The sequence below is a fragment of the Paenibacillus sp. 1_12 genome, from assembly GCF_900114475.1.
Classification (GTDB): Bacteria; Bacillota; Bacilli; order Paenibacillales; family NBRC-103111; genus Paenibacillus_S.
In genome coordinates this window covers 115,344-230,686 of record NZ_FOTE01000006.1, presented here as the reverse complement: position 1 = coordinate 230,686, position 115,343 = coordinate 115,344, and the positions used below count along the sequence as shown (strand labels likewise).

Annotated in this window: 117 protein-coding genes (1 of these 117 only partly in view); 113 read left to right on the top strand and 4 right to left on the bottom strand. The window is 43.3% G+C overall.

Annotation, left to right across the window (positions count from 1 at the left end):
- Positions 1–160 precede the first annotated feature (160 nt).
- The gene (locus BM210_RS15745; protein WP_091169910.1) at positions 161–478 is read right to left on the bottom strand and encodes an SPW repeat domain-containing protein; all 318 of its coding nucleotides are present in this window, start codon (positions 476–478) and stop codon (positions 161–163) included.
- Positions 479–703: 225 nt separating this feature from the next.
- Here BM210_RS15745 and BM210_RS35705 point away from each other — a divergent pair, with 225 nt between their 5' ends.
- The 3 genes from BM210_RS35705 to coaD all read left to right on the top strand — a co-directional run bounded on the left by BM210_RS35705 (position 704) and on the right by coaD (position 2,168).
- Positions 704–802 carry a YjcZ family sporulation protein gene (locus tag BM210_RS35705; RefSeq protein ID WP_143101055.1) on the top strand — a complete coding sequence of 33 codons (99 nt, stop codon included), beginning with the start codon at positions 704–706 and terminating at the stop codon, positions 800–802.
- Positions 803–1,074: 272 nt separating this feature from the next.
- Entirely contained in the window at positions 1,075–1,659 is a 585-nt protein-coding gene (gene rsmD, locus BM210_RS15740) for a 16S rRNA (guanine(966)-N(2))-methyltransferase RsmD (RefSeq protein WP_091169905.1), read from the top strand.
- Positions 1,659–2,168 carry a pantetheine-phosphate adenylyltransferase gene (coaD, locus tag BM210_RS15735; protein WP_091169903.1) on the top strand — a complete coding sequence of 170 codons (510 nt, stop codon included), beginning with the start codon at positions 1,659–1,661 and terminating at the stop codon, positions 2,166–2,168. The genes rsmD and coaD overlap by 1 nt, the downstream gene beginning before the upstream one ends.
- 4 nt (positions 2,169–2,172) lie before the next feature.
- On the opposite strand, the gene BM210_RS15730 is transcribed toward coaD, so the two are convergent.
- Positions 2,173–3,486: a nucleoside recognition domain-containing protein gene (locus BM210_RS15730; protein WP_091169900.1), complete on the bottom strand. Its 1,314-nt coding sequence runs from the start codon at positions 3,484–3,486 to the stop codon at positions 2,173–2,175.
- Positions 3,487–3,625: 139 nt separating this feature from the next.
- Between BM210_RS15730 and BM210_RS15725 the strand changes: the two genes are divergently transcribed.
- A complete protein-coding gene (locus BM210_RS15725; RefSeq protein WP_091169897.1) occupies positions 3,626–4,741 on the top strand; it encodes a SepM family pheromone-processing serine protease in 1,116 nt (371 codons plus the stop codon).
- Positions 4,742–4,755: 14 nt separating this feature from the next.
- Here BM210_RS15725 and BM210_RS15720 read toward each other — a convergent pair whose 3' ends face one another.
- On the bottom strand, positions 4,756–6,012 hold the full coding sequence (locus BM210_RS15720; protein ID WP_091169895.1) for a nucleotidyltransferase: 1,257 nt from the start codon (positions 6,010–6,012) through the stop codon (positions 4,756–4,758).
- Positions 6,013–6,117: 105 nt separating this feature from the next.
- Between BM210_RS15720 and BM210_RS15715 the strand changes: the two genes are divergently transcribed.
- The 25 genes from BM210_RS15715 (at position 6,118) to BM210_RS15595 (ending at position 28,396) form a co-directional block, all read left to right on the top strand.
- Entirely contained in the window at positions 6,118–6,627 is a 510-nt protein-coding gene (locus tag BM210_RS15715; protein WP_091169892.1) for a YceD family protein, read from the top strand.
- A gap of 48 nt (positions 6,628–6,675) precedes the next feature.
- Entirely contained in the window at positions 6,676–6,849 is a 174-nt protein-coding gene (gene rpmF, locus BM210_RS15710; RefSeq protein ID WP_076232660.1) for a 50S ribosomal protein L32, read from the top strand.
- A 184-nt stretch (positions 6,850–7,033) separates the two neighbouring features.
- A complete protein-coding gene (gene fapR / locus BM210_RS15705; RefSeq protein WP_091169890.1) occupies positions 7,034–7,639 on the top strand; it encodes a transcription factor FapR in 606 nt (201 codons plus the stop codon).
- Positions 7,623–8,624 carry a phosphate acyltransferase PlsX gene (gene plsX, locus BM210_RS15700; RefSeq protein WP_091169887.1) on the top strand — a complete coding sequence of 334 codons (1,002 nt, stop codon included), beginning with the start codon at positions 7,623–7,625 and terminating at the stop codon, positions 8,622–8,624. Before fapR ends, plsX begins: the two co-directional genes overlap by 17 nt.
- 22 nt (positions 8,625–8,646) lie before the next feature.
- Positions 8,647–9,633, top strand: a complete 987-nt coding sequence (locus BM210_RS15695) for a beta-ketoacyl-ACP synthase III (protein ID WP_091169885.1) — start codon at positions 8,647–8,649, stop codon at positions 9,631–9,633.
- A 126-nt stretch (positions 9,634–9,759) separates the two neighbouring features.
- Positions 9,760–10,680 (top strand): ACP S-malonyltransferase, encoded by a 921-nt coding sequence (fabD, locus tag BM210_RS15690; protein WP_091169883.1) that lies wholly within the window; start codon positions 9,760–9,762, stop codon positions 10,678–10,680.
- Between the two features lie 97 nt (positions 10,681–10,777).
- A complete protein-coding gene (gene fabG / locus BM210_RS15685) occupies positions 10,778–11,518 on the top strand; it encodes a 3-oxoacyl-[acyl-carrier-protein] reductase (protein WP_091169881.1) in 741 nt (246 codons plus the stop codon).
- 123 nt (positions 11,519–11,641) lie between these two features.
- Positions 11,642–11,875 carry an acyl carrier protein gene (locus BM210_RS15680; protein WP_076232675.1) on the top strand — a complete coding sequence of 78 codons (234 nt, stop codon included), beginning with the start codon at positions 11,642–11,644 and terminating at the stop codon, positions 11,873–11,875.
- A gap of 139 nt (positions 11,876–12,014) precedes the next feature.
- Positions 12,015–13,253: a beta-ketoacyl-ACP synthase II gene (gene fabF, locus BM210_RS15675; RefSeq protein WP_091169879.1), complete on the top strand. Its 1,239-nt coding sequence runs from the start codon at positions 12,015–12,017 to the stop codon at positions 13,251–13,253.
- Positions 13,254–13,322: 69 nt separating this feature from the next.
- A complete protein-coding gene (rnc, locus tag BM210_RS15670) occupies positions 13,323–14,039 on the top strand; it encodes a ribonuclease III (RefSeq protein WP_091169878.1) in 717 nt (238 codons plus the stop codon).
- A gap of 117 nt (positions 14,040–14,156) precedes the next feature.
- Positions 14,157–17,729: a chromosome segregation protein SMC gene (gene smc, locus BM210_RS15665; protein ID WP_091169875.1), complete on the top strand. Its 3,573-nt coding sequence runs from the start codon at positions 14,157–14,159 to the stop codon at positions 17,727–17,729.
- A gap of 32 nt (positions 17,730–17,761) precedes the next feature.
- Positions 17,762–18,751: a signal recognition particle-docking protein FtsY gene (ftsY, locus tag BM210_RS15660; RefSeq protein ID WP_091169873.1), complete on the top strand. Its 990-nt coding sequence runs from the start codon at positions 17,762–17,764 to the stop codon at positions 18,749–18,751.
- A 137-nt stretch (positions 18,752–18,888) separates the two neighbouring features.
- On the top strand, positions 18,889–19,239 hold the full coding sequence (locus tag BM210_RS15655; RefSeq protein WP_091170293.1) for a putative DNA-binding protein: 351 nt from the start codon (positions 18,889–18,891) through the stop codon (positions 19,237–19,239).
- A gap of 60 nt (positions 19,240–19,299) precedes the next feature.
- On the top strand, positions 19,300–20,673 hold the full coding sequence (ffh, locus tag BM210_RS15650) for a signal recognition particle protein (RefSeq protein WP_091169869.1): 1,374 nt from the start codon (positions 19,300–19,302) through the stop codon (positions 20,671–20,673).
- Between the two features lie 49 nt (positions 20,674–20,722).
- The gene (rpsP, locus tag BM210_RS15645) at positions 20,723–20,995 is read left to right on the top strand and encodes a 30S ribosomal protein S16 (protein ID WP_076232687.1); all 273 of its coding nucleotides are present in this window, start codon (positions 20,723–20,725) and stop codon (positions 20,993–20,995) included.
- A gap of 21 nt (positions 20,996–21,016) precedes the next feature.
- Positions 21,017–21,247: a KH domain-containing protein gene (locus tag BM210_RS15640; protein WP_091169867.1), complete on the top strand. Its 231-nt coding sequence runs from the start codon at positions 21,017–21,019 to the stop codon at positions 21,245–21,247.
- Positions 21,248–21,432: 185 nt separating this feature from the next.
- A complete protein-coding gene (rimM, locus tag BM210_RS15635) occupies positions 21,433–21,954 on the top strand; it encodes a ribosome maturation factor RimM (RefSeq protein WP_091170291.1) in 522 nt (173 codons plus the stop codon).
- Positions 21,954–22,718, top strand: coding sequence for a tRNA (guanosine(37)-N1)-methyltransferase TrmD (gene trmD, locus BM210_RS15630; RefSeq protein ID WP_091169865.1), 765 nt, complete (start codon positions 21,954–21,956; stop codon positions 22,716–22,718). The genes rimM and trmD overlap by 1 nt, the downstream gene beginning before the upstream one ends.
- A gap of 178 nt (positions 22,719–22,896) precedes the next feature.
- Positions 22,897–23,241, top strand: coding sequence for a 50S ribosomal protein L19 (rplS, locus tag BM210_RS15625; protein ID WP_076232696.1), 345 nt, complete (start codon positions 22,897–22,899; stop codon positions 23,239–23,241).
- 81 nt (positions 23,242–23,322) lie between these two features.
- Positions 23,323–23,898, top strand: coding sequence for a signal peptidase I (lepB, locus tag BM210_RS15620; RefSeq protein ID WP_091169863.1), 576 nt, complete (start codon positions 23,323–23,325; stop codon positions 23,896–23,898).
- Positions 23,899–23,934: 36 nt separating this feature from the next.
- Positions 23,935–24,822 carry a ribosome biogenesis GTPase YlqF gene (gene ylqF, locus BM210_RS15615; protein WP_091169860.1) on the top strand — a complete coding sequence of 296 codons (888 nt, stop codon included), beginning with the start codon at positions 23,935–23,937 and terminating at the stop codon, positions 24,820–24,822.
- A 107-nt stretch (positions 24,823–24,929) separates the two neighbouring features.
- Entirely contained in the window at positions 24,930–25,544 is a 615-nt protein-coding gene (locus BM210_RS15610; RefSeq protein WP_091169858.1) for a ribonuclease HII, read from the top strand.
- Positions 25,545–25,627: 83 nt separating this feature from the next.
- Positions 25,628–27,733, top strand: coding sequence for a hypothetical protein (locus BM210_RS15605; protein ID WP_091169855.1), 2,106 nt, complete (start codon positions 25,628–25,630; stop codon positions 27,731–27,733).
- Positions 27,730–28,032: an EscU/YscU/HrcU family type III secretion system export apparatus switch protein gene (locus BM210_RS15600; RefSeq protein ID WP_091169852.1), complete on the top strand. Its 303-nt coding sequence runs from the start codon at positions 27,730–27,732 to the stop codon at positions 28,030–28,032. Before BM210_RS15605 ends, BM210_RS15600 begins: the two co-directional genes overlap by 4 nt.
- Positions 28,025–28,396 (top strand): YraN family protein, encoded by a 372-nt coding sequence (locus BM210_RS15595; protein WP_091169850.1) that lies wholly within the window; start codon positions 28,025–28,027, stop codon positions 28,394–28,396. The genes BM210_RS15600 and BM210_RS15595 overlap by 8 nt, the downstream gene beginning before the upstream one ends.
- A 470-nt stretch (positions 28,397–28,866) precedes the next feature.
- Here the strand turns inward: BM210_RS15595 and BM210_RS15590 are convergent, their stop codons facing one another.
- Positions 28,867–30,423 carry a YifB family Mg chelatase-like AAA ATPase gene (locus BM210_RS15590; RefSeq protein ID WP_091169847.1) on the bottom strand — a complete coding sequence of 519 codons (1,557 nt, stop codon included), beginning with the start codon at positions 30,421–30,423 and terminating at the stop codon, positions 28,867–28,869.
- 398 nt (positions 30,424–30,821) lie between these two features.
- Here BM210_RS15590 and sucC point away from each other — a divergent pair, with 398 nt between their 5' ends.
- The 84 genes from sucC to BM210_RS15170 all read left to right on the top strand — a co-directional run.
- Entirely contained in the window at positions 30,822–31,982 is a 1,161-nt protein-coding gene (sucC, locus tag BM210_RS15585) for an ADP-forming succinate--CoA ligase subunit beta (RefSeq protein WP_091169845.1), read from the top strand.
- Positions 31,983–32,025: 43 nt separating this feature from the next.
- Positions 32,026–32,955: a succinate--CoA ligase subunit alpha gene (gene sucD, locus BM210_RS15580; RefSeq protein WP_091169842.1), complete on the top strand. Its 930-nt coding sequence runs from the start codon at positions 32,026–32,028 to the stop codon at positions 32,953–32,955.
- A 108-nt stretch (positions 32,956–33,063) separates the two neighbouring features.
- Complete coding sequence (gene dprA / locus BM210_RS15575; RefSeq protein WP_091169839.1) at positions 33,064–34,167, top strand: DNA-processing protein DprA; 1,104 nt, start codon at positions 33,064–33,066, stop codon at positions 34,165–34,167.
- Between the two features lie 35 nt (positions 34,168–34,202).
- Positions 34,203–36,287, top strand: coding sequence for a type I DNA topoisomerase (gene topA, locus BM210_RS15570; protein ID WP_091169836.1), 2,085 nt, complete (start codon positions 34,203–34,205; stop codon positions 36,285–36,287).
- A gap of 82 nt (positions 36,288–36,369) precedes the next feature.
- Positions 36,370–37,692: an FADH(2)-oxidizing methylenetetrahydrofolate--tRNA-(uracil(54)-C(5))-methyltransferase TrmFO gene (trmFO, locus tag BM210_RS15565; protein WP_091169835.1), complete on the top strand. Its 1,323-nt coding sequence runs from the start codon at positions 36,370–36,372 to the stop codon at positions 37,690–37,692.
- Positions 37,693–37,858: 166 nt separating this feature from the next.
- Positions 37,859–38,404 (top strand): ATP-dependent protease subunit HslV, encoded by a 546-nt coding sequence (hslV, locus tag BM210_RS15560; protein WP_091169832.1) that lies wholly within the window; start codon positions 37,859–37,861, stop codon positions 38,402–38,404.
- An 18-nt stretch (positions 38,405–38,422) separates the two neighbouring features.
- Complete coding sequence (hslU, locus tag BM210_RS15555; RefSeq protein WP_091169831.1) at positions 38,423–39,817, top strand: ATP-dependent protease ATPase subunit HslU; 1,395 nt, start codon at positions 38,423–38,425, stop codon at positions 39,815–39,817.
- Between the two features lie 40 nt (positions 39,818–39,857).
- Positions 39,858–40,631 carry a GTP-sensing pleiotropic transcriptional regulator CodY gene (codY, locus tag BM210_RS15550; RefSeq protein ID WP_091169828.1) on the top strand — a complete coding sequence of 258 codons (774 nt, stop codon included), beginning with the start codon at positions 39,858–39,860 and terminating at the stop codon, positions 40,629–40,631.
- Positions 40,632–40,851: 220 nt separating this feature from the next.
- Positions 40,852–41,253, top strand: coding sequence for a flagellar basal body rod protein FlgB (gene flgB, locus BM210_RS15545; protein WP_091169827.1), 402 nt, complete (start codon positions 40,852–40,854; stop codon positions 41,251–41,253).
- Between the two features lie 3 nt (positions 41,254–41,256).
- Positions 41,257–41,703, top strand: coding sequence for a flagellar basal body rod protein FlgC (gene flgC / locus BM210_RS15540; protein ID WP_091169824.1), 447 nt, complete (start codon positions 41,257–41,259; stop codon positions 41,701–41,703).
- Positions 41,704–41,733: 30 nt separating this feature from the next.
- Positions 41,734–42,036 (top strand): flagellar hook-basal body complex protein FliE, encoded by a 303-nt coding sequence (gene fliE / locus BM210_RS15535; protein WP_091169823.1) that lies wholly within the window; start codon positions 41,734–41,736, stop codon positions 42,034–42,036.
- Between the two features lie 44 nt (positions 42,037–42,080).
- Positions 42,081–43,670, top strand: coding sequence for a flagellar basal-body MS-ring/collar protein FliF (gene fliF, locus BM210_RS15530; RefSeq protein WP_091169820.1), 1,590 nt, complete (start codon positions 42,081–42,083; stop codon positions 43,668–43,670).
- Positions 43,671–43,682: 12 nt separating this feature from the next.
- On the top strand, positions 43,683–44,699 hold the full coding sequence (gene fliG, locus BM210_RS15525) for a flagellar motor switch protein FliG (protein ID WP_091169818.1): 1,017 nt from the start codon (positions 43,683–43,685) through the stop codon (positions 44,697–44,699).
- A complete protein-coding gene (locus BM210_RS15520; RefSeq protein ID WP_091169816.1) occupies positions 44,692–45,513 on the top strand; it encodes a FliH/SctL family protein in 822 nt (273 codons plus the stop codon). The genes fliG and BM210_RS15520 overlap by 8 nt, the downstream gene beginning before the upstream one ends.
- Positions 45,514–45,516: 3 nt before the next feature.
- Positions 45,517–46,836, top strand: a complete 1,320-nt coding sequence (gene fliI, locus BM210_RS15515) for a flagellar protein export ATPase FliI (RefSeq protein ID WP_091170288.1) — start codon at positions 45,517–45,519, stop codon at positions 46,834–46,836.
- A gap of 6 nt (positions 46,837–46,842) precedes the next feature.
- Positions 46,843–47,286: a flagellar export protein FliJ gene (fliJ, locus tag BM210_RS15510; RefSeq protein WP_091169813.1), complete on the top strand. Its 444-nt coding sequence runs from the start codon at positions 46,843–46,845 to the stop codon at positions 47,284–47,286.
- Positions 47,287–47,307: 21 nt separating this feature from the next.
- Positions 47,308–48,237 carry a MotE family protein gene (locus BM210_RS15505; protein ID WP_256223652.1) on the top strand — a complete coding sequence of 310 codons (930 nt, stop codon included), beginning with the start codon at positions 47,308–47,310 and terminating at the stop codon, positions 48,235–48,237.
- A 24-nt stretch (positions 48,238–48,261) separates the two neighbouring features.
- Positions 48,262–49,884: a flagellar hook-length control protein FliK gene (locus tag BM210_RS15500; protein WP_256223651.1), complete on the top strand. Its 1,623-nt coding sequence runs from the start codon at positions 48,262–48,264 to the stop codon at positions 49,882–49,884.
- Positions 49,885–49,914: 30 nt separating this feature from the next.
- Entirely contained in the window at positions 49,915–50,382 is a 468-nt protein-coding gene (locus BM210_RS15495; protein ID WP_091169810.1) for a flagellar hook capping FlgD N-terminal domain-containing protein, read from the top strand.
- Positions 50,379–50,756, top strand: a complete 378-nt coding sequence (locus BM210_RS15490; protein WP_091169808.1) for a TIGR02530 family flagellar biosynthesis protein — start codon at positions 50,379–50,381, stop codon at positions 50,754–50,756. The genes BM210_RS15495 and BM210_RS15490 overlap by 4 nt, the downstream gene beginning before the upstream one ends.
- A gap of 92 nt (positions 50,757–50,848) precedes the next feature.
- Positions 50,849–51,685 (top strand): flagellar hook-basal body complex protein, encoded by an 837-nt coding sequence (locus tag BM210_RS15485; RefSeq protein WP_091169806.1) that lies wholly within the window; start codon positions 50,849–50,851, stop codon positions 51,683–51,685.
- A 58-nt stretch (positions 51,686–51,743) separates the two neighbouring features.
- Positions 51,744–51,965, top strand: coding sequence for a flagellar FlbD family protein (locus BM210_RS15480; RefSeq protein ID WP_091169804.1), 222 nt, complete (start codon positions 51,744–51,746; stop codon positions 51,963–51,965).
- A complete protein-coding gene (locus BM210_RS15475; RefSeq protein WP_091169801.1) occupies positions 51,966–52,442 on the top strand; it encodes a flagellar basal body-associated FliL family protein in 477 nt (158 codons plus the stop codon).
- A 41-nt stretch (positions 52,443–52,483) separates the two neighbouring features.
- Positions 52,484–53,482, top strand: coding sequence for a flagellar motor switch protein FliM (fliM, locus tag BM210_RS15470; protein ID WP_091169799.1), 999 nt, complete (start codon positions 52,484–52,486; stop codon positions 53,480–53,482).
- Positions 53,472–54,749: a flagellar motor switch phosphatase FliY gene (gene fliY / locus BM210_RS15465; protein ID WP_091169797.1), complete on the top strand. Its 1,278-nt coding sequence runs from the start codon at positions 53,472–53,474 to the stop codon at positions 54,747–54,749. The genes fliM and fliY overlap by 11 nt, the downstream gene beginning before the upstream one ends.
- A 25-nt stretch (positions 54,750–54,774) precedes the next feature.
- Positions 54,775–55,137 carry a response regulator gene (locus BM210_RS15460; protein WP_076232770.1) on the top strand — a complete coding sequence of 121 codons (363 nt, stop codon included), beginning with the start codon at positions 54,775–54,777 and terminating at the stop codon, positions 55,135–55,137.
- Positions 55,138–55,183: 46 nt separating this feature from the next.
- On the top strand, positions 55,184–55,834 hold the full coding sequence (locus BM210_RS15455; RefSeq protein ID WP_177237832.1) for a flagellar biosynthetic protein FliO: 651 nt from the start codon (positions 55,184–55,186) through the stop codon (positions 55,832–55,834).
- Between the two features lie 32 nt (positions 55,835–55,866).
- Positions 55,867–56,592, top strand: coding sequence for a flagellar type III secretion system pore protein FliP (fliP, locus tag BM210_RS15450; RefSeq protein WP_371263487.1), 726 nt, complete (start codon positions 55,867–55,869; stop codon positions 56,590–56,592).
- Positions 56,593–56,627: 35 nt separating this feature from the next.
- On the top strand, positions 56,628–56,897 hold the full coding sequence (gene fliQ, locus BM210_RS15445) for a flagellar biosynthesis protein FliQ (protein WP_091169792.1): 270 nt from the start codon (positions 56,628–56,630) through the stop codon (positions 56,895–56,897).
- Positions 56,898–56,908: 11 nt separating this feature from the next.
- Positions 56,909–57,688: a flagellar biosynthetic protein FliR gene (fliR, locus tag BM210_RS15440; protein WP_091169790.1), complete on the top strand. Its 780-nt coding sequence runs from the start codon at positions 56,909–56,911 to the stop codon at positions 57,686–57,688.
- A gap of 29 nt (positions 57,689–57,717) precedes the next feature.
- Complete coding sequence (gene flhB / locus BM210_RS15435) at positions 57,718–58,794, top strand: flagellar biosynthesis protein FlhB (RefSeq protein WP_177237843.1); 1,077 nt, start codon at positions 57,718–57,720, stop codon at positions 58,792–58,794.
- 21 nt (positions 58,795–58,815) lie between these two features.
- Positions 58,816–60,849 carry a flagellar biosynthesis protein FlhA gene (gene flhA / locus BM210_RS15430; RefSeq protein WP_091169785.1) on the top strand — a complete coding sequence of 678 codons (2,034 nt, stop codon included), beginning with the start codon at positions 58,816–58,818 and terminating at the stop codon, positions 60,847–60,849.
- Positions 60,846–62,159, top strand: coding sequence for a flagellar biosynthesis GTPase FlhF (flhF, locus tag BM210_RS15425; protein ID WP_091169784.1), 1,314 nt, complete (start codon positions 60,846–60,848; stop codon positions 62,157–62,159). Before flhA ends, flhF begins: the two co-directional genes overlap by 4 nt.
- On the top strand, positions 62,152–63,027 hold the full coding sequence (locus BM210_RS15420) for a MinD/ParA family protein (protein WP_091169781.1): 876 nt from the start codon (positions 62,152–62,154) through the stop codon (positions 63,025–63,027). Before flhF ends, BM210_RS15420 begins: the two co-directional genes overlap by 8 nt.
- 46 nt (positions 63,028–63,073) lie before the next feature.
- Positions 63,074–64,228, top strand: coding sequence for a protein-glutamate methylesterase/protein-glutamine glutaminase (locus BM210_RS15415; RefSeq protein WP_091169778.1), 1,155 nt, complete (start codon positions 63,074–63,076; stop codon positions 64,226–64,228).
- 49 nt (positions 64,229–64,277) lie between these two features.
- The gene (locus BM210_RS15410) at positions 64,278–66,329 is read left to right on the top strand and encodes a chemotaxis protein CheA (protein WP_091169775.1); all 2,052 of its coding nucleotides are present in this window, start codon (positions 64,278–64,280) and stop codon (positions 66,327–66,329) included.
- Between the two features lie 46 nt (positions 66,330–66,375).
- Positions 66,376–66,837: a chemotaxis protein CheW gene (locus tag BM210_RS15405; protein ID WP_091169773.1), complete on the top strand. Its 462-nt coding sequence runs from the start codon at positions 66,376–66,378 to the stop codon at positions 66,835–66,837.
- 4 nt (positions 66,838–66,841) lie between these two features.
- Positions 66,842–67,462: a chemotaxis protein CheC gene (locus tag BM210_RS15400; RefSeq protein ID WP_091169771.1), complete on the top strand. Its 621-nt coding sequence runs from the start codon at positions 66,842–66,844 to the stop codon at positions 67,460–67,462.
- Positions 67,459–67,953, top strand: coding sequence for a chemotaxis protein CheD (locus BM210_RS15395; RefSeq protein WP_091169768.1), 495 nt, complete (start codon positions 67,459–67,461; stop codon positions 67,951–67,953). Before BM210_RS15400 ends, BM210_RS15395 begins: the two co-directional genes overlap by 4 nt.
- Positions 67,954–67,956: 3 nt before the next feature.
- On the top strand, positions 67,957–68,370 hold the full coding sequence (locus tag BM210_RS15390; RefSeq protein WP_091169766.1) for a hypothetical protein: 414 nt from the start codon (positions 67,957–67,959) through the stop codon (positions 68,368–68,370).
- An 18-nt stretch (positions 68,371–68,388) separates the two neighbouring features.
- The gene (locus BM210_RS15385; RefSeq protein ID WP_091169763.1) at positions 68,389–69,174 is read left to right on the top strand and encodes a FliA/WhiG family RNA polymerase sigma factor; all 786 of its coding nucleotides are present in this window, start codon (positions 68,389–68,391) and stop codon (positions 69,172–69,174) included.
- Between the two features lie 21 nt (positions 69,175–69,195).
- On the top strand, positions 69,196–70,602 hold the full coding sequence (locus tag BM210_RS15380; RefSeq protein ID WP_091169760.1) for a FapA family protein: 1,407 nt from the start codon (positions 69,196–69,198) through the stop codon (positions 70,600–70,602).
- Positions 70,603–70,632: 30 nt separating this feature from the next.
- On the top strand, positions 70,633–70,962 hold the full coding sequence (locus BM210_RS15375; protein WP_091169759.1) for a hypothetical protein: 330 nt from the start codon (positions 70,633–70,635) through the stop codon (positions 70,960–70,962).
- A 177-nt stretch (positions 70,963–71,139) separates the two neighbouring features.
- Positions 71,140–71,703: a hypothetical protein gene (locus BM210_RS15370; RefSeq protein ID WP_091169756.1), complete on the top strand. Its 564-nt coding sequence runs from the start codon at positions 71,140–71,142 to the stop codon at positions 71,701–71,703.
- On the top strand, positions 71,693–72,208 hold the full coding sequence (locus tag BM210_RS15365) for a hypothetical protein (RefSeq protein WP_091169755.1): 516 nt from the start codon (positions 71,693–71,695) through the stop codon (positions 72,206–72,208). Before BM210_RS15370 ends, BM210_RS15365 begins: the two co-directional genes overlap by 11 nt.
- A 229-nt stretch (positions 72,209–72,437) precedes the next feature.
- Complete coding sequence (rpsB, locus tag BM210_RS15360) at positions 72,438–73,136, top strand: 30S ribosomal protein S2 (protein ID WP_076232822.1); 699 nt, start codon at positions 72,438–72,440, stop codon at positions 73,134–73,136.
- Positions 73,137–73,232: 96 nt separating this feature from the next.
- Positions 73,233–73,883 carry a translation elongation factor Ts gene (gene tsf / locus BM210_RS15355; RefSeq protein WP_091169753.1) on the top strand — a complete coding sequence of 217 codons (651 nt, stop codon included), beginning with the start codon at positions 73,233–73,235 and terminating at the stop codon, positions 73,881–73,883.
- A gap of 95 nt (positions 73,884–73,978) precedes the next feature.
- Positions 73,979–74,704: a UMP kinase gene (pyrH, locus tag BM210_RS15350; protein ID WP_091169750.1), complete on the top strand. Its 726-nt coding sequence runs from the start codon at positions 73,979–73,981 to the stop codon at positions 74,702–74,704.
- Positions 74,705–74,708: 4 nt separating this feature from the next.
- Positions 74,709–75,263: a ribosome recycling factor gene (gene frr / locus BM210_RS15345; protein ID WP_091169748.1), complete on the top strand. Its 555-nt coding sequence runs from the start codon at positions 74,709–74,711 to the stop codon at positions 75,261–75,263.
- Between the two features lie 58 nt (positions 75,264–75,321).
- The gene (locus BM210_RS15340; RefSeq protein ID WP_091169745.1) at positions 75,322–76,089 is read left to right on the top strand and encodes an isoprenyl transferase; all 768 of its coding nucleotides are present in this window, start codon (positions 75,322–75,324) and stop codon (positions 76,087–76,089) included.
- 20 nt (positions 76,090–76,109) lie between these two features.
- Positions 76,110–76,910 carry a phosphatidate cytidylyltransferase gene (locus BM210_RS15335; protein WP_091169743.1) on the top strand — a complete coding sequence of 267 codons (801 nt, stop codon included), beginning with the start codon at positions 76,110–76,112 and terminating at the stop codon, positions 76,908–76,910.
- 19 nt (positions 76,911–76,929) lie between these two features.
- Positions 76,930–78,075, top strand: a complete 1,146-nt coding sequence (locus tag BM210_RS15330; RefSeq protein ID WP_091169741.1) for a 1-deoxy-D-xylulose-5-phosphate reductoisomerase — start codon at positions 76,930–76,932, stop codon at positions 78,073–78,075.
- A gap of 167 nt (positions 78,076–78,242) precedes the next feature.
- Complete coding sequence (gene rseP, locus BM210_RS15325) at positions 78,243–79,496, top strand: RIP metalloprotease RseP (protein ID WP_091169738.1); 1,254 nt, start codon at positions 78,243–78,245, stop codon at positions 79,494–79,496.
- 58 nt (positions 79,497–79,554) lie between these two features.
- A complete protein-coding gene (gene proS / locus BM210_RS15320) occupies positions 79,555–81,003 on the top strand; it encodes a proline--tRNA ligase (RefSeq protein ID WP_091169736.1) in 1,449 nt (482 codons plus the stop codon).
- A gap of 73 nt (positions 81,004–81,076) precedes the next feature.
- Positions 81,077–85,384, top strand: a complete 4,308-nt coding sequence (locus BM210_RS15315) for a PolC-type DNA polymerase III (protein ID WP_091169734.1) — start codon at positions 81,077–81,079, stop codon at positions 85,382–85,384.
- A gap of 177 nt (positions 85,385–85,561) precedes the next feature.
- The gene (gene rimP, locus BM210_RS15310) at positions 85,562–86,020 is read left to right on the top strand and encodes a ribosome maturation factor RimP (protein ID WP_091169732.1); all 459 of its coding nucleotides are present in this window, start codon (positions 85,562–85,564) and stop codon (positions 86,018–86,020) included.
- A 47-nt stretch (positions 86,021–86,067) separates the two neighbouring features.
- Positions 86,068–87,165: a transcription termination factor NusA gene (gene nusA / locus BM210_RS15305; RefSeq protein ID WP_091169729.1), complete on the top strand. Its 1,098-nt coding sequence runs from the start codon at positions 86,068–86,070 to the stop codon at positions 87,163–87,165.
- 35 nt (positions 87,166–87,200) lie between these two features.
- Positions 87,201–87,512: an RNase P modulator RnpM gene (rnpM, locus tag BM210_RS15300; RefSeq protein ID WP_076232854.1), complete on the top strand. Its 312-nt coding sequence runs from the start codon at positions 87,201–87,203 to the stop codon at positions 87,510–87,512.
- On the top strand, positions 87,505–87,831 hold the full coding sequence (locus tag BM210_RS15295) for a YlxQ family RNA-binding protein (protein ID WP_091169727.1): 327 nt from the start codon (positions 87,505–87,507) through the stop codon (positions 87,829–87,831). Before rnpM ends, BM210_RS15295 begins: the two co-directional genes overlap by 8 nt.
- The gene (infB, locus tag BM210_RS15290; RefSeq protein ID WP_091169724.1) at positions 87,824–90,652 is read left to right on the top strand and encodes a translation initiation factor IF-2; all 2,829 of its coding nucleotides are present in this window, start codon (positions 87,824–87,826) and stop codon (positions 90,650–90,652) included. Before BM210_RS15295 ends, infB begins: the two co-directional genes overlap by 8 nt.
- A 5-nt stretch (positions 90,653–90,657) precedes the next feature.
- On the top strand, positions 90,658–91,014 hold the full coding sequence (gene rbfA, locus BM210_RS15285) for a 30S ribosome-binding factor RbfA (RefSeq protein WP_076232862.1): 357 nt from the start codon (positions 90,658–90,660) through the stop codon (positions 91,012–91,014).
- Positions 91,011–92,012, top strand: a complete 1,002-nt coding sequence (locus BM210_RS15280; protein WP_091169722.1) for a DHH family phosphoesterase — start codon at positions 91,011–91,013, stop codon at positions 92,010–92,012. The genes rbfA and BM210_RS15280 overlap by 4 nt, the downstream gene beginning before the upstream one ends.
- Complete coding sequence (truB, locus tag BM210_RS15275; protein WP_091169720.1) at positions 92,009–92,935, top strand: tRNA pseudouridine(55) synthase TruB; 927 nt, start codon at positions 92,009–92,011, stop codon at positions 92,933–92,935. The genes BM210_RS15280 and truB overlap by 4 nt, the downstream gene beginning before the upstream one ends.
- Positions 92,936–92,976: 41 nt before the next feature.
- The gene (locus tag BM210_RS15270; RefSeq protein ID WP_091169718.1) at positions 92,977–93,927 is read left to right on the top strand and encodes a bifunctional riboflavin kinase/FAD synthetase; all 951 of its coding nucleotides are present in this window, start codon (positions 92,977–92,979) and stop codon (positions 93,925–93,927) included.
- A gap of 150 nt (positions 93,928–94,077) precedes the next feature.
- Positions 94,078–94,347 carry a 30S ribosomal protein S15 gene (gene rpsO / locus BM210_RS15265; protein ID WP_091169715.1) on the top strand — a complete coding sequence of 90 codons (270 nt, stop codon included), beginning with the start codon at positions 94,078–94,080 and terminating at the stop codon, positions 94,345–94,347.
- 345 nt (positions 94,348–94,692) lie between these two features.
- Entirely contained in the window at positions 94,693–96,795 is a 2,103-nt protein-coding gene (pnp, locus tag BM210_RS15260) for a polyribonucleotide nucleotidyltransferase (RefSeq protein WP_091170283.1), read from the top strand.
- Positions 96,796–96,912: 117 nt separating this feature from the next.
- Positions 96,913–97,950 (top strand): polysaccharide deacetylase family protein, encoded by a 1,038-nt coding sequence (locus tag BM210_RS15255; protein ID WP_091169713.1) that lies wholly within the window; start codon positions 96,913–96,915, stop codon positions 97,948–97,950.
- A gap of 53 nt (positions 97,951–98,003) precedes the next feature.
- Positions 98,004–99,254: a M16 family metallopeptidase gene (locus tag BM210_RS15250; RefSeq protein ID WP_256223646.1), complete on the top strand. Its 1,251-nt coding sequence runs from the start codon at positions 98,004–98,006 to the stop codon at positions 99,252–99,254.
- Positions 99,247–99,693: a dUTP diphosphatase gene (gene dut, locus BM210_RS15245; RefSeq protein WP_256223645.1), complete on the top strand. Its 447-nt coding sequence runs from the start codon at positions 99,247–99,249 to the stop codon at positions 99,691–99,693. Before BM210_RS15250 ends, dut begins: the two co-directional genes overlap by 8 nt.
- A gap of 132 nt (positions 99,694–99,825) precedes the next feature.
- Positions 99,826–100,725, top strand: coding sequence for a dipicolinate synthase subunit DpsA (gene dpsA, locus BM210_RS15240; RefSeq protein ID WP_091169706.1), 900 nt, complete (start codon positions 99,826–99,828; stop codon positions 100,723–100,725).
- Complete coding sequence (locus tag BM210_RS15235) at positions 100,722–101,315, top strand: dipicolinate synthase subunit B (protein WP_091169704.1); 594 nt, start codon at positions 100,722–100,724, stop codon at positions 101,313–101,315. Before dpsA ends, BM210_RS15235 begins: the two co-directional genes overlap by 4 nt.
- Before the next feature lie 38 nt (positions 101,316–101,353).
- A complete protein-coding gene (locus BM210_RS15230) occupies positions 101,354–102,394 on the top strand; it encodes an aspartate-semialdehyde dehydrogenase (RefSeq protein ID WP_091169702.1) in 1,041 nt (346 codons plus the stop codon).
- Between the two features lie 78 nt (positions 102,395–102,472).
- Positions 102,473–103,690 carry an aspartate kinase gene (gene dapG, locus BM210_RS15225; protein ID WP_091169700.1) on the top strand — a complete coding sequence of 406 codons (1,218 nt, stop codon included), beginning with the start codon at positions 102,473–102,475 and terminating at the stop codon, positions 103,688–103,690.
- A 21-nt stretch (positions 103,691–103,711) separates the two neighbouring features.
- Complete coding sequence (gene dapA, locus BM210_RS15220) at positions 103,712–104,587, top strand: 4-hydroxy-tetrahydrodipicolinate synthase (protein ID WP_091169698.1); 876 nt, start codon at positions 103,712–103,714, stop codon at positions 104,585–104,587.
- 198 nt (positions 104,588–104,785) lie between these two features.
- Positions 104,786–106,462 carry a ribonuclease J gene (locus BM210_RS15215; protein WP_091169696.1) on the top strand — a complete coding sequence of 559 codons (1,677 nt, stop codon included), beginning with the start codon at positions 104,786–104,788 and terminating at the stop codon, positions 106,460–106,462.
- A gap of 187 nt (positions 106,463–106,649) precedes the next feature.
- Positions 106,650–107,393 (top strand): ClpP family protease, encoded by a 744-nt coding sequence (locus tag BM210_RS15210; RefSeq protein WP_091170280.1) that lies wholly within the window; start codon positions 106,650–106,652, stop codon positions 107,391–107,393.
- A complete protein-coding gene (locus tag BM210_RS15205; RefSeq protein ID WP_091169694.1) occupies positions 107,390–107,611 on the top strand; it encodes a YlzJ-like family protein in 222 nt (73 codons plus the stop codon). The genes BM210_RS15210 and BM210_RS15205 overlap by 4 nt, the downstream gene beginning before the upstream one ends.
- A 78-nt stretch (positions 107,612–107,689) precedes the next feature.
- The gene (locus BM210_RS15200) at positions 107,690–110,245 is read left to right on the top strand and encodes an FtsK/SpoIIIE family DNA translocase (protein ID WP_091169693.1); all 2,556 of its coding nucleotides are present in this window, start codon (positions 107,690–107,692) and stop codon (positions 110,243–110,245) included.
- A 144-nt stretch (positions 110,246–110,389) separates the two neighbouring features.
- Entirely contained in the window at positions 110,390–111,172 is a 783-nt protein-coding gene (gene sleB, locus BM210_RS15195) for a spore cortex-lytic enzyme (RefSeq protein ID WP_091170279.1), read from the top strand.
- 100 nt (positions 111,173–111,272) lie between these two features.
- Positions 111,273–112,556: an EF-P 5-aminopentanol modification-associated protein YfmF gene (yfmF, locus tag BM210_RS15190; RefSeq protein ID WP_091169690.1), complete on the top strand. Its 1,284-nt coding sequence runs from the start codon at positions 111,273–111,275 to the stop codon at positions 112,554–112,556.
- A 3-nt stretch (positions 112,557–112,559) separates the two neighbouring features.
- Complete coding sequence (yfmH, locus tag BM210_RS15185) at positions 112,560–113,843, top strand: EF-P 5-aminopentanol modification-associated protein YfmH (RefSeq protein ID WP_091169687.1); 1,284 nt, start codon at positions 112,560–112,562, stop codon at positions 113,841–113,843.
- The gene (ymfI, locus tag BM210_RS15180; RefSeq protein WP_091169685.1) at positions 113,843–114,601 is read left to right on the top strand and encodes an elongation factor P 5-aminopentanone reductase; all 759 of its coding nucleotides are present in this window, start codon (positions 113,843–113,845) and stop codon (positions 114,599–114,601) included. Before yfmH ends, ymfI begins: the two co-directional genes overlap by 1 nt.
- A gap of 74 nt (positions 114,602–114,675) precedes the next feature.
- A complete protein-coding gene (locus BM210_RS15175; protein WP_076232906.1) occupies positions 114,676–114,930 on the top strand; it encodes a DUF3243 domain-containing protein in 255 nt (84 codons plus the stop codon).
- A gap of 93 nt (positions 114,931–115,023) precedes the next feature.
- On the top strand, positions 115,024–115,343 hold the start of the coding sequence (locus tag BM210_RS15170) for a hypothetical protein (RefSeq protein WP_143101053.1). 520 nt of this gene lie beyond the right edge of the window; only the first 320 of its 840 coding nucleotides appear in the window; the start codon lies at positions 115,024–115,026; its stop codon lies beyond the right edge, outside the window.

Below are 115,343 nucleotides of genomic sequence, written 5' to 3'. Positions count from 1 at the left end.
TTGTACTTGAAAATCCATTTTAGATTAAGAGCAAGCACCGAATATAAGAAAAGGGTAGAGGAAAGAGCTGAAACGATAGTGACACAAAAACGAAAAACCTAGGGAGATGTATACTCTCTAGGTTTAATGATCAAACTAATGAAAGCGATTGCAAAATGGTTTATAAAGTAGTATCCATGTTCCACAATACGAGTGCCACGGTTAACAGCCCAAGAATTCCTACACTCCAAGTCTGGCTAAAGCTTAATGAAAAATTTATTGAAAAAATGGCGAACCATAAACCGGTGAGCAGTGTGAACCAGTTTTCCAATACGTTGAATTTTGATTTCTTAAGAGCTAACAGGGAAGCGCATAGCTGTAGCATTCCGAAAAGAGCACTTGTCCAAACAATTACAGAATGATTAGATAAACCAAGAACCCATGGAGAGATCATAAACCAAAAACCGAACAATGCAGTCAATGAATTTCTTGTTTTCATGGTACACCTCCAATAAATTTGATGCGACCATAAGGGGACACATTATATTTATATGCAAGTGCTAACCTAAATGATAATACCCTATTCCATTAAAATTTAGAATTCGTAAAGAAATAAACGTGTGATTCGTTCACTATAGATTAAGCCCAATCTTTAAAGTCATTTAATACATATCATGATTATGTTTCATATGTAAATGAGATTCATGGAAAGGGGGAGTTTACGTTGAGTGAAGCTATTGGACATCGGAGATTCACTTCTACAGGTGCTATTCTTGTATTGTTTATCCTTCTAGTTATTGTTAGCACAACCTTTTTGTACTGATCAATAGCACAGAGACACAGCAGGGATTGTTTAAATTTCTATGACAAAAATTTAGGACCCTTCGCAGGGTCCTAAACAATGGGAGAGGAGAAACCGGATGAAGAGCTTATGGGGAACGTAAGTCTTCTCCGCGGTTGTCTACGACATTTCGGATGCCGATAATCCAAGTATTTACAGATGCTTAGATAAATATACATATAGGAACAAAATTTTGTGCAAAAGTTTCCGTTTATGGTACGATAGGATCACTATTGAGCAGAAGGTGGATTTACATGAGAGTTATTTCAGGCAGTGCAAAGGGCAGACAGTTGAAATCTGTGCCCGGTACAGGGACGCGTCCAACGACTGATAAGGTCAAGGAGGCGATTTTTAGCATGATTGGTCCTTATTTTGAAGGGGGGCAGGTGCTCGATTTATTCGCAGGGACGGGCGGTTTAAGCATTGAGGCGCTCAGCCGAGGAATGGATCATGCTGTCCTCACCGATATTGATAAAAAAAGTATCGACATCATAAAACAAAATTTGCAGGTTACCGGCTTTATGGAGCAGGCAGGTATTTACTGTACAGATGCTCGACGGGCATTGAAGGCATTAACCAAGCGTGAAGCAAGATTTGATCTTGTTTTTGTGGATCCGCCTTACCGGATCAAGCTAGCCCAAGAGCTGCTTGAACAGCTGGATCAGCAAAATTTGCTTAATCCACTAGCTACGATCGTCGTTGAACATGATATTGAGGATACTTATCAGGATACAATAGGACGGTTGCAATGGGTTCGACGCGCTGAGTATGGCGACACGGCGGTAACTATTTTTAGAAATGACGCCGACACGGCTAATTCAGAGGGGGCAACAACATAATGAGCATTGAACATTTTGGAGTCAAGATTGCGGTTTATCCAGGCAGCTTTGATCCGGTGACGAACGGACATTTGGATATTATTCGTCGTTCCGCCAAGGTTTTTGACAAGTTGGTAGTGGCCGTGCTGAACAATTCAAGTAAAAATCCTTTGTTTACTGTTGAAGAGCGTGTAGAACTATTGAGGAAGGTCACTAGTGATTTGCCCAATGTGGAGATAGACAGCTTTCGTGACCTTCTTGTTAACTATATGAAGAAAAAAAATGCACATCTCATCGTACGTGGTCTTCGTGCAGTGTCTGATTTTGAATATGAACTGCAGATGGCATCAACGAACCAAAAGCTGGACGAAAACATTGAAACCTTTTTCATGACATCAACGCCCAAATATTCATACTTAAGCTCAAGCATTGTCAAAGAAATAGCACGTTTTCATGGCCCTGTAGTCGATTTGGTGCCGGATGTAGTGGATAAGGCAATGCAAGCAAAGTTTGAAAAGGCAATGAGCTAAGATGCTAACGCTTGCTGTTCGGAGCGCTGCGTCCAAACGACTGGGCAAAAAATGCGATAATGACAGAGAACAGCAGAAGTAAAAGCATTACAATACCTAGCCACATCATTATCGGACTCATAAGTATCCATACATCAAAGGCTTGACCTCCAACAGTTGCCCTTGCACCTGTTTGTCCTGAATGAAGCAAGGGATGCGATAAAAATACGGGGGATGCCAATCCTGATAACCATTGATTAAGCGAATTCCAGAGTACAGCTGTTAGAACAAAGGAAATGATGGCATGCAGCAAACGAGAACGCAGAAATACGGAATAACGAATATCTGTCGATAAAGTAAAGCTTTTAACCTGAGCGTGTGCGGATAACCCACCCCACCCAAGTATTGCACTCAGGATGGCATACTGCCAATTATCAGATAACAGGTTGTTCTGACCCATTGCAAATGCACCCAAATGGATTTCGAATACACCTGACATTATGGCGTTTAATAGCATTTTTGTTTCAGGTAACCTAAGCCATTCAATATTGGAGAGCGCCATTGCGACATAGTCTGTAATCGAGCTGATTGCTATAACCTGTGAAAGTACGGAGAATATAATCATAACGCCGCCAATGACCATCAGCTGCTGAATGGAATGAGCTACCGAATCACCGAGCAGTTTGCCAAAAGTTCGTCCATCGTTGTCATGAGCTGATCTTAATGCGGTTATACTTTTATGAAATGTACTGGATGCTGAAAGGGCAGATGAGCCGTTAGAAAGACGATTTGAGGCAATGGCGCTCTCCTCTTCAACTGCGTGTGGTGATTTGAAACGCTCTAGCAGTCCCATAATCATCACAGCGCCATAATGCAGGAGAGCTAAAGCCATTCCTATTTTGGCATTGTTCAAAAAACCTACACCAATTACAGTTATTAGCATCATGGGGCTTGCAACATGACTTAAGGAAAGCAGACGTTCAGCTTCTCCTCTGGTTACAAGCTTATTCTGTCTTAACTCTCCAATAGCAATAGCTGCAGAGGGGGCACCTGCGGTAAGTCCAATTGAGAGGGGCCATCCACCTGCTCCTGGCAGGCGAAACAGGTAACGGAGTAGCGGCTCAAGCAGGGTGCCGATCGCATGCAAAAAGCCCAAGCCACGGAGAATTTCCGTTATTATTAGAAAAGGAAGCAACGCAGGAAATACAAGCTTCCACCAGATCGATAAGCCTTGCAGGGAAGCTTGAAATATGCGATCAGGAAACACAATCATACAAAGAACCAATAGCAATGCCAGACATCCCAGCAATAGAGTTGTCAAGCGTTTCGCGGTAAACATCGGCCTCACTCCGGAACACAGGATGGTACATGTTTACGCTTTGTCCTTATGGTTTAGACCAAGCAGGTCAAACCTATATATCTGCGGATATAAGAGCTGACGATTCAAGCAAGCACACTCGGCCCAAGGGGGATCCAATATGCAAGACGTTAGAAAGCGTACGTCAAGAATTGTTGTATCTGTATTTATTGCTTTTGTTATTATTTACGTTGTGTACTTAATGCCACTGCCGATGTTTATTTTCTCTGCCGGAACTGCCGAGGTTATTCATCCTATGGTTCAAGTGAAGGATTCAGGCGAGCCGGATAAGGGTGTATTTATGCTTACGACAGTACGTGTAACGGACGCGACGATTTTCAGTTATTTGATGACGTTTGTTCGGCCTTATGATGAGCTGCGTATGAAGACAGAGCTGTTCCTCAAAGATGAGACAGAGCAGGAGTATTCGCAGCGGCAGGAGGTCAATATGCAGTCTTCGCAGTCCAGTGCTTTGCAAGCTGCTTACCATAAGCTCGGTATTCCTTATAAAATTGTGAATGATGGCGTAGTCATTGTGCAGGTATTCAAGAATTATCCGGCAAATGAGGTACTTAAAGCTGGGGACTATATAGTGAAAGTGGATGACACGCCTATTGAAAAAAGTCAGGAGCTTCAAAAGCTGCTGCAAAGTAAGAAGGCCGGTGACACCGTTTCGGTCTCCTACAAACGTAAACAAATCACAAGAGTGGCCCAAATCAAGTTAGCAGCGCTTCCTGCTGATGAGGGAGCTTCTGTGGACAAGCCCGAGGAGCGACGTGCAGGGCTCGGGGTTGTTCCTGCAACGGTGCAAACCATCAAGACAGAGGATGAATCCAAGCAGGTTACGATAAAAGCCGGGGAAATCGGCGGGCCTTCTGCGGGATTTATGTTCTCTATGGAAATTATTAACCGGCTGCTGCCGGAGGATATTACGAAGGGCTATACCATTGCGGGAACCGGAACCATCGACGAAAAGGGAGCAGTGGGTGTGATCGGGGGCATTCAGCATAAAATTATTGCCGCTGATAAGGCCGGTGCTGATATCTTTTTTGCTCCCAAAGATAGTGTATCTGCAGCAACCGGCAATATTCCTAACTATTCGGATGCGGTGAAGAGGGCTGAGGAAATTCACTCGCATATGAAGGTTATTCCTGTAGGTACGCTTGAGGATGCGATGAAATATTTGAGCACACTTCCACCCAAAACAGTAGCAGCCCAGCCGGCCAAAGCCAGCTAAGCCACTGGCTTCGCTCATTCCGTTTGGTTTAGTTGTACAGGCGGCTCGTAGTAGTCTCGGAACAGATCGTGCGGAGTGGCAGATTCAAAGCCAAGAGCGTATACTGAGGTGGCCTGTACATCCATTTGTAATAACGGATAAGCATCCGAGGAAGCCGCATTCACATTCGTAATTATGGGCACCTTAGAGACATGCTTCATTCGCTTGAGCAACTGCCTTCCTGCAGGGCTAAAGCCCAGCACGCGTAAGTATGGAACGCCTTGGCGAAGCACGGTGGGTGAAAGCTGTGCTTTCGTCTGATTTAGCAGTATACGCAGCAGCATTCGCTGCAGCTTGGTACGCGTATAGCGTTTTGTTTTGAGCAGTCCGATGAGCTGTTCCATGATACGACCGGCTTCACTAGATAACGATAGGAGGGGAAGGGCATGTTTAATACGATGCTCCAGCCCTTCGGTTACCTCATGAAGCTCTGCAAGCTGATGAGGGCTATGATTCAGCAGTTGAAGCAGCAGCGGCTTTGTATAGTGTTCCCATTCGATGGGAGCTCGTCCAGCAGCCGTTTCCCGGTGCAACACGGTCATAGTACCGTTAGGTACGAAGGGCTCAAGCTCATTAAGCGCTCCCCGTTCAAACAGCATGTGACGAAGGGCTGTAGCACTGGCAATGGCTTGGTCAGTGATTTCGGTTTGATTATAACCAGATTTTTGTCTTGTAATGGTCAATGGCACTATACGGCTGTTCAAACGTTTGAGAGCGATCAAATAATGCAGTCCAAGTGTATTGTTGGGTTTGGCAAGCTCGGAAGGGTCAATTCCAGGCAAATGACGGGCAATGGCTCTGCTGTAGGCCGCCGGGTAAGGAATACCTGTTTTCAATTCGTCCTGAAGGCCCTTCTGAAATGCTTCTGGCTCGTCGCACATAGCTTCAGCTACGACCTGAAGCCAGTTGATTTCACCACTTTCACTGCCGAAGCACAGGCTGTCAACGACCCCTGTCGCTTGGAGTGCAGATACGGCGCCGTAAGCGAACCATTCCGCAGGCTGAGTAGAATAAGCTACCGGAAGCTCCAGAACCAGATCGACGCCCATACGCAGTGCCATTTCAGCCCTTGCCCATTTCCCAACCATAGCAGGCTCGCCGCGCTGCAGAAATTGTCCGCTCATGACAGCGATTGTACAATCGGCGCCAGAGACTCTTTTGGATTCAAGAAAGTGATATTCGTGTCCGTTATGTAAGGGATTGTACTCGACAATGAGACCTGTTGTTTTCATGTGAACGACTCCTTTAGAATTATTTTACTATAACACGTCCTGAAAATGTTGACAAAATGCAGGTATTATCGATATAATAATCTTTGTTTGTTTGGGGTGATTATTGTGTTCATTCGTTTAAAAGAGTTGGCGCAGAAAGCTGACGCGGTACATTTTAATGAAACTGTTGATCTGTCCGATGCTTTGAAGGAAAGCAATGATATACTCAATGCGAGTCCGCTTCATGTTAGCCTCAAAGCGCTGCATCAAGATGAGGTTGCTGAAGTAACTGGACAATTGAGTATTGACGTGGAACAGCCTTGCTCCCGCTGCTTGAATCCGGTAAAGCAAAAGCTGATAATTCCTTTTCATGAAACGTTCGCCCGAGCTGCAGATGAATCGGAGTCTGATGACGAGGATGAGGAAACTCATTACGTTAAGGACGACAAGATAGAATTGCTGCCCTATTTGATCGAAAATGTAATGATGGCTTTACCGTATGTCCCTTTATGCGATGAAGAATGCCTTGGATTGTGTCCTGTTTGTGGAGTGGATCGTAATGTACAGGCTTGCAGCTGCAACCGGACTAGTATCGACCCCAGACTGGCCGGACTGGCCGATTTTTTCAAAGAATAAGGTGAATTGTAACAACTTCGGTTGATTTCGTTGAAGGAGGTGGGGAATATGGCAGTACCACAAAGAAGAACGTCCAAAACTCGTCGCGATAAGCGCCGTACTCACTTTAAATTAGTAGTACCAGGCATGGTTAAATGTGACAGTTGTGGTGAATTGAAATTGTCTCACCGCGTTTGCAAAGTTTGCGGTTCGTACAAGAGCAGAGAAGTAATCAAGCAATAGTTCTCTAATCAACAATGAAAAGATAGTACTTCATCCTTTGGTGAAGTGCTATTTTTTTGCTCTTCCCTTTTCGTAAACAATCCTTTATACTATCTCTTATTACTTGGTCATAAGATCTAATGAGTATGAATGGTGTACATATCAAGCTCAGAAATCATGGAAATTCAGATCATAGATAAAGGCGGTGTTTGGTATCGAACGCCTTCCTAAACGTCAGCGTCAGCAGCAGTTGACCGTAGCAATTGAGGACAATCCTTTTATTACAGACGAAGAGCTAATGCGGGTTTTTAATGTTAGTATCCAAACCATTCGCTTGGATCGTTTGGAGCTTGGCATACCGGAGCTGCGAGAGCGTATCAAGCTCATGGCAGAGCTTTCCTATGACCAGGTTCGGTCATTGCCACTACATGAGGTTATCGGTGACGTGATCGATCTGCAGCTCGATAAAAGCGGCATCTCAATGTTTGAAATTAAGGATGAGCATGTTTTTTCAAGAACAAAAATTGCCCGAGGGCATCATATTTTTTCGCAAGCCAATTCGTTGGCTGTTGCTGTGATTAATGATCAGATTGCATTGACTGCCGCTGCAGATATTCGTTTTGTACGCCCAGTCAAGCTGGAAGAGAAATGCATAGCCAAGGCCTATGTGCGATCAATCACCAAAGGTAAAGCTAAAGTTGAAGTATTTACTTATGTTGGTGACGAAATAGTGTTTCAGGGAAACTTTATCATTTATCATTCAACAAAGGATCGTTCAGAGGGAGGGGAGCCTGGTGCGGATAGCGATTGATGCAATGGGTGGAGACCATGCCCCCGATGTAGTGGTGGCCGGGGCGTTGGAAGCAGTACGGGAATGGAAGGATACGACGGTCATTTTGATCGGAGACAAGGCCCGGATTGAACCGCTTGTTCGTCAGGCTGGCGATCAACCAAGCAATTTGGAAATTGTTCATGCCTCTGAAGTGATCGAAGCCGAGGATGAGCCCGTCAAGGCTGTTCGTCGGAAGAAAGACGCCTCCATGGTTGTAGCAGGTCGAATGGTGCAAGAGCGCTCAGCGGATGCTATGATCTCGGCAGGTAATACAGGTGCTTTGATGACTACAGGATTATTGATCGTAGGTCGAATTGAGGGTATTGATCGTCCGGCCCTGACCTTGACGATCCCATCGATGGATGGCAAAGGCATGGTTGCACTCGATATGGGAGCGAATATGGACGCATCTCCTGAGCAATTGGTTCAGTATGCGATTATGGGCAGTATATACAGAAAAAAAGTGCATGGTGTTGTAAGTCCAAGAGTAGGATTATTGAATGTGGGTACGGAAGCACTCAAAGGTAATGAACTAACAAAGGCTGCATACCCACTGCTCAAGGAAGCACCGATTCATTTTGTCGGAAATGTGGAATCACGAGATTTGCTATCGGGTCCTTGCGATGTACTTGTATGTGACGGCTTTGCCGGTAATATTATGTTAAAGTCACTTGAGGGTGCGGCTGCAACGATCTTTACAGCTTTGAAAACGGAGTTTACACGGAATTTGCTAACCAAGCTAGCAGCGGCTGTATTAAAGCCGGGTTTAACCAAATTTAAGAGTCAGCTTGATTATTCCGAGTATGGTGCTGCACCGCTTCTTGGGATTAATGGAATGGTATTGAAAAGCCATGGCTCATCGAACGCTATAGCGATCAAAAATGCGATTCGTCAAGCTCGTATTTCGATCCAGAACGATGTGCTTGCAACTATAAAATCGGAAATAAATAACGGAAATAAGTAAACGGAAGAGAGTTGTGACTAATATGAGCTTACGGCCGGTTGGCATCATTGGGTCTGGTAAATATGTGCCTGATCGTGTTTTGACGAATCAAGAATTGGAGCATATGGTCGAGACCAATGATGAGTGGATCGTATCGAGAACGGGTATTCGTGAACGAAGGATTGTGAGTCCCGAGCAGGCTTCTTCCGATTTAGCTTATGAAGCGTCCCTCAGGGCGCTAGAAATGGCAGGAATTAGTGCAGAACAACTGGACTTGATTGTAGTTGCGACAATAACGCCGGATATGGCGTTTCCATCTACAGCCTGTATTTTACAAAACAAACTGGCTGCGAAGAAAGCTGCTGCATTTGATCTGTCGGCAGCATGCTCAGGATTTATTTATGGTTTGGCGAATGCTTCTAATTTTATTGCCACAGGCATGTATCAGTATGCTCTGGTTGTTGGTGCAGAATGTTTGTCCAAAATTACCGATTACACCGACCGAAATACATGTATTTTGTTTGGTGATGGTGCAGGAGCTGTAGTCATCGGTGTGGTACCGGAAGGCCGAGGCTTTAAGTCCTTTGAATTGGGTGCGGATGGATCCGGTGGTGAATTGTTGAAGGTAGCCGGTGGTGGCTCACGTTGTCCTTCCTCCACAGAAAGTATTGAGGCTAAGCAGCATTTTATTTATATGGCTGGTAGTGAGGTTTTTAAATTTGCTGTGCGCATTATGGGGAACGCTGCCGAAGAAGCACTGCGTAAGGCTGGGATGCATAAAAGTGATATTGATCTGCTCGTACCCCACCAAGCCAATATCCGCATTGTACAATCCGCATTGAATCGGCTTGAGCTTAGTGAGGATAAATGTATGATTAATCTCCACAAGTATGGTAATGTATCTGCAGCGTCCATCCCTATCGCATTAGCGGAAGCTGTAGAAGAAGGAAGATTGAATGAAGGGGATTGCCTGGTCTTGGTCGGCTTCGGTGGAGGCTTAACATGGGGCGCTTCTGTTGTCATTTGGTAATCCGCCTTTCACAATAATCAATACGAAAAACTCTATGAGCTTGCTCATGAAGTAAGTTTTCTACGAAAACTCAATGCGCTTGCTTACGAAGTAAGTTTTCAAAGAAAACTCTAAGGAGAATTGAATATGGGTAAAATAGCATTTGTTTTCCCGGGACAGGGTGCTCAAGCTGTTGGAATGGGCCGGGATATTTTTGAAACAGAAGAGGCTGCTGCACGTATATTTAAAAGTGCGGATGAAGCTTTAGGGTATTCCCTGTCTTCGATCATATTCGAAGGACCTGAAGCTGAACTGAAATTAACCTATAACACACAGCCTGCATTGCTGACCACGAGTATTGCTTATCTGGAGGTTTTCAAGGCTAAGGGCTTGCAGCCAGACTTTGTTGCCGGACACAGCTTGGGCGAATACTCGGCGCTTGTAGCTGCAGGAGTGCTCAGCTTTGAGGATGCCGTGCGTACTGTTCGTGCGCGAGGTGAATTCATGGAAGAGGCAGTACCTAGTGGTCAAGGAGCGATGGCAGCAGTCCTTGGTGCCGAACGTGAGGCTTTACAGCAATTGTGTCAAACCATCACGAATGAGCTTGACGTTGTCGAGTTGGCTAATCTGAATTGCCCTGGTCAAATTGTTGTATCGGGTAGTGTTGCGGGAGTTCAAGCCTTGGTGGAGCGTGGCAAAGAGATCGGTGCCAAACGTGTTATTCCACTGGAAGTCAGTGGGCCATTTCATTCTTCATTGATGAAGCCAGCATCGGAGCGTCTATCTGCGGTTTTATCTGCAGTTTCTATGCAAACGGCTAATGTGCCGGTTGTTGCCAATGTGACTGCTCTTCCTGTTACCGAGCCGAATGAGATCCGTTCCTTATTGGTTGATCAGGTTCATTCTTCTGTGCTTTGGGAAGACACTGTTGTATGGCTGATTGAGCAAGGTGTGGATACCTTTGTTGAAATAGGTTCAGGCACTGTGTTGGCCGGCTTAATTAAAAAAATCGACCGATCGGTAAAAATTATCGGTATTAATAGCAAAGAAGCGATTGAGCAGGCTTAAATGGTTGTACATACGATACGAGCTTCCAAGTGAAGCGCAGCTTATGCTTGCGAAGTAAGTTTTCCTACAGAAAACTTTAAGGAGGGAAATCACTATCATGCTAACAGGTAAAACGGCACTCGTAACCGGTGCATCACGTGGTATTGGCCGCGCGATTGCCTTGTCACTCGCTGAAGCAGGGGCTGATGTTGCAGTTAATTACGCTGGAAGTGAGGCGTCTGCAGCTGAGGTTGTGAGCTTGATTGAAGCCATGGGACGCAAAGCCTTTAAAGTCAAAGCCGACGTAAGTTCCGCGCAAGAGGTGGACGACATGTTCAAGCTCGTGCTGGGAACGTTTGGTCAGCTTGACATTCTGGTTAACAATGCAGGAATCACCAGAGATAATTTGATTATGCGTATGAAAGAAGATGAGTTCGATCAGGTGATCGCAATTAACTTGAAAGGCGTGTTTAACTGTATCAAAGCAGCCACACGCCCGATGATGAAGCAGCGCTCGGGTCGTATCATCAATATTTCATCCGTTGTTGGTGTGCTTGGCAACCCGGGTCAGATTAATTATGTCGCCGCCAAGGCGGGAGTAATTGGGATGACCAAAGCAAGTGCGAAGGAGCTTTCATCCCGAGGTATTACCGTTAACGCGGTAGCACCCGGTTTTATTGAGACAGATATGACGGATAAGCTGTCGGAGGATACGGTTGCAGGGCTGCTGCAGCAGATTCCTTTGGCCCGTCTAGGGAAACCTGACGATATCGCCAAGGCAGTCCGTTTTCTGGCCTCAGATGATGCTTCCTACATGACAGGTCAGACCATTCACATTGATGGCGGCATGTATATGTAGGCTCACTGATAGGCTTTAGAGCAGGATAAAATGCAGTGATTTTGTTTTTTTAAGGTGGAGCTTGCGCAAGCTATGGCAATTTGTCCATAAGTCCAGTATAATACCATGGAGGAGGTGAACCGGATGTCCGATGTTTTGGAACGCGTAAAACGTATCGTCATCGATCGTCTTGGTGTTGAAGAGGCCGAAGTTACCCTCGAAGCATCTTTCAAAGATGATTTAGGCGCTGATTCTCTAGATGTCGTAGAATTAGTTATGGAGCTTGAAGATGAATTCGATTTGGAGATTTCTGACGAAGATGCAGAAACAATTACTACGGTAGGTCAAGTAGTTGAGTACATAAAATCTCATACTTAATTGACTGTAAGTCCCGTTTAATTACTTGGCGGGACTTATCTCCTTTCAGACCAGTCTGTGGAGTTACTGGTGAATACATTACTTGAATATGACTTATCATACATAACGATATTGTTATTTTAGATAGAGGTGGGTTACAATGAATCAAAGAGTTGTAATAACGGGTATGGGTGTCATGACATCCCTTGGGCAAGATCTGGAAACCTTTTGGGGCAATTTACTTGAGGGCAAATCCGGTGTTGGTCAGATTGAATTGTTCGATGTAACCGATTATCCGACACACATCGCTGCAGAAATCAAAAATTTCAACTATGAGCCATTTTTTGATAAAAAGGAAGCTCGTCGTATGGACCGCTTTGTGCAGTTTGCAGTTGTTGCTAGTTTGTTAGCTTTGCGTGATGCCAAGCTTAACGTTAAGGAAGATACAGACCCAGAGCGTGTAGGTGTTTATGTAGGGTCCGGAATTGGCGGCTTGTCCACCTGGGAAGAACAGTTTAAGATTTTGCTGGAAAAAGGACCAAAGCGTGTGAGTCCGTTCTTTATTCCGATGATGATTGCGAATATGGCTTCTGGCCAAATTTCGATGATGACCGGAGCCAAAGGACCTAATAGTACAGCGGTAACGGCTTGTGCAACGGGGACACACTCGATTGGTGATTCCTTCAAAATGATTCAACGCGGTGACGCAGATGTTATGATTTGCGGTGGTGCCGAGGCAACGATCACTCCAACAGGAGTAGCAGGATTTAGTGCGCTGCGTGCCATGTCAACTCGTAATGATGATCCAACCCATGCTAGTCGACCATTTGATATAGATCGCGATGGATTCGTTATGGGTGAGGGAGCCGGTGTTCTTATTTTGGAATCTCTTGAGCATGCAACCAAACGTGGTGCCCAAATTTATGCTGAAGTCATAGGTTATGGAATGAGCGGTGACGCTCATCATATGACCGATCCGGATCCTGATGGTGCAGCACGATGTATGGTGAAAGCGATTAAAGATGCTGGGATTACATTGGAACAAATCGATTACATCAATGCACACGGTACTTCTACACCTGTAGGAGATCGCTCCGAAACAACTGCCATCAAGAAGGCTTTTGGTGATCATGCTTATAAGCTGGCTGTGAGTTCGACGAAATCGATGACGGGCCATTTGCTGGGTGCAGCAGGCGGTGTTGAGGCGTTAATTTGTGGACTGGCCTTGAAAAATGGCATCATTCCGCCTACAGCTAATTTGGACAACCAGGATCCATTATGTGATTTGGATTATGTACCAAATACGCCGAGAAAGGCTGACCTCAAGATCGTAATGTCCAATTCATTCGGCTTTGGGGGCCATAATGCCACTATTATTTTGAAAAAGTTTGAACAATAAGCATTTACATGACGTTGGATATTCAGGGAAAAGAACCATAAACGGATGTTCGAAGTAGGTGGTGAGGATATGCATCGAAACCTGAAACAGCTGCAAATAGCATTGGACATATCGTTTCGCAAACCAGAGCTGTTAAGGCAGGCGTTTACACACTCTTCCTATGTGAACGAGCACCGTATAGGTAACCATAAGGATAATGAGCGGTTGGAATTTTTGGGTGATGCTGTGCTCGAATTAACTGTCTCGGAGTATTTATTCGAAATGTACCCACAGCGGCCTGAGGGAGAACTGACGAAGCTAAGAGCATCGATTGTTTGTGAGCCTTCACTAGTAAGCTTTGCGGAACAGCTGGATTTTGGCTCCTATGTACTTTTGGGCAAAGGTGAAGAGTTGACCGGTGGCAGAACAAGGCCGGCTTTACTTGCTGATGTGTTTGAATCGTTTGTTGGTGCTCTCTATCTGGATCAAGGTCTTGAGGTCGTTAATACGTTTTTGCGCAAGCACCTTTTTTCGAATATTCCGAATCAGGGTAAGCTGCTGACCGTAGATTTCAAAACCAATTTGCAAGAGTACACACAGCAGCACAGTTTGGGCATATTGGAATACAAAATTATCGATGAGCGCGGACCTGCGCACGAGCGGGAATTTGTGGCCCAGGTTCAAATCAACGACAGGCTATTGGGCCAAGGGGACGGCCGGTCCAAGAAGGAAGCTGAACAGCAGGCCGCAGCTCAGGCTTTGGAAGCGTTGAAAGTTGATTTTGGTAACATAACCAGAGGGTTTTGACGAATGCATCGGGCAGCTGAGAGGCTGCTGCCGATGCATTTTTCTATGGGGTGCCAAGGGTTCTTCTACGATTCTATGAATAGGAATTGTATGGTACAATAACGTAGAGGTGAGACGATGTTTTTAAAACGTATTGAACTGACCGGATTTAAATCGTTTGCCGACCGGACTGAGCTCGAATTCGTCCAGGGAATTACAGCGGTAGTAGGTCCGAATGGCAGCGGAAAAAGCAACATATCCGACGGAATTCGTTGGGTACTGGGAGAACAAAGCGCCAAAAGCTTACGCGGCGGCAAAATGGAGGATATCATTTTTGCTGGAAGCGATAACCGCAAAGCAGTTAACTTTGGAGAGGTTTCTTTAACACTTGACAATACAAGTCAATCGCTTTCGCTTGATTTTAACGAGGTTACGGTGACCCGTCGTGTGCATCGCAATGGCGACAGTGAATACTTAATAAATAAACAGCCTTGCAGGCTTAAAGATATCACCGAGCTGTTCATGGATACTGGGATCGGAAAAGAAGCGTATTCGATTATTGGACAGGGACGGATTGAAGAAATTTTAAGCACCAAGTCCGAAGACCGCCGTGGGATTTTTGAAGAAGCATCGGGCATTGTTAAATACAAATCGCGCAAACGGGAAACAGAAAAAAAGCTACAGGAAACCGAACAAAATTTGCTGCGTATTCACGATTTGGTATCAGAGCTTGAGGATCAGATAGAACCGCTTCGAAAGCAATCGGAGAAGGCTGTCCGTTACAAAGAGCTAAGAGAGCAGCTGAAAAGCAGCGAAATCGCGATGTACGTGTATCAAATTGAGCAAATTTACATAGCCTGGACCGATACGAATAAGAATTTGGAGCGTTTGAAAAAGGAGCAGGAAGGTTTATCTACGATTGTAAGTCAGCATGATGCCCATCTTGAGAAGCACCGCTGGGAAACACGCAGGTTAGAAACAGATATTGAGCGTCTTCAAGAGCAGCTGCTGCAGCTGAGCGAGGACTTTGAAAAGTGTGAAGGCCAAGGAGAAGTACTGAGAGAACGCAAAAAAAATTATGAAGGTAATCAAACACAGCTGAAGCAGACAGCAGCCCAACAAGGTCAACGCATGGGTGAGAAGGAAGCGGAACTGCTTCATTTCAGGGGAAAGCTCACAGTCATTTCTAACGAGCTAATTCAATATCAGGCGAAGGTAATGGCTGAGGAAACTAGACTTCTTGGTGTCGCTGGAGGGGTAAGCAGCGGTGATGAGGATCGATTAAAAAGCGACCTTCTGGAAACATTGAATCGCATGGCCAATGCGCGCAATGAAATTCGTTACACAGAGCAGCAGACCGAAGGCTTGACACGAAGATTGGATAGGCTTAGTGAAGAACATCGCAAATGGAAGGAACAAGCGGACACGGTAACTATGCGCAAGCAGGAGCTGGAGAAGCGTCTAGCGGCTACCTTGAAGAAAGTTGACGAGATGCGCAACCAATATCTGGATCTGAGTCAGAGCTTGAAAACAAAACAGCAGCTCTCTGAGGAAGCCAGTACAGCTGTTCGCAAATGGGAGCAGAAGCTGGATGCTTTAGTTTCCAGACGGGACACCATGCGTGAGATGGCAAATGATTATGACGGGTTTATACATGGCGTCAAAGAAATATTGAAGGCAAAGGACCGCAATGAGCTTCGTGGTATCCGCGGAGCTGTTGCCGAACTGATGAAGGTGCCTGCGCATGTAGAAACAGCGATGGAAACAGCACTTGGCGGTGCTTTGCAGCATGTTGTGGTAGATAGTGAAGGAAATGCGCGTGAAGCGATTGCTTTCTTGAAGAAGCGGCAGCTTGGACGCGCTACCTTTTTACCATTGGATGTTATTCGGGGACGATCTATCCAGGAGTCAGAAAAGAGATCGATCGAATCGATGGAAGGATTCGTCGGGATTGGTATAGATTTGGTACAATATGATGATCAATACCGTCAAATTGTTGGCAGTTTACTTGGGAATGTCATTATATCCAGTCAATTGGATTTGGCCAATCGGATAGCCGCCAAGATCCAGTACCGTTATCGCGTGGTTACATTAGAAGGTGATATCGTAAATCCGGGTGGATCCATGACAGGGGGAAGCCAACAGAAGCGAACCTCAAGCCTCCTTGGTCGTCAGCGGCAGATTGAAGAAATGGATGACGAAATTCAGGAGTCGGACAAGCAGCTCCAGCAGCTTCGCAGCAGAGGAGAATTGGTACGCAAGGAAATCGTGACGGAAACGCAAGCTTTGGAGCAACTGCGTCAAGTTGGCGAAAATCTGCGGATCGAAGAGCAGCAAATTCGAGCTAGCCTACAGCCGCTCGATCAGGAATCCAAACAAGTCGCCGACCAGCTTGCTTTGTATAATCAGGATGGAGACGCAATGGACACGGAACGGCGGGACCTGCAGGCTCGACGAGCGACTGCACAGCAATCACTGGAGCAGCTTCTGAGCGAAGAAGCTGTGATTCAGCAGGCTATAAGGGAAGCTGCGGTGGCGCGTAAAGCGGGTGAGCAGGAGAAGGAAGAGCTCCAGACACAGCTAACTGATCTTAAGATTAAAGTTGCATCGCTTTCCCAAGAGAAGCAGTCCTTGCAGGATCAGGAAAAGCGTTTCAGAACAGAGCTTACAGAGCTTCATACGGAGCTTGAATTGAATCGTAGTATTTTGCAGCAGATGGATCAGGATATGACAGGGCTTCAAAAGGAATCTATCCTTCAAATTGAACAACTTAATAGCTTGTCATTGAAAAAGCAGCATTGCACAGAGCAATTGGATCTTAAACGTGCTGAACGCGCGGAATGGCAGGCCAAGCTGGAGAAGGAAGAATACAAGACCCGTGAGGAGCGCAATCAGCTGCGGCAAGCACAGGAACAGCTCCACCAAACCGAGGTTCGCGTAACCCGTCTTGATGTAGAGCTTGAGAACCTGCTGAAAAAGCTTGCGGATGATTACGAGCTTAGCATAGAACTAGCCAAGGAGCGTTATCCGGTTCCTGAAGATGTGCTGGGTACGCAAAACAAGGTTCGGGAGCTCAAACGTGAAATTGCCATATTGGGTGAAGTTAACCTGGGGGCTATTGAAGAGTTTATGCGTGTGAACGAGCGTTTTGAGTTTCTAAGTGAGCAGAAAAACGACTTGGTGGCTGCTAAAACAACGCTCTACGAGGTTATTCATGAGATGGATGAGGAAATGTCCAAACGGTTCCGAATTACCTTCGATGCGATTCGTACCCACTTTGTCATTGTGTTTGCCAAGCTTTTTGGCGGCGGGCGCGCAGATTTGATTCTTTCCGAGCCGGACAACCTGCTGCACACAGGAATCGAAATCGTTGCACAACCGCCGGGGAAAAAATTGCAGAACCTGCAGCTATTATCCGGAGGAGAACGTGCACTGACAGCGATTGCGCTATTATTTTCTATTATTCGTGTCAAACCGGTTCCGTTTTGCGTTCTGGATGAGGTAGAGGCCGCTTTGGATGAAGCCAATGTGACGCGTTTTGCTGAATATTTGCGGGAGTTCTCTCAGCAGACACAGTTTATTGTAGTCACACACCGCAAGGGCACGATGGAAGAAGCCGATGTTCTTTATGGGGTAACTATGGAAGAAGGCGGCGTCTCCAAGCTGGTGTCCGTTCGTTTGGAAGAGGATGAAGCAATTATAGCAAGTTAGAACCGAGAGCCTAAGAGGAGGTCACGACCGGAATGAGTTTTTTTAAGAAGTTAAAAGAAAGTATTTCCTCTAAAGCAGAGGCAGTGACAAATAAGTTCAAGGAAGGATTGGCCAAAACTCGAGACGTATTTGTCGAGCGAGTAGAGGATTTGTTCAGCCGCCGTAAAAAGATTGATGAGGATTTCTACGAGGAATTGGAAGAAATTTTAATTGGTGCGGATGTGGGTGTCAACACAGTTATGAAGCTCGTTGAGAGCCTTCGTGCAGAAGTGCGTAAACGGAAAATCGAACAGCCAAGCGAGCTGCAGCCAATTCTGTCGGAAATGATCATTGCATTGTTAAAAGGTGACGAGAAATCCTCGCTGAAAATGGCCGATTCGGGTCTGACGGTTATTTTGTTTGTTGGTGTGAATGGTGTAGGTAAAACGACAACTATCGGGAAAATGGCCAACCTTTTAAAATCGCAAGGTAAAAAGGTAATGCTAGCTGCCGGTGATACGTTCCGTGCTGGGGCCATTGAGCAGTTGGAGGTATGGGGGCAGCGTGCGGGTGTTGATGTGATCAAGCAGCAATCAGGCTCAGACCCGGCTGCAGTCATGTTCGACGCGCTGCATGCAGCGAAAAGTCGTGGTGTCGATGTATTATTATGTGATACCGCAGGGCGTTTGCAAAACAAAGTGAATTTGATGGAAGAGCTTAACAAAATTTATCGTGTCATTAGCCGTGAGGTGCCTGATGCGCCTCATGAGGTTTTGCTCGTATTGGATGCGACCACAGGGCAAAATGCGTTGAGTCAAGCCAAAATGTTTGATGAGAAATCGGGGTTAACTGGCCTGGTGTTAACAAAACTCGACAGTACAGCCAAGGGTGGTATCGTGGTTGCGATTCGTCAAGAACTGAAGCTGCCCGTAAAATTTGTCGGTCTGGGTGAGAAAATTGATGATTTACAGCCGTTTGACTCCGATCAATTCGTACATGCCTTATTCAGCAATTGGATTAAGGACACCGATACGGTAAGTTAAAAGGAATACGCTCATTTGTGGCGTTAATAGCAAGGAAAACAGTGACAAGGAAAAAGACTTGACATCGATTCCGATTTTCAGTATGATAAGAACTGTTGTTACTGTAAAGGGTTTTACCTTAACGGAGGCTTAGCATGATGACGGAAGAAAATATGCTCGCCAAAACAAATCGTATGAATCTACTGATCGATTTTTACGGGCTGCTCTTGACTGAGAAGCAACAAGTGTTCGTAAAGCTTTATTTTCATGATGATTACTCACTTGGTGAGATTTCAGCAGAGTTTCAAATCAGCCGTCAGGCTGTGTATGAACACATTAAGCGTGCTGAATTAATGCTAGAGGAATATGAATCCAAGCTGCAATTGCTGAACAAACATGAACAAAGAAAAGTATACATACAGCAGCTCGAGGCTTTGATGTTTCTGTGGCATTCTGAAACGAAGGAACAAGCACAAACATTGCTCGAGCAGTTGTCAGGCATAGAATAGATAGGATAATATTGGCTTCATTCAAAGAATTCACAGTAACACTCAAGAGGTGAAGTTCGTATGGCATTCGAAAGTTTAGCGACTCGGCTGCAGAAGGTGTTCAGTAAGCTGAGAGGTAAAGGAAAGCTAACAGAAGACGATGTTAATGAGGCGTTGCGTGAGGTTCGTCTGGCGCTTCTTGAAGCGGATGTCAATTTTAAAGTTGTCAAAGAGTTTATTGCCAAAGTAAAAGAACGTGCAATTGGTCAGGAAGTTCTGGAAAGCTTTACACCTGCGATGGTCGTTGTGGATATCGTAAATAAAGAATTGACCGAACTTATGGGCGGTACGCAGAGCAAGCTGGCCAGATCCAATCGACCTCCAACTGTTATTTTGATGGTAGGCTTGCAAGGCGCTGGTAAAACGACTGCAACGGGTAAGCTTGCTAAGATGCTATTGCAGCAAAATCACCGTCCGCTGGTCGCTGCCGGAGATATTTATCGGCCAGCCGCGATCAAACAGCTGCAAGTGCTCGGTGAGCAGATCAAAGTGCCTGTATTTACTATGGGTGATCAGATCAGTCCGGTGGAAATAGCCAAAAATGCTCTGCAGCACGCCAAGGATCACGGCAATGACTATCTGATTATCGATACTGCGGGTCGCTTGCACATCGACGAAGCATTGATGGACGAGCTGAAACAGATTGTTGAAGCGGTCAAGCCTGATGAGACTTTGTTGGTTGTCGATGCGATGACGGGTCAGGAATCAGTCAATGTAGCTGAAAGCTTTCATAGCCAGTTGACCCTGACAGGTGTGGTACTCACCAAGCTTGACAGCGATACTCGCGGTGGAGCGGCTATCTCGGTTAAAGCCGTGACGGGTTGCCCGATCAAGTTTGTAGGTATGGGTGAAAAGATGGATGCGCTGGAGCCGTTCCATCCGGAACGTATGGCTTCACGGATTCTTGGTATGGGCGATATGCTTACGCTGATTGAGAAGGCTCAAGAAGGCATTGACATGGAGAAGGCAAAGGAAATGGAACGCAAAATGCGCACCGCTGAATTTACCTTCGATGACTTTTTAGATCAGATGGAACAAGTGAAGAAGATGGGACCGCTTGATCAGATACTGGATATGCTTCCAGGTGCCAACAAGATGAAGGGCATCAAGGATATCAAGGTTGATGATAAGCAAATGGCCCGTGTCGCTGCCATCGTGAAATCAATGACCAAGCAGGAGCGCCAAAATCCGGATATGCTTACTCCAAGCAGACGGAAACGGTTGGCAGCCGGAAGCGGAAATTCGGTGCAGGATGTTAACCGTTTCATTAAGCAATTTGATGATATGCGTAAGATGATGAAGCAATTTTCCAGCATGATGGGTCCTAAGGGTCCCAAAGGGCTTAAAGGCTTAAAAGGTAAGATGGGCAAAGGGATGAAGTTCCCGTTTGGCTAACTGTAATTGTTTTGCAGCTTGTTTATTCTATGTAGGAGGTGATTTTTAAATGGCAACACGTATTCGTCTAAAACGTATTGGTGCTCATAAAGCTCCTTTTTACCGTCTCGTAGTTTCGGATTCCCGTTCTCCGCGTGATGGTCGCTTTATCGAAGAAATTGGTACTTACAACCCGATTACTAAACCGGCAACTGTAAGCATTGATGAAGAAAAAGCGTTGAAATGGCTTCAAACCGGTGCACAAGCTTCTGATACTGTCCGCAGTCTTTTCAGTCAAGCTGGCATTATGAAAAAGTTTCACGAGTCCAAACTGCAGAAGTAATCTGCCGATTCGGAGGGTGTTATGCAGGATCTAATAACCGTTATCGCTAAGGCGTTGGTTGATCATCCCAATGATGTTATGGTCAATGCGGTAGAGGATGAGCGAAGCATTACGTATGAGCTATCTGTGCATCCTGATGATGTTGGGAAAGTGATCGGTAAGCAGGGACGTATTGCCAAGGCGCTTCGAACCGTAGTGACTTCGGCTGCAGTTAAAACAAGTAAACGAGTTTCGGTTGAAATTGTTTCTTAATGGATACCATGAGGGTTAGGAGAAATCCTAACTCTTTTTCTTATAATATCAGAATGGATAAGTTTTCAGCGGAGCTGAACCATTCTGATATTTCAAGAAAAGCATCATTTAAAACACGAATGTATCGTCGTCGAGTAAGCCTCGATCAAATGTTTTTCATATATGTGTCATTTTCGGAGGGGACTATGAGCGATAAATTGTACACTATCGGTAGAATCGTCAATACACACGGTTTACTGGGGGACTTGAGAGTTTTTCCGGAAACGGATTTTGCAGATGAACGCTTTGCCAAAGGAAGTCAATTGGTATTTGTTGACCCCAAGACGAATGTACGGATTCCAGTCACGATTGAAACAGCACGTGAGCACAAAAAAGTGTTTATCGTTAAGTTTAAAGGGTTTCAACACATCAATGATGTTGAGAAATATAAGGGCTGGCTGCTGAAAGTGGAAGAGAAGTATATGTCCGAGCTGCCGGATGATGAGTTTTATTATCACCAGATTGTTGGCTGTCGTGTGGTGACAGATGAAGGCGAAGAACTCGGAACCATCAGTGAGATACTATCACCAGGGGCGAACGATGTATGGGTGGTGGATCGGCCATCCGGTAAGCCTGTATTGCTTCCTTATATTGATGATGTGGTACTTGAGGTAGATGTTGATAACAAGCTGGTCAAGGTTCATGTTCTGGAAGGCTTGCTGGATTGATGAAAATAGATGTACTTACCTTATTTCCACCAATGTTCGAAGGTGTATTTTCAGCCAGTATATTAGGCAAGGCTCGTGATAAAGGAATCGTTGAGTTGAATACGGTTAATTTTCGTGATTTTGCCAATAATAAGCATAATACGGTTGATGATTATCCTTACGGTGGCGGTGGCGGCATGGTACTAAAGGCAGAGCCGATCTTCTCTGCTGTAGAGTCTTTATGGGATCCTGCTAAGACTGAAGCGCCCAAACCCCGTATTATCCTTATGTGTCCACAAGGTGAGCCGTTCTCCCAGCGAAAGGCAGAGGAATTGGCTCAAGAAGAGCATCTGATTTTCATATGCGGGCACTACGAAGGCTACGATGAGCGTATACGGGAGTTTTTGGTAACTGATGAGCTGTCCATTGGGGATTATGTGTTAACCGGTGGAGAGCTGCCTGCGATGGCTGTAATTGACAGCGTCGTGCGTCTGCTGCCAGGTGTGCTGGGTAACGAAACATCAGCCATTACTGATTCTTTTAGTACGGGACTGCTCGAATATCCGCATTATACGCGGCCTGTGCAGTTTCGAGATTGGCAGGTGCCTGAGATTCTGATTTCAGGACATCATGCAAATATCGAACAGTGGCGCAGGGAGCAAGCGATATTGCGAACCTGGTCCAAACGTCCGGAGCTACTGGCGAACTTTCCTCTTACCCCCAAGGAGAAACGTTGGTTAGCAGAGCTGGAGCTGCAGAAAAATCAACCTGACACAAGTCTATAGAAGCTAGCCGTTTTCTATGGATAAGTTCTTCTAAAAAGGTTGTATTCCATTATTAAGTATGATATTATGTATAACGTTGTGGCAATATTGCCCGATTAAGGTGGTCCTCTACGCACAACTACCCAAGAATCGACTTCAGAGGCGGAATGAACACCTGTGTGGAAGGAGGAAGTAAATTATGAGTAATTTAATTCAAGAGATTACCAAGGATCAAATTCGCCAAGATCTGCCTAAGTTTCGTCCAGGCGATACAGTGAAGATTCACGTTAAAGTTATTGAGGGTACTCGCGAGCGTATTCAGCTATTTGAAGGTGTTGTTATTAAACGCCATGGTGGTGGAATCAGCGAAACTTTCACTGTAAGAAAGATTTCTTACGGTGTAGGCGTTGAAAGAACGTTCCCTCTTAATTCCCCGAAGATTGATAAGCTAGAAGTGGCTCGTCGCGGTAAAGTTCGTCGTGCGAAGCTGTACTACTTGCGTGGTCTTCGTGGTAAAGCGGCTAGAATTCAAGAGATTCGATAAGAAGAGAACAAACGGGGGCTTGTTTACCAAGCTCCTTTTCGTTTTTTACAGAAACGAAGTATCGGGAAGGGCAGGTCTGAGATGGAGCAGGAAAATACCGTGGAAAAATCAAGTCCACTCAAAAAGGAAGCTTGGGAATGGGCTAAAGCGCTTATTATAGCAGCTGCTCTCGTCTTTATTATTCGCTGGTTGATTTTTGCTCCTTTTATTGTGGAAGGGCCGTCCATGGAGCCGAATTTTTATACAAGCGAACGTTTGATCGTGAATAAAATTATTTATTCAATGCGGAAGCCGGAGCGTGGAGAGGTCATTGTGTTCCATGCAACCAAAGATAAGGATTACATAAAACGAGTCATTGCTCTTCCAGGAGAGACCGTTAAAGTCGAAGGCGACAAGGTTTATGTAAACAATCAGGTGCTGGATGAGCCTTATTTGAAACAAGCTTTGGAGGACGCCGCCAAAAAAGGAGTACCCTATAATACTAGGAACTATCCCGAGAAGAAGGTTCCTGATGGGACTATCTTTGTAATGGGAGACAACCGCTCCAACAGTGCGGACAGCCGCGATATCGGATCAATTGAATATGAGAAAGTGGTAGGAAGGGCTGACTTGATTTTCTGGCCGTTTAATAAAATCAGTTTGGTTCATTTTAAATAAGAATAACAGGTTTGGAATAGAAGCTGAGGTGACCGTATGACGATTCAATGGTTTCCAGGTCACATGACAAGAGCAAGGCGTCAGATTCAGGAGAAGCTGAAGCTGATTGATGTCGTGATTGAACTGTTGGACGCACGTATTCCAATGTCCAGCAGAAACCCGATGATTGATGAAATATTGCAAAACAAACCGCGGTTGGTGCTGTTGAACAAGCATGATTTGGCCGACCCTGCAGTGACTGCCGAGTGGGTAGCTTATTTTGCTGAAAGAGGACTTCAGGCCTTACCTGTAGATTCGGCAAATGGTAATCAAATGAAAGACATAATGAATCGCTGTAAAGAGCTGTTTGGTGATAAGATAGCGACACAGATTCGAAAAGGAATGAATCCGCGTCCAGTTCGAGCTTTGATTGTAGGTATTCCTAACGTAGGTAAATCAACATTGACTAATCGTTTGGCTGGAAAAAAAATTGCAGCAACCGGCGATCGTCCTGGAGTGACCAAAGGTCAGCAATGGATCAAGGTTGGCTCGGAGATGGAATTGCTGGACACGCCTGGAATTTTATGGCCCAAATTTGAGGATCAAATGGTTGGTATGCGGCTTGCAGCAACGGGGGCTATTAAAGAAGAGATTCTCAATATTGCAGATATTGCCTTATACGTGGTAAGGTATTTAACTACCCATTACGGAGCTTCCCTGCAGGAGCGGTTTAGCATCGAGAAGCTGCCAGACGATCCTCAGAACACGGATGCGATGGTTGAGGTTATGGAAGCGATTGGACGTAAACGTGGTGCTTTAATAAGCGGTGGACGTGTAGATCTTGAGAAAGCTTCAGCTACCATATTACGTGAGCTGCGTGCTGGCAAGATGGGCCGAATCAGTCTTGAATCTCCAAGCGATATTAAGCAGCCTGAAGCACGCTAATAAGAAGTCACTCTCTTCTGGGTGGCTTTTTTTCGTTTCCGTCATCGCATGTTTCGAGTATAATAAGCCATACAAGCACGTCCGCAGGAGAGGAAGCGATATAAGTTATGCTGGAGTATGAGCGGTCATTATGGGATCAAGGTTTTCAATATATTGCCGGTGTTGATGAAGTGGGTAGAGGCTGTTTGTTCGGCGATGTAGTGGCAGCAGCTGTTATATTGCCGCAGGGTCTTATTTTAGAGGATGTGAATGATTCGAAGAAGCTCTCAGCCAAAAAACGTGAGCAGCAGTATGAACTTATTCAGCAGGAAGCAATAGCGATCAGTATTGGCATTGTTGATGTAAGGATGATTGAGCAAATTAATATAAAACAAGCTTCACGTCTAGCTATGAAGCTTGCAGTAGAAGGTCTTGACCCCATACCTGATTATTTGTTGATTGATGCAGAACAAGTAGATATAGAATTGGCACAGGAGCCTATCATCCACGGTGATGCAGTTAGTCAATCGATTGCAGCCGCTTCGATTATTGCTAAGGTCACGCGTGACCGAATGTGTTTGGAATGGGATAAAACCTATCCTGAATATGGAATCGCGGTTCATAAAGGTTATGCCACAAAGCTGCATCGGGAAAAGCTGTTGGAGCTTGGCTCGACAACGATGCATCGAAAAACGTTTCTGAAAAATATAATGGCGGAATCACGGCAGCTGGAATTGTTTTAAAGGAACCTTGTAGTGAAATGTGGATGGCCATATGCCGATATATATACATAGCTTGATTAATTCCTATGAGGAGGTGCCCACACTTGAATATCAGCGGATTAATCAGAAGTGTACTGAACGACATGCAAGCTTCCGAACCTAAAGTATTAGAACTCAAGGTGGGAGAAGTCGTTAAAGGAATGGTCCTGCAGCTTATTTCCGAATCAGATGCTATCATCAACATTGGTGGTGTGCAAGTACGTGCCAAGCTGGAAACTCCTTTAAAGCAAGGAGAGGTAACCCTGCTTCAGGTTCAGCCTGAGAACAGTTCAGGACAAATGGTTTTAAAACCACTAGGCGCATCTGGTGTGCAAATTGCTGATGGTTCATTAGCAGAGGTACTTAAAAATGTCGGTCTGCCGGATAGTGCGGCAAACCGTCAACTGATCCAAACTCTTCATCAATCGGGAGTGCCACTTTCCAAGGAAATTGTACAGGCTTTTTCCCAACTTCAATCGCAGCTTCCTAATACGGTTTCCCAAGAAGACTGGATTCCTTCAGCTGTGGTTGCGTTTCAAAAAGGAATTCCACTTACTGGGGAAACCGTCACCGCAGTCAAACAGGCAATGACAGGTCCTGCTTTTCATGAGACCCTGCAGCAATTAGATGACCAAATGACCAAGCTTTTATCCGATAATCAAACCTTGTCGACTTCAGCGAAATCAGCAATAGAAACGTTCAAAAGTGTGGTTGCAGTCGTAAAGGAGGCATCCGGTGAACTTATACCCAATATAGCATCACAGCTTTCAGATACGGAGGTTGAGAATCTGCTGACCGTAACCAAAGAGGCTGGTCGTCAGCAGAATGGATCACAACCGTCTGTAGCGGCTTCAAATACTACGGAGTCAAGTAGTGGGCAAGGTGCTATATTACCCGGTAAAAGCGAATCTGGTGCGGCTGTGAGCTCGAATCAGGCAGGGCCAGCTTTACATGCAGGTGAAGGAAGCTCGGCAAGTGCAAAAACAGCTTCATCTCAAGCGGATTCTACATTACAATTAACCAAGCCTAACCCTGCGCTAAATAAGGCGGCAGATGAGGGTCCCAATACAACAACCGTTCAAGCAAAAGCGGGTTCGCCAAATGTAGAGCAAGCTTCGACGCTTACTGTAAAATCAGCTGACACACTTTCTCTGACTCAGACTAATTTGTCATCCCGAGTTGAATCCGGTGCAAACTTGTCAACGGAAAATGCGCGTCTAGTTGGAGGGACTACCCAATCGCAATCGACGGCTAATAACAGTGGAACCGCCTCCGCCGCGACAGACAGCGAAGTTAACTCGAATCCTGAGCAAACGAATTCCCAGCAGATGAGGGAATCCGTTGTTCGTTCGAATCAGCCGCAATCGGCAGTGGGAAGAGAAGCTGCAATTCTTCCATCGGAAATTCCGACGGATACGGGTGAACATTGGATTTCCAAGCTGATTAAGGCGGTTGGGGTGGAGCATGAGCATGCGATATTTAAACTACCGGATAAAAACGGTCTTGATGGTCAACTGTTGACTGCTGCAAGCATAACGGATCGAAGCTCAGATTTACAAGCACCCGCCGGTGCTCAGCAGGATCCATTAAAATCAGTAGATACGCTAAAAAGCGCGCTTCTTATGCTTGTGCAATCAGACGATACTCCTGCAGCTTTGAAAGAGACAGCACAGCAAGCGATCCAACAGATAACAGGCCAGCAATTGCTGCTGAATACGGATCGAACCTCAGCTTTTTCAAACATTACGATGTTCATTCCAATTATCAATGCCAATGGGGAACAAACCGCAGCTATTCACATTCAATCCCGAAAAGGTGCGCGTGGTGAAATTGATGCGAATAATTGCCGACTTGTATTTGATTTGCGCATGAAGGCATTAGGAGATACGATGATCGATGTTCAGGTGGTAGATCGGATTGTCAGTCTGCGTGTATTAAATGATCAGCCATTTATACAACCATTATTGGAATCTTATCGTGAGGAAATAGCAGAGGGGTTAACGAAAATTGGTTATCAATTTATTTCTCTGAAATGCAGTGCCTATCCTGAAAAGGGTCAACCTGCGGAAGATAAAGCTGCCGGCAGCTCCATGACCGATTCCAATCTGTCAAACCAGTTAAAGTCGATATATGGCAAGAAGCCATACAAAGGAATGGATGTACGCGTATGAAGCCTCAAAATCCCAATCCATTAAAAAAAGCAATAGCTCTAAAATATGCGCCTGGAGAGAAAAGTGCTCCAGTGCTTGTAGCCAAAGGCAAAGGGCATATGGCAGAAGCTATCATGAGAAAAGCGAAAGAAAACGGAGTGCCTATTCAGGAGGATTCTTCGCTCGTAGAGGTTCTATCCAAACTGGAATTAGATCAGGAAATTCCCCCAGAGCTCTATAAACTGGTTGCGGAAATATTAAGCTTTGTGTATCGATCTGATGGGCGGGCCAAGCAAATACAGGTTAAATCTTATGAATAAGCAGCTGACACGTAAACAACTGGGTGCTCTTGGGGAAGAGTTGGCTTGGACTTATCTGGAGGAACAGCATTATGAACTCATTGAAAAAAACTGGCGCTGTCGAACCGGTGAAATCGATCTGATTGTGATGGAAGATAGCTGCCTAGTATTTGTGGAAGTGCGAACACGCAGCGGCAGCCCATTATTTGGGACACCACAAGAATCGGTTAATGCCAAAAAGCAGCAGCAGGTGATGGAAACCGCCCAGTTTTACGTGCATCGTTATCAAAAGCAGCATCTTCAGCTTCGATTTGACGTCATTAGTATCATAACAACAAAGACAGGTACTCAAGTTTCTTTGAATCATCTGGTCAATGCTTTTTAAATGAGCAATGAGTGTATATGAGAAAAATAGCCGATTAACGCCATCCTTTAGGTTGGGTTTTCGGCTTTTTGTTTAATATTCGTTGAATAAATGTTCGGTGTTTTTTGGTTTCCATAATCCTATTAATTTCATCCATGACCAATCTTAATCGTTCATCTTCTGTACTGACCTTGCGTAGTTCTGTATAAGCAAATTTACTCACGTCGAGTATCCTTTCCAAAAACAAATTTTAGAGACAAATATACAGTGGAGGCAAGAAAAATAAATCCTAGAGCATTCCACAATCCCAGCATCATACAAGATCACTCCAATATTATCAGGTGATGCTATTATACTATATTTTGTTGAATTATGTCGTAATTTGAATAAAAATTTAGGTATTTAGTATGAAGATTTGAATTATTGTAACAAAAAAAGACGAATTATGGTTAATTCGTCCTTCAATCAGGAAAGATTGCCTATATCATTAACTAGCGAATGTGGCTCGGTGATTGTGTTTTTTTATCCAGACAACGATACTGCAGAGCTTCAGCCAAATGAGGAATAGCTAACTGTTGACTACCATCCAGATCAGCTATCGTGCGTGCAATTTTGAGAATCCGATCATAGGCCCGCACACTTAGGCCAAGCACTTCGAACGATTTTTGGAGCAGCTGCTCGGCCTCCATACTCAACTGGCAGTGAGCTTTCAACAAAGTACCGGACAGCTCACTATTGAATGTGATGGAAGAATGCTGATACCTCTTAAGTTGAATATGGCGAGCTCGGTCGACATGAGCTTTTATTTCTTTAGAAGAGAGCTGTGCTGTTTTTTCAACAATCTGACCATACTCAATACGAGGCACTTCAATCTGCAAATCGATTCGATCCAGCAGGGGGCCTGATATTTTGGAACGATAATGCTCAATCTTGAGTGTACTGCAGGTGCAAGCATGAGCAGCCGTTTCAGCACCCCAATACCCGCACGGACAAGGGTTCATTGATGCTGCGAAAATAAAATTTGCCGGGAAACGGTACGAGGCGCGTGCCCTTCCTATCGTAACATGCCGTTCTTCCAGTGGCTGTCGCAGTACCTCCAGAACATTACGTGAAAACTCAGGCAGCTCATCCAAAAATAATACGCCGCGATGAGCCAAGCTGATTTCGCCTGGTTTAGGAACAGAACCCCCACCAACCAGACCGGCAGCAGAAACAGAATGGTGCGGCATTCGAAATGGTCGCTCTCGTATCAAACTGCTGCGGTCTGCAAACTTACCGGATGCGCTATAAATTTTTGTCACCTCGAGAGCTTCCTGGTCGGACATGGAAGGAAGAATCGAGGGCAGTCTTTTGACAAGCATCGTTTTGCCTGTGCCTGGGGGCCCAAGAAGCAGAATGTTATGCATCCCTGCTGCACAAATCATAAGAGCTCTTTTCGCTTGCATTTGACCGTGAACATCCGAAAAATCATCATTAGAAGCAGGAATGCTGAAGTTCGATGGTTGTGATTTAGATGGTAAATATTTAGTGGGGTTAAATAGTTCAGTGATCCCTGTTTGAAGCTCATTCATATGAGAAAGACTACCAATCTCAACATCCGGGATTAATGCAGCTTCCTGAACATTAAGCTTAGGTATCAATATGCGGCTTATGCCTTGTTCTCTGGCGGAGACGATCATGGACAATACACCAGGGATTGCTCGCACAGTTCCGTCCAAGGCCAATTCACCCAAAATGAGGATTTGCTCAGGGAACTCCAGTTCCAACTGGCCGCTTGTATTTAAAATGCCCATAGCGATTGCCAAATCGAATGCCGAGCCTTCCTTGCGCACATCAGCGGGAGCAAGATTAATCGTGATACGCTGCAGAGGAAACGTATATCCGCAATTTTTGATAGCAGCTCTTACACGTTCTATCGACTCCTTAACCGCGCTGTCAGGGAGGCCAACGATATTCATTTGCGGCAAACCATTGCTTAGATCCACCTCGACCTCAACGAGCTTTCCTTCAACTCCATGCAGGCAGGCACTCATCACTTTTCCGTACACAAAAAACACCTTCCCTTATCATCGTTCCATTCGGGCAAAAGGTGCTTCCTCATCGTCCATATGATTTTTCCTTATTGTACCATAAATCAGTTTGAAGGCAATTGAATTATAGATGATTACATGCTTTATTATTTCCTCGGGAATGATATAATACGGGATTTTTTTCAGTACCATAAAAAAGTTTAATTGAAAAATGACAGCTTTCCGTGAAAAAAGAAGGAAACTATCGAAAATTAATGGTACAATGGTTAAGGTTTTGTTGAGTTATCTGCGCTCAGCAGGATTTTGTATGCATCACAGCGAATATTTCCTTCGTTTGATGAGGAGCTTGCACATTCGCTGCAGTTCTTGCTTATATAGAAATTAGCAAGCTATTACTGATAGGAGGATTTTGCTAAATGAATATCCATGAGTATCAAGGCAAACAGTTGCTGAAGCAATACGGAGTTGCCGTCCCTAATGGGAAGGTTGCTTTCACAGTGGAAGAAGCAGTTGAAGCTGCAAAACAACTCGGAACTCCGGTTGTTGTTGTTAAGGCACAGATTCATGCAGGCGGACGCGGTAAAGCTGGCGGAGTTAAAGTAGCCAAAGGCCTGGACGAGGTTCGTACATATGCCGAACAAATCCTAGGCAAAGTTCTAGTCACTCATCAGACAGGTCCTGAGGGTAAAGAAGTTAAACGCCTCTTAATCGAAGAAGGCTGTGACATTAAAAAAGAATACTACATCGGAGTCGTGGTTGACCGCGAAACCGGACGTGTAGTTATGATGGCGTCTGAAGAAGGCGGCACAGAAATCGAAGAAGTAGCTGAGCATTCACCAGAAAAAATCTTCAAAGAAGTAATTGATCCAGCTATCGGATTACAAGCATTCCAGGCACGTAAGCTTGCTTATGCAATCAAGATCCCGACTGAATTGGTGAACAAAGCCGTCAAGTTCATGGTAGCCTTGTACACAGCGTTTGTTGAAAAGGATTGTTCCATTGCAGAAATCAATCCGTTGGTTGTAACAGGTAGCGGAGAAGTGATGGCACTTGATGCCAAGCTGAATTTTGATTCCAATGCTTTGTATCGTCATAAAGACATTTTGGAGCTTCGTGACCTTGAAGAAGAGGACGAGAAAGAAATTCAGGCTTCCAAATTTGATTTGAGCTATATTGCGCTTGAAGGAAACATCGGTTGTATGGTCAATGGTGCAGGTCTTGCCATGGCAACAATGGATATTATTAAATATTATGGCGGGAATCCGGCCAACTTCCTAGACGTAGGGGGCGGTGCTACAACGGAGAAGGTTACAGAAGCGTTCAAAATCATCCTTTCTGACGAAGCGGTCAAGGGTATTTTTGTTAATATCTTTGGTGGCATTATGAAATGTGATATTATCGCTAACGGTGTCGTTGAAGCTGCGAAGCAATTAGGCTTGACGCGTCCGCTTGTCGTTCGTTTGGAAGGTACTAATGTAGAGCTTGGTAAGAAAATTTTGAATGAATCCGGTTTGAATATCGTAACAGCTGACTCGATGGCTGATGGCGCTCAAAAAATCGTGGCTCTGGTTTCCTAAATCATAATTAATTAATCAATTCAAGGGATGTGACCTATACCAAATGAGTATTTTAGTAAATAAGGATACAAAAGTTATCACTCAAGGGATCACTGGCTCCGTAGGTATGTTCCACACTAAAGGTGGTCTTGATTACGGAACACAAATGGTTGGCGGTGTAACACCGGGTAAAGGCGGAACGAAGATTGATATTGAATTAGAGGATGGCTCTACTGCATCCCTTCCAGTATTCAATACAGTAGCCGAAGCTAAGCAAGCAACTGGCGCTACAGTTTCCGTTATTTATGTGCCTCCTGCATTTGCAGCAGATGCTATTTTGGAAGCAATCGATGCTGAGTTGGAATTGGTTATTTGTATCACAGAAGGTATTCCGGTACTGGATATGGTAAAAGTAGCGCGCTATCTGGAAGGCAAGAAAACTCGTTTAATCGGTCCTAACTGCCCAGGTGTGATTACACCAGGCGAATGCAAAATTGGAATCATGCCAGGATATATCCACACACCAGGTCATGTAGGCGTAGTTTCCCGTAGTGGAACTTTGACTTATGAAGCCGTTCACCAATTGACAACTCGCGGCATTGGTCAATCGTCAGCTGTCGGTATCGGTGGAGACCCTGTTAAAGGCTCCGAGTTCATTGATATTTTACAATTGTTCAATGATGATCCAGATACTTATGCCGTTATCATGATTGGTGAAATCGGTGGAACAGCTGAAGAAGAAGCAGCAGAATGGATTGCGGCTAATATGACTAAACCGGTAGTAGGCTTTATCGGTGGTCAAACAGCTCCTCCAGGAAAAAGAATGGGCCATGCAGGCGCAATCATTTCCGGTGGTAAAGGTACGGCAGCTGAAAAAGTAGCAACCATGGAGCGCTGCGGACTTAAAGTAGCCCCAACACCTTCTGAAATGGGATCTACTTTGGTAAGTGTTTTAGAGGAAAAAGGACTTTTAGAAAAATGTATTACTAAATAAATAACGATTGATAGGCAAGAAGCCTTCTACTCCTTAACTGGAATAGAAGGCTTTTTTGTATACAAATATAGACCAAAAGTTGTTCTCAATGGAGGAGTGATATATACTATGGACAATCGAACCCTGCTCATCATGCTTCATCAAACCGATGCGATCGGCTGGAAAACCATTTTACGGATCGTAAGTTGTTTTCCAGAATTGATCGAAGCCGTGCAACTAACGCCTGCCGATTGGCAGCAATTAGGACTTACAGAGGCAAGAGCAAATGCGGTTGTTAAAGCTTTTAAGGAAGCAACAACCGAGAGGGTGGAACAGGTGCTGGAGAAATATCGTGCCAGACAGATTGAGATCGTTACCCTATTCGATCCAAGCTACCCCCATTTATTGAAGCAGACGAGCCAGCCGCCTTGGGTTCTCTATACTCGAGGACGAATAGAACTGTTCGATTCGACTTGTATTTCAATAGTAGGAACACGAAATCCGACTGCCTATGGCCGTAAAATCGCAGAACAGTTTTCAGAAGAGCTGTCTTCTGCAAATGTGTGCGTAATCAGTGGATTGGCCAGAGGGATTGACAGTTCAGCTCATATTGGTGCACTTCGCCAGAAAGGCTCTACCCTCGCAGTATTGGGATGCGGTATCGATCACATATACCCGCCTGAAAACAAGGGGCTTTATTGGACTATAGCTGAGCAGGGCATGCTGGTTAGCGAGTATCCCTTGGGCACCAAGTCACATCCAGGTATGTTCCCTCAACGAAATCGGATCATAGCAGGCTTGAGTTTTGGTGTTGTTGTTGTTGAAGCCGCACTTCAAAGCGGTTCACTCATCACAGCAGACCAGGCATTGGATGAATCACGTGATGTGTTTGCGATTCCTGGCCCCGTGTCTTCACCCAAAAGTCAAGGAACGCTTGCACTTATTAAGCAAGGCGCTAAGCTCGTTAGCTGTGTTGAGGATATATTGGAAGAATACCGTCTTCGGATAACATCAGACCCAGCGAGACATAGTAAGCATATACAAATACAACAACAAAAGCTGACAGCTGATGAGCAAATCATAGCTGAGCTTCTGCAGCATCGGCCCTTAAGTATTGATGAACTGCTAATAGGCAGTCAATTTACCTTTGGACATTTGCACGCAGTTCTGTTAAATTTACTAATGACTAAGCGCGTGGAACAATTACCTGGTTCTCTATACGCTATTTGTTAGCTATATATATCAAAATTGAGGGGGGAAGGACGCTTATGGCAGATTCTTTAGTCATTGTGGAGTCACCCGCAAAAGCAAAAACAATCGGCAAGTACTTAGGCAGCAAGTTTATTGTAAAAGCATCAATGGGCCATATACGTGATCTTCCGAAAAGCCAAATTGGTGTTGAAATAAATAATAATTTTGAACCTAAATACATTACGATCCGCGGAAAAGGCTCCATTCTTAAAGAACTTAAAGATGCTCGAAAAAAGGTGAAAAGAGTTTACCTGGCGGCTGACCCGGATCGTGAAGGTGAAGCGATTGCATGGCATCTAGCCCATTATCTGGAACTGGATGAAGCAGAGGAATGCCGTGTCGTATTTAATGAAATCACGAAGCAAGCGGTCAAGGATGCTTTTAAAACACCTCGTAAAATCGATCTGGATCTCGTTAATGCTCAACAAGCCAGACGTATTCTGGACCGTCTTGTCGGTTACAAAATCAGTCCGCTGCTCTGGAAAAAAGTTAAAAAAGGCTTGTCTGCTGGACGGGTTCAATCTGTAGCCGTAAAGCTTATTTATGATCGTGAGAATGAAGTGAAGGCTTTTGTTCCTGAAGAATATTGGTCTATCACGGCAAAGCTGCTAGCCGGAACGAGTGAGTTTGAGGCAAAGTTCCATAGTATACATGGTGAAAAGAAAGAACTGAATAGCGAGCAAGAAGTGAATGAAATCCTAAGCGGCCTGGAAAAAGCCAAATATGTGATTCAAGAGGTTAAAGAAAAAGAACGCTTGCGTAACCCCTCGGCTCCTTTTATCACAAGCTCCTTGCAGCAGGAAGCAGCTCGCAAACTGAATTTCCGTGCATCGAAAACGATGTCAGTAGCTCAACAATTATATGAAGGCATTGAACTCGGAAGCGAAGGCACTGTAGGTTTAATTACTTATATGCGTACGGATTCAACTAGAGTTTCTCCTATTGCTCAAGAAGAAGCTAAAGATTTCATCGTGAACAAATATGGGGAAGCATTTTATCCGGAAACACCCCGTATATATATCAAAAAAGCAGCCAATGCCCAGGATGCCCATGAAGCGATACGTCCCAGCTCCATTTTACGTGAGCCTGATCAAATGAAAGAGCACTTGAGTCGTGATCAGCATCGTTTATATAAGCTTGTTTGGGAACGTTTTGTAGCAAGTCAAATGGCTTCTGCTGTTCTAGATACAATGACTGTGGATATTGCGGCAGGAGATGCTGTGTTTCGTGCTGCAGGGTCCAAAATGAAATTTGCTGGTTTCATGAAGGTATATGTGGAAGGAAACGATGATGGTACGACAGAAGAAGACAAGCTGCTTCCCCCGTTAAAAAAGGGAGACAAACTGAAGAATAATCAGCTTGAGCCTAAGCAGCACTTTACTCAACCGCCACCACGGTACACCGAAGCACGTTTGGTAAAGGCGCTTGAAGAGATGGGAATCGGTCGTCCGAGTACCTATGCACCGACACTGGAAACGATTCAGAAGCGCGGCTATGTGGCGATTGATGAAAAAAAGTTTGTTCCTACCGAGCTTGGTGAGCTGGTCATCCAACAAATGATCGAGTATTTTCCGGAGATCCTGGATGTCGAATTTACTGCTCACATGGAAGGTGAGCTTGATAATGTTGAGGGTGGAACCGAGAACTGGGTTAAGGTACTTGGTGACTTTTATCAATCATTCGAAAAAAGGCTTGAATTTGCCGAAGAAGAAATGGAAAAGATTGAAATTAAGGATGAGGTATCAGACGAAATTTGTGAAAAATGCGGACTTCATCTCGTATATAAAATGGGACGCTTCGGTAAGTTTCTGGCTTGCTCGGGTTTTCCAGATTGTCGCAATACGAAACCGATCGTGAAGGACATTGGCGTGATCTGTCCGACCTGTAAGGTGGGTCATATTATTGAACGACGCAGCAAAAAAGGTCGAGTCTTTTATGGCTGTGATCAATATCCTGCCTGTGAGTTCGTGTCCTGGGATAAGCCCGTAGAGCAGCCATGCCCGAAATGTGGCTCAATGCTGATCGAAAAAAGAAACAAAAACGGAGTATTCCATCAATGTGTTCAATGTGATTTTAAAGAAGAAGTTCAGGAAAATGAGTAAATACTCGCCAATTCTATGAATGTATAATAAAGTTGAAGCTTGTGAATTCATTTTCCGTGGATAAGTTTAGGAGGATATTATTGTGTCAGAACTACCAAGTGTAACCGTAATCGGGGCTGGCTTGGCTGGCAGTGAAGCCGCATGGCAAATTGCTAATCAAGGTGTCCCTGTTATTCTATATGAAATGCGTCCTGTAAAGAAAACCCCTGCGCATATCTCAGATCAGTTTGCTGAATTAGTTTGCAGCAATTCGCTTCGTGCGAATGGACTTGCCAATGCCGTAGGTGTATTAAAGGAAGAAATGCGCCACCTCAATTCGTTGATTCTTCGTTGTGCCGATAAGCATGCAGTACCTGCAGGCGGAGCGTTGGCTGTGGATCGTGATGGGTTTTCAGGTGAAGTGACTTCCATGCTGCGGAATCATCCGTTAATTGAGGTGCGGAATGAGGAACTGGAATCGCTTCCTGAGGGAATTACTGTAGTAGCAACAGGCCCTCTAACCTCACCGGCGCTTTCTGCACATCTTCAGCAGCTTATGGGAGAAGAGTATTTGTATTTTTATGATGCTGCTGCTCCAATCATTGAGAAGGATTCCATTGATATGAGCAAGGTGTATCTGGCATCCCGTTATGATAAAGGAGAAGCTGCTTATCTGAACTGTCCGATGACTGAAGAGGAGTTCAATGTTTTTCATGATGCCCTTATATCAGCTGAAGTGGCGCCAATTAAAGATTTTGAGAAAGAAATTTATTTTGAAGGCTGTATGCCGATTGAGGTTATGTCGCAAAGAGGTAAGCAAACGGCATTATTTGGCCCTATGAAGCCTGTGGGATTAATCAACCCGCATACGAATGAACTTCCATACGCTGTCGTTCAATTGCGTCAAGATAACGCTGCAGGAACCTTATATAATATGGTAGGCTTTCAAACTCATTTGAAATGGGGAGAGCAAAAACGGGTGTTTTCATTAATACCTGGTTTGGAAAATGCCGAATTTGTTCGTTATGGTGTTATGCATCGCAATACATTTATTAACTCCCCTAAGCTGCTGAAGCCAACCTATCAGTTCGTAAAAAGAGATAATTTGTTTTTTGCGGGCCAAATGACGGGTGTTGAAGGCTATGTGGAATCGGCTGCTTCCGGATTAATAGCGGGTATAAATGCGGGACGTTTTGCAAAAGGTAAAGAGTGTATAACATTACCGGCTGATACCACATTGGGCAGCATGGCGAATTATATTACGACTGCCGATTTCAATCATTTTCAACCGATGAATGCTAACTTCGGGCTTTTACCTCCTTTGGGAGAAAGATTTAAAAGCAAAAAGTTGAAAAACGAAAAAATCGCGCAGCGTGCAATTGAGAAAATTCAGAATTTTTCACAAAACGAATACAATTTAACTTGAAACCAAAAGCATTACTATGATAATATAAGTTTCGGGCTTAAATAATAAGATAATATTTTGAATACAGTGAACCTCTTATCGCGGCTGCCTGATTTGTGCGACTCGATCGAGGTTTTTCTATTGTATGATCCGGTTTTACAGATTACTTTTTGGAGGTAGGTTTTGAATGGAGCAAACCTTTCATGCAACAACGATTTTTGCTATTAAGCATCAAGGAAAAGGTGCGATTGCCGGCGATGGACAAGTAACTTTCGGTAACAGCATGGTTATGAAGAATTCAGCAAAAAAAGTGAGAAGACTGTACCGTGGCAAAGTGGTAGCAGGTTTTGCAGGAAGTGTTGCGGATGCGATTACTTTATTTGAAAAGTTCGAAGCCAAGCTTGAGGAGCATCAAGGCAATCTTCAAAGAGCTGCCGTAGAGCTTGCCAAAGAATGGCGATCTGATCGTGTGCTGCGCAGGCTGGAAGCCATGATGATCGTAATGGACGCCAACTATGTCCTTTTGATTTCTGGTAATGGCGAAATTATCGAGCCAGATGACGGTATTTTGGCGATTGGTTCAGGCGGCTCTTTTGCACTGGCGGCTGGACGTGCACTTCATCGATATGCCCCTGATATGAGTGCTAAGGAAATCGCGCAGGCGGCATTAACCATGGCAGCTGAAATTTGTGTATTTACCAATCACAATATTATAGTAGAAGAAATCGAATAGGATGAGGGAGGTATTCTCTTGAAGCATACAGCTTTGACCCCTAGAGAGGTGGTCGCCAAGTTAGACCAATATATTATAGGTCAAAAAAATGCCAAAAAATCGGTTGCCGTCGCTCTTCGTAATCGTTACCGTCGAAGCTTGCTGGATGAATCCATAAAGAATGAGATTGTACCTAAAAATATTTTAATGATAGGTCCTACAGGAGTCGGTAAAACAGAGATCGCAAGGCGTCTGGCCAAATTAGTCAATGCTCCCTTTGTTAAAGTTGAAGCGACGAAGTTTACAGAGGTTGGCTATGTTGGACGAGATGTGGAAGCTATGGTTAGGGATTTGGTCGAAACCTCAATTCGTATTGTAAAAACAGAACGCACCGAAAAATTAAAAGATAAAGCGGAACAGTTGGCTAATGAGCGGATCGTTTCTATTTTAATTCCAGGTTCGAACAAGCAGAAAACACAGCGTAATCCTTTGGAAATGCTGTTTGGCAATTCAGGAAACTCAGAGCCGCAGGATCAAGCAGAAGATCCGAATCTAAGCACCCGTAAGCAGGAGCTAAAGGAGCAATTGCTGAAAGGCCTGCTTGAGGATAAGACGATTGAGATTGAAGTGGAAGATAGTGCACCGAATATGCTGGATATGTTATCGGGTCAAGGTAACGAGCAGTCTGGAATGAATATGCAGGAAATGTTTGGGACCTTAATGCCCAAAAAAATGAAAAAACGTAAGCTGACCATCAAGGAAGCTCGTAAAGTGCTAACTCAGGAAGAAGCCCAAAAGCTGCTGGAAATGGATGAGGTCATTCAGGAAGCGATCCTTCGGGTTGAACAGCTTGGCATTATATTCATCGATGAAATCGATAAGATCTGCAGCTCCGGCCGCGGCAGCGGTCCTGATGTTTCACGGGAAGGTGTGCAAAGAGATATTTTGCCTATCGTAGAAGGGTCCACAGTGATGACCAAATATGGTCCTGTTCAAACGGATTATATACTCTTTATTGCCGCTGGTGCTTTTCATATTGCTAAACCATCCGATTTAATCCCTGAACTTCAAGGAAGATTTCCAATTCGGGTTGAATTAAGCAGTTTAACTGAGCAGGACTTTATACTCATTTTAAAGGAGCCGCAGTATTCCTTAACGAAGCAGTATACGGCACTTTTGGAAACTGAAGGCATCCATGTTAATTTTTCAGATGCAGCGATTGAAGAAATTGCTCGTATTGCCGCAGAGGTTAATCAGAATACAGACAACATCGGAGCCAGACGTTTACACACGATACTTGAAAAATTACTGGAGGATTTGTCCTTTGAAGCTCCAGAGATTACACTTGAACAAATACTCATTACACCTGAATATGTAAGAGAGAAGCTTTCAGATATTGTTCAAAATCGAGATTTAAGCCAATACATTTTATAAACACTTATTATAACCGTTGGACGTACTGGGAGGCAGTTTCATGACTTTATTAGAAAAAACACGAACTTTGAACAGACTACTGCAAAAAGAAGCGGGGAATCCGGTCAGTTTTTTGAATATGGCCAGTGTGCTGAGCGACATTCTTCACGCCAATATATATGTAGTTAGTCGTAAGGGTAAAGTTCTCGGCAGAGCCTTCAATACGGTTGTTCAGGATGAAGACATGTCCTCAACTCTTGAAAGCGAAAACCGATTTCCGGAACCATATAACCAAATATTGCTCAAAATCAGCGAAACGTCGTCTAATATGGGCTCGGATAGCGAATATCACGTTTTTGGTGAAGAGTCTTCCGCGGCAAGCATTTTTATTACAATTGTTCCCGTTATCGGGGGCGGTGAGAGATTAGGCACCTTGATATTGACTCGTTGGAATAACGCCTTTATCGATGATGACCTCATATTAGCGGAATATGGATCCACTGTTGTAGCTATGGAAATTCTGCATGAAAAAGCAGAGCAGATCGAAGTAGAAACTCGTAGTAAAGCGGTTGTGCAGGTTGCTGTCGGTTCTTTATCGTTCAGTGAGCTGGAAGCAGTTGAGCATATTTTTGAACAACTGGAAGGATCTGAGGGATTACTCGTCGCGAGTAAAATAGCGGATCGTGTCGGAATTACGCGATCGGTGATTGTTAATGCGATGAGAAAATTGGAAAGCGCAGGGGTTATCGAGACGAGATCTTTGGGTATGAAAGGCACCTATATTCGGGTTCTTAACGATCAGCTTATGACAGGATTACAAAGTATAAAGTTATAGTTAAATTACAGGTTATAAGCCCTATATTTAAAATATAGGGCTTTTTTCTCATTGTAATAATTCCCAAATATCATCAATATAGTTATAGGTCTCATTTACTATGATTATCAACGAAAATTGTTATATTTTATTTCGATTATTATGTCGAGAAAAGGAGGAATATGTATAAGACTTGTTGAATAGTACAATTTAACATTACCGAAAAAAGGCAGGAACAAACATGGACATTCTTAATAAAACCGGATTCAATCAAATGGAACGTTCTTTGGATGCTGCAACTTTACGACAGCGTGTCATAGCAGATAATGTCGCGAATGCAGACACTCCCTATTTCAAAAAATCAGAGGTTCGTTTTGAAGAGCTGCTGCAGCAGGAATTGAATGTTTCTTCTATTGAGGGGTATCGAACAGACCCTAAACATTTTCACATCGGGCGACCTGCTAGGGCAGAAGCACAGATTGTCAAAGACAAGCAATCGACGATCAATAACAATTTAAACAACGTCGATATTGATTCGGAAATGTCTCTTATGGCAAAGAACCAGCTGCGGTATAATGTTATGGTTCAACAAGTGAGCAATGAAATTAAAAAGGCAAGAACGGCAATACAAGGGAGAGGGTAACCAATGAAGCTTACTAACGGGTTTGATATTAGTTCCTCTGCATTAACGGCACAACGTTTTCGCATGGATGTAATATCTTCTAACATCGCTAATGCTGATTCAACGAGAGCTAAATTAGTAAACGGAAAATGGGTCCCTTATCAAAGGAAGCTTGTTACTATTGAGCCCAAGAAACCTTCGTTTGAGCAAGCTCTCCAAAACGCACAAACCAATGCCGCAGGAGAAGGAGTCAAAGTGACGCAAATTATTGAGGATACTTCTCCCTTTAAGCAAGTTTACAACCCAACGCATCCCGACGCAGACGAAAACGGATTTTTAATGATGCCCAATGTTGACGTGCTTAAGGAAATGGTGGATATGATTTCTGCTTCCCGTTCTTATGAGGCAAACGTTACTGCTCTCAATGCTTCGAAATCATTGATTTCAAAAGCGTTGGAAATTGGCAGATAACCATTATTTTAATAGAAAGGGGACTTCGCCATGATAGAAAAGACAGGTCTGCAATCATTGCAAGCCATTATGCCTCAATCTGCTCCAAAAGGTTTGAGTGCTTCGGAAGTGACTGATCAGTTTGGTAGCTTTTTATCGGATGCCATTACCAAGCTTAATACTCAACAACAGCAGGTCGATCAGTTAAATGATAAATTTGCCAAAGGCGAGATATCTGATGTACATCAGTTAATAATCGCTTCGGAGAAGGCATCCCTTGGATTAGAGCTGACGGTACAATTACGTAACAAAGTGATTGATGCATATCAGGAAGTAATGAGGATGCAAGTATAAAAGCACTTTGAATCTTAGCTCGAGTCTTCAGATGGGGTGGAAGAGTGAATGAGAATATAACCCAGTTTTGGAATAAGATAACCCAATACTGGAATCAATTTAGTAGAACACAGAAAATCACTTTTGTATCAACGGTTGTTCTGGTTTTACTAACGATTGGAATTATTAGTTATAATTTTTCGAAAACAGAGTACGCATTGGCTTATACCGATTTACAGCCTACTGATGCTGCTGCAATAAAAACTTATTTGGATGGTGCCAAAATTCCCTATCAGCTAAGTGAAGACGGGAAGAGCATTGGGGTTGCGCGTGGCGAGGTGGCTAATGTAAAATTGGCTGTTGAATCCCAAGGTATTAACAAAAGCGGAAATATCGGATATGGTGTTTTTAATCAAAACAGCACGTTTGGAACTACTGACAAAGAGTTTAATGTAAAGTATGTGAATGCTGTACAAGGAGAGCTTCAACAGCTTATTAACTCCAATAGTGCAGTGAGCAGCTCCAAAGTATTGATTAGTTTACCGGAAGAGACCGTTTTTTTACCTAAAGGAACGGAAAAAGAAAAAGCGTCTGCTTCAGTTGTTTTAAATATTAAGCCTGGGTATCAATTGGATCAGGCCAAAGTTGATACGATGTATAATCTGGTATCCCACAGTATCAAGGGATTGCCGGTTGATAACATCACCATATCGGATCAGAACGGAGAACTGCTGGAATATTCCAAAGGCCAAGGGAAGATCGCCAATACCAATATTGCGACACGGAATTTTGATATCAACAATCAATTCAAAAATGATATTCAAAAAAACGTACAACAAATGTTGGCTACCTTGCTCGGGAAAGACAAAGTGATTGTTCAGGTCTTTTCAACCATGAATTTTGATCAAACCAATACCAAGCAGCAGCTTGTGACAGCACCTAATGTTGTTGATCAAAAAGGTTTGGAAATATCAGTTCAGGAAATCCAAAAAAATTATAACAGTGATGGAAGCTCTGCAGCAGCAGGTGTTCCTGGTACAGGTCAAACGGATGTGCCTGGTTATCCTGGCAGCAACAATGGAGGAACAGCCAAGTCAGAGGAGCTTCAAAAGACAGTCAATTACGAAGTGAATCGAATAACCAATGACATTGTGGCAACTCCCTACATAGTAAAAGATTTAACCATAAATGTAGGAATTGAACCACCTAATGCCGCAGATCCTAATTCTTTAACTCAGGAAACCAAAGATGCGGTACAACGCATATTGGTAAATGTGGTTAGAGCAGCGCTTGCCGATAACAAGCAAACTTTAACTGACGAGGATTTGACTAAAAAAGTAACTGTTTTTGCCCACACTTTTGCAAGACCAAATGCAGCTGCAGCTAGTTCTAATGAGATGCTGTTGTATGGAGGATTAGGTGGACTCGCTCTTGCTTTATTAGTATTAGGTGGATACTTACTTGTAAGACGTCGGAGATTGAAGCGTGAAGCCGAAGAGGAATTGGCTTTAGAGCCTGCTAAAGTGGAGTTCCCGACCATTGATATTGATAATGTGACTAATGATAATCAAGTGCGTAAGCAACTCGAGACCCTGGCTAAAAGAAAGCCGGAAGAATTTGTTAATTTGCTTCGTACATGGTTAGTAGACGAATAGGGGTGTGCTTTTTTGGCTAAAGTTCAGCAACAAGGGTTATCTGGTCGTCAAAAAGCAGCTATTCTGTTGATAAGCCTGGGACCGGAGGTTTCTGCTCAAATCTTCAAGCATCTTCGTGATGAGGAAATCGAGCAGTTAACATTAGAAATTGCTAATGTTAGGAAAGTAGACAATATAGAAAAAGAATCGATATTGTCCGAGTTTCATCAAATCTGTTTAGCTCAAGAATTTATTTCTCAGGGCGGTATCTCATACGCAAAAGAAATACTTGAGAAAGCACTTGGATCTCAGAAGGCGCTTGATATTATCAATCGTCTGACGGCGACCTTGCAAGTAAGGCCTTTTGACTTTGCCAGAAAAGCCGACCCTGCTCAAATTTTGAACTTCATTCAAAATGAGAATTCTCAAACGATTGCCTTGGTGTTGGCTTACTTGCAGCCCGAGCAATCATCCATTATTCTCTCTTCGCTTCCGCAGGACAAGCAAGCCGATGTGGCGAAACGAATTGCTCTCATGGACAGCACTTCGCCTGAGGTCATTAGTCAAGTTGAGCGTGTTCTAGAGCAAAAGCTATCTGCTACTGTGACTCAAGATTACACGAATGCTGGCGGGATATCCGCAATTGTTCAAATTTTGAATGGTGTTGATAGAGGAACAGAAAGAACCATTTTAGACTCTCTTGAAATTCAAGATCCGGAGCTGGCGGAAGAGATTAAGAAAAGGATGTTTGTGTTTGAGGATATTGTTAACGTTGATAATCGTTCGATACAGCGAATCATACGTGACATTGAAAATGCAGACTTACAGCTGGCACTTAAGGTGGCAAGTGAAGAAGTTCGAGAGGCAATTTTCAAAAATATGTCCAAACGGATGGCTGAAACGTTCCGTGAAGAGATGGAGTTCATGGGACCCGTTCGATTGCGCGATGTAGAAGAAGCACAAACGCGTATTGTGGCTACCATACGTCGTCTAGAAGAGTCCGGAGAAATTATTATTGCACGTGGTGGAGGAGATGATATTATTGTCTAATGTCATCAAGAATTCCCAATATGTTTCTTTAGATGAGAAAAAAATTGTTGAAATCGCGACTCAGCCAAAACCTGTTGATGATACATTCAATGAAAATGAAGAGCTTTCTCTTGAAGAACAGGAAGAGTTATCGACTGCTTCCCAAATTAAGGAGCAAATTCTTCAAGACGCTGAAGCCTTTGCTGAAGAGCAGGTCAGAGCAGCTATGGATGAAGCAGCAGCAATAAGGCAGCAGGCCCAAGCCGAAATCGAGCTGTGGTGGAATGAACAGCGACAGCATGATGCTGATTTACAAACACAGTTGAAAGAAGAGGGCTTTCAAAAAGGGTTTGAAGAAGGAGCAGCACAGGCTGAATTGGAGCTTCGAGGTCAGTATAATGAAATGCTGCAGGAGTCATCCTCCATATTGGAGCAATCATATTTGCTCAAACAGCAAATCATACAAGAAGCAGAGCCTTTTCTGATCGAGATGAGTTGTGCCATAGCTGAGAAGATCGTATCCAGACAGCTAACAGTAGAATCCGAATGGGTGACGGATTTAATTAAAACTGTTCTTGCCAGAAGAAGAGAAAAGGGAATCATTACACTATGCATTTCGCCTTCACAATTTCCATATATCCAGGATGCGCGTGAAGAGCTCCTGCTGCATATAGATTCACAAGCGGAATTGCAAATTATTCCAGATCCTTCTGTGCATGACCATGGGTGCGTCGTAAGATCAACCTTTGGAAGTATTGATGCGAGAATTGATACGCAATTAAAAGAAATAAAAAATGCTCTACAACATCTTGCAGTACGAAGCGAGGGGTCGTAGATGATGCAAGTACCTGATGCTTCCAAGTATATAGAACATTTAAGACAACTTGACCCGATTCGGGTAAATGGGAAAGTAACTCAGGTTATTGGATTAACCGTTGAATCGGAAGGTCCTGATGCCAGCATTGGTGATGTTTGTTACATTTATCCTTTTAAATCGAATCAACCGTTAAAAGCTGAAGTTGTTGGTTTTAAGAACAATAGAGTGCTGCTCATGCCATTGGGCGAGCTAACCTCCATTGGTCCTGGGTGTGACGTCGTTGGAACAGGCAAGCCGTTAACTGTACAAGTGGGACATGAATTGCTGGGAAAAGTTTTAGATGGCCTTGGTCAACCCTTGGATGGGACTTTTCTTCCCTCTAGAATGACACAATATTCAACCAACAATATTCCTGGTAATCCTTTAAAAAAACCGAGAGTTCTGGATCCTATCAGTGTGGGTGTCCGTTGTATTGATGGATTACTGACGATTGGTAAAGGACAGCGTGTCGGGATTTTCGCCGGTTCTGGTGTCGGAAAAAGTACATTGATGGGTATGATCGCAAGAAATACTTCTGCTGATGTCAATGTGATCGCGCTTATTGGTGAGCGTGGGCGTGAAGTGATGGATTTTATTGAACGAGATTTAGGTGCTGAGGGTCTTGCTCGTTCTGTAGTCATTGTGGCGACTTCTGATCAGCCTGCACTCATTCGTATTAAAGGAGCGTTAATTGCAACCAGTATTGCTGAATATTTCAGAGATCGCGGTTTGAATGTGATGATGATGATGGATTCAGTGACGCGGTTTGCGATGGCTCAACGTGAAGTTGGGCTCGCTGTCGGTGAGCCGCCAGCCACAAGAGGGTATACGCCTTCTGTGTTTGCCATGCTGCCCAAGCTATTAGAACGATCCGGTACAGGACCCAAAGGTTCTATTACTGCATTTTATACCGTTCTTGTTGATGGAGACGATATGAATGAGCCAATTGCTGATGCCGTACGTGGAATTTTGGATGGGCATATTGTGTTAGATCGTTCAATTGCTAATCGTGGTCATTATCCGGCAATTGATGTATTATCCAGCGTGAGTCGGGTTATGAAGGAAATTGTAACTTCTGAGCATATGTCAGCAGCGGAAAATTTGAAGCGATTGATGTCGATATATAAAGATTCGGAGGATCTTATAAATATAGGGGCGTACCAAAAAGGTTCGAATCCAGATATTGATCTTTCTCTTGAATATATTCAGTCGATTTGGGATTTCACTAAGCAAAAAGTTAACGAGAAATTAACGTTCAGTGAAGCTCAGGAAAGTTTAATCCAACAATTTTATAAAGGATGAGATTAAATGAGACGCTTTAAATATGCTTTTCAAAAAATTGTTGATTTAAAAGCAAATGAAAAGACACAAGCAGAATGGATGCTGTCCGAAGCGATCGGCAAAGTACGTCAGGAGGAATCCTCAATGTCTATCCTATGTTCCGAAAAGGATGGATTGCAAGAACAACTGCACAACACGTCAGTAGGTAAAACGACAATTTCAGAAATCATGCTGCTTCAACATTTCGTAGACACGGTGAGTAACCAAATTGTGATGAAAAACAACGATCTGGAGCGCGCCAAACGAGTCATGGTTACGAAGCAGGATGTATTGGCAGGTAAAGTGCTTGAAGAAAAGATATGGAGTAAAGCAAAAGATAAGGCACATCAAAGCTTTACGGCCACTGTTCTGAAAAAAGAACAAGAGCAGCTAGACGAGATGGCAACGAACCGATTCAGGAGATTGTCATAGAACAGAAGAAGACAGGAGGCGATGATGATGGCAAATGTTGATGTGGAAGGTAGCTCCTCGTACGGGGGAATGGAACGGTTTTTAATCTGGTTTTTGATACCGTTCGTATTCACTGCTGTTCTGCTTGGCGTTTTACTTACCATTTTCGATTATGATGTCATGAGCAACGTACTTCGAACAGCGAAGAGTATACCCGTAATTAGCAGTATTGTGCCTGAACCCAAGTCCAAAGCTATTGATGGCAAACCTGTAGATAAGAAGGCATCCACTGGACAGGCAGGTTCAACAACAGCTGAAGATAATGTTCAGGCTTTAAGTGCGCAATTGGATCAAAAGGATCAGGAATTGAAGAAAAGTGATGCAGCTGTCCTTCAACGTGATCAAACGATTAAAGAACTTCAGTCCAAAAACAGTTCTCTGGAAGAACAAACCAAATCCAAAGCTCTTTCTGATGAAGAATATGCAGCACAGATTCAGCAGCTTGCTACGATGTATGCCAAGATGTCTCCTTCAAAGTCTGCCCCTATCATGGAAAACTTGACGATCCCTGAGATGGTTCTTGTTCTGAGTTCGATGAAGACAGACGACAAAGTCAAGATCCTGGAGAAGATGGATCCCAAGAAGGCTGCAGATGCCTCTATCTTGCTGAAGGACCAATCAACGGCTAAGGACAAACAAATTGCTGCACTGCAGGAGCGTCTTAAACAAGCTGCAATACCAGATGCCAAAGCTTCTCAAAAACTTACTAAGGATGATTTGGGAGCAACGTTTTCAAGTATGACTCCCAAAAGTGCAGCTATTGTTTTGATGGAAATGCAAAATGCTAATCCAGACAAAGTGATTTCAATCCTAAGTTCAATGGAAAGTGCAGGGAGGTCGAAAATTATTACGGCTATTTCCGAACAATCTAAAGAAGTGGCAGCTCTCATTTCTGCTCGACTGATTCAGTAAATCAAATGAAGGGAGGTGAAAAATATGGTAATTCAGGCACAAACCCAAATTCCTGTGACTACGACAGGCAGTTCATCTACAACTTCTTCAACCAGTGGCGGTTTAGGAAGCAGCACATCCAATCCAATGGCTAGTCAAACAACTGGAGGCTTCTCGTCGACATTGAACGGATTGCTTTCTACTGCGGCGCCAGCAGGTAATGCGCTGTCCAATCAGGCTGCTTTAACTGGAATGAATGTTTTGGTTCAATTATTAGGATCAGTCAATAACGAGTCTGTAGCAATGAACAATGACAATGTTGAAGTTTTTTCTCAACAGTTAGATGCTTTACTAAATTTGCTAGGCTCTGATTCGGAGGACGCAGCAGCATTATTAGTTAATCCTGATATTCAAGCGTGGCTGGCAGGGCTTCAAGCTCTTCTTTTACAGACTCCAGTTGACACGGATTTAACTCCATCAGAGGCTTTGGTTTCGGAAGAAGAGACAGTTGCTGCAACACTCGAACTTACCGATGCAAACAATAGTGCCGATAATAATTCATTGGCTGGTACTCAGCTTAATCCGTTGTTGTTTATTCCGATCGAATCGAGCAGTCCCACGACTGAAGTTACAAATCAAACTCCAGTAAAATCCAACAAGCTCATAGTCAAAGACGAAGCTTTAAAGCTGTTGGAGAGCGTAAATGAACTGCTAAAAACAAATGGCGAAAAATCAGTTTCTCCACAAGTAGAGAAAGCTTTACAATCAGCACTGAATGATTTACAAAAGCTGATGACTACCCTAGTTCAACAACCGACTGCCGCACAAGTCAATAATGTCAACTTGTCAGAGCAAGCAGTGAACAATGATACAGCAGCTTCTATAGTTACTGAAAAGCCTGCTGCCCGCGTTATTGGAAATAATCCAACTAGTGTTCGTAATAGTGCAAGTAGAAGCGCTAAAACGGAAGAAGCTTTTCCGGTTATTATACCAACAGCTAATTCTAAACTAGAGTATTTAGCAGCGAAATCGGTGCAGCCTAAGTTAATTGTCGATAGCCATGGATCAGAAAGTCCGCTATTCGAACCTTTAGTTGATCTGCCAAATGATCCTTCTAATGAAACTCCGGCAATACCTATGCATGAGTTTTTAAAACATGTACAACCTACACAATCCTTAACAAAACCGCCCGTTATTTTAATGCAGGCACCTTCTTTTGTAGAAGATATGACACAGCTAGTCATCAAATCTTTTACGCTTGACACGAAGCAGGATGGATTTACTGAAGCCAAGCTTTCCTTGTATCCACAAAATCTAGGTCAAGTTGATGTGAAATTGACCATGCATAATGGACTGCTTGTTGCACAATTTATGGCAGACAGCTCCTTAGGTAAAGAAATGTTGGAAAGCCAGCTATCCCAGCTTAGAACAACACTGCAAAGTCAAGGCATACAGGTTGAAAAAATAGAAGTTTCACAGAACCAAGCTTTTCAATCCGGAATGTTTCAGGAACAACGACAGCAGCAATCCCAACAATCCAGTAAACAGCAAAAAGGTAACGGCATCGATAATACTTCCTTTTTAGACGAAGAAGCCATTGAGAATGAAGGTCAAGCAAATTCTACGTCAAATGGCCCAGGCAGTACATCTATCGATATTACAGCCTAGTAGAAACAATTATTATTGGGAGGTGATAACATGTCAGATTCACCGGTTAGCACGAAAAACGTGTATCCTTATTACGCTAAAAGTAATGTTACAAGAGCGGGAACAGACACAGAAAAAAAAGGGCAGTTGGGTAAAGATGAATTTTTGAAAATTCTGATGACTCAATTGAAAAACCAAGATCCAACAGACCCTTTGAAAGACAAAGAATTTATTGCGCAAATGGCTCAATTTACTTCTGTCGAGCAATTGAGCAATATGACTACGGAATTGAAGCTGATGAGGCAATCGTTAGGTCTAGCTTCTTCTCTGATTGGCAAAGAAGTTCAGTGGTCGATACCAAGCAGCAAGTCTAATGAAGAGGCCAAAATAGGAACTGGTGTTGTAGAATCCATTATTATGAAAGATGGTTCTCAATATGCTCTGATAAAGAATGAGCAAATCAATCTGGATTCAATATTGAGAATTTCGAATCCGGAGCTGGGGGCGATCGAAGAATGACCCAACCCATATCTGTCGGGCAATTATATCCTGCCAGTATCCGATCTTCTCATGTCAAGCGTAACGACCTGACTGCTCAGAGTAAGGAAAACACGTTTCAGAATGTATTGCAAACTCAACTGGTGAAATTTAGTCATCATGCTGAAGAACGATTACGCCAAAGAGGTATTGAGTTTCAACCGGAGCAATTAGCGAAAATTGATGCGGCAATTGACAAAGCTGCTTTAAAAGGAGCAAAGGATTCATTAATGTTAATCAATGATACAGCATTAATTGTAAACATTAAGAATCGAACTGTTGTAACTGCAATGGATGAAACCTCTATGAAAGACAATTTATTTACCAAAATTGATAGTGCTGTCATTATCTCGTAATATCGGGCTGGACCGTTAAGGAGGCCCATGGTTGTGGATTGACCGAAGCAACCTATACAAATAGGCAATAACTCATAGGGAGGCAATTATTAATGCTAAGATCACTATATTCAGGCGTTTCCGGTATGAGAGGCTTTCAGACTAAATTGGATGTTATTGGAAATAATATCGCGAATGTTAATACCGTTGGTTTTAAAGGCGGACGCGTTATGTTTAAAGACATTTTGAGTCAAACTGTAGCAGGTGTAACTCCTTCAATTGATGGAACAACAGGTGGTGTCAATGCTAAGCAAATCGGTTTAGGTGTTTCTATTAGTGCAGTAGACACGATTCATACGCCAGGTAGTGCGATGACAACCAATGTGGTAACCGATCTTCGTATAGATGGGGATGGATTTTTTGCAGTAAAAGCAACAGAAGGACAAGAGCAGCCGTACTTGACACGCGCAGGAAATTTCACGATCGATGCCAACAATCAATTGGTGACTTCTGATGGTATGTTTGTGGTTGATAGTAACGGCGGACTAATCGATTTGGATAATATCGGTAACATTACCGCGTTCTCCATATCAAGTTCGGGTGAGCTTATTACTGTAGATGATACGGGTACTACAACCAATTCAGCTGTATTTATTGGTGTGGTAAAGGTTCCAAATCCAGCTGGACTTGAAAAAATCGGCGGCAATATGTATCGTCAATCTCCAAACTCTAATGATTCAGGCACCTCAATTGTCGATTTCCTTGGTACTGCTAATGATGCAGCAAGAGGTACAGGGGCTATAGTCTCGGGACAGTTGGAAATGTCCAATGTGGATTTAACAGCAGAGTTTACCGAAATGATCGTCGCACAACGTGGTTTTCAATCTAATGCCCGTATCATTACAACATCCGATGAAATCTTGCAAGAGGTTGTTAACTTGAAACACTAATACAACTTAAGATAAGGGGAGTTATTCTCCCCTTTAATTTATAAATCGGAGGCTGACAATGATCAGACTTACCCGCTTAAATGGGAAACAACTATTAGTGAACGCCTTATTAATCGAGAGTATTGAAGAAACACCCGACACTATCATTACCTTGATTACTAGTAAAAAAATTACTGTATTGGAACCAATGACGGATGTGGTCCAGCTTGTGACCCAATATATGCAAACGATAGGGTCAATAGCTGGAACAATAAAGAGTATCGATTCGGAGGGGTCTTAGTTGTTTAAGAGCAAAATGTTTTTGATGGTTGTTGCTATTCTCATTGCTATAACCTTGATTTTAACAGCAGCATTTGTTTTATGGAATTATATGGACAAAGGTAATCAGGATCCACAGGAGTTAGCGCAAAACTCAGCTAAAGAGGTTAAACAGGCTAAAAAAGCAACACCGGAAGAAACGAAAGCCAATACGGTTATCCTTAAAGATATTTTGACAAATCTTGCAACTAATAATCGCTTTATTAAGGCAAGCTTTGCCATTGAATTGGAAAATGCGAAGGCGAAGGACGAATTTGAAAAGCTAGATTTTAAAATGAAAGCTATTATTGTACAAACGCTCTCCGATATGACTCCAGAGCAGGTACAAGGCAGCAAAGGCTTGGATAATCTTACTTCGACCCTTATGAATAAAATGAACCCATTGCTAACCCTCGGGAAGATCAAACAAATTTGGATCACGGATAATGTGCTTCAATAATGATTTTCTTAAAGAGAGCCTTACGAAGGAGGTGACGTTAAATGGTAGATGTACTTTCGCAGAACGAGATTGATGCTCTGCTGGCAGCCCTCTCATCTGGTGAGATGGATGCTGAGGAACTCAAGAAGGAAGATACGCAGAAAAAAGTAAGGGCATATGACTTTAAAAGAGCTGTACGCTTTTCCAAGGATCATATTCGAAGCTTAACAAGAATCCATGAAAACTTCGCCCGTTACCTAACTACGTACTTTTCAGCACAATTGAGAACTTTTGTGCAAATAAATGTGGTACAAGTCGAACAATTGCCGTATGATGAATTTATTCGTTCTATTCCAAAAATGACAATTCTAAATATTTTTGAAGCGGAGCCTCTGGAAGGCCGTATGGTTCTGGAAGTACACCCTAACGTAGCGTTTGCTATGCTGGATCGACTACTCGGGGGTGCAGGGACATCGCCATCAAAAATAAATGCTTTAACAGAAATTGAAACCATTGTAATGGAACGTATTTTTAGCAGATGTTTTGAAAGTCTTCAAGAAGCTTGGAAAAGTGTTATTGATTTGTCTCCACGTCTTGAGGCGTTGGAAACAAATCCGCAGTTTATGCAAATCGTGTCTCCGAATGAAACGATTGCATTAATTTCTTTAAGCACCAAAATCGGTGATACAACGGGTATGATCAACCTTTGTATTCCACATGTTGTCATCGAGCCCATTATGCCGCGCTTATCTGTACATCATTGGTTTGTTTCGCAAAAGAAAACGATCGCACCTGAAGAAGTGTTGGCTTTACAATCTCGCTTACATAAAGCTAAGCTACCAATTATTGCTGAGTTAGGTGAAACTCAAATATCGATCAGGGAATTTTTGAACTTAACGGCTGGCGATGTCATAACGCTTAACAAACCGGTTGATGAGCTGTTAAACATCAGAATCGGAGAAAAACTGAAGTTTTTGGGCAGCCCCGGCAGCATCAGAGGAAAACTGGCTATGCAAATAAGCGAGATTGTTAATGAAGGAGCAGAAGAAAATGACGAATAATAGGGATTATTTGTCTCAAGAAGAAATTGATGCTTTGTTGAGACAATCTTCAGGTGACAGTGCGGAGAGTTCAAGTGTTGAAGTCCATGTTGATAACTATTTAACTTCATTGGAACAAGATGCACTTGGCGAAATTGGTAATATTACCTTTGGAAGCGCGGCAACAGCTTTATCCACTTTATTAGGCAAGAAAGTAGACATTACGACACCGAAAGTCTCAGCAGTTGCTAAAGATGAATTGGTCAAAGAATTTCCACTGCCTCATGTTGCGGTCCATGTCAATTATGTTGATGGCTTTCACGGTATTAATCTGTTAGTCATCAAAACTCGTGATGCACAAGTAATTGCTGATTTAATGATGGGTGGGGACGGGACAGCCTACGCCGAGGAATTATCTGAAATTCATATCAGTGCTGTTCAAGAGGCTATGAATCAGATGATGGGATCCTCTGCTACTTCCATGTCAACGATTTTTAATCGTTTTGTTAATATATCTCCACCAGGGATCGATATATTAAATCTATCAGACAGTGAAGGTGGCGCATCGCTTCCTCCAGAAGAAGTATTCATTAAAATCTCTTTTCGTATCATTATTGGAGATTTAATTGATTCTACACTTATGCAGCTTTTACCTGTGTCATTTGCTAAAGACATGGTTTCAATACTTATGGGAGGTGGGGAGGATTCACAAGAGGCAGCACCTACACCTACACCTGCACCAAGCCCTGCTCCAGCGGCTCAACAGCCGCAACAACCGGTAGCTCCACCCATGGGACAACCAGATCCTTATGCCCAGCCGATGTATCAGCAGCCGCCTATGCCTCAGTATGAGCAGCCTATGTATCCGCCACAGCAACCGATGTATCAACAGCCTATGTATCCACCGCAGCAGCCGATGTATCAACAACCGCCGGCGGCATACGGTAATGGACTTGGACGTGATGTAAATGTTCAGCCAGCTCAATTTTCGAACTTTACACCGCATCAGCTAACACCTCCAGAGGATACAAATCTGAATTTGTTACTGGATATTCCTTTAAAGGTAACAGTTGAGTTAGGTAGAACTCATAAGGTGATTAAAGACATCCTTGAATTATCTCAAGGTTCAATTATTGAGTTAGACAAACTTGCAGGTGAGCCTGTTGATATTCTTGTTAACAATAAGTTGATAGCGAAGGGCGAGGTTGTCGTTATTGACGAGAACTTTGGTGTACGCGTTACAGACATTGTTAACCAATGGGATCGCATTCAAAAACTACAGTATTAATTAAACTTGGGAGGATTGTTTACACATGGCAAATAGAATATTAATTGTAGATGATGCAGCTTTTATGAGAATGATGATTAGAGATATTTTAACTAAAAATGGTTATGAAGTCTGTGGAGAAGCAAATGACGGAGCGCAAGCTATTGAGAAATTCAAAGAGGTACGTCCCGATTTGATCACGATGGATATTACAATGCCAGAAATGGATGGTATTGCTGCACTGAAAGAAATTAAAAAAATCGACGCTTCTGCCAAAGTCATTATGTGCTCTGCGATGGGCCAGCAAGCGATGGTTATAGATGCTATTCAAGCGGGTGCTAAAGACTTCATAGTGAAGCCGTTCCAAGCTGACCGTGTTATCGAGGCTATCAAGAAAACTTTGGGTTAATAAGATTCAAGGGGGAGTCTGGCATAAACCGAAAGGAATGTGAAACTTGAAAAGACTCTTTTCCAAATTGTCTTCTCTTATTGTTGCTGGAAGTATACAAATTGCCGGTTTCTCAAATATTTGCTTTGGGGAAACCGGTACCTCCCCTGATCAACCAATTACGGGGATGTCGGATTTAAACTATTCGAGTGTAAGTACTTCAGAAACCATATGGATGGTAATAAAAGTTATATTCTTTCTTATTCTTATTATCGGATTATTTTTTATTATTATTAAGTTTCTTTCGCAGAAAAACAAATTTTTATTTGGTCGCTCTATGCGTTCCTTAGGAGGCGTACCACTGGGTCCGAACAAATCGATTCAGGTCGTTGAAATCGGTCGCTCACTCTACATTGTAGGGGTTGGGGAAAATGTTCAGCTGCTGGAAAAAATTGAAGATGAAGAAGAAGTCTCCTATATTTCGGAGATGTTGAATTCTTCAAATGCTAAGACTGCAGCAAGCTTTGAAACATTCACAGGTTGGGTATCCAAACTGAGAAAAAAACAAAGTATCATCGAAGATTCTGAGGAAGATGTTACAGCTTCTTTTCAGCAGATTTTTCATAATAAAATGCACCATTTATCAGATCGAAAGAAAATGGTGGAGGACCTACTGATGGATGACAAAAATAAAGATCGGTTGAATGATAAACAATGAAATGGAAGGCTATTATTTACACCGTAGTATCCATGTTGGCAATCATCATGTTGTCAACGTCTCATGCCTATGCGGCTAATCCTATCCCGGGCATCAATATTGATTTTGGATCATCAAGCTCTGCAGCAGGTGCTTCCAATACGGTCAATATTATTATACTAATTACGATACTGAGTATCGCTCCTGCTATTCTGGTTTTAATGACGAGTTTTACTAGAATTATTATTGTTTTGGGTTTTGTAAGGACAGCGTTGGGTACACAACAAATGCCTCCCAACCAGGTTTTAGTCGGATTAGCATTATTCATGACCTTTTTTATTATGGCACCGACGCTCGGCGATTTAAATGAACAAGCGCTGCAGCCATATCTAAAAGGAAGCATGAACCAAACAGTTGCTTTGGACAAGGCTTCGGTCACCATGAAAAAGTTCATGTTTCAGCATACGAGACAAAAGGATCTGAAGCTTTTTCTCGATTATTCCAAAGCTCAGCCACCAAGTGGAGTCGAGGATACGCCATTAACGGCTTTAGTACCTGCTTATGCCATCAGCGAATTAAAAACAGCTTTCCAAATGGGTTTTATGATTTTTATACCATTTCTGGTAATCGATATGGTCGTAGCGAGCACCCTAATGGCAATGGGGATGATGATGCTGCCTCCCGTAATGATATCACTTCCATTTAAAATATTACTGTTTATTTTAGTGGATGGCTGGTATTTGGTCGTGAGATCGCTGTTACTTAGTTTTAACACATAATGATAATTGATGACCATGCAGGAGGAGAATAAACCTTGGGCTCGGAGTTTGTTATTCGCTTGGCCGGTGAGGCTGTATACACGGTCTTGAAAGCCAGTGCCCCCATGCTGATTCTTGCATTGGTAGTGGGGTTAGCTATTAGTATTTTTCAGGCAACAACACAAATCCAAGAGCAAACGTTGGCTTTTGTTCCCAAAATAGTTGCCGTATTATTAGCCTTTTTAGTGTTTGGACCTTGGATTTTAAATACGTTGATAGATTTCACTTACAACATTTTGAATAACCTTTATAAATTTGTAGGCTAGGTAGTGAAGGTATGGATTGGATTCAACAATATTTTCCTAGCTTTCTGCTCTTTTTTTGTCGTATTTCATCGTTTTTTGTTGTCGTTCCTGTATTTTCGGCCAAAAACGTACCTGTACACTTCAAAATTGGACTTGCTTTTTTTATTACTTTGATGTCTTTCAGTGTCGTAGGTTCATCAACTTTAGCTACCTTTGATTCACTTTATTTCCTTTCTATAATCAGAGAAATACTTGTAGGTGTTTTTCTAGGCTTCATTGCCTATCTATTTTTTACAGTCGTTCAGATTGCGGGTTCTTTTATCGATATTCAAATCGGCTTTGGTATAGCGAATGTATTTGACCCTTTGACAGGTGCCTCCAGTCCGATTTTAGGAAATTTGAAGCATATGATCGCCATGCTACTCTTCTTATCCTTAAATGGTCATCATCTATTTTTAAAAGCCATTATGGAGAGCTATGAATGGATTCCATTATCCAATGAACTGTTTGCCAAAATATATAGCGGACAAATAACCGAGTTTGTTATTAAATCATTTTCAACTGTATTTTCACTCAGCTTTCAAATGGCGGCACCACTCATAGCGGCATTGTTTTTAACTGATGTGGGTCTTGGATTGCTGGCTAGAGTAGCTCCACAATTCAATATTCTTGTAATTGGAGCACCGTTCAAAATGTTAATCGGATTCTCGTTATTGATCTTGTTGTTTCCTGCTTATGAATCCATTTTTAAGGGATCCTTTGTATCCATGTTTGACTACATGCAAAAGTTTATTGGCATGTTTACAGGTTAACGGGAGGAATTTACGTGGTCTCTTTAAGAATGCAGCTAGATTTACAGATGTTTTCCCAAGAAAAAACAGAACCTGCTACCGCAAAAAAGAGGCAGGATTCAAGGAAAAAAGGTCAAGTTGCGAAAAGTATGGACTTGCCTGCTGCATTCATTTTATTTTTTTGTTTTCTTTCCTTCTATATATTTGGGGAATACATGAAAAATCAACTAACATTAGTATTTCGATCTGTTTTTCACGATTATTTACTGATGGACGTGACTTCAGCTAATGTGAATTTACTTTTTAAGCAATTGTTTGTACAAACGATCCTAATTATCGTTCCTGTACTTATGGTAGCTATGGCCACAGCTATATTTAGTAACTATCTCCAAATTGGGGTTATGTTTACGGGTGACCCGCTCAAGATGAAATTTAACAAACTGAATCCAATCGAGGGAGCGAAGAAAATATTTTCGCCGCGGACCTTGGTGGATTTTGTGAAATCCGTTCTGAAAATGTCGATTATTGGGTTTGTCGTATATGATACGCTTTGGGGAGAAAAAAACTCATTAATGGATTTAGCGCGGCTGCCAATGGAAAATATTTTCGTTTTTATGGCTTCAGTTACATTGAAATTAGGAATAAAAATTGGCTTGATTTTGATTGTATTGGCTCTTTTTGATTTTATGTATCAGAAATACGAGTTTGAAAAGAGCATCCGTATGTCCAAGCAGGACATTAAAGACGAGTACAAAAAGTCGGAAGGCGATCCCTTAATTAAAGGAAAGATTCGTGAAAAGCAGCGTAGAATGGCTATGCAGCGGATGATGCAGGAGGTTCCCAAGGCTGATGTCGTGATTACAAATCCTACCCATTTCGCCGTTGCGTTAAAATATGATTCCAACAATATGCAGGCTCCTACAGTTATAGCTAAAGGAACCGAATATATTGCATTGAAGATTAAACAAATTGCCAAGGAAAACCGTATTGTTACTATTGAAAATAAACCTTTGGCACGGACCTTGTATGCGCAAGTAGAAATTGGGGAAGCCATTCCAGCAGACATGTTCCAGGCTGTTGCAGAGGTTCTAGCATATGTATATAAGATGAAAGGTAAAGCCAACTAATTAAGAGAGGAGGACACTGCTATGAAAATAAAAGATCTGGTTGTACTCATCGGTATTATTGGAATCGTATTGATGATGGTTGTGCCTGTGCCAGTATGGTTGATCGATGTACTGCTAATCATTAATATTTCAATTGCGTTGTTAATTATTTTGGTAGCAATGAATACACAGGACCCTTTAGAATTCTCTATTTTTCCTTCACTTCTATTGATTACTACCCTTTTTAGGCTTGCATTAAACGTTTCGACAACAAGAAATATATTAGCCAATGCCGAAGCCGGTAATGTGGTCAAAACCTTTGGTTCGTTTGTTGCACAGGGGAATATCGTTGTAGGCTTTGTCGTCTTTATTATTCTTGTGCTCGTTCAATTTATCGTTATTACCAAAGGTTCTGAGCGCGTTGCCGAGGTAGCTGCACGATTTACATTGGATGCAATGCCAGGTAAGCAAATGGCCATTGATGCAGATTTGAATGCAGGCTTGATTAATGAAATGCAAGCTAGAGAGCGAAGAGAGAAAATCTCTAAGGAAGCAGACTTTTATGGAGCGATGGATGGTGCCAGTAAATTTGTTAAAGGTGATGCCATTGCCGGAATTATCATCCTGTTTATCAATATTCTAGGTGGATTGGTAATCGGTATGACTATGAAAGGAATGGGGCTTGCAGAAGCAGGAGCGCTGTATTCGATTCTTACGATTGGTGATGGATTGGTCAGCCAAATACCAGCCTTGTTAATTTCTACAGCAGCAGGCTTAATCGTTACTAGAGCAACCTCTGAAGGAAATCTGGCACATGATTTATCGAAGCAGATTTTACTTTATCCGAAATTGCTTTACATTGTGGCAGGTACGATCACGTTACTCGGCCTTTTCACACCTATTCATATCATTACTACACTGCCTATCGCCATTTTACTTACTTATGCAGCTATGAAAATGCAGCAAAGCTTGGTCAAGAAATTGGCCAAGGATGAGCAACTGGAGGAAGAACAGCAAATTGAAGAGGTTCGCAGTCCGGAGAGTGTTATCAGCTTATTGCAGGTAGATCCTATCGAGTTTGAATTTGGTTATGGGCTGATTCCCTTAGCCGATACTCAGCAGGGCGGCGATTTGTTGGATCGAATTATATTAATCCGCCGACAATGTGCTTTAGAAATGGGTGTTGTCGTACCGGTTATCCGGATTCGAGATAATATTCAATTGAAGCCTAATGAATATGTAATCAAAATCAAAGGGAATATGGTTGCACGCGGAGATTTGCTATTGAATCATTATTTGGCTATGAGCCCTGGAATCGAGGATGACTTGATTAGTGGGATTGACACGTTGGAGCCTGCCTTTGGGTTACCTGCCTTATGGATTGATGAGGCGATGAAAGAAAGAGCGGAATTATCCGGTTATACGGTAGTTGATCCGCCATCGGTTGTTGCTACTCACTTAACAGAAGTTATTAAGAAACATGCACATGAACTTTTAGGACGCCAAGAAACAAGAGGACTAATAGAAAATGTCAAGGAAAGTTATCCTGTTCTGGTGGATGACCTTATTCCAAGCGTATTGTCCATCGGTGATGTACAGAAGGTTTTGGTTAAGTTATTGAAGGAAAAAATATCGGTTCGCGATCTGGTCACCATACTAGAAACGTTAGCGGACTATGGTACTTATACCAAGGATCCGGAAATATTGACCGAATATGTAAGGCAGTCGCTTTCGCGCCAAATTACGCAGCAGTTTGCTGTTACAGGCGACTCACTTAAGGTAATTACGGTGGGCCCGAGTCTTGAAAAGAAAATAGCTGAGTCAGTTCAACAATCCGATCAAGGCAGTTACTTGGCACTGGATCCAAGCTCAACCCAGATTATTTATCAACGCATTACGGATCAGGTAACGAAGTTGATTCAATCTGGACAACAGCCTATTGTTTTGACTTCTCCAACGATCCGCATGTATCTTAGGCAGCTTTTGGAACGGACGATGCAGGATATACCGGTTCTATCTTACAGTGAGCTCGAACCCAACGTTGAAATTCAGAGCATGGGGGTAGTTAATTTATGAGAGTGAAACGATATATTGTCGATTCAATGCCAGATGCCTTGCAAAAAATCAAATCCGATCTGGGTAAGGATGCGGTTATATTAAATACGAAAGAAATTCGCTCCGGTGGTTTTCTGGGTATGTTTTCAAAGAAAAAAATTGAAGTCATTGCTGCTATAGACACAACAGCTGCAGCAGCGCCTTCACCCATCAAGAACACGGCGCCAATTGAGAGACCACAAACTGCGACAACAGGTTTTAACACAGCGCAAACCGCAAAAAATGCGTATACAAGACCAAACGGTTTAACGGCGCAATTGCAAACTACCAATGAACAGCGGGAAACTCTCGTTTTTCCGGAAGTTCCTGATGTACTTATTCCAAGCCCACCTTTATCTGTAAAGGTGCCCGCTCCAGCTACCGTTGCACCTGCGCCAGTTGTTGTGAAAGCAAGAGAAGATATATTGCTGGAAGAATTGAAACAGATGAAAGACTTTATGCATAAGCTTTCGGTTCAAGGCAGCCAACAAGTAATTGATCCTTTTTTAGAAGTACTGAAGCAGCGAATGATCGAACAGGAAGTGGATCCTGTTCTTGTGGATGATATTGTGGCTTCTATTAATGTGGAGGCTCAGGATACCGGGCTTCCAATAACAGAAGAATCAGCCATGGAATCGGCTAGAAAGAAGCTGCTTGAGCTATTCAACAGGGGACAGTCTAATGCAATGGCGTCGGATACTCGGATTGCTCATTTTGTAGGACCAACTGGTGTTGGTAAGACCACAACCATCGCGAAGCTGGCAGCAGAGCAGGTTCTCAAATATCATCGCAAGGTTGGTTTTATTACATCGGACACTTACCGAATTGCAGCTGTAGAGCAGCTTAAGACGTATGCAACCATTTTGAATGTGCCTTTAGAGGTTGTGTTTTCACCTCAAGACTTGTCTAAGGCATTTGAACAGCTTAAAGACCGAGATATTATCTTTATGGATACCGCAGGGCGGAATTTTCGCAATGAAATGTTTGTATCCGAATTGAACTCACTGCTGCAGTATGGTGGTAAAAGTGAAACGTACCTGGTATTGAGCTTGACTACTAAATACAAGGATATGAAAGCAATTACAGAAAATTTCTCGAAATTCAAGCTCGACAAAGTGCTGTTTACGAAAATGGATGAAACCGATTCGTATGGAGCTGTCGTTAATCTGGTAAATGATTTTAAGCTTCAGCTTTCTTATGTAGCCAATGGACAAAGTGTCCCTGATGATATCAACCTGTTGGCGGAGCAGCACATTGTTGACCTGATACTGGGGGTCGATCATCATGACTGATCAGGCACAAGGACTTCGCAATCTCGTTTCCAATCAACATGTCCAGAATTCTGCCAAACCAACTCGTATAATTACGGTAACCAGCGGCAAGGGTGGTGTAGGGAAGTCCAATTTCACACTGAATTTTGCACTTACCTTACAAAAAAGAGGCTATGCTGTTTTGGTTTTTGACGCTGATATTGGCCTTGCGAATATTGACGTACTCATGGGCGTCAGCGCTAAATATAATTTGTATCATTTGTTGAAAAAAGAAAAAACGATCTGGGAAATTATCCAGAGAGGTCCACATGATTTGCAATTTATTGCAGGCGGTTCAGGATTTAATGATTTGATCAGACTTACTGACGAGCAATTGGAATATTTTGCTGATCAGGTTAATCAATTAAACGGTACCGTAGATTTTATTATTTTTGATACGGGTGCCGGGTTGTCGAAGGAAACGTTAAAATTCATTTTGGCAGCAGAAGAAACCATAGTTGTCACGACTCCAGAACCGACTTCCATTACGGATGCCTATGCTATCATAAAGATGGTTAATTCAATGAATGAGCCTGTAAATTTCAAATTGGTTGTTAATCGTACTACTGACAGTAAGGAAGGGAAACAAACTGCTGACAAGATCATTATGGTTGCCAAACAGTTTTTACACATAGATATCCCAACCTTGGGCTTTGTAGACGATGATAATAACGTGTCCAAGGCTGTGAAAAGACAAATCCCTTTTACGGTGGCCTACCCCACCTCCGCAGCCTCTCAGTCGATCTATCGATTAGTGGATGATTATATTGCCAGACAAACTCCTTCAGATAACCAGCAGGGTGCAGTAAAAGGCTTTATGTCGAAAATGATGAGACTTTTAAGACACTAGCGTCCTCTCACTTAGCGAAACAGACAACTTGGAGGAGTGAATATATATGTTGCCTTATAAAATATTGGTTGTTGATGATTCAATCTTTATGAGGAAAATGATAACGGATTTAATTTCCGAGGACACTCAATTTCAAGTGATAGGCACTGCAAAGAACGGTAAAGAAGCTGTTAATATGGTTAAAACACTTAAGCCGGACGCTATCACCATGGATATTGAAATGCCGGAAATGAATGGCCTGGATGCTCTGAAGATTATTATGGATGTGCAGCCCACACCAGTGATCATGTTAAGCAGCTTAACTCAGGATGGGGCAAGAGAAACCATCGTTGCACTCGAAAGAGGAGCAGTTGATTTTGTCGGCAAGCCTTCGGGCTCGATTTCTTTGGATTTACACAGAGTAAGAGAATTGCTACTGGAGAAGCTGCATATCGCTGTCAAAACAAATGTGATGAAGTTTCGTTCCAATCCTATATGGACATCGCCAATATCCAGATCGAAGGCTGTCCCGCGGGTTGAGGAATTACCTAAGGTCAATAAGGGAAATACAGCGTCTGAAGTGAATTTTTTCAAAACTACACCTGTTGCGCCTCTTTTTTCTAATCAACAGGTATCGAGTCAGGTTCAGCAAATCGTGGCGATAGGGACTTCTACAGGCGGTCCAAGAGCACTTCATCAGGTCATTTCGCATATACCCGGACACCTTCCTGCTCCCGTTGTTATCGTTCAGCATATGCCTCCCAATTTCACCAAATCCTTGGCACAGAGATTGAATTCAGTTTCTGAGCTGCATGTGGTAGAGGCGGAAGAGGGTATGATTTTGCAAAATGGACATGCCTATGTGGCTCCAGGCGGTTTTCATATGACAGTAGCGCGCAATGGACCTGGAGCTTACAAAATTCATATAAGCAAAGAGGAAGCCAGAGGAGGGCATAGACCTTCTGTAGACATTCTGTTCGAGTCTCTGCTGCCAATGAAAGAATTAAAGCGCCACATTGTTCTCATGACTGGAATGGGGGCGGATGGGGCAAAGGGGATGCTAGCGCTAAAAAATGCAGGCGCAGTAACTACAATTGCTGAATCCGAAGAAACCTGTATTGTCTACGGGATGCCCCGGGCAGCAGTAGAATTAAATTGTGTGATGCATGTCCTGGCACAGCAAGAAATAGCCTCTAAGTTAACCCAGGTTGTTTGTAAGTAGCATTGAGACATCAGAAATACAAATCATCCATTGACGGAGGTGTGAGGCTATGGACTTAAATCAATACCTTTCGATGTTTATTGATGAATCCAGAGAGCATCTGCAAGCCTTAAACGATAATTTATTGGCTTTAGAGGGCAGCCCTGAGGACATCAGCATTGTACATAATATTTTTCGCTCGGCCCATACCCTTAAGGGTATGTCAGCGACGATGGGCTTTGAAGATTTAGCATCGTTGACTCATGAAATGGAAAACGTACTGGATCTTGTTCGTAATGATAAGCTGAAGATGGATGCTTTTATATTCGATTGTATATTCAAGAGTCTGGATGCTCTGGAATCTATGGTGGAAAATATCATTCAAGGCGGTACAGGCAAGGCGGATGTAAGTGACATTGTCTTGTCTCTGAAATCTATAGTTACAGGTGATTATTTAAAAGCAGGCGCTGCTGCCGGAGCTCAATCGGGCACTAAGGACAACAATGCAGCAGCTTCCTCCATACTGGATGAATTTCAGCTGTCGATCGTTCAGCAATCCATTGAAGCAGGTATGCAGGTGTTTTATATCGAAGTGGGTGTTCGACAGGATTGTGTATTGAAGGCAGCCCGAGCCTATATGGTGTTTAATGTATTAGAACAAAATGGAGAGGTTATTAAATCAGATCCAGCTGTAGAGGATATTGAACAAGAACGGTTTGATAATAACTTTTCTGTCTTCTTCGTTTCCAGTACAGATCAAGAATCTTTGCAAAAGCAAGTTGCTAACGTATCAGAGATTGATAAAGCTATCGTTACCTTGTTAACACTTGAAAAGCTGGAAGAGCTTATGAAGCCGGCCATAGCGGCAGTGGCAGAAGTCGCAGCTGCAGCAGCCCCGGCGGTTGCGCCTGTTCCAACAGCAGCAGCAGAAATCAAAAAGCCAGTGGCAGCTGCTAACGCTCCTGTAGCCAACCGAACGATTCGTGTAGATATAGAACGTTTGGATGCATTGATGAATCTGTTTAGTGAGCTGTTGATTGATCGCTCCCGATTGGAGCAGTTGGCCAGCGAAATTAAAAAAAATGACCTGACTGAAACAGTAGAACACATGTCGCGAGTAAGTAGTGACTTACAAAACATTGTATTAAAACTGCGGATGGTTCCCATCGATACCGTATTTAATCGATTCCCGAGGATGATTCGTGATGTTGCCAAAAACCTGGACAAAAAAGTGGATTTGATCATTACAGGCGCTGATACCGAGCTTGACCGCACGGTTGTTGATGAAATCGGTGATCCGCTGGTACATTTACTTCGAAATGCTGTAGATCATGGGGTCGAACCTACGGTTGACAGAATAGCAGCAGGAAAGCCAGAAACGGGAATGATATATTTACGTGCTTTTCATAGCGGCAATCATGTATTTATTGAAATCGAAGAGGATGGCCGTGGCATCAATCGGGATGCGGTGTTAAATGCAGCTATTAAAAAAGGTGTCGTCACGCCAGAGCAGGCATCGAAACTATCCGATAATGAAGTATACCTGCTGCTGTTTGCATCCGGCTTCAGTACAGCAGATAAAATTTCTGATATTTCGGGTCGTGGTGTAGGCTTGGATGTCGTCAAGACAAAAATTGAAAGTCTTGGTGGACGTGTTCAAGTAGAATCTAACTTTGGTAAAGGAACCAAGTTTTCTGTACAATTGCCGCTTACGTTGTCAATTATTTCTGCAATGCTCATTCGTGTGGGTTCAGAAAAGTATGCGATCCCGTTATCCTCCATTGTGGAGACTTCAGCAATTGCTACTGATCAGATTCTTACTGTGCACGGAAGTCGTATGGTGAATTTCCGTTCGAATGTAATCCCGCTCGTATCGTTATCCAAAGTATTTAGTGTACCTAATAAAAACGGTACTGAAGTTGAAAAGGAAACGCAAATCGTCGTTATCCGCAAAGGTGAAAAGCTTGCAGCACTCATTGTAGATGAATTTATTGGGCAGCAGGAAATTGTTTTGAAATCCTTGGGCAAATATTTCACCAATCTTTTCGCTATTTCCGGTGCAACCATTCTTGGTGATGGGCAGGTCGCACTTATTATTGATACAAACGCTTTGATTAAATAAGTTTTAAACGGATTACATATTGGATTTCAAAGGGAGGCACGGGAGTATGGGCGAAGAAATGAAGGTTATCGTTTTTGCTTTGGCACACGAGGAGTATGGAGTAGAAGTGGAAAAAGTTCGAACAATCGAGCGGATGCAGCCAATGACACGTGTTCCAAGAACGCCAGACTTTGTTAAGGGCGTTATTAATCTGCGCGGTGTGGTTACTCCTATTATTGATCTGCGTGGAAGATTCGGTTTTGCAGAAAGTGACTATACAGACAATACTCGTATTATTATCGTAGCTGTGAAAGAAATGGAAGTTGGTTTAATTGTAGATTCAGCGAATGATGTTACGGATATTAACACGGATTCGATTGATGATCCACCAGAAGTTGTTGGTGGTATCAAAGCTAAATATTTACAAGGAATTGCAAAGATCAGTGATTCGCGTCTTTTGGTGCTTTTGAATTTAGAAGAAGTTCTGAACAAAAGTGAAATTATTCAATTAGAAAACCAAGAGGAGTAATCGTGTGGAATTATTTAATGGATTTGCTGACTTTCAATTGGATGTTCTCAAGGAAGTAGGGAATATTGGAGCTGGACATGCGGCTACCGCACTGTCCAGGCTTTTGGATAAACCGGTCGACATGCTCGTTCCTAAGGTTCGTATGGTAGAATTTGAAGAAATTGCCGATAGTGTCGGCGGTGCTGAACGAGTCGTGATAGCTATCTTCCTTCGAGTTGAAGGAGAGACACCAGGAAATCTATTTTTCATTTTATCTCTAGAATCTGCAAAAAAATTATTGCGTAATTTGGTAGGGATAGAGGTAGTTGATGACGAACACTATACAGATATGGAGCTTTCTGCCTTAAGCGAGATTGGAAATATTCTTGCAGGCTCCTATTTATCTTCATTGGCTGATTTTACGCAATTGTACATGTCACCAACCGTTCCTGCTCTTGCAATTGATATGGCAGGGGCCATTCTAAGCTACGGTCTTATCCAATTCGGTCAAATGGGAGATCATGCTTTGTTAATTGACACCAAATTTTTGGATGGGAATGATGAGATTGAAGGGCATTTCTTCCTGATCCCGGACCCCGAGTCTTTTAACAAAATTTTTATTGCCTTGGGAGTACAAGGTCCATGATTTCAGACAATTTCATTAAAGTAGGTATGGCTGATCTCAATGTTACTCATTTGACCGGGGTGTTAAAGACAACTGGATTAGGTTCATGTGTAGGCATTACCCTATTTGATCCCAAGGCGTTGGTTGCTGGAATGGCGCATGTCATGCTTCCAACCTCTGACATTGCAAGAGAAGGTAATTTAAATGTTGCCAAGTACGCGGATACAGCTATTCCAGAGATGATTGAGAGAATGCTGAAATTAGGTGCAGTTCTCAAAAGAATGGAAGCTAAAATGGCAGGAGGGGCACAGATGTTCGCCTTCGCAGGTAACTCCGATACAATGAGAATTGGCCCAAGAAATGTCGAATCCTGCAAACTCATGCTAACCAAGTATTCAATCCCTCTGAAGTCGGAGGATACGGGTTTAAATTATGGAAGAACGGTTGAATTTAACTGTGAAACAGGTATTCTATTAATCCGCAGCGTTCAACAAGGAGTAAAGGAACTGTAGACTATGATAGGAACTATTCGTTGGAATTTACTATTAGGTGCCATATCTTTTGTCGTTACACTGTCAACCTCTTTAATAAATAATATTTGGAGTACTGCACTCATTCGAAGCTGTTATAGTTTTGTCCTTTTGTTTCTTCTCGTTTTTCTAGTACGTTGGATTTTGGGTTCATTTGCTGGGATTCATAAAATAACCGAAATCGACGAAGCAGCGGATGATAACAAAGGTACTGCCCTTGATATGACTACACCAGACGAAGACGAGTCTTTGAATCAATTGTTAAAAGATTCAAGGGATTCTCATTCACATGAGGGTGAGAACGGATTTGCACCTTTGAATCCCCCGAAGCTTTCGAGGAAAGTGAATATGGAAACCGGGGATATGGTTCAAGCGCTGCGTCAGATGTCGGATGAATAAAGGTGGTGGCAACGGTTCATGATTCAACAAAAGTCGCATTTGACCAACATGGATGTTTGGAAGCAATGGAAAGAATTCGGCTTGCTTGAAGCAAAACAGTCGCTCATCGAAACTTATTTACCTCTGGTTGAATATGTTTCGAACCGTTTAGCTATCGGTTTACCCAAGAATGTATCGAGAGATGATCTATCGAGCTTTGGTGTTATGGGACTTATCGATGCTATAGAAAAGTTTGATTATCTTCGTGGTTTGCAATTTGAAACTTACGCTTCCTGGCGTATTCGTGGTGCTATCATCGATGGTTTGCGTCAGGGGGATTGGGTTCCAAGATCAGTAAGGGAGAAATCCAAGAAAATAGAAGAAGCGTATCAAAAGCTTGAGCAGCAATATTTACGATCAGTCACTGATGATGAAATTAGCGATTATTTACAAGTAAGTGAAAATGACTTTCGCCAGATGGTACAAGAGATCGCTATTACAACAGTATGTTCTATAGATGATCCTATTCGTGAAGAAGATTCTGAGACTCGGTTGTCTTTGTTGATAGATGAAAAAGCCAAGAATCCTGAATATAAAGTTAACGAATTTTATTTAAAAGAAACATTAGCTAAAGCAATTGAAAGATTAACCGATAAGGAAAGAACGGTAGTATCCTTGTTTTACTTTGAAGAACTGTCGCTAAGTGAAATTGCAGAGGTTATGAGTTTGTCACCTTCAAGAATTTCACAATTACATTCCAAAGCGATATTGCGGCTCCGGGGCTCGTTAGGAAGGCATAAATCACAGTTGTTTGAAGACTCTTGAATCTGGAAAGTGGGGGGAATAATGAGCGAGCAGGCTGTTCCGCTTAGTTTTTATATGGAGATTACTTTGTCTGAGGATAAGCTTAACGCCTATTTACAGTTTAGAAATTGTGATGAAAAACTAAGCTTTAGTCTGGCACAGTTAGAGGAAGTTTTGGTTTCCTATAAGATTACTCATGGAATCAATCGCAGCAAATTAAATGAGATCGTGTTGTCTCCAGTAACATTTTTTCTAAGTAAAACTCTTATTGCAACCGGAACAGCACCCGTTAAGGGCGAGGATGGTTTCGTCAAATTTTTGTATGATTTAAGCAATGATGCCAAGCGGCCAGTAGAAATGCATGATGGAAAAGTTGACTTTAAAGAAGTGACCTCCATTAATAATGTTAGAAAAGGTCAATTGATCGCCGAACGGATTCCTGCCACGCCTGGAACACCGGGTAAAGCAGTAACAGGCGAGTCTATCAATACGAAGGATGGTAAGGATGCACGGATCAAAGTAGGGAAAAATGTGGTCTTGGATCCTGGGCAGAATTCTTTATATGCGGCTATTGATGGTGTGGTGGCCAAAACGGATCGCGATAAAATTAATGTGTTTCCAATTTATGAAGTTAACGGAGATGTAGATTACAATGTTGGGAATATCGATTTTGTCGGTACAGTTGTAATCAGGGGAAGCGTTCTCTCCGGATTTAAGATAAAAGCCTCAGGCGACATCCGAGTCATCGGCAGCGTCGAAGGTGCAGATTTAGAGGCAGAAGGTTCCATTGAAATCAGTGCAGGTATTTTGGGGCACAACAAAGGTGTCATTCGTGCGGGCAAGCATGTGAAAAGCGCATTTATACAAGATGCAACCGTGTATGCTGAAGAAGTCATCGTGAGTTTAAGCATTATGCATTCTAATGTACATGCCATCCATAGTGTGGTTTGTAAAGGATCGAAGGGACTTATTGTAGGCGGGGTTATCCAGGCAGGTGAGTCCGTATTGGCACGTACCGTTGGAAATTCGATGTCCACAGTAACCGTAATTGAGGTGGGTGTTCTGCCAGAGATGCGCAATGAATTAGTACAGCTAAGGACTCAACTGCGCTCGATCAATGATAACCTGGATAAGACAGAGAAGGCTTTGGCCATGCTGGATCAATTAGCGGCAATTGGTCAATTAGGACCAGATAAAGTTTCCATGCGCATCAAGCTTAATCATACCAAAAAACAATTTACCGAAGAACGTATAACATCCAGAGAACGCATTTTCGAAATTGAAAAGTCATTAGAGGATTCTGAAAAAGCTAAGGTCGATGTGGCATCTACGATTTACAGTGGATCCAAGATCGTGATTGGCCGTTATACGAAATTTGTCAAGGATGCAGTGTCCCATGTCAGATTCCAGTTGGCAGATGGTGATATAGCAGCTATTCCGCTAGTTTAATAGTAATTGTTGCTGAGGGGGCTGGATGGTATGAGTTTAAGGCCGGTAGAGCTTCAATTTGCATTGCACAAAAACGAGGAAGTCGGACTAAAGCAGAATCAATTGAATAGCAAGCCGCTTCAGGACCAAACTTTACTCGCAGGGGCTGCAGCGAAGCAGACGGAAAAAGAACGACATGTGACTGGAAAAGCCGATGACGTCAATCAGTCCTCCATACGCGACCAAGAGAAGGAAGCTTCCAAGCAGAATAAGAACAAGTCAAAAGAAAAGAACAATTCCACTGAAAATGAAGGGGAGAAGCTCTCTCAGGAGAGGCGAGTTCACCCTTTTAAAGGAAAGCATATTGATTTATCCTTGTAAAGGTTGTTCAAAAAGTCCCCATTTGATCACGAAGTTTCATAGAAAGCTTATTCGGCATCGAATCTTGCATTCAGGCTCGAAGTGCGGTACTCAACCTTCTCGGTGCTGAAATGTCGACTTTTTGAACTCGCATTTGTAATCAGAGGAAATGAAAGATTTCGGAAAAAGGTGAATCAAGTGGATCAACCCTGGGTTTATATTGTATTGTTTGGACTCGTATTCATTATTTATGCGAAAATCATTCCGAAAGCGAGCACAACAAAAGGTCAGGCCAATCCAACACTTCATGAAATTGAAGAAGCGATGGAGCATTTTACGGCAGAGCTTGATGACCAAAATAAAGCCTTGGTACAGCTGCTTGCGGAAACCAAAAGAGATTACGAAGTACAAACCGCCAAGCTAACCTCACGTCTTGAAATTGTTGAGAGACAATCAACACTTACTAATCAAGAGCTAAGCAAGCTTGGCTTTGCATATGACGAGCTTCAGAAGAAGGCAGCGTACCCACCCGAGAAAAAAGAGATGATCGAGCTGCAGAAAACAACGGTTGAAGACACAGTAGCCGATGTTGTAGATCCGCCTGTAGCCATGAACCTGAAAACTCGTTATGTAGAGCTGTTTACCTTGTTTGAACAAGGGAAGTCTGTGGAGCACATTGCTAAAAAGCTGAATATGAACAAAGGAGAGGTCAATTTGATCTTTCAGTTGGCGAAGCAGGAGGAAAAACTGAATGCTCACTAACAAATCTATGTTGTACGGCCTTGGAATTGGATTAATTATAGGTGCCTCATTGCTCCAGTTGATGAATGCAGCGAGGCCAGCGGCAGTCAAATCGGATTTATTGAAAAGCACAGCGATAAGTGAATTGGACCATGATCAATTGAAGGAATCTGCCTCCAAGTATTTTCAGGTTTTTGAAATTGATCAGAAGATGATCAGTCAATCTCAGGCAGATGCACTAGTCCAACAGAAAGTAAAAGAGGAAAAGGATAAGCAGCCTGTAGTTCAACCGCCTGCTCCTGTAAATCAAGTTGTTAAAGAAACCTACATTTATGTTTCCCCTGGACTGAATGCAGGGAATGTGGGGGATCTGTTAGTGACCAGCGGCGTGATTTCAGATCGTAAAGCATTTGAGGATATGATGTACCAGCAGCAATTAAATGAGAAAATTGTATCCGGCGTTCATGTTTTCAAAGGTCCAGTGGAGCTTGCGCGTGTGGTTTCAAATATAACAACCCGTCCATAAGCCAAACCTATTAAAGGTTTGGTTTTTCTGCTTTTTATGAGTATACTCAAATTGTAGGAATAAATAAGATTAGTGTTGCATACACTTTTCACTTGTGGTATAGTTATTGACGGTGTTAAAACGCACGCTGGTCAATTCGCATAAGGGTGCTTCCCGGTGGGGAGTTTTATGTCGAAGATGCGACTATAGCGGAGGAGACCCAAAACCAATTTAGAGGAGGTGTGTGAGGATGGCAGTAATCTCCATGAAACAGCTTTTAGAAGCTGGAGTACATTTCGGTCACCAGACTCGTCGTTGGAATCCGAAAATGGATCGTTACATCTTCACGGAAAGAAACGGAATTTATATTATTGATTTGCAGAAAACGGTGAAAAAGGTTGAAGAAGCTTATAACTTCGTTAAATCAGTAGCCGACCAAAACGGTACAATTTTGTTCGTAGGAACAAAAAAACAAGCGCAAGATTCAGTTGCGGAAGAAGCAGCTCGCTGCGGTATGTTCTACATAAACCAACGTTGGTTGGGTGGAACATTAACTAACTTCCAAACGATTCAAAAGCGTATTGATCGTTTGAAGCAATTGGAAAGATGGGAAGAAGACGGTACTTTTGAAGTTCTTCCTAAGAAAGAAGTTATTATCCTTCGTAAGGAAAAAGATCGCTTGGAGAAATTCCTTGGCGGTATTAAGAATATGAAGGGCCTTCCAAGTGCATTGTTCATCATCGATCCTCGCAAAGAGCGTATCGCGGTTGCAGAAGCTCGCAAGCTGGGTATTCCAATCGTAGGTATCGTAGATACAAACTGCGATCCTGATGAAATCGATTATGTCATTCCTGGTAATGACGATGCGATTCGTGCAGTTAAGCTGTTAACAGCTAAAATTGCCGATGCAGTTGTTGAAGCACATCAAGGCGAACAAACTACAGCTTAAATAGTGAATAGAAAGGGGTGGTTCAAAGGTGCAAAATCCTTTCACCGCCCCTTTTTTAAGGATCAAGGTTCAACATATATGAGGGAGGCCAAGTACATGGCGGTTAATGCAGCATCAGTAAAGGAATTACGTGCAAGTACAGGAGCAGGTATGCTCGATTGTAAAAATGCGTTGGAAGAAGCAAATGGTGATTTGACAAAAGCGGCGGAGCTTCTGCGTGAAAAAGGATTGTCTGCAGCAGCTAATAAAGCAGGACGTATTGCAACAGAAGGTGTTGTTGAATCTTATATCCATGCTGGCGGTCGTATCGGTGTATTGGTTGAAGTTAACTGTGAAACCGATTTTGTTGCCAAAACAGATCAGTTCAAAGATTTTGTTAGAGATGTAGCGATGCAAATTGCTGCTGCTAACCCACTGTATGTTCGTCGTGAAGAAGTGCCTCAGGAAGCTCTTGACAAAGAACGTGAAATCCTGACAAACCAAGCTCTAAACGAAGGTAAACCGGCTAATATCGTTGATAGAATGGTTGACGGACGTATTGGCAAATATTACGAAGAAAATTGCTTAATGGAGCAAGCGTTCATCAAAGACCCTGATAAAAAAATCAGCCAATTGATCAACGAAAAAGTTTCCAAAATTGGTGAGAACATCACCATCCGTCGCTTTGTTCGTTTTGAGCTTGGTGAAGGCTTAGAGAAGAAAACAGAGAACTTCGCTGAAGAAGTTATGGCACAAGTAAAGAAATAAATTCATAGTGAATGAACAGATAGCGGGAACACTTTGTGTTCCTCTTTTTTAAACACAAACATCAATAGCTGCTTTTTCGAACAGGGGGGATAAGCTTGGAACGTCCTATTTACAAACGAGTTATTCTAAAATTGAGCGGAGAAGCTTTGGCAGGACAACAAGGATTTGGTATCGATTCTGAGACGATTTCCTCGATAGCTCAGCAAGTTAAACAAGTGGTTGAATTAAACGTTGAAGTCGCAATCGTAGTGGGCGGCGGCAACATATGGAGAGGCATAGCTGGAAGTGAAAAAGGGATAGACAGAGCTACAGCCGATTATATGGGAATGCTGGCAACAGTAATGAATTCATTGGCTCTTCAAGATGCGCTTGAAACCATTGATGTTCCAACTCGTGTACAATCCTCAATTAACATGCAGCAGGTAGCAGAGCCTTACATACGTCGAAGAGCAATTCGGCATTTGGAAAAAGGTAGAGTAGTCATTTTTGCGGCAGGGACAGGCAATCCATATTTCTCAACGGATACGACTGCAGCTCTGAGAGCTGCTGAGATTGAAGCTGAAGTGATTCTCATGGCCAAAAATAAAGTGGATGGTGTATATTCGGCAGATCCTTTCAAAGACCCAAGCGCAATCAAATATGAAACGCTAACGTATTTGGAAGTTTTAAATAAAAATCTTGGTGTTATGGATTCAACGGCTTCATCGCTGTGCATGGATAATAACCTGCCATTAATCGTATTTTCAATTACGGAAAGTGGTAATATTAAACGAGTAGTACTGGGTGAAAAAATTGGAACGATTGTAAAAGGGAGTGTCTAACGATATGCCTCAATCGATAAAGAAAAATGCAGAAGATCGTATGGAGAAAGCCATTGGTTCTTTAAAAAAGGAACTTTCCAGTTTACGTGCTGGTAGAGCTGTTCCTGCGCTATTGGATCGTGTACAGGTAGAATATTACGGTGCCATGACACCAGTTAACCAATTGGCTAATATCAGTACACCGGATTCACGCACACTCATGATTCAACCATGGGATAAGAGTTCAATGTCGGCAATCGAAAAAGCGATTATGAAATCCGATTTGGGTCTGACTCCATCTAATGATGGTTCCATGATTCGTATTATGATTCCAGCACTGACTTCAGATCGTAGAGCTGAATTGGTTAAAATGACTCGTAAATTCGGCGAAGAAGCCAAGGTTGCGATCAGAAATGTTCGCCGTGATGCAAATGACGAAATCAAAAAGCTTGAGAAAAATGGTATATCTGAAGATGAGTCACGTAAACATCAAGAGGATATTCAAAAATTTACTGACAAGTTCATTTCAGAAGTCGATAAGGTTCTTGCGGCTAAAGAAAAAGAGATTATGGAAGTATAATCATAGAGACCCCCTTGCAAGGGGGCTTTTAGTCTTTCCTTATTGGAGGAAGCAATAGATGATACCTTTCAAAAAATGGTTTGGAAGCAAGCCACTGAGCACCGAGCTTATAGAACGGTTAGATGCCGATAATGTTCCAAACCATGTGGCAGTAATCATGGACGGCAATGGCCGTTGGGCTCAGAAGCGCGGATTGCCGCGTGTTGCAGGGCATCACTCAGGTATGAAAAATGTGAAAAAGATAACAATGGCTGCGAATTCCATTGGAGTCCGAGTGTTGACTTTATATGCATTTTCAACGGAAAATTGGAAAAGACCAAAAGAAGAAGTTGACTACTTGATGAAACTTCCAATTGAATTTTTTCCTAAAGAAATTGAAGAATTAATTGCTAATAATGTTCAGATTCGTATGACGGGCTGGGATGAAGGTTTGCCTGATTATACGTTAAAGGCGATTCAGGATGCGATTGAACAAACCAAGAATAACGACGGACTCATTTTGAATTTTGCGTTAAATTACGGTAGCCGTAAAGAAATGCTGTCAGGAGTGAAGCAGATTGCCATGGATGTTCAATCCGGTAAGCTTCATGTGGATGAGATCGATGAAACTGTGTATTCAAGGTATATGTTAACGCATCCGCTTCCGGACCCTGATTTATTAATTCGCACGAGTGGTGAGCTGCGTATAAGCAACTTTATGTTATGGCAATTAGCTTACTCTGAGCTGTGGTTTACTGAGTTATGTTGGCCGGAATTTACTGAGCAGGATTTTTTTGAGGCTGTTCAAGAGTATCAGCGGCGGGCCCGCAGATATGGCGGCCTGTAGCAGGCGACGGAGGTATTGACTTGAAGCAGCGTATAGTAACAGGAATCATAGCAGCGATTGTTTTTTTGACGCTTTTATACTTAGGCAGTTATTGGTTTACCGGACTGATTGTCATTACCGCGTTGATCGGTTTTTACGAATATGCAAAAATGAATAAGCTCAATCCCTTTTCCTTAACTTCAATTGTTGGGTACTTGGGGGTTGGTTTGTTATGCTTGCCGTGGAGTCTAACAACTATTCCAGCCATAAGCTCGCCATCTAATATGATTTGGTTGCTCCTATTTGTTTTGCTAAGTATTACTGTGCTTTCTAAGAATAAAGTGACCATAGATCATATATCCACCTTATTTTTAGGTGTCGTCTATATCGGTATTGGCTTTCACTATATGATAGAAACCAGAATGATTGGGCAAAATGGATTGTTTTGGACCTTGCTGGTCTTTTTCTGTATTTGGGCAACGGATTCAGGTGCATACTTTACGGGGTCGAAATTTGGCAAAACACCGTTGTGGCCTACAATCAGTCCCAAAAAATCAATAGAAGGCTCAATTGGCGGCATTATTATATCGGTTGTGGTCGCCGTTTGCTTCGCTTTAGTGCATCCTGAATTATTATCATGGAAGCAGGCAATTGTTATTGGAATCATTATCGCTGTTGTAGGTCAGATGGGAGATCTGATCCAATCTGCTTATAAACGGATCAAAGGTATCAAGGATACTGGAACGATTTTACCTGGCCATGGTGGGGTTTTGGATCGGGTTGATAGCTGGTTGATTGTGTTTCCGATGGTCCAGATATTGACTCTGCTGCCGCACGCATAAATTGTTATTGAGGTGAATCATGAAGCACATTGCTATACTCGGTTCTACGGGGTCCATAGGGACACAAACCCTGGATGTACTAGCACATTCTCCCGAGCTGTACAAGGTGGAGGGACTTGCCGGTGGGCATAATTTGCCTTTACTCATCGAGCAAATCAAACAATTCAGACCCAAAAAGGTATCCGTAGCTACCAAAAGCTTGGCAGACGAGCTTAAGCACCATGTTGCTGCAGAAACCTCTGTTTTCTTTGGGGATGAAGGATTATTGGAGATTGCAGCTGGGACAGATGCGGATTATGTAGTTACCGCGTTAGTAGGCAGTCAAGGATTGCGTCCAACGCTTGCTGCGATTGAAGCAGGCAAAGACATAGGACTAGCCAATAAAGAAACCCTAGTTAGCGCTGGGCACTTGGTAACGGAGCTCGTGAAGAAGCATGGAGTCAAGCTGCTGCCCATAGACAGTGAGCATTCGGCCATTTTTCAATGCTTGAACGGAGAATCGGTACAAGACGTTAACAAAATTATTTTAACAGCCTCCGGCGGTTCATTCCGAGATCGTACTCGTGATCAACTACAGGGTGTTACGGTTGAACAAGCCCTTCAGCATCCGAATTGGTCGATGGGAGCCAAAATCACCATTGATTCCGCAACGATGGTAAACAAAGGGCTAGAGGTTATTGAGGCACATTGGTTATTTGGGTTGCCATACTCACAAATCGAAGTGCTGATTCACCCTGAAAGCATTATTCATTCGTGTGTAGAGTTTGTTGATAATAGCATTATCGCTCAGCTTGGAAATCCGGATATGCGTGTTCCTATTCAGTATGCGCTTACGTATCCGAAGCGTTTATCAACACCTTCAAAGCCCTTGAGTTTAGCCCAGATCGGAAAGCTGCACTTCCGTGAAATGGATTATGTAAGATTTCCTTGTTTGCAAATGGCTTTTGATAGTGGGAAAGCCGGAGGTACAGCTACCACGGTGTATAATGCAGCCAACGAAGTGGCAGTAGCAAGGTTTTTAAAGGGAACTATTGATTTCTTACAAATTGAGCGGATTATTGACAACGTGCTTAATAAACATGAGGTAGTGTCCGTTCCCAATCTAGAGGAGATTTTGGCAGCTGACACCTGGGCGAGAGCCGCCGCGGAAAAAATAAATCATTAATCGTGTATGCCCAATTCTATAAGCATCATTCCACCTGCAGGATAATATGTTCATTACATGGAGCGGCTTGTATTTGTGTCGCAAAAAATGTTAATCTTAATCAAAAGATAAGCATAGCCATGGAACATAAACTTGACTAACCGATGCTTAAGGGAGGACGTTGCGAATTGGCTACGTTGCAAAATGCATTTCAAATTGTGCTTTTATTTTTTGTCCTGGTTACGATTCATGAATGGGGACATTTTTATTTTGCCAAAAGAGCAGGCATTTTGGTAAGAGAATTTGCCATAGGTTTTGGACCTAAGATCCTCTCTTTTAAAAAGGATGAAACCAGGTTCACGCTTCGCTTATTGCCTATAGGTGGCTTTGTGCGGATGGCCGGTGAAGATCCGGAAATGGTTCAAATTAACCCTGGTCAGCGTATTTCAGTAAGTTTACAGGACGATCAGGTGAGTCATATTTATACGGGCGATTTTGATAAACGTATGGATAGTCTGATTGGTGTCGTGGAAGAAATTGATTTGGAGCGTAAGCTTTTTGTTAGACTCGATTTGGATGGAGAGCAGCGTCAATTTGCCATTCATCCTCAAGCCCTGCTCATCGTAAAAGGAAAAGAAACACAAATTGCTCCGCTTGACAGACAATTTGCCAGTAAAACGGTTACGCAGCGCGCGCTTTCCATTTTCGCTGGTCCCATGATGAATTTTATTCTTGCCTTTGTACTGTTTGTAACCGTCGTTTTGATGGCGGGCGTGCCTGACAAAATCAAAATACGCAGTACTGAGCCTGGAGCACCTGCTGAAAAAAGTGGACTTATGGCAAATGATATTGTTCTCAAGATCAATAACGAGGCGATAGGGCCTGATGGTGCCAAGCTGAGGGATTTAATCAAGCTATCGGCTAATAAGCCGATGGTTTGGATCATAGAACGCAATGGTGAGCAAATTCGCAAGGAGGTCACTCCTGACGATAAAGATGGCGGTTTGGTCGGAGTAACTTTGACATCAGAAAATCGGAAAGCTTCCGTGCTGGAAGGTGTCAAAAGCGGTTGGAACAGCTTCACCATGGCTACAGTTTCTATTCTTGACAGCTTTGGGAAACTGGCAACACTGCAGTTTAAGATGGATGATTTGGGTGGGCCCGTTCGAATCGTTGAGTTTACAAGCGAACAGGCCAGCGCAGGCTGGGCTCAATATATTTTCTGGACAGCTTTGATGAGTCTATATCTCGGACTGTTCAACTTACTTCCTTTTCCTGCATTAGACGGAAGTCGTTTGGTATTCCTTGCATTTGAGGCGGTACGCGGCAAGCCGGTAGATCCAAGTAGGGAAAGTATCGTGCATTTTGTTGGATTTGCGATGCTGATGCTGTTGATGATTGCTGTTACTTATAATGATATACTGCGCTTGGTTAAGGGATAAGGAAAGCTAATGCTTACGAAGTAGCTTTGCAGAAGCAAAGCTTGTAGGAGGATCACCCATGTCAAAAGAAAAACAATTCGTGAAAGAGATCACTCCACAAAGTGAGGATTTCTCCAGATGGTATTTGGATGTCATTAAAAAAGCGGACTTGATGAGCTACTCGCCTGTGCGTGGCTGTATCGTATTTAAGCCTGATAGTTATGAAATATGGGAAAACATTCAAAAGGAATTGGATGGTCGGTTTAAAGAAACAGGTCATAGAAACGCCTATTTCCCGTTGTTTATCCCAGAAAGCTTTTTCCAGAAAGAAAAAGATCATATCGAGGGTTTCAACCCTGAACTACCTTGGGTAACTGAGGCAGGGGGCGAGAAGCTTGAAGAGCGCTTAGCCATTCGTCCAACCTCCGAAACGATGGTTGGGCATATGTACGCTGAATGGATTAACTCCTACCGCGACCTGCCGCTGCTGATTAATCAGTGGGCTAACGTAGTTCGTTGGGAGAAAAGAACCCAGCCGTTTTTACGGACGAGTGAGTTCTTGTGGCAGGAAGGCCATACAGCACATGAGGACGAAGCCGACGCACGTCGTGAAACGATGCAGATGCTTGATATTTATAAGGATTTTGCTGAAAACTTCTTAGCGATTCCAGTTATTCTTGGTGCGAAGACTCCTTCCGAAAGATTTGCGGGAGCTGTAGACACTTTCTCGATAGAAGCGATGATGAAGGATGGCAAAGCGGTTCAAGCGGGAACATCACATTATTTGGGCACTAAATTCGCTGTTGCTTTTGATATTAAATATTTGGATCGTGAGAATCAGCATCAATTTTGCCATACAACCTCTTGGGGTGTAAGCACACGTCTTATTGGAGCCTTAATCATGGTCCATGGTGATGACAGAGGATTGGTTATGCCTCCAAAGGTTGCACCTACCCAACTTATTATGATACCTATAGGTCCTCCGAAAACAAGGGAGCCGGTCGTTGCTCGTGTGAATGAGTTGTACCAGCAGTTGAAGAAAGCAGGCGTCCGTGTCAAAGTGGATGATCGTGCAGACCAAAGTCCAGGCTGGAAATTCAATGAATACGAAATGCGCGGTGTGCCGATTCGTCTTGAGCTCGGACCTCGTGATATGGAAAATGGACAAGTTGTTCTCGTATCCAGAGTATCAGGGGAAAAGAAAATGGTTGCGCAGGAGCATTTGGTGGAAGAAGTGAATAACATGCTGGCAGAAATTCATCAGCAGATGTATGATAAAGCTAAGCAGTTCCGCGATGACAACTTTAGTTCGGTCGACACCTTGGATGAGTTTAAAGCATTTTTGGAAGAAAAGCGCGGCTTTGCATTAGCGGGCTGGTGTGGTTCTGCAGCTTGTGAAGCACAAGTCAAGGAAGAAACCGGTGCGACTAGCCGGAATATTCCATTCGAACCTGCGGAGCACAAGGAAACTTGTCTGGTCTGTGGAGAAAAAGCACAGCACACGGTTGTTTTTGGTAAAGCTTATTAATGAAAAGTGACAATAGGGCAAAGCGGAGAGCTACAACTTCCTTTTGCCCTTTGTATGTTTTAGGAGGATGTTCATGAGCGAAACGGCAGAAAAAAGACAGCGTTTTGAGATGCTGATGGAGCAAGCACGTGTACCTCAGGATGTAGTAGGATCTTTTTTCATGGATGGATATATTGATAAAGTAGAGACCAGTCCCAGAAACAAAGAGTGGACACTTTATATCGGGAAAAGCAGCATCGTTCCGAAGGATGTGTATGTTTCCTTTTGTAAATTGATTCGTGATAAATTTGCGCACATTGCAGCAATTCGTTTTATTCTGAAATATACGGATCAAGTACCAGCCGAAGCGATTGCCCATGAATACTGGTCAATGTTCGTTGAATGGGTGCAGCGTGAGGAAACATCTGTTAACGGTTGGATGAATAAAGCTCATATTGAAGTGCAGGGCAACGTGCTAACGTTAGTTATGCTTGATTCCATGGGCTTGGAGATGGCAAAGAAAAAGAATATCGGTCAATGGGTTCAGACCTACTACCATACGTATTTTGGTGCTGATTTTCAGGTTCGATATAGCAAGAATGAGAAGCCAGAAGAAGAAATCAAGAAATTTGAGCAGCAAATTAAAGAAGAAAATAAAATGGTAACCGAAGAAATGATGACTTCCATCGAAGCTGAACAGGAAGCTGATTCATTAAATGCAGCAGAAATTAAGTTGATGGTTGGCTATGATATTAAAGACGCACCGGTTCCTATTCAAATGGTACAGGATGAGGATAAGAAAGTAACGCTGCAGGGCGCTGTCTTCGGGCTCGATTCCAAAGAGCTTAAAAACGGGATGACCTTGTTCACGTTTAATATAACGGATTTCACTGATTCCATGATGGTTAAAGCATTTGCGAAAAACAAAGAGGACGTCAAAATTTATAGTCTGATTCAAAATGGCACTTGGCTGAAATTACGGGGAAAAGTGGAATATGACCGATTTATGCAAACCCCTGAGCTGGTATTGATGCCAAACGATATTAATGAGGTAATGGCTCCTCCTGATCGTAAGGATGATGCTGCAGAAAAGCGGGTCGAGTTTCATCTTCATACAACGATGAGTACGATGGACGGGATCACTTCCGTGGATCAGTACATAAAAACCGCCGCAAAATGGGGACATAAAGCAATAGCGATTACGGATCATGCCGGTATTCAATGCTACCCGGAGGCTGATAAAGCTGCCAAGAAAAATGGCATTAAAGTGATTTTTGGACTTGAAGCTAATGTGGTTGATGATGCGGTACCGGTCGTTGTGAATCCACGTAACGAAGATTTGCGAGAAATCGAATATGTTATTTTTGATATAGAAACAACTGGGTTATCCATTATTAACAACAAAATTATAGAATTAGCTGGCGTCAAAATGAAGGATGGCAAAGAAATTGACCGGTTTGCCAGCTTTGTTAATCCGCACGAAAAAATTCCTTATAACATTCAACAATTAACGAATATTACAGATGATATGGTTGTTGATGCCCCAGAGCTTGAAGATGTGCTGCCTAAATTTATTGATTTTATTGGGGACTGTGTGCTAGTTGCTCATAATGCACGGTTTGATATGGGCTTTATTCATGCAAATAGTAAAAGACTGGGATTGGCACCGGTAACGAATCCTTCGTTGGACACGTTGGAGCTAGCAAGATTATTATTTCCAACGATGAAAAACCACAGGCTGAACACCTTATCAGACAAGTTCAAGGTTGGTTTGGACAACCATCACCGTGCGATTGATGACTCGATAGCGCTTGGGTATATTTTATTTCATTTGATTAAAGAAGCCGTTGAACGCGGGTTAATTCTTATGCCGCAGCTTAACGATAATGTCGGTAAAAGCTTGAAGAATCAAAGACCTTTTCATTGCTGCATTTATGCTCAAAACGCGGTGGGTAAGAAAAATTTATTTTCTTTGGTTTCTCTGTCTCATACCGAATATTTTCAAAGAGTTGCCTGCATTCCAAGGAGTAAGCTTGTCGAATTGCGTGAAGGTTTAATCATTTCTTCTGGCTGTGAGAAAGGCGAGTTTTTCGAAACGGTACTGAACAAGTCCATGGAAGAAGCAGAACGCGTAGCCGAGTTTTACGATGTGCTTGAAATCCAGCCGATCGGCGTTAATATGCATTTGGTCGATAAAGGCTTGGTAGGAAGCAAGGAACATTTGGAGGATGCAAATCAACGGGTGTTACAAATCGGACGTAAGCTGGGTAAGCTCGTCATTGCAACCGGAAATGTTCATTATTTGCACCCTAGACAGAAAATATGCCGTGACATCGCCATCAATGGTATTACCGGCTTCAGTCCTTTGAAGGATATGAAAAAACCGGATGTACACTTTCGGACAACTAAGGAAATGCTTGCTGAATTTCAATATTTGGGGGCGGAAACAGCCCATGAGGTTGTAGTCACAAATACATCGGAGTTAGCTGATCGTTTTGAGGAAATCGAGCTATTCCCGAGTAAACTATTTACCCCTATTATCGAAGGTGCCGATGAAGAGATTCGTGAAAAATGCTATGACACGGCCAAACGCATTTACGGAGATGATCTCCATGAGGTCATTACGGCAAGGCTAGAAAAGGAACTCATCCCGATTATCAAATATGGATTTTCTGCCAATTATCTCATATCGGAGCGTTTGGTTAAAAAGTCTAATGAGGACGGTTATCTCGTAGGTTCACGGGGATCTGTAGGCTCATCTGTTGTGGCAACCTTTTTGGGAATTTCCGAGGTTAATCCATTACCTCCCCATTATGTATGCGGCTCCTGCAAGCATAGTGAGTGGATATTGGACGGCAGCTTGCCGAGCGGCTTTGATTTACCGGAGAAGAGCTGCCCAACTTGTGGAGAGCGACTCAAGGGTGAAGGGCAGGATATTCCTTTTGAAACGTTTCTTGGCTTTAAGGGAGATAAGGTTCCCGATATTGACTTGAACTTTTCTGGCGAATACCAATCAGTTGCGCACAATTATACAAAAGAATTATTTGGTGAAAAGTGTGTGTTTCGTGCAGGTACAATCGGTACGATTGCCGAAAAGACAGCTTTTGGTTACGTAAAGAAGTTTGAAGAGGAGCAAGGCAAGAAGTGGCGTGGAGCCGAAATTAGCCGACTTGCATCAGGCTTTACAGGCGTGAAGCGGAGCACGGGCCAGCATCCAGGCGGTATTGTCGTCGTTCCTGATTACATGGATGTGGATGATGTTACACCTGTTCAGTATCCAGCAGATGATACATCTTCAGAATGGAAAACAACCCATTTTGACTACCATGCTTTTGAAAACAATCTCTTAAAGCTCGATATATTGGGTCATGATGATCCAACCATGATGCGTATGCTGCAGGATCTCACGGATGTTGATCCAACCACGATCCCCATGAATGATCCTAAGGTTATGAGCATTTTTAGTTCAACCAAATCTCTAGGAGTCACACCCGAGCAAATACGAACGCCTGTTGCGACATATGGCGTACCGGAAATGGGTACCAAATTTGTACGTCAGATGCTTCAGGAAACTCAACCGTCCACGTTTGCAGATTTGCTGCAAATATCAGGCTTATCCCATGGAACTGGCGTATGGCTCGGAAATGCGCAGGAGCTCATCAAAAAAGAAACCTGCACGATTAAAACGGTTATTGGCTGTCGGGATGATATCATGCTTTATTTGATTTACAAAGCGGGTATGGATGCGGGTCTGGCCTTTAAAATAACGGAGAGTGTGCGTAAGGGTAAGGGACTAACTCCCGAGTGGAAGGAAGATATGAAGAAGCATAAGGTGCCGGGCTGGTATATCGAATCATGCGAGCGTATTGAGTACATGTTCCCAAAAGCTCATGCCGCTGCTTATGTTATATCTGCGGTGCGAACTGCCTTCTTTAAGCTGTATTATCCGATTGCCTACTATGCGACTTATTTTACGGTTCGTGCTGAGGATTTTGAAGTTGAACTGCTATGTCAGGGCTATGATGCTATATTGCGCAGACTGATAGAGATCGAGGATAAAGGCTTTCAGGCTTTACCTAAGGAGAAAAGTATGATTTCCATTCTGGAAATGGCATTGGAAATGACGGCACGAGGTTTTTCCTTTAAAGGAATTGATTTATTCAAATCGGATGCTACTAAATTTCTGGTTGATGGGGATTCATTGATCGTTCCTTTCTCCGCACTTGGGGGAATCGGGGATAATGCGGCCAAAAATATTGCGGCTTCCAAAAACGATGGACCTTTTCTGTCGATTGAAGACTTTCAGAATCGCAGCAAGGCATCCAAAACGATTATTGAACTGCTAAACTCGATGGGCTGCTTCCGCGGGCTGCCGGAAACGAACCAGTTATCGCTTTTCTAAACCTTGCAAATGGCAGTGAGCTATAGACCTCATTGCATAGATATGAGCCTTATGGTATAATCTTCTTTGGCAACAATGTTATAGATTCCGATCTTAGAGAGTGGGGAAACCCACTCTTTACATTTTGTTATAGACCTGAGAGCGTTCTGACTCTCGTTTACGATAGGAGGAAACGGATTGAGCGCACAAATAAAATCCGTAGTAGAATCACTGATGCAGGCGTTCATGGAAGAAAACGGATTTGAACTGGTTGATGTTGAATACGTCAAAGAAGGCAGTAACTGGTTTCTTCGGTTGTATGCAGACAAAGAAGGCGGCATCGATATTGACGATTGCGGCCGAATTAGTGAATATTTAAGTGAAAAATTAGATGAAAATGATCCGATTCCAACAGCTTACTTCTTGGAGGTATCTTCACCTGGCGCTGAACGTCCCCTGAAAAAGGTGCAGGATTATTACAAAGCTGTAGGAGAACATGTGTTTGTAACCACGTACGAATCTGTTGATGGCTTGAAGGAATTCGAGGGAAAGCTGCTTTCGTTTGACGAGCAAACGATTGAAATCGAAGCTGGTAAAAAAAAGCATGCAATTCCTTATGACAAAGTGGCCAGTGCCCGTCTGGCTATTGTATTTTAAGAAGCTACATTATTTTATGGATTATTTGAGAGGGGGAACTCCATCCGATGAATATGGATTTTATTGATGCACTATCGGAAATCGAAAGGGAGAAGGGAATCGCCAAGGAAGTATTGATTGATGCAATCGAAGCGGCTCTGATTTCCAGCTACAAACGCAATTTTAATACCGCACAAAATGTCCGTGTTGACATTAATCGTCATACAGGATTAATCAAAGTTTACGCACGCAAAGCAGTTGTGGATGATGTACTCGATGTGAGACTGGAAATTTCGTTGGAAGCAGCGCGGGAAATCAGCCCTAACTATCAGCTGACCGACATTGTGGAAATCGAAGTAACACCACGTGATTTCGGGCGTATTGCCGCACAAACTGCCAAGCAGGTCGTTACACAGCGGATACGCGAAGCAGAGCGCGGACTCATTTATAATGCCTTTGTTGATAAAGAAGAAGACATTGTGACGGGAATTGTACAGCGTCAGGATTTACGCAATGTATACATCGATCTAGGTAAGATTGAAGCTGCACTGCCTCTGACTGAATTGATGCCTACGGATAAATTCAAGCAGGGTGATCGGGTTAAAGCTTACATTACCAAGGTTGAGAATACGACTAAGGGTCCACAAATTATTTTATCGCGCACGCATCCTGGACTTCTAAAAAGATTATTCGAACTGGAAGTTCCTGAAATTTTTGATGGTGTTGTCGAAATTCGTTCTGTCGCTCGTGAAGCTGGCTTTCGTTCCAAAATTGCGGTTCATTCCCGCAACGCAGAAGTTGATCCGGTAGGTTCATGTGTAGGTCCTAAGGGGATCCGTGTACAGACGATTGTTAATGAGCTTAAAGGTGAAAAAATAGACATCGTGCGTTGGATGGAGCAAGTAGACGAATATGTCGCGAATGCGCTAAGTCCTTCAAAGGTGATTGAAGTCAATGTATTTGAAAATGAAAAGATGGCTCGAGTAATCGTGCCTGATTACCAGCTTTCCTTGGCTATTGGAATCAAAGGTCAAAATGCTCGTTTAGCGGCTAAATTGACAGGCTGGAAAATTGACATCAAGAGTGAGACTCAGGCTGAGCAAGAATATGGTCGTCAAAAAACCTACAGCGAAGAGATGCATCAGGATTCAATCAGTATAGATTAATAAGTGCAATTGGCATATATAGAGGGTGATACCGGATGAAGCCAAGAAAAATTCCTCTTCGCAAATGTGTAGCTTGCCAGGAAATGAAAGCGAAGAAAGAACTGATTCGCGTTGTAAAAACGCCGAGTGATGAGCTATTGATCGATCTGAGCGGTAAAAAGGCAGGACGTGGCGCTTACCTATGCGGCAAACAGTCGTGTTTTAAGCTGGCCAAAAAAAGTCGCGCATTAGACCGTGCGCTCAAGTCACCGGTAAGTCCGGATATCTACGATGCTTTGGAACAGGATTTCATCAAAGTCGAAGATGAGTTTATTGCCGGCAAAGAAACGTTGGTGGACGATGAATAACAAATTTTACAACAACCTGGGTATGGCCATGCGAGCAGGCAAGATCGTTACGGGTGAGGAATCGGTTATCGATTCTGTACGTAAAGGTGAAGCTAAGCTTGTCATTGTTGCGGAGGACGCCGCGGTTAATACCTGTAAAAAAGTAAGTGATAAATGCACGACCTTTGGAGTTCCTGTCATCCAGTTTGGGAGTCGGGAGCGTTTAGGGGCTAGTATAGGAAAAGAATCAAGAGTCACGATTGCTGTTGCCGATGCGGGTTTTGCAAAAATGCTAAAGAAAAGTCTGGAAAATCGTACGGAGGTGGACGGTATTGAATAAACAAGACAATAATAAAGATAAGCTTCGGGTTTACGAATATGCCAAGTCTTTAAATATGAGCAGCAAAGAAATTATTACCATCTTAAAAAGACTGGATATACCCGTGAACAACCATATGAGCGTAATGGAGAATGATACAGTGAGCAGTGTAGAGAAGTTTTTCAAGGATGTAAAGGCTAATGCGGCAGCTAAGCGTACAAGCGATGCAGGCAGCACTTCAAGTAATACGAATTCAGAACCCAAAGAGGCGGCTACTATCAAAATGGAGTCTAAGCCAGCCCCGACCACGCAAGATCAGGCTGCATCTGTTAGTACCTCAAGCAGCAGTACACCACAGGCTCAATCATCAACATCGACAGCAACAACGAGTAATGGAGCACCGCGTAGACCAGATCAAGGCGGTTCGAATCGTCCTTCACAAGATCAGAACCGTCGTCCTCAGGGCCAAGGCTCGCAGGGTGGAAGCAGCTACAATCAACGTCCAAGCAGTGGTAGCAGCACTGGCAGCAGTCAAGGTGGAGGCTATCAGAATCGCAGCTCACAGGGAACAGGGAGCTCGCAAGGCGGCTATCAAAACCGCAGTTCGCAAGGAACTGGAAGCTCACAAGGCGGAGGTTATCAAAACCGCAGCTCACAGGGTAGCGGAAGCAGCCAAACTGGTGGACAAAGTCGTCCCGCTGGGAGTGGATATCAAGGCAACCGGACTGGTGGTTCAACAGGCGGAGCTGGTGGCAGCAGTCGCCCAACTACAGGTACCAGCAGTGCAAGCAGCCGTCCAGGTGAGCAGCGCTCACCGCGTCCTGCATCATCATCAGCAGATAGAAAACCGTTTAGTTCCAACGCACCGAGTTCTTTTAATAAATCAGCAGGTGCTGGACCTCAAAGACCTTCTTTAGACAACGATGATAACAGAAACAAGCCTGTCAAGAAAAATACTGCTGGTCCTAACAAACGTTTTGAGGACGGCAATAGATCAGGCGGCTCCAGAGGCCCGCAAAATGGCCGCGGCAACAATAGAAATCAACAACGCGGTAAATACCCGGAAGTGAAAAAAGAAAAAATCGACAACACACCGAAAAAGATTATCGTTCGTGGAACGATGACGGTTGGCGAAATGGCAAAGTCCCTGCATAAGGATGCTTCTGAAGTTATCAAAAAGCTGTTATTCCTTGGCGTTATGGCAACCATTAATCAAGAGCTGGATCTGGATGCTATTCAATTGCTTGCAAGTGACTACAATGTTGAAGTCGAATTGAAGATTCCAGTTGCGGAAGACCGTTTTGAAACCTTTGAAGAAGTTGATGAAGAAGCGGATTTGATCGAACGTCCTCCAGTAGTTACGATCATGGGACACGTTGACCATGGTAAAACAACATTATTGGATGCAATTAGAAAAACAAGTGTCACTGAAGGTGAAGCAGGCGGTATTACCCAGCATATCGGTGCTTACCAAGTAGAGACGCATAATAAGAAAATTACGTTCTTGGATACACCAGGTCACGAAGCTTTCACATCGATGCGTTCACGTGGTGCACAGGTAACAGATATCACGATCATTGTTGTTGCCGCAGACGATGGTGTTATGCCGCAAACGGTTGAGGCTATTGCACACGCCAAGGCAGCAAAGGTTCCGATTATCGTAGCAGTAAACAAGATCGATAAGCCAGATGCCGATCCTGAAAAAATCAAACAAGCATTGACTGAGTATGAGCTTGTACCGGAAGAGTGGGGCGGAGACACGATTTTCTGCAACATTTCAGCCAAGCAGCGTATTGGGCTTGATAACTTGCTGGACACTATTCTGCTTGTAGCTGAAGTACAGGAGCTTAAAGCTAATCCGAATAAGCGCGCCAGAGGTACGGTTATTGAGGCTGAGCTGGATAAAGGTAAAGGCCCTGTAGTTCGCGTATTGATTCAGCATGGTACCTTGCGTGTTGGTGACAGCTTCGTAGCTGGCGTTAACTTTGGTCGTGTACGGGCAATGGTTAACGATAAAGGTAAGAGACTCAAGGAGGCAGGTCCTTCAACTCCAGTCGAAATTACGGGCTTGACAGAAGTGCCGCAAGCGGGTGATCCATTTATCTGCTTCGAGGATGAGCGTAAAGCAAGAATTATTGCTGAAAAACGTTCAGTTACTTTGAGACAATCCGAAATGGGCGCTAATGTTCGGGTAACCTTGGATGATCTGTATAAGCATATTAAAGATGGTGAAATTAAAGATCTTAACGTTATCATTAAAGGTGACGTACAAGGATCGGTCGAAGCACTTCGCGGTTCACTTGCTAAAATTGAAATCGAAGGTGTTCGTGTTAAAATTCTTCATCATGGTGTAGGTGCGATTACGGAGTCTGATGTTATTTTGGCCTCTGCTTCGAATGCAATCGTGATCGGTTTTAACGTTCGTCCTGAGCCACAAGCCAAAAATACAGCGGAATCGGAAAAGGTTGACATCCGTCTGCACAGTATTATATACAAAATTATTGAGGAAATTGAGCATGCTATGAAGGGTAAGCTGGATCCTATCTTCAAGGAAGTTGTGCTTGGCCAAGCCGAAGTACGTCAAGTTATCAAAGTTACCAAAGTCGGTGTTATTGCGGGCTGCATGATCACATCCGGGAAAATTACTCGTAATGCAAAAATGCGTTTGATCCGTGGTGGTATCGTTGTTTTTGAGGGCAACATCGATTCGTTGAAACGCTTTAAGGATGATGTCAAGGAAGTTTCGCAAGGCTACGAGTGCGGGATATCCCTTGAAAAATTCAATGACCTTAAGGAAGGCGACATTATTGAAGCTTTCATCATGGAAACAGTCGAGAGGTGATCTGAATGGCACGAGTTAGAGTTGGAAGAGTCGGTGAACAAATTAAGAAGGAACTGAGCCAAATCATTCAATCAGAACTTAAAGATCCGCGTATCGGTTTTATTACCGTAACCGGTGTAGAAGTGACGAATGATTTGTCCCAAGCCAAAATATTTTTAAGTGTTCTTGGTACCGACGAGCAAAAGGTGGAAACACTGAAGGCGCTGAGTCGCGGCAGTGGATTCATTCGTTCTGAGCTTGGCAAACGAATTCGGTTGCGTAAAATACCTGATTTAATATTTGGTTTGGATTCTTCCATTGATTATGGCAGCCATATTGAAAAGCTGCTTGGTCAGCTTAATTTGGAGAATTCCCAGCCATGACCGTGTTCACTCATTCGGATTCGTATTCCGTTCAATTGAATGAAGCGGCACAATTTATTCAAACAAAGGATGATTTCTTAGTGGTATCCCATATCCAGCCGGATGGGGATGCCGCTGGTTCCACCTTTGCGGTAGCCTGGATGCTGTCATCTCTTGGCAAGCGGTATACACTGGTGAATGAAGGGGAAATGCCTAAGAAGTATATGTATATGGCAGGCTCTCAGCAGACGATTCTTAATTATGATGCAGACACGATCCCTTTTTCATATAAACATGTGATTAGTGTGGATTGTGCTGATTTTTCAAGGATTGGCCGTGTACACCATTTGTTTGCCGAGGATGCTGTAATCCTCAATATAGACCATCATGCCACAAATGATCTTTTTGGCAGTGTGAATCTGGTTTTGGCGGAAGCCGCTGCTTCTGTAGAAGTGCTATATGATTTAGGCAAGGTGCTGGGCATTGCATTTTCCGATGAGTTGAATATTTGTATTTATTCAGGCCTGTTAACAGATACCGGAGGTTTTCGTTATGCGAATACATCTCCCAAGGTCATGCAAATTGCAGCTGATATGCTGCAGCGAGGTGTGAAAGGTCACGAATTGGCAGAGCATTTATTGGAAAAGCTATCCTATCCTCAAATCTCTTTGATTAAAAAAAGCTTGAACACGCTCACATTTGATTCCAGTAAAAGAATTGGCTGGCTCGCAGTATCCCTAGAGGATCTCCAAACCAGTGGGGCTTCCAATGATGATTTGGACGGACTTGTCAATTATCCGAGAAACGTCGAAGGTGTTGAAGTTGGAATTCTGTTCAAGGAACGTGCTGGAGGTATTGTCAAAGTAAGCCTGCGTTCAGGTGGTACGATTGATGTTGCGCTTATTGCCAAATCATTTGGTGGTGGAGGGCATATACGAGCCGCGGGTTGTTCGGTAAATGGCTCTCTAATTGAGGCTATTGACAGTGTGGTTAAGGAAGTAGGTTTGGCATTGGGATGACAGAGAAATTGTTCGAAGGCATACTGCCTGTCTGGAAACCGCAAGGCTTTACCTCGCATGATGTAGTTGCCAAAGTACGTGGGATATTGAAGATTAAACGGATTGGACATACAGGCACACTGGATCCGCAAGTTACAGGCGTTCTACCGCTTTGTGTAGGACGAGCTACTCGTCTTGTGGAATATATTCAGGAGCTTCCTAAAGAATATGAAGCGACGATTAAGATTGGACTTGCGACGGATACGGAAGATGCTGGAGGCCAAGTGATCGATCAGGTGGATCATGTGCATTTGACCGAAGAACAAGTGACTGCAGCTATTCTTTCGTTTTTAGGTGATATCAATCAAGTGCCTCCCATGTATTCAGCTGTTAAAGTAGATGGCAAAAGGCTCTATGAGCTGGCCCGTCAAGGTTTGGAGATTGAGCGTAAATCACGTGTAGTAACGATTTATGATATTCAGATCCTACATATGAATTTGGAGCTTGTTCATCCTGAAATCCGCTTTCGTGTAAGATGCTCCAAAGGAACGTATATCCGCACATTATGTGTTGACATAGGAAAAACATTAGGGTACCCTGCAGTTATGTCGCATCTTGTCAGGACTTCCACCGGAAGTATCGAGCAGGAGCAGTGCTTAACCTTTGAACAGATTGAGCTGCTTCACAGCCAGGGAATGCTCTTCGATAAGCTTGTTCCTGTTGAAAAAGCTCTAGCACATATTCCAGCGGTGCATCTGAATGAAACGCAAACCCGTAAAGCACTTCTTGGTCAAAAATTTATTTTTACGTCGGAAAATAATTCATTGCACGCTACACATACACAACATCTTGTTACAGCTTATTCTGCTGACTCCCGATTTTTAGGCATTTTTCAATGGGATAAGGACACCTTGGAGCTGCAGCCAGTAAAAGTATTCTCATAGTGTGTTGCCGTAATGATAGAATGTAGGTGAATGTTGTATTTATGTTGTCCACAGAATTGAACTACCCTATATCCAAGTTGAATAATGCGTTGGCAATGAAACCTCAGGTGCTGGCTATCGGGGAGTTTGACGGTGTACATTTAGGTCATCAAGAAGTGATCAAGCGGGCCAGGGAAAGAGCAGACAGCTTGCATATCTCAGCTTCGATTATGACCTTTCATCCGCATCCCAGGGAAGTGCTTGGACAGTGTAAATACACAAACCTGCTGACACCCGTGAATACCAAATTGCAGATCTTAGAGCAATTGGGCGTGGATGATACGTATCTGGTCTCCTTCAATCCTGAATTTATGAAAGTGTCTCCTGAGCAGTTTGTAGAAAATATGCTGATACCCATGAAGGTGGAAACCGTTATCGTTGGCTTTGATTTTACTTTTGGTCATCGGGGGGCAGGAACTCCTGACGATTTGTGTGAGCTGGCACAAGGACGTTTTGCCGTGGAGATTATTAGGCCTTTTCATCAAAATGGCTATAAGGTAAGCAGTACGATGGTCCGTCAGCATTTGCATGCTGGGGAAATTGAAAAAGCTAATGGTTTGCTTGGTCGGCCCTATTCCATTACAGGAACGGTCGTAACGGGTGACGGTAGAGGAAAAACGATCGGATTTCCAACTGCTAATATCGAAATGTCAGAAGCGTTTGTTACTCCTGCACTTGGTGTATATGCAATTCGTTTTCACGTCAATGGCCGCAGTTATAATGGTGTGATGAATGTTGGCAAGAAGCCGACTTTCGTGGAGGATCTAGACAAGCCTACGTTTGAGGCACATGTATTTGATTTTTCGGAATCGATATATGGAAGTGAGGTTTCAGTCGATTTGATTTCCTTCCTTCGACCAGAACGTAAATTTGCTTCTGTAGGTGAACTTATAGAGCAAATTCATAGAGATGCCGAAACAGCGAAGCAGCAATTAGTTAGTATTTTTCAATAAGCTTAAGTTCTTTACATTACTTATTCCTTTGTGCTATAATAACAAAGTTGTCAATAAGACAAACATTTTTAGAACCTTGGCATGGACAATAGAGTACTCCGACTTTTCTCTGGGCCAATGGCGATATACAACTATGGAGGTGGAAGAACGATGGCAATTACACAAGAACGTAAGCAAGAATTGATTCAAACGCATAAGACTCATGAATCCGATACGGGATCTCCTGAGGTACAAGTCGCGATTCTTACAGAAAATATCGTGAACTTGACAAGCCATTTGAAGACTCACAAAAAAGATCATCATTCCCGTCGTGGATTGTTGAAGATGGTAGGCCAACGCCGTAAACTGCTAGCTTATTTGAAAGCTAAAGAAGTTAAACGTTACAGCGCATTGATCGAAAAGCTTGGTCTTCGTCGCTAATAGGATTGATTACAAAGCAACCATGGTTGTCTGCTGTTCGGGTCCGGATTGGACTTGGGCAGAGACAGCAAGGTTGTTTTTTCATAATGTCGGCTTTTACTGGCTGAGCGAAGCTTAATCAAGTACATAATGTAGGGAAGCTGCTGTTTTGAAAACGCATGTAGCATCGTTGGACAAGCTTCAATGAGCTGTTTTCCTTGTTAAGTCGACAGATTTATTTCATAAAAGAAGGAAATACTAAGCAGTATGCAGAAATGATTAGGTAGATAATTTAGCAGAGGTCTGAAAGTGAAGTTCAATCAAGCTGATGCAAACCGATTTCATGACAAGGTACAGGAGGATTTTATGGAAAATAGAGTGCAAATGGATTTGGGCGGACGACCGTTCATCCTTGAAACAGGCCGATTGGCCAAACAAGCAAATGCAGCAGTAACCGTACGTTATGGGGATACCGTGGTACTATGTACAGTAACCGCTTCAGCAGAGCCTAAGGATCTTGATTTCTTTCCCTTAACGGTTAACTATGAAGAGCGCTTATACGCGGTAGGTAAGATCCCAGGAGGCTTTATCAAAAGAGAAGGCCGCCCAAGCCAAAAGGCAATTTTGGCAAGCCGCTTAACGGATCGTCCAATTCGTCCTTTATTTCCTGAAGGCTTTCGTAATGATGTTCAAGTCGTTGCCATCGTGATGAGTGTGGATCAAGAATGTTCACCAGAAATCGCTGCAATGATTGGCGTATCAGCATCTCTGAGCATTTCCGACGTTCCATTCAATGGACCTGTGGGTGGTGTCATTGTAGGCCGTGTGGGTGGTCAATTCGTGATTAATCCGACTTTGGAGCAAGCCGATAAGAGTGACGTGCATCTTGTTGTTGCGGGTACTAAGGATGCGATTATGATGGTTGAAGCAGGCGCAGACGAAGTGCCGGAAGAAGTTATGCTTGAAGCTATTATGTTTGGTCACGACGAAATCAAGAAAATCGTTGCCATTCAAGAACAGCTTGTTCAAGAAGTCGGCAAACCTAAAATGGAAGTTAAATTGCACCGTGTTGATGATACAGTGAACAGTGAAGTTCGTGCTTTTGCACAAGCCAGATTAGTCGATGCTGTCAAAATTGCTGAGAAGCATGCTAGACAAGAAGCTATTGATTTGGTAAATGCAGATACGGTTGCTCATTTTAAAATTGAGTATGCGGAAACTCCGGAGAAGCTTGGTGATGTGAAGGAAACGTTGTACGATATCGTAAAAGACGAAGTTCGTCGTTTGATCACTCATGACAAAGTGAGACCGGATGGACGCGCTTTGGATGAGATCCGTCCAATCGAATGCGACATTGATCTGCTGCCTCGCACCCATGGTTCCGGTTTATTTACACGTGGACAAACACAAGCCTTGAGCATTTGTACGCTAGGTGCGCTTGGCGATGTGCAAATTTTGGACGGGCTTGACCTAGAAGAAACGAAACGCTTTATGCATCATTATAATTTTCCTCCGTTCAGCGTAGGTGAAGCAAGACCGCTTCGTCCTCCGGGCCGTCGGGAAATTGGACACGGTGCCTTGGGCGAACGTGCTTTAGAGCCGATTCTTCCATCTGAAACAGATTTCCCTTATACGATCCGCCTTGTATCTGAGGTGTTGGAATCGAACGGTTCGACTTCGCAAGCAAGTATTTGTGCAAGTACACTAGCAATGATGGATGCAGGTGTGCCTATTAAAGCTCCAGTTGCCGGCGTGGCGATGGGCTTAATCAAGGATGGCGAGCATTTCTCGATTTTGAGTGATATTCAAGGGATGGAAGATCATCTCGGCGATATGGACTTTAAAGTTGCAGGAACAGCTAAGGGTGTTACTGCCTTGCAAATGGATATCAAAATCGACGGTATTGACCGTGATATATTGAATCAAGCTTTGGAGCAAGCCAAAGTGGGACGTATGCATATTCTTGGAAAAATGCTGGAGCGTATCCAACAACCGAAGAAACAGCTGTCTAAATATGCCCCTAAAATTCTTACGATGCATATCAATCCGGATAAAATTCGTGATGTTATTGGTGCTGGCGGTAAAATCATCAATAAAATCATTGAAGAAACAGGCGTGAAAATCGATATCGAACAAGATGGCCGTGTGTTCATTGCATCTTCTAATCAAGAGATGAATGATAAAGCTCGTGCTATTATTGAAGGTATCGTAAAAGAAGTAGTCATCGGTGAAATTTATCTGGGTACCGTTAAACGGGTAGAGAAGTTTGGAGCGTTTGTAGAAATTTTGCCGGGTAAAGAAGGTTTGGTACATATTTCACAGCTGTCGTCTGAGCGTGTTGCCAAAACAGAGGATGTAGTCGCTATTGGCGATACCATCACGGTAAAGGTTACTGAAATCGACCAGCAAGGCCGGATCAACCTGTCTCGTAAAGCAGTATTAACTACAGAAGCACCAGCACAATCTTAACGGTTATGATCGTAAACAAGGATTAGAGAGGCAGATCCGTCTGCCTCTTTTTTTGTTCTATTCTTGTCCACTCCTGCATAAGTATCGGACAAACGATCTAATGATGGGAGCGGGTTCATGGAACGTTTACAGGTTGTAATCCTCTGTGGATTGTTCGTAACAGCAACGCTGTTGCTGTATAAATCCGACAGTATTGGTGCATTCGTTCAACACAGTGAACAGCAGTATACAAATGCCTCCGCGGCTAATTTTAGCAATAAATCCAAATCTTCTGTGGATACGATGAAACAGGGACTGCAAAACGGAGATCGAGAAGAACTGCTGAAACAAATTCAGGCTGAGGCGGCCAAAAGAAATATCGCTCCTGTCGATGCCAGATTGGATCGGGTGTGGAAAGCCATTCCAGGATATAATGGTCTGGAGGTCGATGTGGAAAAATCAGTTGCGCTCAATGAGCAGCTATTATTCAGAAATCAGCTTCGGTTGGCCATGCGTGAGGTTGAGCCTGCTGTCCAATTAGAGCAGTTGGGCTCGCATCCTGTATATAAAGGCAATCCAATGAAGACGATGGTCTCGCTGATGATAAATGTTGCTTGGGGAAATGAGTTTTTACCCAAAATGCTTAAGGTTCTGGAGGAAGAGCAGGTCCACGCAACCTTTTTCTTTGATGGAAGCTGGTTAAAACAGAATATCCCCACAGCTCAGCTCATCAAAGAAAAAGGACATGAGCTATCCAATCATGCTTATTCCCATAAAGATATGAGTAAGCTTTCCAGAGCCCAGACCTTAGCAGAGATCAGCAAAACCGAGAAGCTTTTGACCAATGAGCTGGGGGTAACCAATCGTTTGTTTGCCCCACCTTCAGGCGATTTTAACCAAGCGACAGTGGACATAGCTCGAGAGTTAAAGCTTACAACGATTTTGTGGACGTTGGACACCGTTGATTGGCAAAAACCGCAACCATCGTCCATTATTCGAAAAGTAGCATCTCGTGTGGAGCCGGGAGCTCTGATTTTGATGCATCCCACCTATTCATCGAGTGAAGCTTTACAGGAAATCATCCGTACGATTAAGCGCAAAAAAATGAAACTCGGAACAGTTAGCGAGTTAATCTCAACAAATCGGATTGACGAAGTTGAGTCTATTACCCAATAGTGGTAAGATCATAAGGTTACTAACCGAACATCTTTACAAGGAGGCTCCTTTTATTGAATAAACATATTTTAAGCAATGGATTGCGGGTTGTCGTGGAGCCTATCCCCACGTGCCGTTCTGTAGCCTTTGGGATTTGGGTCAAAACAGGCTCCCGTAACGAGCAGAAGCATAACAACGGAATATCCCATTTTATCGAGCACATGCTATTTAAGGGTACTGATAAGTATTCAGCTAAAGATATAGCCGAGCTGTTCGATGGAATTGGTGGCAATGTGAACGCTTTTACCTCTAAGGAATATACCTGCTATTACGCCAAAGTGTTGGATGAGCACCTGCCAATCGCAGTGGAAGCGCTAGCTGATATGTTCTTTCGTTCAACGTTTGATCCATCCGAGCTGGAGAAGGAAAAAAACGTAATATTCGAAGAAATTTCCATGTATGAAGACACGCCTGACGATATGGTTCACGATCTGATTGCGAGTGCTGCATATGAGGATCATTCGCTGGGATATACGATAATTGGAACCGAACCGAATCTGACGGCCATGAATTCAGATACCCTAAAGCAATTTATGAAAAATCAATATACGATTGAAAATACAGTTATTGCGATAGCAGGTAATATTGATGATTCGATAGTGCAGCTGATGGAGCAGCACTTTTCCGGATTCAATAACCATGGTTCAGAAATCTTATATACGCCGCCAACGTTTCATAGCAATCTGAAATACCATGAGAAAAAAACAGAGCAAAACCATATTTGCTTGTCTTTACCGGGTTTATCCGCAAAGGATGAACGCGTGTATGCGATGGTGCTGCTGAACAATGCAATTGGTGGCGGCATGAGCTCAAGATTGTTCCAAGAGATCAGAGAAAAACGCGGTATGGCCTATTCCGTGTATTCCTATCATACTTCTTATCAGGATGGTGGCATGTTTACGATTTATACGGGAACAGCACCTAAGCAAACTGAGGACGTACTGAAGGTGACGATGGAGCTGTTAAGTGAGCTTAAGGAGAAAGGCTTGACCGCTTCTGAGCTCAGAAAAGGCAAGGAGCAGATGAAGGGGAGTTTGATCCTGAGTCTGGAAAGCACCAGCAGTCGTATGAATCGATTGGGCAAAAACGAGCTGATGCTGGATCGTCATTATGATATGGATGAAATCATTGAGCGGATAGAAAATGTACAGCTGGATCATATACAAGAGCTTACATTGGAAATGCTTTCGACGCCTTTTGCGCTCTCCATGGTTGGCCAAACGGATAAAGTATTGGAAGGCTTCAGGAGGGATCAGCTTGTTTAACGTTCAATTGAAGCGACTGCCTGGTAACGAGGATGTGCAGCTTCCTCAAAAAATGTCGCTTTCAGCTAGTGGCTTTGATCTTTATGCAGCTGTAACATCGCCAGTTGAGATTCAACCCGGTCAACGGTTATTGATTCCTACTGGATTGACATTGGCTATGCCACCTGAGCTCGAAGCGCAAATACGTCCACGCAGCGGCTTGGCTTTAAAGCATGGAATCACTTGTTTAAATTCCCCAGGAACGATCGATGCGGACTATCGGGGAGAGGTAAAGGTGCTATTGATCAATCACGGATCGGAAACCTTTATCATTCAAAGAAACGAACGAATTGCACAGATGGTATTTCAGCTAGTCCCTTCTGTACAGCTTATAGAAGTGGATGTGCTTACAGAGACAGAACGTGGTTCCGGTGGCTTTGGACATACCGGTACCCAGTAATTGCGAACCCAAGAACACCTTTTTGCCTTGATGCTTCATCGGGCGAAAAGGTGTTTTTTGCGTACAGTAACCCATCATTGGGCCAGCGCATAAGATGAGTTAGCGATAGCGATTAGAAAGAGGTGAGAACGCATGCTTACAGGAATTCAAGTGGCTTTGATCGGCGGTGACGCCAGGCAGCTTGAAGTCATAAATAAATGTACTGAGCTGGATGCTTCCGTTGTTCTAATCGGTTTTGATAATTTACAAAACGGTTTCAGCGGTATTACCAAAGCAGAACTAACTCCCATGGTACTGGAAACGATTGACGCAGTCATTTTGCCCGCTGTAGGCACGGATGACAAAGGATTTGTCGAAAGTATATTTTCCACATCCGAGCTGCTATTAACCGAGCAGCATATCAGGGCGCTGCCGAAGCATGCCAAAGTATTCACAGGTATGGCTAAGCCGTATTTGCGCAATTTGTGTGCTCAATCCTCGATTCAGCTTATTGAGTTGTTTGACTTAAACGAGGTCGCCATTTACAATTCCATTCCTACGGCAGAAGGCGCCATTATGATGGCTATTCAAAACACCGATTTTACGATTCACGGATCAGTTTCCATGGTGCTCGGTTTCGGAAGAACTGGGATTACACTCGCCAGAACGCTGTATGGACTCGGAGCAAAAGTAAAGGTTGGAGTCAACAAACCGGAGTATTTTGCGAGAGCTTTAGAGATGGGATTTACACCTTTTTATACCCATGATTTGTACGCTCAGGCAGCTAATATTGACTTGCTTTTTAACACAATTCCGTCTATGATAGTCACAGCGCAAATTATTGCCAATATTCCACATCGAGCTGTGATCATTGATTTGGCTTCCAAACCCGGAGGAACGGATTTTCGTTTTGCCGAGAAGAGAGGGATCAAAGCAATGCTCGCTCCTGGACTCCCCGGAATTGTTGCACCGAAGACAGCCGGTCGCATCATCGCTGACACCTTGAGTCGTATGATTCTTGAGGATGAAGGACAAGGGAGGAAAGCGGAATGAATTGGCAAGGGAAAACGGTAGGCTTCGCTTTAACGGGGTCACATTGCACATTTGAAGAAGTCATGCCGCAAATTAAGCGGTTTGTTGATGCAGGTGCGCGGGTCATACCCATCGTTTCCTACACCATACTTACAACGGATACACGGTTTGGCAAGTCTGAAGATTGGCAAAGGCAGTTGAAAGAGATTACAGGTAATGATATCATTACTTCTATTGTAGATGCTGAGCCATTAGGACCTTCAAAACTGCTAGATGTGCTTGTCATCGCTCCTTGTACGGGAAATACGACCAGCAAGCTGGCTAATGCGATGACAGAAAGTCCTGTGTTGATGGCCGCTAAAGCACAGATGCGTAATCTCAGACCGTTGGTATTGGCGATTTCCACCAATGATGGCTTAGGGCTCAATGCCATGAATATCAGTAAATTGTTAATTACCAAAAATATATATTTTGTTCCATTCGGTCAGGATGCACCTGCCTTGAAGCCGAATTCACTTGTTGCCCGTATGGATCTGATCATGGAAACCTGTGAGGATGCGCTTCAAGGAAAGCAGCTTCAGCCTATGGTGATTGAACGTTTTAATTATTAATAACGACTGCTTATTATGCACAGGGGAGAGACGAACAGATGTCGAATCAAAAATTATTCAATGTTGCTGTTGTTGGAGCAACAGGTGCCGTAGGAGAACAAATCATTCGTTTGTTGGAAGAACGCAATTTCCCCATTCAAACTCTAAAATTACTTTCTTCTCCACGTTCTGCCGGAACCAAGCTGAATTTTAAAGGCAATTCCATTGAAGTGAAAGTTGCTACACCGGACAGCTTCGAAGGTGTTGATATAGCATTATTCAGTGCTGGCGGCAGTGTCAGCCTCGAATTAATTCCAGAGGCAATTAAACGCGGTACGGTTTGTATCGATAATACTAGTGCTTATCGCATGGATGCGGAGACTCCTCTTGTAGTTCCCGAAGTAAATATAGGCAAGATCAGCGAGCATAAGGGTGTTATAGCCAATCCGAATTGTTCAACCATTCAGATGGTAGTAGCATTAAAGCCTTTATACGATCGCTACGGTATTTCAAGAATTATTGCATCGACTTATCAGGCTGTTTCTGGGGCGGGGACGCTTGCGATTGATGAGACCCTTCGTCAAACGAGAGAAGTATTGGAAGGCAATACGTTTGAACCCAAAATTTTACCGGCCGCGTCCTTACCGGTCAAACATCAAATTGCATTTAATGCGATTCCACAAATTGATAAATTTACGGATAATGGCTTTACCTATGAAGAAATGAAAATGATCAATGAAACGAAAAAAATAATGGGCGACGATACTTTGGAAGTTACAACTACCTGCGTACGTATTCCTGTCATTTATGGTCATTCTGAATCTGTTTATGTAGAGCTTAAACAGGATTTTGATGTGGAAGAAGTCAAGCAGCTGCTAGCTGATGCTCCTGGAGTGGTGTTGGTGGATAACCCGGACGAACAGCAATATCCACTAGCTACGGATGCAACAGGTAAGCTGGATACATTTGTAGGCCGCGTTCGTCGTGACTTAAGCAATCCACGCGCACTTAATATGTGGATTGTTTCCGACAACCTGTTAAAAGGCGCTGCTTGGAATGCTGTGCAGATTGCAGAGTATATTGCAATCGAACAAAACTAAATGAGAGATGGCTTCTTAAGGGAAGCCTATTTTCATATATAAATCTATATTTCAGTTTCCAACGGAAAAGGGGACCTCATGAAAATTCTCGTGCAGAAATTCGGAGGCACGTCCCTTTCCAACGTCGAAGCCAGAGCACACGTTATCGAACATATTCAGGATGCATTGAAGCAACAATATAAACTAGTAGTCGTTGTATCGGCGATGGGGAGAAAAGGCGAGCCCTATGCAACAGATACTTTATTGGATTGGATCCATATCAACGGCAACCAGTTGCCTCCCAGAGAGCAAGACATGCTTTTGTGCTGTGGCGAATTCATTTCAGCAGCCACCTTATGCAGCTTGCTTCGAGCGCAGGATATAGCGGCAACAGTGCTTACTGGCGCGCAGGCAGGTATTATCACTAACGATAATTATGGCAATGCGCAAATTGTATCTATACAGCCAAGACGAATTGTGGAATTGTTAGATCAAGGAAACGTTGTCATTGTTGCTGGTTTTCAAGGTCAAACGTCCAATCAGGATTTTACGACCCTGGGGCGTGGTGGCAGCGATACCTCGGCAACAGCACTCGGTGTAGCGCTTCGAGCAGAGCTGATAGATATTTTTACGGATGTAGATGGGATTTTAACAGCAGATCCGCGAATTGTTAAAGATGCCCGTCCCTTGTCCCAGGTATCTTATATGGAAATATGCAATATGGCTCATAATGGTGCTAAAGTCATTCATCCGAGGGCCGTAGAAGTTGCCATGAGTGGCAATGTACCTGTCCGTGTACGCTCTACATTCAGTAAATCACTCGGTACGCTGGTAACTCATCCTTCAGCAATCGTACCTGATACAGATTGTATTAGGGACAGATTAATAACGGGAATTGCCAATTTCGCTAACCTCACGCAAGTGCAGGTTATTGCTGCGGAAGGCATTTATGATTTACAACTCACGGTATTTAAAGCTATGGCCAAGCACCATATCAGTGTAGATTTCATCAATGTTAATCCATCGGGAGTCACTTACACAGTCTTTGACGATGAAGCCATACGAACCAAAACGATATTAAGCGAGCTTGGTTATCAGCCTGTACTAACATCTAATTGCGCCAAAGTTTCCATCATTGGCGGCGGTATGAACGGTGTCCCTGGCATTATGGCACACATTGTAGAAGCCTTAACTGAGGAAGATATCCAAATTTTACAATCAGCGGATTCCAATACGACGATATGGGTGCTCGTACAAGGAACGGATATGGTTACGTCTATTCGTGCGCTGCACAAAAAATTTCAATTGCACCTTTAATAAAACTAGGAGGAATTTGCCGTGGATTTCGGAAGATTAATCGCAGCTATGGTCACACCCTTTGATTCCAACTTGCAAATTAATTGGGATCAAACTGGAATATTAATTGATTATTTATTAGAAGAGCAGGCTAACGACAGTTTGGTAATTAGTGGGACAACAGGTGAATCGCCTACATTAACGGAAGAAGAGAAACTGGAATTGTTTGCATTCGCTGTCAAGCACGCCAACGGCCGCTGCAAAATTATTGCAGGCACAGGCAGCAATGATACAGCTCACTCCATCCATTTATCGCAAGAAGCGGAGAAGCTGGGGGTAGATGCTCTTTTATTGGTAGCCCCTTATTATAACCGTCCGTCTCAGGAAGGTTTATATCAGCATTTTAAAGCGATTGCCGAATCGGTTTCCATACCTTGTATTTTGTATAACGTAGAAAGCAGAACGGGTATTAACATTGATGCCGATACAACGATTCGACTGTCGCATATACCTAATATAGTAGCTACCAAAGATTGTGCTGATCTGGATCAGATCACGAGAATAGTTAGCGGCGCAGCACCTGGATTTCTTGTATACAGCGGTGATGACACGATGGCGTTACCGGTATTGTCCGTTGGGGGACATGGCATTATTAGCGTAGCCAGTCATGTAATTGGTAAAGAAATGAAAAGTATGATAAACTGTTACTTACAAGGCGATACTCGTGAAGCGGCAAAAGTTCATGCTAAGATACACCCCGTGATGAAGGGGTTATTTAATTGTCCTCACCGAGTTCCGAATCCTGCTCCCGTTAAATATGCTTTAAACAGCAAAGGCGTGGATGTAGGCGGAGTACGTCTGCCGTTATTGATCGCAACCGAAGAAGAAGGAAGATTCATTGACTCCTTGTTGAAATGAGATTCTTGAAATCGGTGCTTTCTTTAAGCATCGGTTTTATTTATTTAGACAATAATTGAAGTTGCAAACGCAGTAGCTTGTATTTGTAGTTTTTGTTCATGTATAATGGTGGCAAGTGACTGGTGCGGTTTTGGTTCAGGTTTTGGTTAAAGGCTCATGCAAATTCGTCGTCAATCTTAAAATAGGAGGTATTTTTAATTGTCTAAGAAAACTGTAGATAAGCTCTCGATCTTTGCCCTGGGCGGCGTGGGTGAAATCGGAAAAAATATGTATGTGGTTCAGTATGCTAATGACATTGTAGTCATTGATTGCGGTTTGAAATTTCCTGAAGAGGACATGCTCGGCATCGATATTGTTATACCGGATATTAGTTATTTACTTGAAAATCGGGATAAGGTAAGAGGCATTATTATCACACACGGTCATGAGGATCACATCGGTGGTCTGTCGTATGTGTTGAGACAGCTGAATGTTCCCATCTATGCAACCAAGCTAACTTTGGGTCTTATCGAAACCAAGCTAAGGGAAGCAGGTTTACTTGGAGACACCAAACGAAATCTGATCAATTCAGAGTCGGAATTAAGTCTTGGATGCATGACTGCGTCGTTCTTTAAAACGAATCATAGTATTCCTGATTCTGTAGGTGTATGCATAGCGACACCAGAAGGCAATGTAGTTCATACGGGTGATTTCAAGTTTGACCAAACTCCGGTTAATGAACAATATGCGGATATTCACCGTATGGCTGAACTGGGAAGTAAGGGAGTTCTTGCACTGCTATCAGATAGTACGAATGCAGAACGTCCTGGTTACACCGGATCGGAAAGAAGCGTAGGAACCGAAATTGAGGATGTTTTCCGTAAAGCCAAGCAAAGAGTTATCATTGCTACATTTGCTTCTAACATACATCGGATTCAACAGGTTATTGATGCAGCAGAAGCTACGAAGAGAAAAGTAACCGTTATCGGTCGCAGCATGGTGAACGTCGTTTCGATTGCTGGGGAGCTGGGTTACTTGAGAATTCCTGAAGGCATGCTCATTGAACCTGAAGAGATTAATAAAATGGCTGCAGATCGTGTTGTCGTATTGTCGACAGGCTCGCAGGGCGAACCCATGTCAGCATTAACACGTATGGCACGTTCCACACACCGCAAGGTTGATATTTTGCCTGGAGATACTGTCATTATTGCAGCAACACCGATTCCTGGTAATGAGCGGTATGTCGGAAGAACGGTTGATGAATTGATGCGTATTGGCGCACATGTTATCTACGGACCTGGTTCGATCACAGGCGTTCACGTATCCGGACATGGTTCACAGGAAGAATTGAAGCTGATGCTTAACTTGATGAAACCGAAATATTTTATTCCTATCCATGGTGAATACCGGATGCTTCGTCAACACGCTATACTAGCAGAATCAGTTGGAATTCCTAAAGAAAACATTTTTGTTGTTGATAATGGAGATGTTGTGGAGGTTCTTGATGGTGCTGCACGTAAAGGCTCGAAGGTAACAGCAGGTAACATTTTGATCGATGGACTAGGTGTAGGCGATGTTGGAAATATCGTACTCAGAGATCGCAAACTGCTTTCTCAAGATGGTATTTTGGTCGTAGTCGTTACATTAAGCAAGCAGGATGGCGCTATTTTGTCTGGACCTGATATTATATCCAGAGGATTTGTATACGTTAGAGAATCCGAAGGCTTGCTGGATGAAGCCAACCGTATTGTAGCTAGTACGCTGAAACGGTTAATGAGCGAAAATGTAAATGAATGGGCTTCGCTGAAGACCCATGTGAAAGATGCATTAGGACGATTCTTGTATGAACAAACCAAAAGAAGACCTATGATCCTTCCTATTATTATGGAAGTTTGATCCAAGACCACCAGTCTATACTTGAAACCTTTCACAAATAAACCAATTATTGAAATCCATTGTATACTCGAAATATCAAAACCACTTAAGATGGCTATTAAGCCGACTTAGGTGGTTTTTTTGCATGTTTTTTGCAGCATTCACCCATACTAAAAAAGATCAACAGAATTTGAAGGGGGTATCTAAGTTGGACAATTCCAAGCAGCAAGAGCAGGAGCCAGTAAATCCGAACCCGAATGAGGAGCTGAAAAAACCGTCCGTGCTGGATACGATTCAGCAGCTCGGCCAAACGGCGGCACCTGCTAGCGAATCCAATATATTTTGTATGACCATTATTGGGCAGGTAGAAGGACATCTAGTGCTTCCACCACAAAATAAAACGACCAAATACGAGCATTTGATACCTCAGCTTGTCGCTGTGGAGCAGAATCCCAAGATTGAAGGCATATTTATCGTGCTGAATACGGTAGGCGGTGATGTGGAAGCGGGTCTTGCTATTGCAGAAATGATTGCGACATTATCAAAACCAACAGTTACTCTCGTATTGGGAGGAGGACACTCCATAGGGGTTCCTATCGCGGTATCTTCAGACTTTTCGATCATTGCGGAAACGGCTACGATGACGATTCATCCTATCCGATTGAATGGGCTTGTCATTGGAGTCCCACAAACCTTTGAATACTTGGATAAAATGCAGGAGCGGGTCATTCGATTTATAACGAGTCATTCCGAAATTTCTGAGCATAAGCTGAAGGAATTGATGTTCAAAACAGGTGAACTGACCCGGGATATCGGAACGACGGTTATTGGCGCTGACGCCGTTAAATATGGACTCATTAACACTATAGGCGGTTTGGGGGACGGAATCAGAGAGCTGAATAGACGCATAGAAGCCAATAGAAAGCTGATACCTGGAGGAGTGGTCCAATGACTCTGTATACGATCATGCCTATGGAGGTAGTGATGAGCGGTTTGGAATCGATGGATGCTGCTTGTATGGACATTACGGTTAACGGAGTTGATTTGGAAGTTCAGCCGATAAATGCTACACAGGCGACCATTGTGAGATTAAGAAGCGGGAATCCGCAGGATTACCTGAATCCAAACTACAGTCCTGGAAAAATCATCGAATTTCGACCTGTCGGTTAGTTCTGAAGTCCGATTTTTACAAGACGATTAAGCTTATCCCCAAAGTATGGTATACTTTATTCTTGGGGGTGAGCCGTCTTGGCCAGGCCAAAAAAGAAGCGTAAGTCTGTGAAATCGATAAAAACGAATTTAAAGTATGAGCTCTATGGAATAATCATTTTAACGTTATCGGTAATAGCACTTTCCAGGGAAGGTCCAGTGGCTCGCGCTTTAAGCTATTTGTTTCGATTTTTAATCGGAACATGGGATTTCATCATACCGCTCGTTTGTATTTATGCAGGTTTGTATGTCATGGTGAAACGTCATTGGCCGACTTGGCGGACCTCACGAAAAACGGGGATTTTGCTGATGATTGTAGCACTGCTTATTATGAGTCATATCAGCTTGTTTGAACAGCTCTACCCGAAAGGTACATACACAGCAGGCATGATTTGGTCACAAACATGGGCTAGTATGGTTGATGGCTTCAATGCGACCGATAAAGGACAGGCTATTCTTACTCATCAGGTTGGAGGCGGAATGGTTGGTGCTGCACTATACGGAATTCTCTATTTTCTATTTGTAAAAATTGGTGCTCAATTGATCCAATATACGTTATTCATTATCGGGTTTATTTTGGTTACCGGTCTTACACTAGGCGACATGATGGAGAAGATAAAGGGCAAAAAATCATTCGCAGACACGATGCTTGGACAATACATACGTCGATTGTGGGTAGAACGCAATCAGAAGGCAGTCGCGGCCGAAAAAGTAATTGTGAAGAAAAAGACCTATGTGGCTCCGCTTATTCCTGATGATAATGAATTTGACGAAGAGACATTGAGGCCGGAACGTAAAATGAAGAAACCTAATAAAGCCTTTACCTCGTTTATGGATAGGGTTCATCCAAAGCCAAAGCCAACTCATGCTGCGGGATTCGGGCCTGATGTCGTTGAAATCGATCCGTCGTTATCGGCTCAAGCTGATCCTATAAGTGAACCGAGCTTTGTGGAGGAGACCGTGTACAAAAGAGAAGAAGTGGAGACGGAGCAGGAGTCTCCAACACCTATTATTCGTGATTTTCAGGAGCAGGTTCAGCAGGAGATATCGAATATGCCACCTACAGCTGGATTTGTTGAGCAATCTGTAGATCAGCCTCCGATTGTTGAATCGAATGAAGCATCGAGGGAATCAGGGGAAGCTGCTAATTTGGATGTCCAAGTTAAACCCCAGAAACCGTATGTGCTGCCCTCACTGGACTTGTTGTCCAAGCCAAGCCTTCTCAAAGGGGGCGATTCATTGGACTATAAAGCGGTTGCCCGCAAGCTGGAGGCTACACTGGAGAGCTTTGGTGTCAAAGCTAAGGTTCTTGAGGTTGTACGCGGACCATCCGTAACCCGTTATGAAATCCAGCCGGATGTTGGTGTCAAGGTTAGTCGGATTGTAAGTCTGACAGATGATATTGCCTTAGCCTTGGCAGCTAAAGATATTCGGATGGAAGCACCCATACCAGGTAAAGCTGCGATTGGGATAGAAGTGCCTAATGCTGAAGTGTCGATAGTAACGATGCGTGAGGTAATGGAAACGGCTGTTTTTCAGGATTCGAGTGCCAAGCTGTCAATTACATTAGGACGTGATATTGCCGGACAACCGATAGTCGGAAATCTGGCGCGAATGCCGCATTTGCTCGTCGCAGGGGCGACCGGATCAGGTAAGTCTGTATGTATTAATGGGATCATCACGAGTATTTTATATAAAGCCAAGCCGAATGAAGTTCGTTTCCTGATGGTGGATCCGAAAATGGTGGAATTGAACGTATATAACGGAATTCCTCATTTGCTCGCGCCTGTTGTAACCGACCCGAAACGAGCATCGCTTGCCTTAAAAAAAGTGGTCGTTGAAATGGAAAAACGGTACGAGTTGTTTTCCAAAAGCGGTACTCGTAATATGGAAGGTTATAATGCGATGCTGCTGGAAACCAAGTCCGGAGCTCCGCTTCCCTACATTGTAGTTATTGTAGACGAGCTTGCCGATTTAATGATGGTCGCTGCTAACGATGTGGAGGATGCGATCTGCCGATTGGCGCAAATGGCCCGTGCAGCAGGTATTCACCTAATTATTGCTACGCAAAGACCTTCTGTTGATGTTATTACCGGTGTTATTAAAGCGAATATTCCATCTCGGATTGCGTTTGGCGTTTCATCTAATGTCGATTCCCGTACCATATTGGATATGGCTGGCGCTGAAAAGCTGTTGGGTCGAGGGGATATGCTATACCTGCCTATGGGCGCTTCTAAGCCTGTACGTGTGCAGGGGGCCTTTTTGTCCGATAATGAGGTGGAAGAGGTCGTTAACTTCGTTCGGAACCAGGAACAGGCCAATTATGTGGAGGATATGGTTCCACAGGTTGAAGAGCAGTCTGAAGGAACCAATCAGATTGAGGATGAATTATATGACCAAGCCGTTCAAATTATTTTGGAAGCCAAGCAGGCATCTGTATCTCTGCTTCAGCGGAGAATGCGAGTAGGCTACACACGTGCTGCCAGGTTGATCGATTCCATGGAGGCAAAGGGTGTAGTAGGACCTTATGAAGGCAGTAAGCCGCGTGAGGTATTGGTATCACTAGAACAGTATCAAGGTAGAATGAGTTCATAAAATGAGCATGTCGGTGTTATTGAGCCGGCATGTTTTTTTGTTCATTATGCTTTTAATCTTCTGTATGCATATAAGCGTCCTGCCTATCTCATAATAACCTTAAAAAGTTTACCATTATGAAATGGGAGTGTGCACGCAATGCAAATGAATAAACGATTGGTGCTTATAACGGCAGCTTTACTACTGGTGTTGTTTACAGGCTATCAATTGAAAGAGAAGCTTGAAACCAAGCAAACGTTCAGTAAAAATGATATTGCATATGGAGCAAACGGAAAAGATGTTTATGAGCTGCAGGGTCGATTGAAATTCCTCGGCTTTTATACCGGTACTGTAGATGGAGACTTTGGATACAACACATTGAGATCGTTAAAATGGTTTCAATCTGATTTCGGGATGAAGGTGGACGGAATAGCTGGCAGTAAGACGAAGCTGAAGCTTTGGGAAGCTACCAAGGACTATAAGCCGACAGCCAATGAATTGCCATCCTCCAATTCATCCACTGACGGTGGGGGAGAACCACAGCCAGCTCCGGATAAGAATGCCAACCTGGCGCCTACCAATCATTTGGGTTTGTCCGCTGAGGACTTAAATCTAATGGCCAATGCGGTATATGGTGAGTCACGAGGTGAGCCCTACATTGGACAGGTTGCGGTAGCTGCTGTAATTTTGAACAGAGTGAAGTCAGCCAGCTTTCCGAACACCGTGTCAGGTGTCATATTTCAGCCTGGTGCGTTCACAGCAGTAGCCGATGGACAAATATGGCTGACTCCGAATGAAAATGCCAAGAAGGCTGTACAGGAGGCGTTGAATGGCATGGATCCGTCAGGAGGCTGCATATACTATTTTAACCCTGAAACCGCAACTTCCAAATGGATATGGTCACGCCCTCAAGTAAAAACAATCGGTAAGCATATTTTTTGCAAATAGGTGGATAAGTAGATGCAAACGAAGTTCGTTTGCTTCTTCTGTTTATGAAGGAATATAATGGTATAGAGTTCGATTACTGGCTGAAAGGAGCTGCTCCCTTTTGAAAAATATTCAATTTCAACGTGGTACGGTTCATAATATCAGGGTTCATGTATTGCCAACCGAGCAATTTAAAACGTATGCCATATCGGTTTATATCGGGAGTCGTTTACAGGAAGAGACGGTAACTCCTACAGCATTGATTCCTTTTGTGCTGCGTCGTGGGACGCAAGCTTATCCGGAAACCAAACAGTTCCGAGAACGTCTGGATGATTTATACGGAGCAGGATTTGGGTTTGATATTTATAAGCGCGGCGATTATCAGATGGTTCAGTTTCGCATGGACTTGATTCAGGATGATTTTGTAAACAGCAACGAATCCTTGCTGCAGCAAGGAATGCGTTTTGTGGGAGAAGCGATCACACAACCTGTTGTGGAAGAAGGCGGATTTGCCTCCAAATACGTCGAATCTGAAAAAACAACATTGCAAAAACGCATCGAATCGATTATTAACGATAAGGTGAAATATGCTGCTGAGCGCTGCATTGAGGAAATGTGTAAGGGTGAGCCCTATCGTCTGCACCCCCTTGGTACCATCGCAGCCTTGCAGCAATTAACAAACAAGGAGCTGTACACGTACTATAAGCAGTGGCTGCAAGCATCGCCGATAGATATCTATGTAGTCGGAAAGACCACATTGGAGGAAGTTACTGCCCTTGTGGAAAGCAGTTTTGGTGTCCAAAGAGAGGCTGCGGGAAGTTATACAACCTATCCGAGTCAATCCAATACAGCAGAGGCACGCGAAGTTATTGAAGAACTGGATGTCAAGCAGGGCAAGCTGAATTTGGGCTTGCGAACTTATACAACCTATGCGGACGCCGCTTATCCGACGATGCTTATGTACAATGGTATTTTAGGTGGCTATCCGCACTCCAAGCTGTTCGTAAATGTGCGTGAAAAAGAAAGCCTTGCTTATTATGCATCCTCACGTCTGGATGGGCATAAGGGGATACTTACGATTCAATCAGGAATTGAACTCGATAACTACGAGAAAGCAGTGGCGATAATTCGCCAGCAGCTGGACGCGATGACTGCGGGCGATATCAATGATGTCGAGCTGCAGCAGACCCAGGCTATGATAACTGGACATCTGCGTCAGCTTCAGGATTCGGCGTTCGAATTGATTTCTTTTGATTTTAATAATATATTGTCCGGTGTCGAGCGTACGGTACCCGATCTGATAAATGATGTTCTTGCTGTGGATAAAGCGCAGATCCAAGCTGCAGCAAGCCAGGTCAAGCTGGATACGATTTACTTCTTACGTGATCGAAAGGAGGGTGTGTAAAGTATGAAGGCGATACCGTATCCTCATGTTAAAGAAACGATCTATACCGAGCAGCTCCCTAACGGATTGACTGTTTTTATACTTCCAAAGGAAGGGTTTTCCAAAACCTATGCGATCTTTTCCACCCATTATGGATCCATTGACAATCATTTTCGCGTGGAGGGTGCTTCCGAGATTAGTGTCCCTGACGGAATAGCCCATTTCTTGGAGCATAAAATGTTTGAGGAGCCAACGGGTGACATTTTTTCTGTATTTGCGTCCAATGGTGCTTCTGCTAATGCGTTTACCAGTTTTGACCGTACGGCCTACTTATTTTCTGCAACGGAGCACGTTCATGAAAATTTAAGCACATTATTAAATTTTGTGCAAAACCCATACTTTACCGATGAGAATGTGGAGAAAGAAAAAGGCATTATCGGTCAGGAAATCAAGATGTATCAGGATAATCCGGATTGGCGTGTTTATTTTGGTTTAATTGAGACGATGTATCATCAGCATCCGATACATATTGACATTGCCGGAACTGTTGAGTCCATCGCCAAGATTACCAAAGAGCTGCTGTATGATTGCTACCATACCTTTTATCATCCCAGCAACATGAGTTTGTTTGTAGTCGGGGGAGTTGATCCCGAGGGAACGATGGAGCTAATAAGAAGTAATCAGGCTTCCAAGGATTATAAGCCGCAGGGCAAGATTCATCGTATATTTGAGCATGAGCCATCTAACGTCAAAAGCAAGGAAAAGATAACGGTATTACCTGTTTCTTTACCTAAATGCTTATTTGGCTGCAAGGAACCCAAGCAGGATGCAGTCGGTAAAGAGCTGTTGAAGCGGGAACTGGCTATGAAGGTTTTAATTGACATTTTGCTCAGTCCAAGCTCGGCTATTTATCAGAAGCTTTATGAGGAGCAAATCATTTCCGATAGCTTTGGAAGTGAATACAATATTGCTGAAAATTATGCTTTTTCAGTCATCGGTGGTGATACACCAGATCCTTACCGTTTAATTTCACGTGTTCGAGAGGAAATAGATAAGGTGAAGGAAAGCGGGATTGCGCAAGCTGATTTTGAAAGAAGTCGTAAAAAAAAGATCGGAGGTTTTCTGCGTCAGCTGAACTCTCCCGAGTCCATTGCTAATGAATTCAGCAAATACCGATTTAAACAAATTGATTTATTTGACATACTGCCTGTATATGAACAAATGACTATCGAGGATGTAACGGGGATGCTGAAGGAGCATTTTGACTGGAACCAGCTCGCCGTATCCATAGTTCGTAGTGAAGCGTGATGAATGATTTAATACGTCCCTTTAATGAACAAACCGTGCTTGTTACGGGAGGCAGTCGTGGCATTGGCGCGGCGATTGCTGAAAGATTTGCTTCAGTGGGAATGAATGTGGTGATTCATTATATGCAATCCCATGAAGCGGCTAATGATACAGCCCGCAGATGCATGAAAACGGGCGCCAAGGTGCTTACAGCTACAGCTGATTTGCGCAGCAAGGAGCAGATTTTGCGGCTGCAGGAGAAACTGGATCAACATGGGATGACACCTGATATTATTGTCAACAATGCGGGTGTCTCCCACTACGGGATGCTCTCCGATGTGAGCGAGGAGCTCTGGGATGATGTGATGAACATTAATTTGAAGGGTTCATTTTTGATCAGCCAGCAGTTTATGAAACCCATGATCCGGCAAAAATATGGAAGAATCATCAATGTGTCCTCGATCTGGGGAATTTCCGGCTCATCCTGCGAAGTATTATATTCCACTACTAAAGGCGGGATTAATGCCTTTACGAAAGCTTTAGCCAAAGAATTGGCTCCTTCAGGAGTTACTGTCAATGCTGTGGCCCCCGGCGCTGTTGACACACTCATGATGGCTAATTTTGATTCGCAGGAAAAAGCGGCAATCGAGAGTGAAATCCCGGTAGGTCGCTTTGCCCAGCCAAATGAAATTGCTTCCTTGGTTTATTTTCTAGCACTGCCGGAATCCGGCTATATTACCGGACAGATTATTAGTCCCAATGGCGGCTGGCTAACGTAAGCTTGGTATAGTAGACCTCGATTTGGCGAATAGTAAGGGTGGTAATACACTTTGAATCCAAGGAGGCTACGAATATGGCAACTGTATTGAAGGTATTTGACCGCTGGAAGCAATTTTTAAATGAGCGAATTGATCAGGCAGAAAAAGCGGGTATGAAAGACGAAACGATTAACAAGCTGGCCTTTCAAATCGGGGAGTTTCTATCCGACAAGGTGGACCCGGAAAATAATGAAGAACGAGTGCTTAAAGAGCTCTGGGATGTAGCTGATGAGCAGGAAAAGAGAACAATCGCCAAGCTAATGGTAAAGCTCGTTACACCGGGAACCTAATCGCAATTGTTAGAAGCCTCCTTCCAAGGGGGCTTTTCGTTACTTTTGTGGTATACTTAACTTAATTTGATTTGGAAAGGGGGCTAGAGGTGTTTGAGTAAGATGAGATGGACAACTGGGCTCTTAACTTTATGCATACTATTCGTGCTTGGAGGCTGTGGAAAGAACATTCCCGCAATTGACCCCGCGTTACTGGAATCCAAAGTTTCGGTTTTGATCATTTCCAAAGAACAGATATCGGATACCACAAAATCAACTTTACAGAATGCATTCCTATCTTGGCGTGACAGTCATCATATTGCTTTTGATTGGATGGCAGATACGGCAGTGCTTACGGATTTGCAGATCACTGCTCTAAAAAACAGACCCTATACATACATTATTGTCATAGGAAACGAGCTTAATCGACAAGT

What these genes read in the sequence shown, in the direction of transcription:
- BM210_RS15745 (WP_091169910.1), bottom strand. Translation starts at nt 478, where the DNA reads ATGAAAACAAGAAATTCATTGACTGCATTGTTCGGTTTTTGGTTTATG.
- rsmD (WP_091169905.1), top strand. Translation starts at nt 1,075, where the DNA reads ATGAGAGTTATTTCAGGCAGTGCAAAGGGCAGACAGTTGAAATCTGTG.
- coaD (WP_091169903.1), top strand. Translation starts at nt 1,659, where the DNA reads ATGAGCATTGAACATTTTGGAGTCAAGATTGCGGTTTATCCAGGCAGC.
- BM210_RS15730 (WP_091169900.1), bottom strand. Translation starts at nt 3,486, where the DNA reads ATGTTTACCGCGAAACGCTTGACAACTCTATTGCTGGGATGTCTGGCA.
- BM210_RS15725 (WP_091169897.1), top strand. Translation starts at nt 3,626, where the DNA reads ATGCAAGACGTTAGAAAGCGTACGTCAAGAATTGTTGTATCTGTATTT.
- BM210_RS15720 (WP_091169895.1), bottom strand. Translation starts at nt 6,012, where the DNA reads ATGAAAACAACAGGTCTCATTGTCGAGTACAATCCCTTACATAACGGA.
- rpmF (WP_076232660.1), top strand. Translation starts at nt 6,676, where the DNA reads ATGGCAGTACCACAAAGAAGAACGTCCAAAACTCGTCGCGATAAGCGC.
- BM210_RS15695 (WP_091169885.1), top strand. Translation starts at nt 8,647, where the DNA reads ATGAGCTTACGGCCGGTTGGCATCATTGGGTCTGGTAAATATGTGCCT.
- fabD (WP_091169883.1), top strand. Translation starts at nt 9,760, where the DNA reads ATGGGTAAAATAGCATTTGTTTTCCCGGGACAGGGTGCTCAAGCTGTT.
- fabG (WP_091169881.1), top strand. Translation starts at nt 10,778, where the DNA reads ATGCTAACAGGTAAAACGGCACTCGTAACCGGTGCATCACGTGGTATT.
- BM210_RS15680 (WP_076232675.1), top strand. Translation starts at nt 11,642, where the DNA reads ATGTCCGATGTTTTGGAACGCGTAAAACGTATCGTCATCGATCGTCTT.
- fabF (WP_091169879.1), top strand. Translation starts at nt 12,015, where the DNA reads ATGAATCAAAGAGTTGTAATAACGGGTATGGGTGTCATGACATCCCTT.
- rnc (WP_091169878.1), top strand. Translation starts at nt 13,323, where the DNA reads ATGCATCGAAACCTGAAACAGCTGCAAATAGCATTGGACATATCGTTT.
- smc (WP_091169875.1), top strand. Translation starts at nt 14,157, where the DNA reads ATGTTTTTAAAACGTATTGAACTGACCGGATTTAAATCGTTTGCCGAC.
- ftsY (WP_091169873.1), top strand. Translation starts at nt 17,762, where the DNA reads ATGAGTTTTTTTAAGAAGTTAAAAGAAAGTATTTCCTCTAAAGCAGAG.
- BM210_RS15655 (WP_091170293.1), top strand. Translation starts at nt 18,889, where the DNA reads ATGACGGAAGAAAATATGCTCGCCAAAACAAATCGTATGAATCTACTG.
- ffh (WP_091169869.1), top strand. Translation starts at nt 19,300, where the DNA reads ATGGCATTCGAAAGTTTAGCGACTCGGCTGCAGAAGGTGTTCAGTAAG.
- rpsP (WP_076232687.1), top strand. Translation starts at nt 20,723, where the DNA reads ATGGCAACACGTATTCGTCTAAAACGTATTGGTGCTCATAAAGCTCCT.
- BM210_RS15640 (WP_091169867.1), top strand. Translation starts at nt 21,017, where the DNA reads ATGCAGGATCTAATAACCGTTATCGCTAAGGCGTTGGTTGATCATCCC.
- rimM (WP_091170291.1), top strand. Translation starts at nt 21,433, where the DNA reads ATGAGCGATAAATTGTACACTATCGGTAGAATCGTCAATACACACGGT.
- trmD (WP_091169865.1), top strand. Translation starts at nt 21,954, where the DNA reads ATGAAAATAGATGTACTTACCTTATTTCCACCAATGTTCGAAGGTGTA.
- rplS (WP_076232696.1), top strand. Translation starts at nt 22,897, where the DNA reads ATGAGTAATTTAATTCAAGAGATTACCAAGGATCAAATTCGCCAAGAT.
- lepB (WP_091169863.1), top strand. Translation starts at nt 23,323, where the DNA reads ATGGAGCAGGAAAATACCGTGGAAAAATCAAGTCCACTCAAAAAGGAA.
- ylqF (WP_091169860.1), top strand. Translation starts at nt 23,935, where the DNA reads ATGACGATTCAATGGTTTCCAGGTCACATGACAAGAGCAAGGCGTCAG.
- BM210_RS15610 (WP_091169858.1), top strand. Translation starts at nt 24,930, where the DNA reads ATGCTGGAGTATGAGCGGTCATTATGGGATCAAGGTTTTCAATATATT.
- BM210_RS15600 (WP_091169852.1), top strand. Translation starts at nt 27,730, where the DNA reads ATGAAGCCTCAAAATCCCAATCCATTAAAAAAAGCAATAGCTCTAAAA.
- BM210_RS15595 (WP_091169850.1), top strand. Translation starts at nt 28,025, where the DNA reads ATGAATAAGCAGCTGACACGTAAACAACTGGGTGCTCTTGGGGAAGAG.
- sucC (WP_091169845.1), top strand. Translation starts at nt 30,822, where the DNA reads ATGAATATCCATGAGTATCAAGGCAAACAGTTGCTGAAGCAATACGGA.
- sucD (WP_091169842.1), top strand. Translation starts at nt 32,026, where the DNA reads ATGAGTATTTTAGTAAATAAGGATACAAAAGTTATCACTCAAGGGATC.
- dprA (WP_091169839.1), top strand. Translation starts at nt 33,064, where the DNA reads ATGGACAATCGAACCCTGCTCATCATGCTTCATCAAACCGATGCGATC.
- topA (WP_091169836.1), top strand. Translation starts at nt 34,203, where the DNA reads ATGGCAGATTCTTTAGTCATTGTGGAGTCACCCGCAAAAGCAAAAACA.
- hslV (WP_091169832.1), top strand. Translation starts at nt 37,859, where the DNA reads ATGGAGCAAACCTTTCATGCAACAACGATTTTTGCTATTAAGCATCAA.
- codY (WP_091169828.1), top strand. Translation starts at nt 39,858, where the DNA reads ATGACTTTATTAGAAAAAACACGAACTTTGAACAGACTACTGCAAAAA.
- flgB (WP_091169827.1), top strand. Translation starts at nt 40,852, where the DNA reads ATGGACATTCTTAATAAAACCGGATTCAATCAAATGGAACGTTCTTTG.
- flgC (WP_091169824.1), top strand. Translation starts at nt 41,257, where the DNA reads ATGAAGCTTACTAACGGGTTTGATATTAGTTCCTCTGCATTAACGGCA.
- fliE (WP_091169823.1), top strand. Translation starts at nt 41,734, where the DNA reads ATGATAGAAAAGACAGGTCTGCAATCATTGCAAGCCATTATGCCTCAA.
- fliI (WP_091170288.1), top strand. Translation starts at nt 45,517, where the DNA reads ATGCAAGTACCTGATGCTTCCAAGTATATAGAACATTTAAGACAACTT.
- fliJ (WP_091169813.1), top strand. Translation starts at nt 46,843, where the DNA reads ATGAGACGCTTTAAATATGCTTTTCAAAAAATTGTTGATTTAAAAGCA.
- BM210_RS15505 (WP_256223652.1), top strand. Translation starts at nt 47,308, where the DNA reads ATGATGATGGCAAATGTTGATGTGGAAGGTAGCTCCTCGTACGGGGGA.
- BM210_RS15500 (WP_256223651.1), top strand. Translation starts at nt 48,262, where the DNA reads ATGGTAATTCAGGCACAAACCCAAATTCCTGTGACTACGACAGGCAGT.
- BM210_RS15495 (WP_091169810.1), top strand. Translation starts at nt 49,915, where the DNA reads ATGTCAGATTCACCGGTTAGCACGAAAAACGTGTATCCTTATTACGCT.
- BM210_RS15490 (WP_091169808.1), top strand. Translation starts at nt 50,379, where the DNA reads ATGACCCAACCCATATCTGTCGGGCAATTATATCCTGCCAGTATCCGA.
- BM210_RS15485 (WP_091169806.1), top strand. Translation starts at nt 50,849, where the DNA reads ATGCTAAGATCACTATATTCAGGCGTTTCCGGTATGAGAGGCTTTCAG.
- BM210_RS15480 (WP_091169804.1), top strand. Translation starts at nt 51,744, where the DNA reads ATGATCAGACTTACCCGCTTAAATGGGAAACAACTATTAGTGAACGCC.
- fliM (WP_091169799.1), top strand. Translation starts at nt 52,484, where the DNA reads ATGGTAGATGTACTTTCGCAGAACGAGATTGATGCTCTGCTGGCAGCC.
- fliY (WP_091169797.1), top strand. Translation starts at nt 53,472, where the DNA reads ATGACGAATAATAGGGATTATTTGTCTCAAGAAGAAATTGATGCTTTG.
- BM210_RS15460 (WP_076232770.1), top strand. Translation starts at nt 54,775, where the DNA reads ATGGCAAATAGAATATTAATTGTAGATGATGCAGCTTTTATGAGAATG.
- fliP (WP_371263487.1), top strand. Translation starts at nt 55,867, where the DNA reads ATGTTGGCAATCATCATGTTGTCAACGTCTCATGCCTATGCGGCTAAT.
- fliR (WP_091169790.1), top strand. Translation starts at nt 56,909, where the DNA reads ATGGATTGGATTCAACAATATTTTCCTAGCTTTCTGCTCTTTTTTTGT.
- flhB (WP_177237843.1), top strand. Translation starts at nt 57,718, where the DNA reads ATGCAGCTAGATTTACAGATGTTTTCCCAAGAAAAAACAGAACCTGCT.
- flhA (WP_091169785.1), top strand. Translation starts at nt 58,816, where the DNA reads ATGAAAATAAAAGATCTGGTTGTACTCATCGGTATTATTGGAATCGTA.
- flhF (WP_091169784.1), top strand. Translation starts at nt 60,846, where the DNA reads ATGAGAGTGAAACGATATATTGTCGATTCAATGCCAGATGCCTTGCAA.
- BM210_RS15420 (WP_091169781.1), top strand. Translation starts at nt 62,152, where the DNA reads ATGACTGATCAGGCACAAGGACTTCGCAATCTCGTTTCCAATCAACAT.
- BM210_RS15415 (WP_091169778.1), top strand. Translation starts at nt 63,074, where the DNA reads ATGTTGCCTTATAAAATATTGGTTGTTGATGATTCAATCTTTATGAGG.
- BM210_RS15410 (WP_091169775.1), top strand. Translation starts at nt 64,278, where the DNA reads ATGGACTTAAATCAATACCTTTCGATGTTTATTGATGAATCCAGAGAG.
- BM210_RS15405 (WP_091169773.1), top strand. Translation starts at nt 66,376, where the DNA reads ATGGGCGAAGAAATGAAGGTTATCGTTTTTGCTTTGGCACACGAGGAG.
- BM210_RS15395 (WP_091169768.1), top strand. Translation starts at nt 67,459, where the DNA reads ATGATTTCAGACAATTTCATTAAAGTAGGTATGGCTGATCTCAATGTT.
- BM210_RS15390 (WP_091169766.1), top strand. Translation starts at nt 67,957, where the DNA reads ATGATAGGAACTATTCGTTGGAATTTACTATTAGGTGCCATATCTTTT.
- BM210_RS15385 (WP_091169763.1), top strand. Translation starts at nt 68,389, where the DNA reads ATGATTCAACAAAAGTCGCATTTGACCAACATGGATGTTTGGAAGCAA.
- BM210_RS15380 (WP_091169760.1), top strand. Translation starts at nt 69,196, where the DNA reads ATGAGCGAGCAGGCTGTTCCGCTTAGTTTTTATATGGAGATTACTTTG.
- BM210_RS15375 (WP_091169759.1), top strand. Translation starts at nt 70,633, where the DNA reads ATGAGTTTAAGGCCGGTAGAGCTTCAATTTGCATTGCACAAAAACGAG.
- BM210_RS15365 (WP_091169755.1), top strand. Translation starts at nt 71,693, where the DNA reads ATGCTCACTAACAAATCTATGTTGTACGGCCTTGGAATTGGATTAATT.
- rpsB (WP_076232822.1), top strand. Translation starts at nt 72,438, where the DNA reads ATGGCAGTAATCTCCATGAAACAGCTTTTAGAAGCTGGAGTACATTTC.
- tsf (WP_091169753.1), top strand. Translation starts at nt 73,233, where the DNA reads ATGGCGGTTAATGCAGCATCAGTAAAGGAATTACGTGCAAGTACAGGA.
- frr (WP_091169748.1), top strand. Translation starts at nt 74,709, where the DNA reads ATGCCTCAATCGATAAAGAAAAATGCAGAAGATCGTATGGAGAAAGCC.
- BM210_RS15340 (WP_091169745.1), top strand. Translation starts at nt 75,322, where the DNA reads ATGATACCTTTCAAAAAATGGTTTGGAAGCAAGCCACTGAGCACCGAG.
- BM210_RS15330 (WP_091169741.1), top strand. Translation starts at nt 76,930, where the DNA reads ATGAAGCACATTGCTATACTCGGTTCTACGGGGTCCATAGGGACACAA.
- proS (WP_091169736.1), top strand. Translation starts at nt 79,555, where the DNA reads ATGTCAAAAGAAAAACAATTCGTGAAAGAGATCACTCCACAAAGTGAG.
- BM210_RS15315 (WP_091169734.1), top strand. Translation starts at nt 81,077, where the DNA reads ATGAGCGAAACGGCAGAAAAAAGACAGCGTTTTGAGATGCTGATGGAG.
- nusA (WP_091169729.1), top strand. Translation starts at nt 86,068, where the DNA reads ATGAATATGGATTTTATTGATGCACTATCGGAAATCGAAAGGGAGAAG.
- rnpM (WP_076232854.1), top strand. Translation starts at nt 87,201, where the DNA reads ATGAAGCCAAGAAAAATTCCTCTTCGCAAATGTGTAGCTTGCCAGGAA.
- BM210_RS15295 (WP_091169727.1), top strand. Translation starts at nt 87,505, where the DNA reads ATGAATAACAAATTTTACAACAACCTGGGTATGGCCATGCGAGCAGGC.
- rbfA (WP_076232862.1), top strand. Translation starts at nt 90,658, where the DNA reads ATGGCACGAGTTAGAGTTGGAAGAGTCGGTGAACAAATTAAGAAGGAA.
- BM210_RS15280 (WP_091169722.1), top strand. Translation starts at nt 91,011, where the DNA reads ATGACCGTGTTCACTCATTCGGATTCGTATTCCGTTCAATTGAATGAA.
- truB (WP_091169720.1), top strand. Translation starts at nt 92,009, where the DNA reads ATGACAGAGAAATTGTTCGAAGGCATACTGCCTGTCTGGAAACCGCAA.
- BM210_RS15270 (WP_091169718.1), top strand. Translation starts at nt 92,977, where the DNA reads ATGTTGTCCACAGAATTGAACTACCCTATATCCAAGTTGAATAATGCG.
- rpsO (WP_091169715.1), top strand. Translation starts at nt 94,078, where the DNA reads ATGGCAATTACACAAGAACGTAAGCAAGAATTGATTCAAACGCATAAG.
- pnp (WP_091170283.1), top strand. Translation starts at nt 94,693, where the DNA reads ATGGAAAATAGAGTGCAAATGGATTTGGGCGGACGACCGTTCATCCTT.
- BM210_RS15255 (WP_091169713.1), top strand. Translation starts at nt 96,913, where the DNA reads ATGGAACGTTTACAGGTTGTAATCCTCTGTGGATTGTTCGTAACAGCA.
- dpsA (WP_091169706.1), top strand. Translation starts at nt 99,826, where the DNA reads ATGCTTACAGGAATTCAAGTGGCTTTGATCGGCGGTGACGCCAGGCAG.
- BM210_RS15235 (WP_091169704.1), top strand. Translation starts at nt 100,722, where the DNA reads ATGAATTGGCAAGGGAAAACGGTAGGCTTCGCTTTAACGGGGTCACAT.
- BM210_RS15230 (WP_091169702.1), top strand. Translation starts at nt 101,354, where the DNA reads ATGTCGAATCAAAAATTATTCAATGTTGCTGTTGTTGGAGCAACAGGT.
- dapG (WP_091169700.1), top strand. Translation starts at nt 102,473, where the DNA reads ATGAAAATTCTCGTGCAGAAATTCGGAGGCACGTCCCTTTCCAACGTC.
- BM210_RS15205 (WP_091169694.1), top strand. Translation starts at nt 107,390, where the DNA reads ATGACTCTGTATACGATCATGCCTATGGAGGTAGTGATGAGCGGTTTG.
- sleB (WP_091170279.1), top strand. Translation starts at nt 110,390, where the DNA reads ATGAATAAACGATTGGTGCTTATAACGGCAGCTTTACTACTGGTGTTG.
- yfmH (WP_091169687.1), top strand. Translation starts at nt 112,560, where the DNA reads ATGAAGGCGATACCGTATCCTCATGTTAAAGAAACGATCTATACCGAG.
- ymfI (WP_091169685.1), top strand. Translation starts at nt 113,843, where the DNA reads ATGAATGATTTAATACGTCCCTTTAATGAACAAACCGTGCTTGTTACG.
- BM210_RS15175 (WP_076232906.1), top strand. Translation starts at nt 114,676, where the DNA reads ATGGCAACTGTATTGAAGGTATTTGACCGCTGGAAGCAATTTTTAAAT.